At 71.2% G+C, this 115343-nt stretch carries 102 protein-coding genes (2 of these 102 cut by a window edge); 51 read left to right on the top strand and 51 right to left on the bottom strand.

Annotated features, from left to right (window positions below):
• Window positions 1-298 carry the 5' portion of a DUF6299 family protein gene (locus ACGFW6_RS16325; RefSeq protein ID WP_393509273.1) on the bottom strand. It extends 167 nt beyond the left edge of the window, so the window shows 298 of its 465 coding nt (coding positions 1-298); the start codon lies at window positions 296-298; its stop codon lies beyond the left edge, outside the window.
• 237 nt (window positions 299-535) lie between these two features.
• Between ACGFW6_RS16325 and ACGFW6_RS16320 the strand changes: the two genes are divergently transcribed.
• On the top strand, window positions 536-733 hold the full coding sequence (locus tag ACGFW6_RS16320) for a DUF5999 family protein (protein WP_393509270.1): 198 nt from the start codon (window positions 536-538) through the stop codon (window positions 731-733).
• A gap of 112 nt (window positions 734-845) precedes the next feature.
• Here the strand turns inward: ACGFW6_RS16320 and ACGFW6_RS16315 are convergent, their stop codons facing one another.
• Complete coding sequence (locus ACGFW6_RS16315) at window positions 846-1244, bottom strand: RidA family protein (protein ID WP_393509267.1); 399 nt, start codon at window positions 1242-1244, stop codon at window positions 846-848.
• The gene (locus ACGFW6_RS16310) at window positions 1241-2620 is read right to left on the bottom strand and encodes an acyl-CoA dehydrogenase family protein (RefSeq protein WP_393509264.1); all 1380 of its coding nucleotides are present in this window, start codon (window positions 2618-2620) and stop codon (window positions 1241-1243) included. Before ACGFW6_RS16310 ends, ACGFW6_RS16315 begins: the two co-directional genes overlap by 4 nt.
• Before the next feature lie 187 nt (window positions 2621-2807).
• Between ACGFW6_RS16310 and ACGFW6_RS16305 the strand changes: the two genes are divergently transcribed.
• The 5 genes from ACGFW6_RS16305 (at window position 2808) to ACGFW6_RS16285 (ending at window position 8039) form a co-directional block, all read left to right on the top strand.
• Entirely contained in the window at window positions 2808-4421 is a 1614-nt protein-coding gene (locus tag ACGFW6_RS16305) for an AMP-binding protein (RefSeq protein WP_393509262.1), read from the top strand.
• A gap of 15 nt (window positions 4422-4436) precedes the next feature.
• Window positions 4437-5249: a PaaX family transcriptional regulator C-terminal domain-containing protein gene (locus tag ACGFW6_RS16300; protein ID WP_393509259.1), complete on the top strand. Its 813-nt coding sequence runs from the start codon at window positions 4437-4439 to the stop codon at window positions 5247-5249.
• A gap of 116 nt (window positions 5250-5365) precedes the next feature.
• Window positions 5366-5917, top strand: a complete 552-nt coding sequence (gene cysC / locus ACGFW6_RS16295; protein ID WP_393509256.1) for an adenylyl-sulfate kinase — start codon at window positions 5366-5368, stop codon at window positions 5915-5917.
• Window positions 5914-6816: a sulfate adenylyltransferase subunit CysD gene (cysD, locus tag ACGFW6_RS16290; RefSeq protein WP_393509253.1), complete on the top strand. Its 903-nt coding sequence runs from the start codon at window positions 5914-5916 to the stop codon at window positions 6814-6816. Before cysC ends, cysD begins: the two co-directional genes overlap by 4 nt.
• Before the next feature lie 2 nt (window positions 6817-6818).
• A complete protein-coding gene (locus ACGFW6_RS16285) occupies window positions 6819-8039 on the top strand; it encodes a sulfate adenylyltransferase subunit 1 (protein ID WP_393509250.1) in 1221 nt (406 codons plus the stop codon).
• Between the two features lie 220 nt (window positions 8040-8259).
• On the opposite strand, the gene ACGFW6_RS16280 is transcribed toward ACGFW6_RS16285, so the two are convergent.
• Together ACGFW6_RS16280 and ACGFW6_RS16275 are read right to left on the bottom strand one after the other, a co-directional pair.
• Window positions 8260-10653 (bottom strand): bifunctional salicylyl-CoA 5-hydroxylase/oxidoreductase, encoded by a 2394-nt coding sequence (locus ACGFW6_RS16280; protein ID WP_393509247.1) that lies wholly within the window; start codon window positions 10651-10653, stop codon window positions 8260-8262.
• Window positions 10654-10655: 2 nt separating this feature from the next.
• Window positions 10656-11483 carry an enoyl-CoA hydratase family protein gene (locus ACGFW6_RS16275; RefSeq protein ID WP_393509244.1) on the bottom strand — a complete coding sequence of 276 codons (828 nt, stop codon included), beginning with the start codon at window positions 11481-11483 and terminating at the stop codon, window positions 10656-10658.
• A gap of 315 nt (window positions 11484-11798) precedes the next feature.
• On the opposite strand from ACGFW6_RS16275, the gene ACGFW6_RS16270 reads away from it, so the two are divergent.
• Window positions 11799-12251, top strand: a complete 453-nt coding sequence (locus ACGFW6_RS16270; RefSeq protein WP_393509241.1) for an ATP-binding protein — start codon at window positions 11799-11801, stop codon at window positions 12249-12251.
• A 34-nt stretch (window positions 12252-12285) separates the two neighbouring features.
• Here ACGFW6_RS16270 and argF read toward each other — a convergent pair whose 3' ends face one another.
• Window positions 12286-13296, bottom strand: coding sequence for an ornithine carbamoyltransferase (gene argF, locus ACGFW6_RS16265; RefSeq protein WP_393509238.1), 1011 nt, complete (start codon window positions 13294-13296; stop codon window positions 12286-12288).
• Between the two features lie 98 nt (window positions 13297-13394).
• The gene (locus tag ACGFW6_RS16260; protein WP_393509235.1) at window positions 13395-14618 is read right to left on the bottom strand and encodes an arginine deiminase; all 1224 of its coding nucleotides are present in this window, start codon (window positions 14616-14618) and stop codon (window positions 13395-13397) included.
• Between the two features lie 122 nt (window positions 14619-14740).
• Between ACGFW6_RS16260 and ACGFW6_RS16255 the strand changes: the two genes are divergently transcribed.
• Window positions 14741-15778 carry an SPFH domain-containing protein gene (locus tag ACGFW6_RS16255; protein WP_393509232.1) on the top strand — a complete coding sequence of 346 codons (1038 nt, stop codon included), beginning with the start codon at window positions 14741-14743 and terminating at the stop codon, window positions 15776-15778.
• Window positions 15775-16674, top strand: coding sequence for a hypothetical protein (locus ACGFW6_RS16250; protein WP_393509229.1), 900 nt, complete (start codon window positions 15775-15777; stop codon window positions 16672-16674). The genes ACGFW6_RS16255 and ACGFW6_RS16250 overlap by 4 nt, the downstream gene beginning before the upstream one ends.
• Window positions 16675-16695: 21 nt before the next feature.
• Here the strand turns inward: ACGFW6_RS16250 and ACGFW6_RS16245 are convergent, their stop codons facing one another.
• The 3 genes from ACGFW6_RS16245 to ACGFW6_RS16235 form a co-directional block, all read right to left on the bottom strand.
• Window positions 16696-19236 carry a polynucleotide kinase-phosphatase gene (locus tag ACGFW6_RS16245; RefSeq protein ID WP_393509226.1) on the bottom strand — a complete coding sequence of 847 codons (2541 nt, stop codon included), beginning with the start codon at window positions 19234-19236 and terminating at the stop codon, window positions 16696-16698.
• Entirely contained in the window at window positions 19233-20702 is a 1470-nt protein-coding gene (locus ACGFW6_RS16240) for a 3' terminal RNA ribose 2'-O-methyltransferase Hen1 (protein ID WP_393509223.1), read from the bottom strand. Before ACGFW6_RS16240 ends, ACGFW6_RS16245 begins: the two co-directional genes overlap by 4 nt.
• 182 nt (window positions 20703-20884) lie before the next feature.
• A complete protein-coding gene (locus ACGFW6_RS16235; protein WP_393509220.1) occupies window positions 20885-21808 on the bottom strand; it encodes an LLM class F420-dependent oxidoreductase in 924 nt (307 codons plus the stop codon).
• Between the two features lie 246 nt (window positions 21809-22054).
• On the opposite strand from ACGFW6_RS16235, the gene ACGFW6_RS16230 reads away from it, so the two are divergent.
• Window positions 22055-22231 (top strand): hypothetical protein, encoded by a 177-nt coding sequence (locus tag ACGFW6_RS16230; protein ID WP_393509217.1) that lies wholly within the window; start codon window positions 22055-22057, stop codon window positions 22229-22231.
• A gap of 58 nt (window positions 22232-22289) precedes the next feature.
• Here the strand turns inward: ACGFW6_RS16230 and ACGFW6_RS16225 are convergent, their stop codons facing one another.
• The 4 genes from ACGFW6_RS16225 to ACGFW6_RS16210 all read right to left on the bottom strand — a co-directional run bounded on the left by ACGFW6_RS16225 (window position 22290) and on the right by ACGFW6_RS16210 (window position 25377).
• Window positions 22290-22760, bottom strand: a complete 471-nt coding sequence (locus ACGFW6_RS16225; protein WP_393509215.1) for a DUF6099 family protein — start codon at window positions 22758-22760, stop codon at window positions 22290-22292.
• 229 nt (window positions 22761-22989) lie between these two features.
• A complete protein-coding gene (locus ACGFW6_RS16220; protein WP_393509212.1) occupies window positions 22990-23316 on the bottom strand; it encodes a nucleotide pyrophosphohydrolase in 327 nt (108 codons plus the stop codon).
• A complete protein-coding gene (locus ACGFW6_RS16215; protein ID WP_393509209.1) occupies window positions 23313-24434 on the bottom strand; it encodes an AAA family ATPase in 1122 nt (373 codons plus the stop codon). Before ACGFW6_RS16215 ends, ACGFW6_RS16220 begins: the two co-directional genes overlap by 4 nt.
• A 553-nt stretch (window positions 24435-24987) precedes the next feature.
• A complete protein-coding gene (locus tag ACGFW6_RS16210) occupies window positions 24988-25377 on the bottom strand; it encodes a cell division protein SepF (RefSeq protein ID WP_030962927.1) in 390 nt (129 codons plus the stop codon).
• A gap of 255 nt (window positions 25378-25632) precedes the next feature.
• On the opposite strand from ACGFW6_RS16210, the gene ACGFW6_RS16205 reads away from it, so the two are divergent.
• Window positions 25633-29652: a molybdopterin-dependent oxidoreductase gene (locus ACGFW6_RS16205; RefSeq protein ID WP_393509206.1), complete on the top strand. Its 4020-nt coding sequence runs from the start codon at window positions 25633-25635 to the stop codon at window positions 29650-29652.
• Window positions 29653-29712: 60 nt separating this feature from the next.
• On the opposite strand, the gene ACGFW6_RS16200 is transcribed toward ACGFW6_RS16205, so the two are convergent.
• On the bottom strand, window positions 29713-30231 hold the full coding sequence (locus ACGFW6_RS16200) for a YceI family protein (RefSeq protein ID WP_393509203.1): 519 nt from the start codon (window positions 30229-30231) through the stop codon (window positions 29713-29715).
• Window positions 30232-30351: 120 nt separating this feature from the next.
• Between ACGFW6_RS16200 and ACGFW6_RS16195 the strand changes: the two genes are divergently transcribed.
• Complete coding sequence (locus tag ACGFW6_RS16195) at window positions 30352-30834, top strand: MarR family winged helix-turn-helix transcriptional regulator (RefSeq protein WP_393509200.1); 483 nt, start codon at window positions 30352-30354, stop codon at window positions 30832-30834.
• Between the two features lie 215 nt (window positions 30835-31049).
• On the top strand, window positions 31050-31514 hold the full coding sequence (locus ACGFW6_RS16190; RefSeq protein WP_393509197.1) for a DUF6174 domain-containing protein: 465 nt from the start codon (window positions 31050-31052) through the stop codon (window positions 31512-31514).
• A gap of 13 nt (window positions 31515-31527) precedes the next feature.
• Here the strand turns inward: ACGFW6_RS16190 and ACGFW6_RS16185 are convergent, their stop codons facing one another.
• From ACGFW6_RS16185 to ACGFW6_RS16125, 13 genes are all read right to left on the bottom strand, one after another.
• Window positions 31528-32529: an RNA polymerase sigma factor gene (locus ACGFW6_RS16185; protein ID WP_393509194.1), complete on the bottom strand. Its 1002-nt coding sequence runs from the start codon at window positions 32527-32529 to the stop codon at window positions 31528-31530.
• 521 nt (window positions 32530-33050) lie between these two features.
• Window positions 33051-33338, bottom strand: coding sequence for a hypothetical protein (locus ACGFW6_RS16180; RefSeq protein ID WP_393509191.1), 288 nt, complete (start codon window positions 33336-33338; stop codon window positions 33051-33053).
• A gap of 175 nt (window positions 33339-33513) precedes the next feature.
• Window positions 33514-34602, bottom strand: coding sequence for an alpha-hydroxy acid oxidase (locus tag ACGFW6_RS16175; protein WP_393509188.1), 1089 nt, complete (start codon window positions 34600-34602; stop codon window positions 33514-33516).
• A gap of 62 nt (window positions 34603-34664) precedes the next feature.
• Window positions 34665-35999, bottom strand: coding sequence for a PLP-dependent aminotransferase family protein (locus ACGFW6_RS16170; RefSeq protein ID WP_393509185.1), 1335 nt, complete (start codon window positions 35997-35999; stop codon window positions 34665-34667).
• A gap of 4 nt (window positions 36000-36003) precedes the next feature.
• Complete coding sequence (locus ACGFW6_RS16165; RefSeq protein WP_393509182.1) at window positions 36004-36918, bottom strand: prephenate dehydrogenase; 915 nt, start codon at window positions 36916-36918, stop codon at window positions 36004-36006.
• Window positions 36918-37835, bottom strand: a complete 918-nt coding sequence (locus ACGFW6_RS16160) for a phytanoyl-CoA dioxygenase family protein (protein WP_393509179.1) — start codon at window positions 37833-37835, stop codon at window positions 36918-36920. Before ACGFW6_RS16160 ends, ACGFW6_RS16165 begins: the two co-directional genes overlap by 1 nt.
• A gap of 52 nt (window positions 37836-37887) precedes the next feature.
• Window positions 37888-38952, bottom strand: a complete 1065-nt coding sequence (hppD, locus tag ACGFW6_RS16155; RefSeq protein WP_393509176.1) for a 4-hydroxyphenylpyruvate dioxygenase — start codon at window positions 38950-38952, stop codon at window positions 37888-37890.
• 43 nt (window positions 38953-38995) lie between these two features.
• On the bottom strand, window positions 38996-39517 hold the full coding sequence (locus ACGFW6_RS16150; RefSeq protein WP_393509173.1) for a flavin reductase family protein: 522 nt from the start codon (window positions 39515-39517) through the stop codon (window positions 38996-38998).
• 11 nt (window positions 39518-39528) lie between these two features.
• Window positions 39529-40773 carry an MFS transporter gene (locus ACGFW6_RS16145; RefSeq protein WP_393509170.1) on the bottom strand — a complete coding sequence of 415 codons (1245 nt, stop codon included), beginning with the start codon at window positions 40771-40773 and terminating at the stop codon, window positions 39529-39531.
• Between the two features lie 52 nt (window positions 40774-40825).
• A complete protein-coding gene (locus ACGFW6_RS16140) occupies window positions 40826-42070 on the bottom strand; it encodes an acetyl-CoA carboxylase biotin carboxylase subunit family protein (protein ID WP_393509167.1) in 1245 nt (414 codons plus the stop codon).
• Between the two features lie 3 nt (window positions 42071-42073).
• Complete coding sequence (locus ACGFW6_RS16135) at window positions 42074-43297, bottom strand: ATP-grasp domain-containing protein (RefSeq protein ID WP_393509164.1); 1224 nt, start codon at window positions 43295-43297, stop codon at window positions 42074-42076.
• Window positions 43294-44352, bottom strand: a complete 1059-nt coding sequence (locus tag ACGFW6_RS16130; protein WP_393509161.1) for an LLM class flavin-dependent oxidoreductase — start codon at window positions 44350-44352, stop codon at window positions 43294-43296. The genes ACGFW6_RS16135 and ACGFW6_RS16130 overlap by 4 nt, the downstream gene beginning before the upstream one ends.
• A gap of 20 nt (window positions 44353-44372) precedes the next feature.
• Window positions 44373-45617, bottom strand: coding sequence for an ATP-grasp domain-containing protein (locus ACGFW6_RS16125; protein WP_393509158.1), 1245 nt, complete (start codon window positions 45615-45617; stop codon window positions 44373-44375).
• 673 nt (window positions 45618-46290) lie between these two features.
• Between ACGFW6_RS16125 and ACGFW6_RS16120 the strand changes: the two genes are divergently transcribed.
• A complete protein-coding gene (locus ACGFW6_RS16120; protein WP_393509155.1) occupies window positions 46291-47142 on the top strand; it encodes a LuxR C-terminal-related transcriptional regulator in 852 nt (283 codons plus the stop codon).
• 80 nt (window positions 47143-47222) lie between these two features.
• Here the strand turns inward: ACGFW6_RS16120 and ACGFW6_RS16115 are convergent, their stop codons facing one another.
• From ACGFW6_RS16115 to ACGFW6_RS16105, 3 genes are all read right to left on the bottom strand, one after another.
• Window positions 47223-47921 carry an SDR family oxidoreductase gene (locus tag ACGFW6_RS16115; RefSeq protein ID WP_393509152.1) on the bottom strand — a complete coding sequence of 233 codons (699 nt, stop codon included), beginning with the start codon at window positions 47919-47921 and terminating at the stop codon, window positions 47223-47225.
• A 206-nt stretch (window positions 47922-48127) separates the two neighbouring features.
• Window positions 48128-48571, bottom strand: coding sequence for a hypothetical protein (locus tag ACGFW6_RS16110; protein ID WP_393509149.1), 444 nt, complete (start codon window positions 48569-48571; stop codon window positions 48128-48130).
• A 242-nt stretch (window positions 48572-48813) separates the two neighbouring features.
• Window positions 48814-49701, bottom strand: a complete 888-nt coding sequence (locus tag ACGFW6_RS16105; protein WP_393509146.1) for an NAD(P)-dependent oxidoreductase — start codon at window positions 49699-49701, stop codon at window positions 48814-48816.
• 244 nt (window positions 49702-49945) lie between these two features.
• Here ACGFW6_RS16105 and ACGFW6_RS16100 point away from each other — a divergent pair, with 244 nt between their 5' ends.
• From ACGFW6_RS16100 to ACGFW6_RS16090, 3 genes are all read left to right on the top strand, one after another.
• Window positions 49946-53182 carry a BTAD domain-containing putative transcriptional regulator gene (locus ACGFW6_RS16100; protein WP_393509143.1) on the top strand — a complete coding sequence of 1079 codons (3237 nt, stop codon included), beginning with the start codon at window positions 49946-49948 and terminating at the stop codon, window positions 53180-53182.
• Window positions 53183-53361: 179 nt separating this feature from the next.
• Entirely contained in the window at window positions 53362-54129 is a 768-nt protein-coding gene (locus ACGFW6_RS16095; protein WP_393509140.1) for an SDR family oxidoreductase, read from the top strand.
• A 57-nt stretch (window positions 54130-54186) separates the two neighbouring features.
• A complete protein-coding gene (locus ACGFW6_RS16090) occupies window positions 54187-54804 on the top strand; it encodes a VOC family protein (RefSeq protein ID WP_393509137.1) in 618 nt (205 codons plus the stop codon).
• Between the two features lie 36 nt (window positions 54805-54840).
• Here ACGFW6_RS16090 and ACGFW6_RS16085 read toward each other — a convergent pair whose 3' ends face one another.
• Window positions 54841-56310: an aldehyde dehydrogenase family protein gene (locus ACGFW6_RS16085; RefSeq protein WP_393509134.1), complete on the bottom strand. Its 1470-nt coding sequence runs from the start codon at window positions 56308-56310 to the stop codon at window positions 54841-54843.
• Between the two features lie 76 nt (window positions 56311-56386).
• Entirely contained in the window at window positions 56387-57127 is a 741-nt protein-coding gene (locus ACGFW6_RS16080) for an aquaporin (RefSeq protein ID WP_393509131.1), read from the bottom strand.
• A 228-nt stretch (window positions 57128-57355) separates the two neighbouring features.
• Between ACGFW6_RS16080 and ACGFW6_RS16075 the strand changes: the two genes are divergently transcribed.
• The 22 genes from ACGFW6_RS16075 to ACGFW6_RS15970 all read left to right on the top strand — a co-directional run bounded on the left by ACGFW6_RS16075 (window position 57356) and on the right by ACGFW6_RS15970 (window position 87197).
• Window positions 57356-59023, top strand: coding sequence for an IclR family transcriptional regulator C-terminal domain-containing protein (locus tag ACGFW6_RS16075; protein WP_393509128.1), 1668 nt, complete (start codon window positions 57356-57358; stop codon window positions 59021-59023).
• Window positions 59024-59787: 764 nt separating this feature from the next.
• Window positions 59788-61266, top strand: coding sequence for a sugar transferase (locus ACGFW6_RS16070; protein WP_393509883.1), 1479 nt, complete (start codon window positions 59788-59790; stop codon window positions 61264-61266).
• 73 nt (window positions 61267-61339) lie between these two features.
• Window positions 61340-62656, top strand: coding sequence for a nucleotide sugar dehydrogenase (locus ACGFW6_RS16065; protein ID WP_393509125.1), 1317 nt, complete (start codon window positions 61340-61342; stop codon window positions 62654-62656).
• Window positions 62646-63911, top strand: a complete 1266-nt coding sequence (locus ACGFW6_RS16060) for a glycosyltransferase family 4 protein (protein ID WP_393509122.1) — start codon at window positions 62646-62648, stop codon at window positions 63909-63911. Before ACGFW6_RS16065 ends, ACGFW6_RS16060 begins: the two co-directional genes overlap by 11 nt.
• On the top strand, window positions 63908-65275 hold the full coding sequence (locus tag ACGFW6_RS16055; RefSeq protein ID WP_393509119.1) for a Wzz/FepE/Etk N-terminal domain-containing protein: 1368 nt from the start codon (window positions 63908-63910) through the stop codon (window positions 65273-65275). Before ACGFW6_RS16060 ends, ACGFW6_RS16055 begins: the two co-directional genes overlap by 4 nt.
• Window positions 65272-66792, top strand: coding sequence for a Wzz/FepE/Etk N-terminal domain-containing protein (locus tag ACGFW6_RS16050; protein ID WP_393509117.1), 1521 nt, complete (start codon window positions 65272-65274; stop codon window positions 66790-66792). Before ACGFW6_RS16055 ends, ACGFW6_RS16050 begins: the two co-directional genes overlap by 4 nt.
• Window positions 66793-66795: 3 nt before the next feature.
• Complete coding sequence (asnB, locus tag ACGFW6_RS16045) at window positions 66796-68730, top strand: asparagine synthase (glutamine-hydrolyzing) (protein WP_393509114.1); 1935 nt, start codon at window positions 66796-66798, stop codon at window positions 68728-68730.
• Between the two features lie 17 nt (window positions 68731-68747).
• Window positions 68748-70931: a bi-domain-containing oxidoreductase gene (locus ACGFW6_RS16040; protein ID WP_393509111.1), complete on the top strand. Its 2184-nt coding sequence runs from the start codon at window positions 68748-68750 to the stop codon at window positions 70929-70931.
• Entirely contained in the window at window positions 70928-72892 is a 1965-nt protein-coding gene (locus ACGFW6_RS16035) for an alginate lyase family protein (RefSeq protein WP_393509108.1), read from the top strand. Before ACGFW6_RS16040 ends, ACGFW6_RS16035 begins: the two co-directional genes overlap by 4 nt.
• Window positions 72889-74394 (top strand): right-handed parallel beta-helix repeat-containing protein, encoded by a 1506-nt coding sequence (locus ACGFW6_RS16030; RefSeq protein ID WP_393509105.1) that lies wholly within the window; start codon window positions 72889-72891, stop codon window positions 74392-74394. Before ACGFW6_RS16035 ends, ACGFW6_RS16030 begins: the two co-directional genes overlap by 4 nt.
• Window position 74395: 1 nt before the next feature.
• On the top strand, window positions 74396-75628 hold the full coding sequence (locus ACGFW6_RS16025) for an O-antigen ligase domain-containing protein (RefSeq protein ID WP_393509102.1): 1233 nt from the start codon (window positions 74396-74398) through the stop codon (window positions 75626-75628).
• Between the two features lie 2 nt (window positions 75629-75630).
• The gene (locus ACGFW6_RS16020) at window positions 75631-76875 is read left to right on the top strand and encodes a glycosyltransferase (protein WP_393509099.1); all 1245 of its coding nucleotides are present in this window, start codon (window positions 75631-75633) and stop codon (window positions 76873-76875) included.
• Complete coding sequence (locus tag ACGFW6_RS16015; RefSeq protein WP_393509096.1) at window positions 76872-78107, top strand: class I SAM-dependent methyltransferase; 1236 nt, start codon at window positions 76872-76874, stop codon at window positions 78105-78107. The genes ACGFW6_RS16020 and ACGFW6_RS16015 overlap by 4 nt, the downstream gene beginning before the upstream one ends.
• On the top strand, window positions 78104-78898 hold the full coding sequence (locus ACGFW6_RS16010) for a glucose-1-phosphate cytidylyltransferase (RefSeq protein ID WP_393509093.1): 795 nt from the start codon (window positions 78104-78106) through the stop codon (window positions 78896-78898). The genes ACGFW6_RS16015 and ACGFW6_RS16010 overlap by 4 nt, the downstream gene beginning before the upstream one ends.
• Window positions 78895-79542: a PIG-L deacetylase family protein gene (locus ACGFW6_RS16005; RefSeq protein WP_393509090.1), complete on the top strand. Its 648-nt coding sequence runs from the start codon at window positions 78895-78897 to the stop codon at window positions 79540-79542. Before ACGFW6_RS16010 ends, ACGFW6_RS16005 begins: the two co-directional genes overlap by 4 nt.
• Window positions 79543-79545: 3 nt before the next feature.
• Complete coding sequence (locus tag ACGFW6_RS16000) at window positions 79546-80571, top strand: NAD-dependent epimerase/dehydratase family protein (RefSeq protein WP_393509087.1); 1026 nt, start codon at window positions 79546-79548, stop codon at window positions 80569-80571.
• Between the two features lie 17 nt (window positions 80572-80588).
• Window positions 80589-81842, top strand: coding sequence for a DUF4910 domain-containing protein (locus tag ACGFW6_RS15995; protein WP_393509880.1), 1254 nt, complete (start codon window positions 80589-80591; stop codon window positions 81840-81842).
• Window positions 81843-81847: 5 nt separating this feature from the next.
• Window positions 81848-83152: a hypothetical protein gene (locus ACGFW6_RS15990; RefSeq protein ID WP_393509084.1), complete on the top strand. Its 1305-nt coding sequence runs from the start codon at window positions 81848-81850 to the stop codon at window positions 83150-83152.
• Window positions 83149-84096, top strand: a complete 948-nt coding sequence (locus ACGFW6_RS15985) for a glycosyltransferase family 2 protein (RefSeq protein WP_393509081.1) — start codon at window positions 83149-83151, stop codon at window positions 84094-84096. Before ACGFW6_RS15990 ends, ACGFW6_RS15985 begins: the two co-directional genes overlap by 4 nt.
• Window positions 84093-85316 carry a polysaccharide pyruvyl transferase family protein gene (locus ACGFW6_RS15980; protein WP_393509078.1) on the top strand — a complete coding sequence of 408 codons (1224 nt, stop codon included), beginning with the start codon at window positions 84093-84095 and terminating at the stop codon, window positions 85314-85316. Before ACGFW6_RS15985 ends, ACGFW6_RS15980 begins: the two co-directional genes overlap by 4 nt.
• Entirely contained in the window at window positions 85313-85864 is a 552-nt protein-coding gene (gene rfbC, locus ACGFW6_RS15975; RefSeq protein WP_393509075.1) for a dTDP-4-dehydrorhamnose 3,5-epimerase, read from the top strand. The genes ACGFW6_RS15980 and rfbC overlap by 4 nt, the downstream gene beginning before the upstream one ends.
• 7 nt (window positions 85865-85871) lie before the next feature.
• On the top strand, window positions 85872-87197 hold the full coding sequence (locus ACGFW6_RS15970) for a glutamate-1-semialdehyde 2,1-aminomutase (RefSeq protein ID WP_393509072.1): 1326 nt from the start codon (window positions 85872-85874) through the stop codon (window positions 87195-87197).
• A gap of 198 nt (window positions 87198-87395) precedes the next feature.
• Here ACGFW6_RS15970 and ACGFW6_RS15965 read toward each other — a convergent pair whose 3' ends face one another.
• The gene (locus ACGFW6_RS15965) at window positions 87396-88106 is read right to left on the bottom strand and encodes a phosphatase PAP2 family protein (protein WP_393509070.1); all 711 of its coding nucleotides are present in this window, start codon (window positions 88104-88106) and stop codon (window positions 87396-87398) included.
• Between the two features lie 205 nt (window positions 88107-88311).
• Window positions 88312-88548, bottom strand: coding sequence for a DUF6059 family protein (locus ACGFW6_RS15960; RefSeq protein ID WP_393509067.1), 237 nt, complete (start codon window positions 88546-88548; stop codon window positions 88312-88314).
• A 104-nt stretch (window positions 88549-88652) separates the two neighbouring features.
• Between ACGFW6_RS15960 and ACGFW6_RS15955 the strand changes: the two genes are divergently transcribed.
• Window positions 88653-89237 (top strand): winged helix-turn-helix domain-containing protein, encoded by a 585-nt coding sequence (locus tag ACGFW6_RS15955; protein ID WP_393509064.1) that lies wholly within the window; start codon window positions 88653-88655, stop codon window positions 89235-89237.
• Window positions 89238-89359: 122 nt separating this feature from the next.
• On the opposite strand, the gene ACGFW6_RS15950 is transcribed toward ACGFW6_RS15955, so the two are convergent.
• The 4 genes from ACGFW6_RS15950 to ACGFW6_RS15935 all read right to left on the bottom strand — a co-directional run bounded on the left by ACGFW6_RS15950 (window position 89360) and on the right by ACGFW6_RS15935 (window position 92943).
• Complete coding sequence (locus ACGFW6_RS15950) at window positions 89360-89623, bottom strand: acyl-CoA carboxylase subunit epsilon (RefSeq protein WP_393509062.1); 264 nt, start codon at window positions 89621-89623, stop codon at window positions 89360-89362.
• Window positions 89620-91239, bottom strand: coding sequence for an acyl-CoA carboxylase subunit beta (locus ACGFW6_RS15945; protein WP_393509059.1), 1620 nt, complete (start codon window positions 91237-91239; stop codon window positions 89620-89622). The genes ACGFW6_RS15950 and ACGFW6_RS15945 overlap by 4 nt, the downstream gene beginning before the upstream one ends.
• Before the next feature lies 1 nt (window position 91240).
• Complete coding sequence (metK, locus tag ACGFW6_RS15940; RefSeq protein WP_393509056.1) at window positions 91241-92449, bottom strand: methionine adenosyltransferase; 1209 nt, start codon at window positions 92447-92449, stop codon at window positions 91241-91243.
• A 77-nt stretch (window positions 92450-92526) separates the two neighbouring features.
• Window positions 92527-92943, bottom strand: a complete 417-nt coding sequence (locus ACGFW6_RS15935; RefSeq protein WP_393509054.1) for an ester cyclase — start codon at window positions 92941-92943, stop codon at window positions 92527-92529.
• 195 nt (window positions 92944-93138) lie between these two features.
• Here ACGFW6_RS15935 and ACGFW6_RS15930 point away from each other — a divergent pair, with 195 nt between their 5' ends.
• The 7 genes from ACGFW6_RS15930 (at window position 93139) to ACGFW6_RS15900 (ending at window position 100509) form a co-directional block, all read left to right on the top strand.
• Window positions 93139-93732: a dTDP-4-dehydrorhamnose 3,5-epimerase family protein gene (locus ACGFW6_RS15930; RefSeq protein ID WP_393509051.1), complete on the top strand. Its 594-nt coding sequence runs from the start codon at window positions 93139-93141 to the stop codon at window positions 93730-93732.
• A 96-nt stretch (window positions 93733-93828) separates the two neighbouring features.
• Window positions 93829-94896, top strand: coding sequence for a glucose-1-phosphate thymidylyltransferase (locus ACGFW6_RS15925; protein WP_393509048.1), 1068 nt, complete (start codon window positions 93829-93831; stop codon window positions 94894-94896).
• Window positions 94893-95873, top strand: a complete 981-nt coding sequence (rfbB, locus tag ACGFW6_RS15920; protein WP_393509045.1) for a dTDP-glucose 4,6-dehydratase — start codon at window positions 94893-94895, stop codon at window positions 95871-95873. The genes ACGFW6_RS15925 and rfbB overlap by 4 nt, the downstream gene beginning before the upstream one ends.
• A complete protein-coding gene (locus tag ACGFW6_RS15915) occupies window positions 95870-96802 on the top strand; it encodes an NAD-dependent epimerase/dehydratase family protein (protein WP_393509042.1) in 933 nt (310 codons plus the stop codon). The genes rfbB and ACGFW6_RS15915 overlap by 4 nt, the downstream gene beginning before the upstream one ends.
• A 4-nt stretch (window positions 96803-96806) precedes the next feature.
• Window positions 96807-98114: a lipopolysaccharide biosynthesis protein RfbH gene (rfbH, locus tag ACGFW6_RS15910; protein WP_393509039.1), complete on the top strand. Its 1308-nt coding sequence runs from the start codon at window positions 96807-96809 to the stop codon at window positions 98112-98114.
• The gene (locus ACGFW6_RS15905) at window positions 98111-99520 is read left to right on the top strand and encodes an NDP-hexose 2,3-dehydratase family protein (protein WP_393509036.1); all 1410 of its coding nucleotides are present in this window, start codon (window positions 98111-98113) and stop codon (window positions 99518-99520) included. Before rfbH ends, ACGFW6_RS15905 begins: the two co-directional genes overlap by 4 nt.
• Window positions 99517-100509, top strand: coding sequence for a Gfo/Idh/MocA family protein (locus ACGFW6_RS15900; protein ID WP_393509033.1), 993 nt, complete (start codon window positions 99517-99519; stop codon window positions 100507-100509). Before ACGFW6_RS15905 ends, ACGFW6_RS15900 begins: the two co-directional genes overlap by 4 nt.
• Window positions 100510-100576: 67 nt before the next feature.
• Here ACGFW6_RS15900 and ACGFW6_RS15895 read toward each other — a convergent pair whose 3' ends face one another.
• From ACGFW6_RS15895 to ACGFW6_RS15885, 3 genes are read right to left on the bottom strand one after another with little or no spacing between them, the layout of a single operon-like run.
• Complete coding sequence (locus ACGFW6_RS15895; RefSeq protein WP_393509030.1) at window positions 100577-101506, bottom strand: alcohol dehydrogenase catalytic domain-containing protein; 930 nt, start codon at window positions 101504-101506, stop codon at window positions 100577-100579.
• Between the two features lie 44 nt (window positions 101507-101550).
• Window positions 101551-101877 carry an antibiotic biosynthesis monooxygenase family protein gene (locus tag ACGFW6_RS15890; RefSeq protein WP_393509027.1) on the bottom strand — a complete coding sequence of 109 codons (327 nt, stop codon included), beginning with the start codon at window positions 101875-101877 and terminating at the stop codon, window positions 101551-101553.
• Window positions 101878-101912: 35 nt separating this feature from the next.
• Window positions 101913-103544 (bottom strand): FAD-dependent monooxygenase, encoded by a 1632-nt coding sequence (locus tag ACGFW6_RS15885; RefSeq protein ID WP_393509024.1) that lies wholly within the window; start codon window positions 103542-103544, stop codon window positions 101913-101915.
• 242 nt (window positions 103545-103786) lie between these two features.
• Between ACGFW6_RS15885 and ACGFW6_RS15880 the strand changes: the two genes are divergently transcribed.
• The 3 genes from ACGFW6_RS15880 (at window position 103787) to ACGFW6_RS15870 (ending at window position 107231) form a co-directional block, all read left to right on the top strand.
• A complete protein-coding gene (locus tag ACGFW6_RS15880; RefSeq protein ID WP_393509021.1) occupies window positions 103787-104551 on the top strand; it encodes an SDR family NAD(P)-dependent oxidoreductase in 765 nt (254 codons plus the stop codon).
• A 70-nt stretch (window positions 104552-104621) separates the two neighbouring features.
• Window positions 104622-105617 (top strand): Lrp/AsnC family transcriptional regulator, encoded by a 996-nt coding sequence (locus ACGFW6_RS15875; protein WP_393509019.1) that lies wholly within the window; start codon window positions 104622-104624, stop codon window positions 105615-105617.
• Window positions 105618-105752: 135 nt separating this feature from the next.
• A complete protein-coding gene (locus ACGFW6_RS15870; RefSeq protein ID WP_393509016.1) occupies window positions 105753-107231 on the top strand; it encodes an MFS transporter in 1479 nt (492 codons plus the stop codon).
• A gap of 116 nt (window positions 107232-107347) precedes the next feature.
• Here ACGFW6_RS15870 and ACGFW6_RS15865 read toward each other — a convergent pair whose 3' ends face one another.
• A complete protein-coding gene (locus ACGFW6_RS15865) occupies window positions 107348-107767 on the bottom strand; it encodes an ester cyclase (protein WP_393509014.1) in 420 nt (139 codons plus the stop codon).
• A gap of 176 nt (window positions 107768-107943) precedes the next feature.
• On the opposite strand from ACGFW6_RS15865, the gene ACGFW6_RS15860 reads away from it, so the two are divergent.
• Entirely contained in the window at window positions 107944-109227 is a 1284-nt protein-coding gene (locus ACGFW6_RS15860) for an activator-dependent family glycosyltransferase (RefSeq protein ID WP_393509011.1), read from the top strand.
• 194 nt (window positions 109228-109421) lie between these two features.
• Here ACGFW6_RS15860 and ACGFW6_RS15855 read toward each other — a convergent pair whose 3' ends face one another.
• From ACGFW6_RS15855 to ACGFW6_RS15820, 8 genes are all read right to left on the bottom strand, one after another.
• A complete protein-coding gene (locus tag ACGFW6_RS15855; RefSeq protein WP_393509008.1) occupies window positions 109422-110432 on the bottom strand; it encodes a methyltransferase in 1011 nt (336 codons plus the stop codon).
• On the bottom strand, window positions 110419-111186 hold the full coding sequence (locus ACGFW6_RS15850) for a thioesterase II family protein (protein ID WP_393509006.1): 768 nt from the start codon (window positions 111184-111186) through the stop codon (window positions 110419-110421). The genes ACGFW6_RS15855 and ACGFW6_RS15850 overlap by 14 nt, the downstream gene beginning before the upstream one ends.
• The gene (locus ACGFW6_RS15845; protein WP_393509003.1) at window positions 111176-111523 is read right to left on the bottom strand and encodes an antibiotic biosynthesis monooxygenase family protein; all 348 of its coding nucleotides are present in this window, start codon (window positions 111521-111523) and stop codon (window positions 111176-111178) included. Before ACGFW6_RS15845 ends, ACGFW6_RS15850 begins: the two co-directional genes overlap by 11 nt.
• 15 nt (window positions 111524-111538) lie before the next feature.
• The gene (locus ACGFW6_RS15840; RefSeq protein WP_393509000.1) at window positions 111539-112759 is read right to left on the bottom strand and encodes a ketosynthase chain-length factor; all 1221 of its coding nucleotides are present in this window, start codon (window positions 112757-112759) and stop codon (window positions 111539-111541) included.
• Complete coding sequence (locus ACGFW6_RS15835; protein WP_393508997.1) at window positions 112756-114021, bottom strand: beta-ketoacyl-[acyl-carrier-protein] synthase family protein; 1266 nt, start codon at window positions 114019-114021, stop codon at window positions 112756-112758. Before ACGFW6_RS15835 ends, ACGFW6_RS15840 begins: the two co-directional genes overlap by 4 nt.
• A 2-nt stretch (window positions 114022-114023) precedes the next feature.
• Complete coding sequence (locus ACGFW6_RS15830; protein WP_393508994.1) at window positions 114024-114401, bottom strand: cupin domain-containing protein; 378 nt, start codon at window positions 114399-114401, stop codon at window positions 114024-114026.
• Between the two features lie 70 nt (window positions 114402-114471).
• Window positions 114472-114801 carry a TcmI family type II polyketide cyclase gene (locus ACGFW6_RS15825; RefSeq protein WP_393508991.1) on the bottom strand — a complete coding sequence of 110 codons (330 nt, stop codon included), beginning with the start codon at window positions 114799-114801 and terminating at the stop codon, window positions 114472-114474.
• Window positions 114802-114831: 30 nt separating this feature from the next.
• Window positions 114832-115343 carry the final stretch of an amino acid adenylation domain-containing protein gene (locus tag ACGFW6_RS15820; protein WP_393508988.1) on the bottom strand. It continues 1024 nt past the right edge of the window, so 512 of the gene's 1536 nt are visible here — the last part of the coding sequence; its start codon lies off the right edge, out of view — the gene reads right to left on this strand; it ends in the stop codon at window positions 114832-114834.

The following is a 115343-nucleotide window of genomic DNA, read 5'->3' as shown; positions in this document are numbered from 1 at the left end:
GCTTCTTGCCGTCGCACTCGGCGACCGTGCCGCCGATGGCGTACCGGCCGCTGGAGGACCGCTGGCCGATGGAGGCGCTCACGAACGTCGGTCCCTTGCTGTCGACGCAGCGGTAGGTGCCGGAGACGGTGACGTTGCCGTCCGCGGCCAGCCGGGCCGGGCCGTCGACGGTCACGGACTCGGTCACGGTCTCCTCGGCCTCGGTGGTCCTGTCGGAGTCGGCGGGCGCCGAGGGTGCGGCGACCAGCAGGAAGAGCGCGGCGCCGACGGCGGTGGCGAGAGCGGGACGCAGGGGCATGGGATGACCTCCCGGTGGGCGGAGTGGGGCCTTCCACTCGTACCCGGCGGGTGCGCCCGGGGGCGTGATCGTCACTCCTTCGGTGGCGAGTCCGCCCCGACCTTCGTGGATCGGTCAGAGAGTTGTCCGCGTGTTGTCACGGTTCACAGCGGGCCGTTCCGATGAGTTCGCGGCAGGAGCATGGTCTACCCATATGGACGACCCACACGGCTCGTCCGCCCTATGTGGAGGTGCGCCATGTGTTCACACCAGCCTTCGTGCCCTTCCTCCTCCGACGACCACAGCACTCATGTGGTGGCCGCACACCCCGAGCAGGGGTGGAGCCTGCTGTGCGATGGCGCCATCGTGTTCGACGACAGCGGCGAGCTGTTGCCGGACGGCCGTGTGATCGCCCCGCACCGGGTGCCGGCCGAGCGCCTCGCGATGGCTGCGTGAGCCGAACGCACAACGGTACGGCCGATCCTGACGGCGGTACGGCCGAGTCCCGCGACCACTCGGCCGGGCTCCGGGACAGCACGGCCGACCCTGACGGCGACGCCGCGAAGTCCTAGGGCAGTACGGCGAAGCCGTCGAGTTCCACCATCGCCTGTTCGTCCCACAGGCGCACTACCCCGACGACCGCCATCGCCGGAAAGTTCCGGCCCGCCAACCGGCGCCACACACGCCCGAGTTCGGCGGCATGGGTGCGATAGGCCGCCACGTCCGTGGCGTAGACGGTGACCCGGGCGAGGTCGGCCGGTGTCCCGCCGGCCGCCGCCAGTGCGGTCAGCAGATTGCCGAGCGCCCGCTCGAACTGTTCCGGCAGTGTCTCCCCGACCACCTTGCCGTCGGAGTCGAGCGCGGTCTGCCCGGCCAGGAAGACGACGCGGGAGCCGGTGGCGACGACCGCGTGGGAGAAGCCGGTGGGCGGGGAGAGCTCGGGCGGGTCGATGCGCTCGGTACTCACTGGCCGGCCTCCATGGTCGCGTACAACTCCTTGGCGATGATGCCGCGTTGCACCTCACTGGCGCCCTCGTAGATACGCGGTGCGCGCACCTCGCGGTAGAGGTGTTCGAGCAGATGGCCGTGGCGCAGGGCGCGGGCCCCGTGCAACTGGACCGCCGAGTCGACGACATACTGCGCGGTCTCCGTCGCGAGCAGCTTCGCCATCGCCGCGCGCCCCGGCACGTCGGGGGCCTTCTCGTCGTACGCCGTGGCCGCCGCGTACACCATGAGGCGGGCCGCCTCGGTGCGCAGGGCCATCTCGGCGACCTGGTGGGCGACGGTCTGCAGGTCCCTCAACTTGCCCCCGAACGCGTCCCGTCCGGCCGTGTGGGCGAGGGTCGCGTCCAGCGCGGCCTGCGCCATGCCGACGGCGAAGGCGCCGACGCTGGGCCGGAAGAGGTTGAGGGTCCCCATCGCGACCCGGAAGCCCCGGTCGGGCTCGCCGAGCACGTCCTCGGCGGTGACGGGGACGGCGTCGAGGACGAGGCTGCCGATGGGGTGCGGGGAGAGCATGTCGAGGCCGCTGCCGGTGAGGCCGGGGCGGTCTGCGGGGACCAGGAAGGCGGTGACGCCGCGGGCGCCGGCGCCGGGGGTGGTGCGGGCGAAGACGGTGTAGAAGTCGGCCTCGGGGGCGTTGGAGATCCAGCACTTCTCACCGGTCAGCCGCCAGCGGGCGGAGCCGTCGGACTCGGCGACCGGCGCCTGCCCGGGCCCGGCCGCGGACAGCCCGGCCGCAGCCGACCCTCCGCCACCCGGCTCCACGGCAGACGGTCCTGCGGCGGCCGACCCTCCGTCAGGCGGCTGTACGGCAGACGGTCCTGCGGCAGCGGGCCCTCCGTCAGCCGGCCCTACGGCAGACGGTCCTGCCGCATCCCGCCCCGCGACACCCCGCCCCGCGGCATCCGGCTCCACGGCATCCCGTCCCGCGGCATCCCGCTCCGCGCGCAGTTCCAGTGCCGCCGCGTCCGAGCCCGCTCCCGGCTCGCTGAGCGCGAAGGCCGCGACCGCGCTTCCCTCGGCCACCGGGGGCAGCCAGCGCTCCCGCTGGGCCCGCGTGCCGTGGGCGTGGACGGGATGCGCGCCCAGTCCCTGGAGGGCGAGCGCGGTCTCGGCCTCCGTGCAGGCGTAGGCGAGGGACTCGCGCATGAGGCACAGGTCGAACGCGCCGGAGGTGAAGAGCCGCTCCAGCAGTCCCAGCCGCCCGAGTTCGGCGACCAGGGGCCGGTTGACGTGCCCTTCCTCGCCCTTGTCCGCGAGCGGGCGCAGCCGTTCGGCGGCCAGGTCACGCAGTTCGGCACACCAGGCGGTCTGTGACGGATCGAGTGAGAATGCGGGCATTGCCGACCTCCCTGGGAGCCGTCCGGGACGGACCCACTCGGCGGACCTTGTCGACCGGGTCCCCTCGACGATATCGCGCCCCATTGACTGTCGTCACCAACACGATACGCTCCCTCTGCGAGCCCACCACGACGCCCACAAGCACGACGCCCGTAAGGCAGCCCACAAGGCAAGGGGGCGAACCGCCATGGCCGGTCTGCACCGCTCCGCCCACGTCGACAGCTTCGCCCGCGAGCATCTGCCACCGCCCGACCAGTGGCCCGAGCTCCGCTTCGACCTGCCGGGGCTGCACTACCCCGAACGGCTCAACGCCGCGGCCGAACTGCTCGACGGCCCCGACGACGAGCGGCCCGTGTTCCACACCCCGTCCGGCGACACATGGACGTACGGCACACTGCGGGCCCGGGTGGACCGGCTCGCCCATGTGCTCACAGGTGATCTCGGTGTCGTCCCGGGCAATCGGGTCCTGCTGCGCGGCCCGACCACACCCTGGCTGGCCGCCTGCTGGCTGGCGGTGCTGAAGGCGGGCGCGGTCGCCGTCACCGTGCTGGCCCAGCAGCGCCCGCACGAGCTGCGGACCATGTGCGAGATCGCCCAGGTGCGGCACGCGCTGTGCGACATCCGGACCGTGGACGACCTCGCCAAGGCCGAGATACCCGACCTGCGCATCACGACGTACGGCGGCGACGCCCCCGACGACCTGCTGCGCCGCCCGGCACCCGACACGCCGTACCCGGCCGCCGACACCGCGTCCGACGACGTCGCGCTCATCGCCTTCACCTCCGGGACCACCGGACGGCCCAAGGGCTGTATGCACTTCCACCGGGACCTGCTCGCGATAGCCGACACCTTCTCGGAACATGTGCTGCGACCACATGTGGGCGATGTCTTCGCCGGCAGTCCCCCGCTCGGTTTCACGTTCGGGCTAGGCGGGCTCGTCGTCTTCCCGATGCGGGCCGGCGCCAGCGCCCTGCTTCTCGAACAGGCCGGTCCCAAGCAGTTGTTGCCCGCGATCGCGGAACACCGGGTGTCGGTGCTGTTCACGGCCCCGACGGCCTACCGAGCGATGCTCGACGCACTCGACTCGAACGACATCTCCTCCCTGCGGCGCTGTGTCTCGGCGGGCGAGAACCTGCCCGCCGCGACCTGGCGGGCCTGGCACGAGCGGACCGGGCTGCGCATCATCAACGGCATCGGTGCCACCGAGCTGCTGCACATCTTCATCTCCGCCGCCGACGAGCACATCCGGCCCGGGACGACGGGCGTTCCGGTCCCCGGCTGGCACGCGCGTGTGGTCGACGACGAGGGGCAGGACCTGCCCGACGGGGAGCCGGGGCTGCTGGCCGTGCGCGGCCCCGTCGGCTGCCGCTACCTCGCCGACCCCCGGCAACGCGAGTACGTGCGCCACGGCTGGAACGTCACCGGCGACACCTACGTCCGGGAGAGTGACGGCTACTTCCGCTATGTCGCCCGCGCGGACGACATGATCATCTCGGCCGGTTACAACATCGCGGGCCCGGAGGTCGAGGAGGCCCTGCTGCGCCACCCGGACGTCCTGGAGACGGCGGTGGTGGGCCGGCCCGACGAGGCGCGCGGTCAGATCGTGGTGGCGTACGCCGTGCTCAGAGAGGGTGCGCGAGCGGACGCCGAGGCTCTGCGTGCTTTCGTGAAGGCGGAGTTGGCGCCGTACAAGTCACCGCGTGAGATCGTCTTCCTGGACGCGCTGCCGCGCACGGCGACCGGAAAGCTCCAGCGGTTCCGGCTGCGCGACGGCGTCGACCCACGGGGTGACCGGCAGTGATCCGTACGACCTAAGATGATCAACGTGTCCGACCAGCATGCACCGCGGTCTCTGATTGTCACGCTCTACGGCGCCTACGGCCGCCACATGCCCGGCCCCGTGCCGGTCGCGGAGCTGATCAGACTGCTGGCCGCGGTCGGCGTGGACGCCCCGTCCGTACGCTCGTCGGTGTCCCGGCTGAAGCGGCGCGGACTGCTGCTGCCGGCCCGTACGGCGCTGGGCGCGGCCGGATACGAACTGTCGCCGGACGCCCGGCAGTTGCTCGACGACGGCGACCGCCGTATCTACTCCGCCGCGCCGCCGGAGGACAAGGGCTGGGTGCTCGCGGTGTTCTCGGTCCCGGAGTCGGAGCGGCAGAAGCGGCACGTACTGCGCTCCCGGCTGGCCGGCCTGGGCTTCGGGACGGCGGCGCCGGGGGTGTGGATCGCGCCGGCGCGGCTCCACGAGGAGGCCCGGCACACCCTGCAGCGACTACGCCTGGACGAGTACGTCGACTTCTTCCGCGGCGAGCACCTCGGCTTCACGCCGACCGCCGAGGCCGTCGCCCGCTGGTGGGACCTCGCCGCGATCGCCAAGGAGCACGACGCGTTCCTCGACCGGCACGCGCCCGTGCTGCACGGCTGGGAGCGGCGGGACGACACCCCGCCCGAGGAGGCCTACCGCGACTACCTCCTCGCCCTGGACTCCTGGCGCCACCTCCCCTACACCGACCCCGGGCTGCCCGCCCGGCTGCTGCCCGAGGACTGGCCGGGCGCGCGCTCGGCGGCCGTCTTCCGGGGACTGCACGAGCGCCTGCGGGACGCGGGAGCGACGTACGCCGGTCTGTGATCCCCGGTGCACCGTGCGCCACTAACGGAACCCTCAGGTTCCTCTGCGTCTCCTCTCAACTTTCTTACCTAGCGTCCATCGGGTGTTCCGCAGGTAAGAGATGAGGACTGTTGCGCATGACCACCACGCCAAGAACCCGGGGAGCCACGGTCTGGCTGACGGGGCTGCCGAGCGCGGGCAAGACCACGATCGCCCGGCTGCTCGGAGACCGTCTGAAGACCGAGGGGCACCGCGTGGAGGTCCTCGACGGCGACGAGATCCGGCGCTTCCTCTCCGCCGGCCTGGGCTTCTCACGGGAGGACCGCAACACCAACGTGCAGCGCATCGGCCTGGTCACGGAGGTCCTCGCGCGCAACGGTGTGCTGTCCGTCGTGCCGGTCATCGCGCCGTACGCCGACAGCCGCGAGGCCGTCCGCAAGCGGCACGACGCGAGCGGGACGCCGTACATCGAGGTGCATGTGGCGACCCCGGTCGAGGTGTGCAGCGAGCGGGACGTGAAGGGGCTGTACGCCCGGCAGGCCGCGGGCCGGCTGAGCGGGCTCACGGGAGTCGACGACCCGTACGAGCCGCCCGTGGATCCCACGCTCGTCCTCGCCACACAGCTCCAGTCGCCGCAGGAGTCGACCGACGCCGTGTATGCCGTGCTGGCGGAGCGGGGGCTGGTGTGACGCGGTCCGTTCTCTCGCATCTGGACGCGTTGGAGTCCGAGGCGGTGCACATCTTCCGCGAGGTGGCGGGCGAGTTCGAGCGGCCGGTGATCCTGTTCTCCGGCGGCAAGGACTCCATCGTCATGCTGCACCTGGCGCTGAAGGCGTTCGCCCCCGCGGCGATCCCCTTCTCGCTGCTGCACGTCGACACCGGGCACAACTTCCCCGAGGTCCTCGACTACCGCGACCGTGTGGTGGCCGCACATGGACTGCGCCTCCATGTGGCCTCCGTACAGGACTACATCGACCGCGGTGTACTGCGCGAACGCCCCGACGGCACCCGCAACCCCCTCCAGACCCTCCCCCTCACCGAGAAGATCCAGAGCGAGAAGTTCGACGCCGTCTTCGGCGGCGGACGCCGCGACGAGGAGAAGGCACGCGCCAAGGAACGCGTCTTCAGCCTCCGGGACGAGTTCTCCCAGTGGGACCCCCGCCGGCAGCGCCCCGAACTGTGGAACCTGTACAACGGCCGCCACGCCCCCGGCGAACACGTCCGCGTGTTCCCCCTCTCCAACTGGACCGAACTGGACGTGTGGCAGTACATCGCCCGCGAGCACATAGAGCTGCCGAACATCTACTACGCCCATCAGCGTGAGGTGTTCCGCCGCGGCGACATGTGGCTGACCGCCGGCGAGTGGGGCGGCCCCCGCGAGCATGAGGTCGTCGAGAAGCGGCAGGTCCGCTATCGCACGGTCGGCGACATGTCCTGCACCGGCGCGGTCGACTCCGCCGCCGACACGATCGACAAGGTGATCGCAGAGATCACCGCCTCCCGGCTCACCGAGCGCGGCGCGACCCGCGCCGACGACAAGATGTCCGAGGCCGCGATGGAAGACCGTAAGCGCGAGGGGTACTTCTAAGCATGAGCACGACCACGGAACTCTCCGAGACGACCCTGCTGCGGTTCGCCACCGCCGGCTCCGTCGACGACGGCAAGTCCACGCTCGTCGGCCGCCTCCTGCACGACTCCAAGTCGGTCCTCGTCGACCAGCTGGAGGCAGTGGAGCGCGCGTCCGCCTCGCGCGGGCAGGACGCCCCGGACCTCGCGCTGCTCACCGACGGCCTGCGGGCCGAACGCGAGCAGGGCATCACCATCGACGTGGCCTACCGCTACTTCGCCACACCCCGACGCCGGTTCATCCTCGCCGACACCCCGGGCCACGTGCAGTACACCCGCAACATGGTCACCGGCGCCTCCACCGCCGAACTCACGGTGATCCTCGTCGACGCCCGCAACGGCGTCGTCGAACAGACCCGCCGCCACGCCGCCATCGCCGCCCTCCTCCGGGTCCCCCACGTGGTCCTCGCCGTCAACAAGATGGACCTGGTGGGTTACGCGGAGAAGGAGTTCGACCGGATCGTCGAGGACTTCGCGGGCCACGCGGCCGAGCTGGATCTGCCCGGCTTCACCCCGATCCCCGTCTCGGCGCTGGCCGGCGACAACGTCGTAAAACGCTCGGCCCACATGGACTGGTACACCGGCCCGGCGCTCCTGGAGTTCCTGGAGAACGTCCCGGTCGGCGCCGACCCGGCGGACGCGCCCGCCCGCTTCCCCGTCCAGTACGTCATACGGCACGGCGATGTCCGGTACTACGCAGGTCAGTTGGCGTCCGGAGCGCTACGGGTCGGCGACCGGGTGACCGTCCATCCGTCCGGCGCGACGTCCGAGATCACCGGCATCGACGTGCTCGGCACGGGCGTCGCGCTGGCCCGTGCGCCGCAGTCGATCAGTGTGCGTCTCGCCGACGAGCGGGACGTCTCGCGCGGCGACATGATCACCGCGGGCGTCGACGTCCCGGCGCTCACGCAGGAGGTGCGGGCCGCGGTCTGCCATCTGACCGACCGGCCGCTGAGGGTCGGGGACCGCGTGCTCGTGCGGCACACCACACGGACCGTGCAGGCGGTCGTCAAGGACCTGGCGGGCGCCGCCGAACTGACCGCGAACGACCTCGGCCGGATCAGCCTGCGCACGGCCGGGCCGCTGGCAGTGGATGACTACGCCACCTCGCGGAGCACGGGCGCGTTCCTGCTCATCGACCCGGCGGACGGCACGACGCTGACCGCGGGCATGGTCGAGCTGTAAACACCCGGTACCGCACGACCGCACGACCGCACGGGCCGACCGAGCCGCACAGGCAAACCGAGCCGCACACACCGACGGACCACACGGGCACAACAAGCCCTCGAACCCACGAGCCCGCGAGCCCTCGAACCCACGAGCCCACGACCCCACGAGCCCACGAGCCCATCACCCCAGGAACCCACGAAGCCACAGCCTCAGGAACCCACGAGCCGTACAGCCCTCAAGTCCCCAGCGTCAGCCGAGGCTTGGGGGCGTCCGTGCGTCCGGTCTGCGGTCGGCGGCTGCCCGCCCGGTACTGCGCCGGCCAGACGACACCCGGACCGTCGTAGCCCTGCTCGGCCGCCGCGTGCAGGGTCCAGTGCGGGTCGTAGAGGTGGGGCCGGGCGAGGGCGCACAGGTCCGTACGGCCCGCCAGGATCAGGGAGTTGACGTCGTCCCAGGAGGAAATCGCGCCGACCGCGATCACCGGCAGGCCGGTGCTGTGGCGGATCCGGTCCGCGTACGGCGTCTGGTACGACCGCCCGAACTCAGGCCGCTCGTCGGCCACGACCTGACCGGTCGACACGTCGACCGCGTCGACTCCGTGCGCGGCGAAGGCGCGGGCGATCTCCACGGCGTCCTCGGCGCTGGTGCCGCCCTCGGCCCAGTCGGTGGCGGAGATACGGACGGTCATGGGCCGTTCCTCGGGCCATACGCTGCGGACGGCGTCGAAGACCTCCAGCGGGAAGCGGAGTCGTTTCTCCAGGGAGCCGCCGTAGGCGTCCGTGCGCCGGTTGGTGAGCGGGGAGAGGAAGCCGGAGAGCAGATAGCCGTGCGCGCAGTGCAGTTCGAGCAGGTCGAAGCCGGCCCGGGCGGCGCGCCAGGCGGCGGAGGTGAACTGCTCGCGGATGTCGGTGAGCTGGGAGCGGCTGAGTTCGCGCGGGGTCTGGCTGTTCGGCTTGTAGGGGATCGGGGAGGCGGCCACGAGCGGCCAGTTGCCGTCGTCCAGCGGCTCGTCCATGCCCTCCCACATCAGCTTGGTCGAGCCCTTGCGTCCGCTGTGACCCAGTTGCACACCGATCGCCGTGCCGGGTGCCCGGTCGTGCACGAACTGGACGATGCGTTTCCAGGAGTCCGCCTGCCGGCCGGTGTAGAGGCCGGTGCAGCCGGGGGTGATGCGCCCTTCGGGGCTGACGCACACCATCTCGGTCATCACCAGGCCGGCGCCGCCGAGGGCGCGTGAGCCGAGGTGGACCAGGTGGAAGTCGCCGGGGACGCCGTCCGTGGCCGTGTACATGTCCATGGGGGACACGACGACCCGGTTGCGCAGGGTCAGGCCGCGCAGCCGGAACGGGGTGAACATGGGCGGTGTGCCGGGGGGACAGCCGAAGTCGCGCTCGACGGCCTCGGTGAAGCCGGCGTCACGCAGGCGCAGGTTGTCGTGGGTGACACGGCGACTGCGGGTGAGCAGGTTGAACGCGAACTGGAGGGAGGGCTGGCCGAGGTGGAGCCCGAGGTTCTCGAACCACTCCAGGCTGGCGCGGGCGGCCCGCTGGGTGGAGGCGACGACCGGTTTGCGCTCCTCCTCGTACGCGCCGAGCGCGCTGGTGAGGTCGGGCTGTTCCTCGAGGCAGGCGGCGAGCGCGAGGGCGTCCTCGACGGCGAGCTTGGTGCCGGAGCCGATGGAGAAGTGGGCGGTGTGGGCGGCGTCGCCGAGCAGCACGATGTTGCGGTGCGACCAGTGGTCGTTGACGACCGTGCGGAAGGTGGTCCAGGCCGACTTGTTGGACTTCAGGGGCCGTCCGCGCAGCGCCTCCGCGAAGATCTTGGCGCAGCGGTCGACGGATCCCTGTTCGTCGAGTTCCGCGAACCCGGCGGCCTGCCAGACCTCTTCGCGCATCTCGACGATCACGGTGGAGGCGTCGGCCGCGTACGGGTAGCCGTGCAGTTGCATCACGCCGTGCTCGGTCTCGGCGATCTCGAAGCGGAAGGCGTCGAAGGCGAAGTCGGCGGCCAGCCAGATGTAGCGGCACTGGTGGGTGGCCACATGGGGCCGGAACACATGGGTGTAGGTCGCGCGGGTGGTGCTGTTCACACCGTCGGCGGCGATGACCAGGTCGTGTGTGACGGCGAGCCGGGCCGGGTCGGGGGCGTCGGCGCGGAAGCGGAGTTCCACGCCGAGTTCGTGACAGCGGTCGTGCAGGATCTCCAGGAGGCGGCGCCTGCCCAGGGCCGCGAATCCGTGGCCGCCGGAGGTGTGCCGGGTTCCTCGGTGCACGATGTCGATGTCGTCCCACCGCACGAAGTCCTTCTGCATCGCCTCGTAGACCACGGGGTCGGCGTGTTCGATGCCGCCGAGGGTCTCGTCGGAGAGAACCACGCCGAAGCCGAAGGTGTCGTCGGGGGCGTTGCGTTCCCAGACGGTGATCTCGCGGGCGGGGTCGAGGCGTTTGAGCAACGCCGCCGCGTAGAGCCCTCCGGGTCCGCCGCCGATGATCGCGACGCGCAGGGGGTGGCCGCTGTTCGTCGGCGGCTGCGGGTCGCCCGTGGCTGGTCGCGCCCGCGCGGCGGTAGCCGCAGATTCAACACGGTCCCGCGCCCCTGAGGGTGCTGCAGTCCCCTTGGTCGAGGACATCGCTACCTCCCCTGCCACTTCGGCGGGCGCTTCTCCGAGAAGGCCGCGTGGAACTCCGCGTAGTCCTCGCCGTTCATCAGCAGGGCCTGCGTCGACGCGTCCATCTCCACGGCCGCCGCCAGCGGCATGTCCAGCTCGGCCGTCAGCAGCGCTTTGGTCTGGGCGTAGGCGAGTGCCGGGCCGTCGGCCAGGCGGCGGGCGAGGGTCGCCGCGGCTTCGTCCGCACCGCCCTCCTCCGTCAGCTCGCTGATCAGGCCGATCCGCTCGGCCTCGGGCGCCCGGACCGGTTCGCCCAGCATCAGCAGCCGGGTCGCGTGGCCGAGGCCGACGACCCTGGGCAGCAGATACGCGGCGCCCATGTCGCCGCCGGACAGGCCGACCCGGGTGAAGAGGAACGCGAAGCGCGCGGTGGGGTCGGCGACCCGGAAGTCGGCCGCGAGCGCGAGTACGGCGCCGGCGCCCGCCGCCACCCCGTGCACGGCCGCGATCACCGGGAACGGGCACTCGCGGATCGCCCGCACGGTCTGTCCGGTCATGCGGTTGAAGTCGAGGAGCTGGGCGGTGTCCATGGCGAGGGTCGCGCCGATGATCTCGTCGACGTCGCCGCCGGAGCAGAAGCCGCGGCCCTCGCCGGCCAGCACCAGGGCCCGTACCGCCTTCTCCCGGGACAGCTCCGCGAGCAGATCGCGCAGGTCGGCGTAGGCACCGAAGGTGAGCGCGTTGAGTTTCTCGGGGCGGGCGAGGGTGACGGTGACGACCCCGTCGGCGTGCTCGACCCGCAGGTGTTTCCAGTCGGGGGTGCGGGCGGCGGAGCCGGTGAAGGGACTCATGACGTGCGGCCTCCTCGGGCGGACGGCGGGCACTGGCTCAGTGAGCTCTACCCTTCGAGCTCCTCCTCGAAGTTATCACCCAACTTTGACCGTCGTCACGACCGCGCGATACCCGGAGTGGCTCGACCCGGCGGCGTCACATCCGTCACGGCTCGGCGACACCCGCGTAACGGCGGGATCAGCCGTGCGCGGCCGACCGTTCATCTGGGTAAGCCGCATGTCAGTCGGGGCCGCAGGTCCCGAACGGCGCCCGACGAGCGGTTCCGCTGGGTGGCGCCGTACCATTCATAAGGTTGAAAGCAGGACAGCCTGCTCATGAACGGACCCGCCTTGCACGATCGCTCCGCCGCTTCCGCCTCATGGCGTATCGCGCTGCCGCACACCACCGCGGCCGTGCCTGTCGCACGCGCACTGGTCCGTACGGCGCTGGCGGAGCTGGAGCATGCCGCGGACTGCGACACGGCGGAGCTGCTCACGGCGGAGCTGGTCGCGAACGCCGTGGAGCACACCGCGGGAAGCGGCCCGATAGAGCTCGTGGTGGAGCTGCTGCCGTCGGGCTGCCAGGTCGAGGTGCACGACCCGGACCCCGCCCCGCCGGGCAACCTGACCCATCCCACCGCCGGTGAGCCCGACCCGTGGCAGGAGCACGGCCGCGGTCTGCTCCTGATCCGCACCCTCAGCTCGTCCTGCGGCCACCGCCCGACGGGCTCCGGCAAGGCGGTGTGGTTCAGACTGCCGGTGGTACCGGCCCAGCGCCGCCCGCTGTGACGCCCCGGGGGCACGCGGCGGCGCCGCCGCGCGGCTAGCGCCCGAGCGTGGCCACCAGGACGGCCTTGATCGTGTGCATCCGGTTCTCCGCCTCGTCGAAGACCACCGAGTGCTCCGACTCGAAGACCTCGTCCGTGACCTCCAGCGACTGAAGGCCGTGCTGCTCGAAGATCTCGCGGCCGACCGTCGTGCCGAGGTCGTGGAAGGCCGGCAGGCAGTGCAGGAACCTGACGTCCGGGTTCCCGGTGGCCCGCAGGACGTCCATGGTCACCGCGTAGGGGCCGAGCGCGGCGATCCGCTCGGCCCAGATTTCCTTGGGCTCGCCCATGGAGACCCATACGTCGGTCGCGACGAAGTCGGCGCCGCGGACACCGTCGGAGACGTCCTCGGTCAGCGTGATGACGGCGCCGCTGTCCTCCGCGAGCTTCCGGGCCCGCGCCACGACGCCGTCGTTCGGCCAGTACTCCTCGGGCGCGACGATCCGGACGTCCATGCCCAGCAGCGCGCCGGTGATCAGGTAGGAGTTGCCCATGTTGAAGCGGGCGTCGCCCAGGTAGGCGAAGGCGATCTCCTTGAGCGGCTTGTCCGAGTGCTCGGTCATGGTGAGCACGTCGGCGAGCATCTGGGTGGGGTGCCAGTCGTCGGTCAGACCGTTGTAGACGGGCACGCCCGAGTAGACGGCCAGGTCCTCCACCTTCGCCTGGCTGTCCCCGCGGTATTCGATACCGTCGTACATCCGGCCGAGCACGCGCGCGGTGTCCTTCACGGACTCCTTGTGCCCGATCTGCGAGCCGGACGGGTCCAGGTACGTCGTGGAGGCACCCTGGTCGGCGGCGGCGACCTCGAACGCGCAACGTGTACGCGTCGAGGTCTTCTCGAAGATCAGCGCGATGTTCCTGCCCCGGAGGTACTGCATCTCGACCCCGGCCTTCTTGGCGGCCTTCAGCTCGGCGGCCAGCTCGATCAGCCCCAGGAACTCCTGCTCGGTGAGGTCGAGCTCCTTGAGGAAGTGGCGGCCGGCGAGGGCGTTCGGGACAGTCGCCATGAGGGCGCTCCAGAAGTACGTGAACAGGGACGCTGGAAGTCTATACGACTATCGGCATTTCTATGCGGCCGCATACCCACAGGTCTCCGGACCGCGCACTACACTGCCGCACGCTCGACCGGACAGCTCATGCACCGCGGCCCCCCTCTCCCCCGGCCCAGCTCGCTGCCCGGGATCTCGATCACTTCGATGCCCTGCTTGCGCAGATGCGTGTTGGTGGTGGAGTTGCGTTCATAGGCCACCACGACACCCGGTTCGACCGCCAGCACGTTGCAGCCGTCGTCCCACTGCTCGCGTTCGGCGGCGTGCACGTCCTGGGTCGCGGTGAGCACCCGGATCTCGCTGAGCCCGAGGGCGGCGGCGATCGCGCGGTGCATGTGCTCCGGCGGGTGGTCGGTGACCTTGAGCTCCTTCTCGCCGGTGCCCGGTTCGATGGTGTACGAGCGGAGCATGCCGAGCCCGGCGTACTGCGTGAAGACATCGCCGTCGACCATCGTCATCACGGTGTCGAGATGCATCAGCGCACGTCTCTTGGGCATGTCGAGGGCCACGATCGTGTGTGCCGACCCGGCGGCGAACAGCTTGTGGGCGAGCATCTCGACGGCCTGCGGAGTGGTCCGCTCGCTCATGCCGATGAGCACCGCGCCGTTGCCGATCACCAGGACGTCCCCGCCCTCGATGGTGGAGGGGAAGTCGGCCTGCCCCTCGGACCAGACGTGGAACGTTTCCTCACGGAACAGCGGATGGTGCCGGTAGATCGCCTCGAAGTGCACGGTCTCCCGCTGCCGGGCGGGCCAGCGCATGGCGTTGACGGAGACGCCGTCGTAGATCCAGGCCGAGGTGTCCCGGGTGAAGAGGTGGTTGGGCAGGGGCGCGAGGAGGAATTCGTCCAGCTCCATGACGTGGAAGCGCACGGAGGTCGGCTCCAGGTGCGCCTCCAGGAACTCCCGTTTGGTCATGCCGCCGACGAGGGCCTCGGCCAGTTCCGGCGCCGGCAGGCTTTCGAAGGCGGCACGGAGGTGGTCGGTGGCGAGGACCCCGTACTCCTTCTCGTCGAAGACCCGGTCCAGGACGAGCGCGCGGGCCGCCGGGATCTCCAGGGCCTCGGTGAGCAGGTCGCCGAACAGGTGGACGATGACCCCGCGGTCCCGCAGCACGTCGGCGAAACCGTCGTGCTCGGCGCGCGCCCGGCGCACCCACAGCACGTCGTCGAAGAGCAGGGCGTCCTTGTTGCTGGGGGTGAGCCTTTTGAGCTCGAGATCGGGCCGGTGCAGTATGACGCGGCGCAGCCGCCCGGCCTCGGAGTCGACATGGAATCCCATGCCTCCATCCTGACCATCGCGGGGCCGGTTCACCCCCTGCTTGCCACCCTCTTCTTTTCGTCCTCTTGACGACAAGCGGTCCGGACGATTATCGTCCACATGACGAAAAAGAGGGGGGCCTCATGGCCGACATCACCCGGCGCCTGGGCTGGCGCCATCTGCGGGGCGCGCCCACGGCGCACATCCGGCACCACCGGGGCACCCGGCTGCTGCACGACGGCCCCGGGCTCAGCTTCTGGTTCCGCGCGCTGACCGCCGCGATCTCCGAGGTCCCGGTCGACGACCGGGAACTGGCGATGACCTTCCACGCCCGCACCTCCGACTTCCAGGACGTGGCCGTCCAGGCGACGGTCACCTACCGGATCAGCGACCCGGCCGTGGCCGCCGCCCGCCTCGACTTCTCGATCGACCCGGACTCCGGCGCCTGGCGCGCCGCGCCTCTGGAGCAGCTCGGCACCCTGCTCACGGAGACGGCCCAGCAGCACGCGCTGGACGTCCTGTCCCGTACGCCGTTGTCGGCGGCGCTGGTCGACGGTGTGGCGGCGGTACGGGAGCGGATCGCGCAGGGCCTCGCCGGGGAGCCGCGGCTTCCCGCGACCGGCATCGAGGTGGTCGCCGTCCGCGTCGTGGCGCTGCGGCCGGAACCGGAGGTGGAGCGGGCGCTGCGCACGCCGGCCCGTGAGCAGATCCAGCAGGAGGCGGACCGGGCGACGTACGAGCGACGGGCCGTCGCCGTCGAGCGGGAGCGGGCCATCGCCGAGAACGAACTGGCCAGCCAGATCGAACTCGCCCGCCGCGAGGAGCAGTTGGTGGACCAGCGCGGCACGAACGCGCGGCGCGAGGCCGAGGAGCACGCGGCGGCGGACGCGGTCCGGGCCGAGGCGGAGGCCGCCCGGACCGTACGGCTCGCGGAGGCGGAGGCCACGCGTTCGGTACGGCTGGCCAAGGCCGAGGCCGAGGGCGCGCGAGAGGTCGGCGAGGCGCGGGCGAAGGCCCAGGCGGCCTGGCTGCGGGTGCACGGGGACGTGGACGTGGCGACGCTGCACGCACTGACCGGGACGCGGCTCGCGGAGAACCTGCCGCGGATCGACAGCGTCACGGTGTCGCCGGACGTGCTGACGGGCCTGCTCGCCCGGCTCGGCGCGCGGGAGCAGGAGTGAGCCTCGCCCCGCGGGTCGTCCTCGTCCATCGCACCACGGAGTACGAGGAGTTGGTGGCCCGGCACGGCACGCACGGCCAGGCCGCCTTCTTCCTCTCCTCCCGGGGCCGGGACATCGAGGAGGTAGCCGAACGCCACCGCCGGGCGCGGCAGGCGCTGACAGAGGTGACCTCCGCGATTCCGCTGACCTGGCGTCAGACCCGGGTGGAGCGGGCCGACCTGGACCGGTTCCTGTTCGGGCCGGAGGACGTGGTGGTCGTGGTCGGGCAGGACGGCCTGGTCGCGAACGTGGCCAAGTACCTCGCCGGGCAGCCGGTGCTGGGCATCGACGCCGACCCGGGCCGCAATCCGGGCGTGCTGGTGCGGCACCGTCCCGCGGACGCGGCCGGATTGTTCGCGTCCACGCAATCCGGAAGGGGCGACGTCGACGAACTCACCATGGTCGAGGCCGTCGCCGACGACACACAGCGTCTGGTGGCGCTCAACGAGATCTACCTGGGCGCCGTCGGTCACCAGACGGCCAGATACCGCCTGGGCCTGGAGGGCGACGGGGGTGTCGTCGAGGCCCAGGCCTCGTCCGGGGTGCTGATCGGCACCGGGACGGGGGCGACCGGCTGGATCCGGTCGGTGTGGCAGGAACGGGGAGGGCGGCTGCCGCTGCCCTCCCCCACCGACGAACGCCTGCTGTGGTTCGTCCGGGAGGCCTGGCCCTCCCCTGCCACCGGTACGTCCCTGGTGGCAGGGGAACTCGCCGCCGCGACCCGGCTGCGTCTGACCGTCGAGTCCGAGCGGCTGGTGGCCTTCGGGGACGGTATGGAGTCCGACGCGGTGGAGCTGACCTGGGGTCAGACGGTCCGCGTCGGGGTGTGCCGGGAGCGGCTGCGGCTCGTCACCTGACGGCCGTCCCGGCACCGCCCGTCACAGCCGGGGGTCCACCGGCTCCGACTCCAGCGCCAGCACCCCGAACACCGCCTCGTGCACCCGCCACAGCGGCTCTCCCTCCGCCAGCCGGTCCACGGCCTCGAGCCCCAGGGCGTACTCGCGGACGGCGAGGGAGCGCTTGTGGTTGAGGAACCGCTTGCGCAGACGGTCCAGGTTGTCCGGGCGCGTGTACTCGGGACCGTAGATGATCCGCAGGTACTCACGGCCCCGGCACTTGATACCGGGCTGCACCAGGCGGCCCTGGGGGCTGCGCACCATCGCGCCGAGCGGCTTGACGACCATGCCCTCGCCGCCGCGGCCGGTCATCTCCAGCCACCAGTCGACGCCCGCCTGCACCGACTCCGGGTCACCGGTGTCGACGTACAGCCGCCGGGTGGTCTGCAGCAGACCGCTGCCGTCGTGCTCCACCAGGCGGTCGAGGAGCGCGAGCTGCTCGTCGTGCGGGAGCCCGGTGAGGCTGCGGCCCTGGACCGCCAGGAGCTGGAAGGGGGCGAGACGTACGCCGTCCAGGCCGTCCGTGGTCCAGCAGTAGCGGCGGTACGCCTCCGTGAACGCGGCGGCGTCCGACGCCCGCTCACGCTGGCGCGCCAGCAGGTCCGAGACGTCGACGCCACGCGCCGCCGCGCCCTCCAGCGCGGCCACCGCGCCGGGGAACACGGCCCCGGAGGCGGCGCCGACCGCCGCGTACTGCGAGCGCAGCAGACCCGACGCCTTCAGCGACCACGGCATCAGTTCGGCGTCGAGCAGCAGCCAGTCCGTCTCCAGCTCGTCCCACAGCCCGGCCTCGCCGGCCGCCGTACGGATCCGGTCGAGGATCGTCTCCGTCACCGACGCGTCGTCGAAGAAGGGGCGGCCGGTGCGGGTGTAGAGCGAACCGGTGGGTCCGTCCACACCGAACCTCTTGCGCGCCGCCTCGGCATCGCGGCACACCAGGGCCACGGCCCGCGAACCCATGTGCTTCTCCTCGCACACGACCCGCTCGACGCCGTCCTCCTTGTACTGCGCGAAGGCCTCCGCCGGGTGCTCCAGGTAGCCCTCGACGTGCGAGGTGGCCGTGGGTGCCATGGTCGGCGGGAGGTACGGCAGCAGGCGCGGGTCCACCGCGAAGCGGCTCATGACCTCGAGGGCCGCCGCCGCGTTCTCCTCGCGGATCGCGATCCGGCCCTGGTGCCGGGTCTCCACGACCCTGCGGCCGTGCACGTCCGCCAGGTCGAGCGGCCGGCCGTCGTGACCGCCGGGCGCCTCGGTCCGCAGCGGCTTCGTCGGCTCGTACCAGACCTGCTCGGCCGGTACGTCGACCAGCTCCCGCTCCGGCCAGCGCAGCGCGGTCAGCTTGCCGCCGAAGACGGCGCCGGTGTCCAGGCAGATGGTGTTGTTCAGCCAGGACGCCTCCGGCACGGGAGTGTGGCCGTACACCACGGCCGCGCGGCCCCGGTAGTCCTCCGCCCACGGGTAGCGCACGGGCAGCCCGAACTCGTCGGTCTCGCCGGTGGTGTCGCCGTACAGCGCGTGCGAGCGCACCCGCCCCGACGTACGGCCGTGGTACTTCTCCGGCAGACCGGCGTGGCAGACCACCAGCCGGCCGCCGTCGAGGACGTAGTGGCTGACGAGGCCGTCGATGAACTCCCGCACCTCGGCGCGGAACTCCTCGCTCTCGGTCTCCATCTGCTCGATGGTCTCGGCGAGTCCGTGGGTGTGCTGGACCTTGCGGCCCTTGAGGTGGCGGCCGTACTTGTTCTCGTGGTTGCCGGGCACGCACAGCGCGTTGCCCGACTTGACCATCGACATCACGCGGCGCAGCACCCCCGGGCTGTCCGGGCCGCGGTCGACGAGGTCGCCGACGAAGACGGCGGTACGGCCGTCCGGGTGCACGCCGTCGGCGTAGCCGAGCTTGCCGAGCAGTGCCTCCAGTTCGGACGCGCAGCCGTGGATGTCTCCGACGATGTCGAAGGGGCCGGTGAGGTGGGTGAGGTCGTTGAAGCGCTTCTCTGTGACGACCGTTGCGTTCTCGACGTCCTCCACCCCGCGCAGGACGTGGACCTTGCGGAAGCCCTCGCGCTCCAGCTGCCTGATCGAGCGGCGCAGTTCGCGGATGTGCCGCTGGATGACCCGGCGCGGCATGTCGGCCCGGTCGGTGCGGGCCGCGTTGCGCTCGGCGCACACCTCCTCGGGGACGTCGAGCACGATGGCTATCGGCAGCACGTCGTACTGCCGCGCCAGCTCGATCAGCTGCCGGCGGGAGTCCTGCTGCACGCTGGTGGCGTCGACGACCGTACGGCGGCCGGCGGCCAGGCGCTTGCCCGCGATGTAGTGCAGGACGTCGAAGGCGTCCCGGGTCGCGCTCTGGTCGTTCTCGTCGTCGGAGACCAGGCCCCGGCAGAAGTCGGAGGAGATCACCTCGGTGGGCTTGAAGTGCCGTCGCGCGAAGGTGGACTTGCCGGAGCCGGAGGCGCCGACGAGGACGACGAGGGAGAGGTCGGTGACGGGCAGGACACGCCCGTTCGTTGCCCGGCTCATGCTGCCTTCGCCTCCTTCTCGTCGTTCACGTTCCGCACGAACACGGCCATTTGCGTCGGTGGCCCCACCTCGGGGTCGTCGGGTCCCACGGGCACGAACTCCACGCCGTACCCGTGCCGTTCGGCGACCGCCTCCGCCCACGTGCGGAACTCCTCGCGCGTCCACTCGAACCGGTGGTCGCCGTGCCGGACGTGCCCGGCGGGCAGGGTCTCCCAGCGGACGTTGTACTCGACGTTCGGGGTCGTCACGAGGACCGTGCGGGGGCGCGCGGCTCCGAACACGGCGTACTCCAGGGCGGGCAGCCGCGGCAGGTCGAGGTGCTCGATGACCTCGCTCAGCACGGCGGCGTCGTAGCCCTTGAGCCGGCTGTCGGTGTAGGCGAGGGAGGACTGGAAGAGCTTCACGCGTGCGGCCTGCCGCTCCCCCATCCGGTCCAGCTTCAGCCGCCGCCCGGCGATCGTGAGTGCCCGCATCGAGACGTCCACGCCCACGATCTCGGTGAACGCCGGATCCTTGAGCAGGGCCTGCACCAACTGGCCCTGTCCGCAGCCGAGGTCGAGCACGCGCGCGGCGCCGGACGCCCGGAGCGCGGCGAGGATCGCGTCCCGGCGCTGCACGGCGAGCGGGGTCGGCTTCTCCTCCGCCTCGGTCTCCGCCTCGACGGCGTTGTCGATGTCCTCGACCTCGCTGTCGTCGGCCTCCGCGAGGCGGACGAGTTCCAGTCGCTCCATCGCCTCGCGGGTCAGCGACCAGCGGCGCGAGAGGTACCGGCTGGTGATCAGCTTCTGCTCCGGGTGGACCGGCAGCCAGCCCTCACCGGCTCGCAGCAGCTTGTCGACCTCGTCGGGGGCGACCCAGTAGTGCTTGGCGTCGTCGAGGACGGGGAGCAGGACGTACAGGTGCCGCAGCGCCTCGGCGAGGGTCAGCGCCTGCGACTCCAGCACGAGCCGGACATAGCGCGAGTCGCCCCACTCGGGGAACTGCACGTCCAGCGGCACGGGCTCCACGGTCACGGCCCAGCCGAGCGGCTCGAACAGGCGGCGCACGAGCTCCTGACCGCCTCGGGCCGGCAGCGCGGGTACCTCGACGCGCAGCGGCAGCGGCTGGGCCGCACGCTCGGGCAGGGCGTTGCACACGCCCCGCATGGCGCTGGAGAACACGGCGCTCAGCGCCACGGCCAGCAGCGAGGAGGCCGCGTAGGGGCGGTCGTTGACGTACTGCGCGAGTGCCGCGTCGGGGGCGCCGCCGCGGCCCTTGCCCTTGCCGCGCCTGACCAGCGCCACCGCGTCGACCTCCAGCAGCAGCGCGGCCGTGCAGCGTTGGGCGTCCGCCTCGGGGTAGAGGACGTGGGCCGTGCCGTAGGAGGTGGAGAACGTCTGGGCCTTCTCGGGATGCTTGTGCAGCAGGAAGCCGAGATCGGTCGCGGGGCGTTCTGGGGTCCCGGTGGTGGTGATGGTCAGGAACACGTGGTCGGCCTTCGGATCGGTTCTGCAGCGCCTGTGCGCCGCCGGTACAACCTACCGAGCGGACACCATGACCACCTGCGGTTTTTCTCCCGTCCCGCCCGGCTTGGCAGGCGTTCACGGGGAGGGGCGCCGCGCGCCGCGGCCCCCGGGGAGCACTTCCCCGGGGGCCGCGGGCACGATCACTACGACAACTGGGACTGGACCTGGGAGGAGATGAGCTCCAGGTGGTCCAGGTCGTCCAGGTCGAGGACCTGGAGGTAGATCCGCTGCGAGCCGGCCTCCCGGTAGCGGCCGATCTTCTCGACGACCTCGTCCGGGGAACCGGCGAGCCCGTTGACCTTCAGCTCGTCGACCTCGCGTCCGATCGCGGCGGCACGGCGGGCGACCTCCTGGTCGTCCTTGCCCACGCACACCACGAGGGCGTTGGAGTAGACGAGGTCGTCTCCCTTGCGGCCGGCCTCCTCGGCGGCGGCGCGCACCCGGCCGAACTGGCGCTCACTGTCCTCGATCGAGGCGAACGGCATGTTGAACTCGTCGGCGTACCTGCCGGCCAGCCGCGGTGTACGCGTGGCACCGTGGCCGCCGATCAGCACGGGGATCCTGCGCTGGGCGGGCTTGGGCAGGGCGGGCGAGGCGGTGAGGTCGTAGTAGGAGCCGTGGAAGTCGAAGGTCTCGCCGGCCTCGGTCGCCCACAGCCCGGTGACGATGGCGAGCTGTTCCTCCAGCCGCGCGAACTTCTCCTTCGGGAACGGAATGCCGTACGCCTTGTGCTCCTCCTCGAACCAGCCGGCGCCGAGGCCGAGTTCGACGCGGCCGCCGGACATCTGGTCGACCTGGGCGACCTGGATGGCGAGAACGCCGGGGAGCCGGAAGGTGCCGGCGGTCATCAGGGTGCCGAGACGGATCCGCTTGGTCTCACGGGCGAGGCCCGCAAGCGTGATCCAGGCGTCGGTGGGCCCGGGAAGACCGTCGCCCGAACCCATCTTCAGATAGTGGTCGGACCGGAAGAAGGCATCAAATCCGAGGTCCTCGGTGGCCTTCGCCACGGTGAGCAAGGTCTCGTAGGTCGCCCCCTGCTGGGGCTCGGTGAAGACGCGAAGATCCATGGCTCCATCCTGCACGCCGTGACACCTGCCGACCGCACCGGTCCCCCTGGCCCGCGCAAACCCGGTCGGGTGAATTCCGTCAACGCCGAAGCCGCCGTCAGCCCGGGCCAGTGACCGCCCCCGACGGTGATCGTTGGCTCGGTCGGAGCCGGTCCGCCCGGCCCTCGTCCCGGCCGGTCGGCGCCGGGACGTCACCGTGTCGGCCCACTGCCACTGGGGGGGGGCCGGAGGCCCGAGGAGGCCGTCATGTCCGAGGAATACGCGCCACAGCAGAGCGATGGGAGCGGTCGGCCGAAGGGGTTGCTCCAGCAGATGGAGGAGCTGATGGCAGCCCTCAACGCGGACCTGTCGGCCCTGGACGCGGATCTGCAGGCCACCGGTGGTCCCGGCCGGGGCGCGCAGCAGGAGGGCGAGGCGGGCTGACCGGCCCGCCGCTGAGCTGACCGGGCCCTCGGCGCTGTCGTGGTCGTCGTGCCGGGGGCTACCCGGCCTCCCGCTCCGCCAGCACCTGATCCCGGTCCGCGAGTCTCCGCAGCATCTCGAGGACCCGGTCCCGGGACTCGTCCGCCGCGTCGATGGCCTCCATGCACTGCCAGTACGTCGCCTCGTCGTCCGCGGCGCTGGCCAGGCCGACCAGGGCGATGCCGGCCTCGCCCAGCAGGCTCCCCAGGTTCAGCAGTGCCTGCCGTGCGTCGCCCAGCTCCGTGAGCTGGGCCGCCCGTAAGGCGCCGTCCGCGAGATCCGGTGTGTCCAGGACCCCGCAGCCGCGCCCCGCCAGCTCCGTCAGCCCCAGCGCCTCACCGCGCAGTTCGGGTGGACCGAAGACCGCGAACCGGCTGCCGATCGCCTGAGCCAGGGCCTGCGCCTGCCACACCTCGGTCATGATTTCCGGCGCGCCCCCACTTCCCGCCAGCGCACGCCTGCTCGTCACGATGAGCCGCACCGCGTCCATCCGCAGTCCCCGTCTGTCTGGACGCGCTGCCCACGCGTCCGCCCGAACTCCCTTGTTCACTACCCAGCGTGAAGGGCCCTGAGACGAAAAGCCAGAGGAAGACGGAAATCTGTGGACAACTTTTCGGTTGCGGTCAGCTGAATGGATACGCAGAGTTAAAGCGGACGTCCGCCTTCCTTACACGCTTCCAACCCGTCGTCCGGGGGCGGGAAACGTGCGCGCCCCTCCCCTAGGGCGCGGGAAACCTCTGCTCGTTGCGGTCGATCTTCGCGTCCAGCGCGGCCAGCGCATCGATCCCGAGCACCTCGCAGAGCTGCAGCAGATAGGCCAGGACGTCCGCGACCTCATCCGTCACCCTCGCCGCGGTGTCCGCGTCCTCCATGACCCGCCCGGACTCCTCCGGCGTCAACCACTGGAAGATCTCGACGAGTTCGGACGCCTCGACGCTGAGCGCCGCGACCAGGTTCTTCGGTGTGTGGTACGGCTGCCAGTCGCGGGCGGCGGCGAACTCGGTCAGCCTGCGCTGGAGCTTGGCCACGTCAAGGGGTTCGGTCACGGCTCCAGGTGTACCACCGTGACGCCGCCGGCCCCGGCCACCCGCGACGCGTCGCTCACGGACCCGAGCAGCCGGATGTGCCCGCGCTCGCACATCCTGCCCGCGAGGCCGGCCAACTCCCTTGACTGCGCGGGGTCGAGCCCCCGGTCGAGACCGTCCGCCAGCACGGTCAGCGTCTGCATCGCCGCGGGGACCTCTCCCACGGGGTCGACCTCCAGGACCCCGGGTCCCGTCAACAGGACCAGCGACAGCGCGAGATACCGCAACTCGCCGTACCCGAGGCGGCCGAGCTCCGTCCGTACCCCGTCGCCCCGGTCCAGGACGCCCCGCACCGTCCCGTCCCCGAGCACCTCGGCGATCACGTCGGCCACGTCCCCCGCGCAGCCCGCCCGCGCCGCGGCCACCAGCAGCGCATGCCGCTGTCCGCACTCGGCGCGGGTGCGCCACAGCACCTCGGCGAGGTTGTCGCACCCGCCGAGCAGCCGCCCGGACCCGACCGGCACCGCTGCCCGCATCCGCTCGGGCCGCGGGTCGACGGCGAAGACCGACCGCAGCGCCACCACCATCTGCTCCGCGGCGGCGAGCACCCGCCGCTGCCCGTCCGTCCTGCCGGCCACGCGCAACGGCAGCAGGGCGGTACCGAGCCGGTCGTCGGGCAGGGGAGCCCGGGTCACCGGCGCCTGGCCCGCCGTGTGCCAGGCGGCCTGCACACAGGGGCGGCTCGGATCGCGCAGAGCGGTCTCCAGCAGGACGACGCCACCCCCGCTCAGCCGCTCCCCCACGATCCGCAGCTCGGGTTCGACCTGCACGGCGACGTCCAGCCGGACCGGCCCCTCGGGGCCATCGGCCGTGCACCCGATACGGAAGCCGCGCCGCCGCTGGGCGTCGGGCCGCGCCCGCTCCGGGACGTACGCCGACGGTTCCGGGAACGCCTCGCCGATCCAGGCGCCGCCACCGAGCCGTGCCAGCGCCTCGTACGCCCGCAGCGCGGTCGTCTTCCCGCTGCCGCTCGGCCCGGCGAGGAACGTGAGCGGCCCGAGCGGGAACGCGGCCCGCCGATGCCGGGCGAACGCGGACAGCCGCAGCTCGGTCAGCCGGGGCCGGCAGGGATGCGGCACACCGCCTGCGGCTCCGGACTCACCCGGCGGACGCTCGGAGCGCGGGTCACCCGGCCGACACTCGGCGGTCGGTGCGTTCGAAGAACCCTCGCCACGCGAACCCGACGGACCTTCGCCATGCGAACCCGACGGACCTTCGCCGCGCGAACCCGACCGACCTTCGCCACGCGAACCCGACCGACCTTCGCCACGCGAACCCGACCGACCTTCGCCACGCGAACCCGACCGACCTTCGCCACGCGAACCCGACCGACCTTCGCCGCGCGAACCCGACGGACCTTCGCGGGGCGGTCCCAACCGGCCTTCGCCGGGCGGTGGATCACCGACCCGGTGTTCGGGCGGCGGATCACCCACCCGGCGCTCGGGCGACGGATCACCCACCCCGCGTTCAGGAGACGGACCACCCGCCCGGCGCCCCTGAAGCGGCAAGGAGACGGCACCGGCACCCGACACAAACGACACGCCCATGTCGGGACCGTAGGCCCCCCGCCGGCGGGCGAACCGTTCCACCCGGGAGCCCTTCCTACGATCGGGCGACCGCGGGGCCCGGACCTCAGGTGCCGGGAACCCCGGCGCCCTCCATCAGCCCGCTCACCTCGGTGCCGGGCGGGGTCAGCAGGAACACGTTCCGGTCCACCCGGTGCATTCCGCTGCCCAGGCCGAAGACGACGCCCGTGCTGAAGTCGAGGACGCGCTTGGCGACCTCGTTCTCCGCACCGGTCAGATCCAGCAGCACCGGGATCCCCGCCATCAGCGTCTCGGCCACCTCGCGGGCGTCGCCGAACACATTGACCCGCAGGACGACGAAGCGGCGGCGGGGCTCCGTCTCCGCCTCCGGCATCGCACGATGGTTCACCGCCGACGGCCACGCGTCGCGGCCGCGCAGCGGCACGACCTGGGCGAGCCCCTCCCACTGTTCATCGGTGACGTCGTGGCTGTTCACCGGCTCCCCCCGCCTTGACTCGCCTTCAATGCCTGCACCAGCCAATTCTTACGCCAAGTCACCCGTTCGGCCCAACAGCGACACGGTGCGCGACTGCCTCACGCCCCCCACATCGCGCCACCGCAAGGCCCTCACATCGCACGACGGGCGACTGTGTGTCCCACGTAACTCCTCATGATCAAGGGATGTGACATCGACGTAACGGGCAATTCGTACGCTCCAGGCAGCACCCCGGCAGCCCGAGAAAGGCAACGCGTGACCTCGACCACCTCCACGTCCCAGGTCCGCACCGTCTGCGCGTACTGCGGGGTCGGCTGCGGAATCCTGCTGGACGTCGGGATGGGGCCCGACGGGCGGCGTACGGTCCTGAAGGCGTCCGGTGACAAGGCGCACCCGGCGAACGCGGGCCGGCTGTGCACGAAGGGCGCGACGACGGCCGAGATGCTGGCCGCGCCCGGCCGGCTGACGACGGCGCTGGTCAGGGGCGAGCGCGGTGCGGAGCCCGGCCCGGTCCCGATGGCGGACGCCGTGGCCCGCACCGCGCACCGGCTCCGCGCGATCATCGACGAGCACGGACCCGACGCGGTCGCCTTCTACGTCTCCGGGCAGATGAGCCTGGAGGCCCAGTACCTGGCGAACAAGCTGGCCAAGGGGTTCGTGGGGACGAACCAGATCGAGTCGAACTCACGGCTGTGCATGGCGAGCGCGGGGGCGGGTTACAAGCTGTCGCTGGGGGCCGACGGGCCGCCCGGGTCGTACGACGACTTCGACCGGGCGGACGTCTTCCTCGTGATCGGCTCCAACATGGCCGACTGCCACCCGATCCTCTTCCTGCGGATGATGGAGCGGGTCAAGGCGGGCGCCAAGCTCGTCGTGGTCGATCCGCGGCGCACGGCCACCGCCGCCAAGGCCGACCTGTTCCTCCAGATCGCGCCGGGCACCGACCTCGCGCTGCTCAACGGTCTGCTGCGGCTGCTTCTCGACAACGGACACACCGACGCCGGTTTCATCGCCGCGCACACCGAGGGCTGGGAGGCGATGCCCGGCTTCCTCGCCGACTACGCGCCCGCCGCCGTCGCGGAGATCACCGGTCTCGCCGAGGACGACATCCGTGAGGCCGCCCGGCTGATCGGCGAGGCCGGCGAGTGGATGAGCTGCTGGACGATGGGGCTCAACCAGTCCACGCACGGCACCTGGAACACGAATGCCCTGGTCAACCTGCATCTGGCGACCGGCGCGATCTGCCGCCCCGGCTCGGGTCCCTTCTCCCTGACGGGGCAGCCCAACGCCATGGGCGGCCGCGAGATGGGCTATATGGGGCCGGGGCTGCCGGGGCAGCGATCGGTGCTCGTCGAGGCCGAACGGACCTTCGTCGAGGACCTGTGGGAGCTGCCGCCGGGGACGCTGCGCGCCGACGGCGTGGGCCGGGGCACCGTCGAGATGTTCCAGAAGATGGCCGACGGTGAGATCAAGGCCTGCTGGATCATCTGCACCAACCCCGTCGCCTCGGTCGCCAACCGCCGTACCGTCATCGAGGGGCTGGAGGCCGCCGAGTTCGTCGTCACGCAGGACGTGTTCGGCGAGACCGAGACCAACGCGTACGCCGATGTCGTGCTGCCCGGCGCGATGTGGACCGAGGGCGAGGGCGTGTTCGTCAACAGCGAGCGCGGTCTGACGCTGACCCGGGCGGTGGCGGACCCGCCGGGCGAGGCGATGGCCGACTGGCGGATCATCGCGGCCGTGGCGTGTGCGATGGGGTACGAGAAGGGGTTCTCGTACGACAGCGCCGAGGACATCTTCGAGGAGATACGGCGGGCCTGGAACCCGGTGACGGGCTGGGATCTGCGTGGGGTGACGTACGAGCGGCTGCGGGCCACGCCGGTGCAGTGGCCGGCCGCCGAGGTGGACGGGCCGCAGCGCAATCCGATCCGGTACGTCGACGCGGACGGCGGGCTGCGCTTCCCGACGGCGAGCGGTCGGGCCGCCTTCCACGCGCGTCCGCATCTGCCGGCCGCCGAGATGCCGGACGACGACTATCCGTTCGTGCTGAACACCGGGCGGGTGCAGCACCAGTGGCACACGCTGACGAAGACCGGGAAGGTCGCCAAGCTCAACAAGCTGAACCCGGGGCCGTTCGTGGAGGTGCATCCGCGGGACGCGCGGGAGCTGGGGATCGCCGAGGGTGACCGGGTGGAGGTCGCCTCGCGGCGGGGGCGGGCGGTACTGCCGGCCGTGGTGACCGAGCGGGTGCGGCCGGGGGGTGCCTTCGCGCCGTTCCACTGGAACGACCTGTTCGGGGAGTATCTGAGCGTCAACGCGGTGACCGGCGACGCGGTGGATCCGATCTCCTTCCAGCCGGAGTTCAAGGTCTGCGCCGTGTCCCTGACGAGGGTCGCGGCTCCCCTGCCGGAGGCGCCGGTGCGGGCGCTGACGCCGACGGCCGTCACTCCGGGCCCGGCGGGTCCCTTCGGGCTGGAACCCGCGCCGCCGCCCGTGCTGACCGCCCAGGAACGCCTCTACCTGACCGGCTTCCTCGCCGGCATCGAGACCGGCGCGCCCGGCATCCCTGTCCTGCCGCCGGGCGCGCCCTTCAGCCCCGAGCACGCGACGTGGGTCAACGGTGTCCTCGCCGGCATGTACTCGCGGTCGGCGAGCACCCCCGCCGCGCCGGCCCTGCCCGGTCGTGAGGTCGTGGTGCTGTGGGCCTCGCAGACCGGCAACGCCGAGGAGTTCGCCACCGCGACCGCGGAGCGGCTCGGCTCGGCGGGGCACCGGGCCACCCTGGTCGGCATGGACGAGGCCGACGTCGGCACCCTCGCCCGCACGGCCGACCTGCTCTTCATCACCAGCACGTTCGGCGACGGCGACGCGCCCGACAACGGCTCCGGGCTCTGGGACACGCTGACCGACGACGGCGCTCCGCGGCTGGACGGGACGCGGTACGCGGTGCTCGCCCTCGGTGACTCCTCGTACGACGACTTCTGCGGGCACGGGCGGCGCCTGGACGCACGGCTCGACGAGCTGGGCGGGGTGCGGCTGGCCCCGCGCACGGACTGCGAGCCGAACTACGAGCCGTCCGCGAGGGCCTGGCTCGACCAGGTCCTCACCGCGCTGGGCGGCGCCGAGGTCCCCGCTGCCGTACGGCCGAAGGCCGGGACCGGGCCGGCCGCCGCCGCGGCCCGTCTGGTGGGCAACCGGCTGCTGAGCCGGCCCGACGCGGGCAAGGAGGTGCGCCGCTTCACCTTCGACACCAGCGGTACCTCGCTGACGTACGAGGCGGGCGACGCACTCGGCATCCGGCCGGTCAACTCGCCCGCACTCGTGGAGGAGTGGCTCGCGGTCACCGGCGTCGACGGGTCGGCGTCCGTGGAGGTGGACGGCGTCGGCGCGACCTCCTTCGCCGAGGCCCTGCACCGGCACCTCGACATCACCCGGATCACCCCGGACCTGCTGCGCTTCGTCGCCGAACGCGTCCGCGACGACCGGGAGTTGCGCAGGCTGCTGCGGCCGGACAACAAGGACGGCCTCGCGCAGTGGAGCTGGGGGCGGCAGGCCGTGGACGTGATCGCCGAGCACCCGGTGCGGGCGGGTGCCGGCGAGTGGGCGGGGGCGCTGAAGAAGCTCCAGCCGCGCCTGTACTCGATCTCGTCCAGCCCGCTCGTCGACCCGCACGGTGTCGCGCTGACGGTGTCCGTGGTGCGGTACGAGAACCTGCGCGGGCAGCCACGCGGCGGGGTCTGCTCGCCGTTCCTCGCGGATGCCGCGGCGGACACCGAGGTGCCGGTGTTCGTGCAGCGCTCCCCGCACTTCAGGCCGCCCGCGGACGCCTCGACGCCGATGGTGATGGTCGGACCCGGCACCGGTGTCGCGCCCTTCGTCGGCTTCCTCCAGGAGCGGCGGGCGCTCGGACACCGGGCACCCAACTGGCTGTTCTTCGGCGAGCAGCACCGGGCGAGCGACTTCTACTACGAGGAGGAGCTGACCGGGCTGCTCGGCGAGGGCACCCTGGACCGGCTCGACACGGCCTTCTCCCGCGACCAGCGCAACAAGGTGTACGTCCAGGACCGGATGCGCGAGCACGGCCCCGAGCTGTGGCGCTGGCTGCAGGACGGCGCCCACTTCTACGTCTGCGGCGACGCCTCGCGCATGGCCAAGGACGTGGACCGGGCGCTGCGGGACATCGCGGTCGCGCACGGCGGGCTGGCGGAGGCCGAGGCGTCGGCGTACGTGAAGCAGCTGGCGGCGGCGAAGCGGTACGTGCGGGACGTCTACTGAGGTGACGCCGGCGCCGCGTACCGCTCTCACGTCCCGGGTGCCGGCCCGCGAGCGCCGGCGTCAGGCCGTGGCCGTCCGGGTGAAGCGGAGCGTGCCGGTGACGGTGGTGAGGCCGCGCATCATGCCGAGCTGGTTCCAGCTCATGCCGAACTGCTCGCGTTCCACGGTGAACTCGGTCTCCAGGGTGAGCGACGTCCCGTCCGCGCCGACGAGGCGGGCGGTGATGGACTTGGGCCGGCTGACGCCCCGGACGGTGAGCTGACCGACCACGTGCACCTCCTCGCCGTCGCGCAGTTCGGCACTGCGGACCGCGAAGGTGATCTCGGGGTGGTTGGCGACGTCGAAGAAGTCGGCGGAGCGCAGGTGCTCGTCGCGCTTGGCGCTGCGGGTGTCCAGGGAGGCGGCGTCCAGGGTGAGGGTGCCGACGGCGGAGCCGTCGGAGCGCACCTCGCCGGTGCCGGTGACGGCGGCGAAGGCGCCCTTCACGGTGACCAGGCCCCACATGGTCCGGTGCCGCAGGGCGACGGTGGAGGCGGTGCTGTCGAGCTGCCAGGTTCCGGTTTCGACGGCGACGGTCATGATCGTTCACTCCTGAGCATCGGGGGCATCACAGGGGGCCTGCCGGGATCTGTAATCCAAATTTGGACGACACCACGCTAGCCGATACTCCAAATTTGAACAACGGCTACACTCGCATTCATGGCCGACCACTCCGACTGCCCCTCCGCCTCCGGCGACGGACTCCTGCCCGTCGAGCTGCACGCCTGGATGCTGATGCTGGCCGCGACAGGAGCCGTCGAGCAGGAACTTCGCGGCGTCGTCAAGGAACGTCTCGACGTCTCGCACGACGAGTTCCTGGTCCTGTGCCTGCTCGCCGCGGACCCCGGCCAGGCCCTGCGGATGACCCGCATCGCCGAGCTCCTCGGCCGCCCCAAGACCCGCCTCACCTACCAGATCGCCTGCCTCCAGCACGCCGGTCTGGTCACCCGCAAGTCGGTCTGCGGCGACAAGCGCGGCGTCGAGGTCACCCTCACCGAGAAGGCCCGCACCCTCCTGAAGGACGCCTCCGCCGTCCTCGCCGAGACGGTCAAGGCGGCGCTGACCCGGTTCATGGGCCCCACCCAGCGCCAGGCGATGTGCGCGCTGATCCCCGACTTCGCCGGGGAGCCGGCACCGGAGTAGTCCCCGGCGCGGTCGCGGGCACCCGGGCGGCGCCGGGACCGGCGGGACTCGGCGGTGGCGCCGGAACCGCTGGGCGAGTACCTGCGCCACCTGCCCGCCCTCTCCCAGGAGTTCGGGATTGCGCGAGCGGTCCGCCGTGGGAGTCGGCGCGGCCGTCGAACGTTCCGCGCCCGAACGCCGTCATAGCGGTACCGATCCTCGAAGGGAGTGCCGCCATGACCGCCGTACGCGTCCGTGCCCGCGTCGTGTTCCGTGCCGTACTGGTCGGGGGGCTGGTGTGCGCGGCCGCCGGCTGCGCCGACGAGCCCGAACCCGAGTCCGAGGCGACGGCCGCCTCCTGGCGCGAGCCCGACTCGTACGCCTACACGCTCCGGTCGAGCGAAGGGGAGCGGAGCCTGATCGGTGCCTTCCGGATCACCGTCCGCGACGGAGCCGTAGTGAAGGCGGTGGGCCTGGACGACAGCGGCAGGCGCGTCGTCGACGACGTTCCCGACACGGTCCCCACCATCGGGGACCTGCTGGCCGAGTGGGAGCAGGCGAGGCGGGAGGACGCGGACACAGCCGAGGTGGAGTACGCGCGCGACGGGCGTCCCGAGCGGATCTCACTGGACTGGGCGGAGAACGCGATCGACGACGAAGCCCTTTATGTCATCAGCGACTTCGAGCCCGCCGGCGGCTGACGCCGGGGGTGTGTCAGAGGTCGTCGAGGTAGTCCCGCAGAGCCTGGGAGCGGGACGGGTGGCGGAGCTTGCTCATCGTCCTGGTCTCGATCTGGCGGATGCGCTCGCGGGTCACGCCGTAGACCTGGCCGATCTCCTCCAGGGTCCGGGGGCGGCCGTCGGTGAGGCCGTAGCGCAGGGCGATGATGCCGGCCTCGCGGGCGGTCATGCCGGTCAGCAGTTCACGGACGGCGTCCTGGAGGAGATGGTGGGTGACCGCCTGCCAGGGAGAGGGCAGGTCGGTGTCCTCGATGAGGTCGCCGAACTCGCCGTCGCCCTCCTCGCTGAGGGCGGCGTGCAGGGAGACCGGTTCCCTGGTGTAGGCGTCGATCTCGACGAGCCTTTCCACCGGTATCTCGGCCCTTCCGGCGAGTTCCTCGGGTGTCGGCACGAGGCCCGTGTCCTGCATCAGCTCGCGGCGCGCGCGGGCCACCCGGTTGATGATCTCGACGGTGTGCACGGGAATGCGAATGGTGCGGCTCTGGTCGGCGAGGGCGCGGGTGACCGCCTGTTTGATCCACCAGGTCGCGTAGGTGGAGAACTTGAAGCCCTTGGCGTAGTCGAACTTCTCCACCGCCCGGATGAGCCCGGCGTTGCCCTCCTGCACGAGGTCCAGGAAGTCCAGTCCGCGCCCGGTGTACCGCTTGGCCACGGAGACGACCAGCCGGAGGTTGGCCTCGGTGAGATGCGCCTTGGCCCGCCGGCCGTCCTCGATGAGAGACACCAGCTCCTCCGCCCGGTGCCCGGGCCGGCCCTCCATGAGAAGCCGCTCGGCGTACAGACCGGCCTCGATGCGGCGGGCGAGGTCCACCTCCTGCTCCGCCGTGAGCAGCCGGACGCGGGCTATGAGGCGCAGATAGTCCTTCACCGGGTCGGTGCTGCCGCCGTGCCCCTCCAGCTGCGGCCGCGGACCGTCGGTCTCCTGGTCCTGCGACGGAGGCGGCGCGGATGCGCCGTCCCGTTCGAGCACGCTCATACGGCCTCCCTCCGCAGTCGGCCGAGGAATTACGGAAATGACGTCGAACGCGCGGCTCGACTTCCCGGACCCGAAACATCGGCGAAGAGGATCAGCGCGCCTCCGGGAAATTCCACGGACACATCACGGAGATTGTGCTGCCGGACACCGTTGACGACGACTCGACTGCTCACTCATTCGAGGCTACCACCGCGAATCTCTCTCAGAAGGCTGTCCGGGAGGCACCTTCCACTGTGAGGAACCTCGCGCTCGACAGGCGTTTCAAGGGAATGATCAATGAATCCGGAGCCCCGCCAGCACCCGTTTCCCACCTGCCTGACCGAATCACCACGGCGACGTTCACAAGGGGAATCAAAAAACAGTTTCCAGGTACACCGAGGTGACCGGAGAGAGATCGTCACGGCAGGTCCGGGGGCGCGTCCTCACGCTCGCGGCAGGTGCACACGGTGCGGCACAACACAGAGGCGGCCGGCGCGGCGCGCCGCCCGCCCGTTGCCTCTGGGGCGAGGTGGGACTCGTCCTCAGAAGGCGGTGTTGCTGCAGCCCATCGTCGAACCGAGGTGGGTGCTCTGGCTGGCCGGGTTGCCCTCACCGTTCAGGCCGTTGCCGAGCACGCCGTTGAGGATGCCGACCACACCGAGGATGTCGATGTTCAGGTCGTGGGACTTGCACTGGGTGCTCTGCTGGACCTTGTAGTCGTTGCCCCGGCCGTCGCCGTCCATGCCCGCGGCGTGGGCGGAACCGGCGGACAGGATGCCGACGCTGCTGAGGGCGGCGACCAGGACGGCGGCCTTACGAAGCTTGCGCATGTCATCTCCGGTGAAGCGAGGTGGGTGCGTGACGTGAAGGAGCGACTCCTTACCGGAAATGGACATTAGTGAGAAATGACCCAAATCATCCTTTGACGCGCCGGGTTTCCCGATCTCCCCCCGTTCGCACCCCCCTTCCGAGGGAAGGAAGCCCCAACAGGCACGCGGGGCACGGTCATGAGTGACGGCAGGCGGGCAACGTGACGCCGGACCGTACGAAGTCGGCGACCGTCGGTGCGCCCATCAGGGCCATGACCTCCTCGAACTCGTCGATGAGCAGGCGCAGGACCCCCGCGACTCCCTCGGCGCCGGAGTGGGAGAGACCCCACAGGGCCGGGCGGCCCGTCATCACCGCGTCCGCCCCCAGGCACAGGGCCTTGGCGATGTCGGCGCCGTGCCGGATCCCTCCGTCGAGGACGACCTGGCATCGGCCGTCCACGGCGTCCACGATCTCCGTGAGGCACTCCGGGGCGCTTCTTGCGAAGTCGAGCTGGCGGCCGCCGTGGTTGGAGACGATGAGCCCGCGGACGCCGTGCTCGACGGCGAGCTCGGCGTCCTCGGCGGTCAGGACACCCTTCAACACCAGCGGCAGGGACGTCAGTTCCCGCAGCCAGGCGAGGTCGTCCCAGGTGATGGAGGCGTCGAACTGCTGCATCGAGTGCCTGGCGATGGCCGATTCCCCGTCCCGGCTGCCGTGCGACGCGGCCATGACCTCCGCGGAGAGGTTGACCGCCCGGATGCCGGGAGGAACGGCGAAGCCGTTGGCGGCGTCCCGGGGGCGGGACGCGACCCGGGGTGCGTCGACCGTCAGGACCAGCGCGCGGAAGCCGGCGGCCTCGGCCCGGTGGACGAGGTCCGCCAGCAGGTCACGGCGCTTGAGCCAGTACAGCTGGAGCCACAGCGGGCCGCTCGCCGCCGCCGCGATGTCCTCCAGGGACCGGCTCGCGAACATGCTGACCGTGAGCAGCGCGCCCGCCTCGCCCGCGGCGCGAGCGGTCGCCACCTCGCCCTCCGGGTCGGCGAGTTGGTGATAGGCCATGGGGGCGATGCCCAGCGGAGCCGCCAGCCGCGCACCCAGCAGTTCCGTGCGGGGGTCGCAGCGGGAGACGTCCACCAGACAACGCGGCCGCAGCCGGATGCGGTCGAGCGCCTCCCGCCCCGCCGTCAGCATCGACTCGGTGCCGCTGCCGCCCGCGAGGAAGTCCCAGACCGGTCCCGGCAACCGGCCCTTGGCCGCCGCCTCGTACGCGCGCAGCGTCAGCACCTTGTTCTCTCCGTTCTCCGTGCGGTGATGGGTGAAAAACGCAGTCGGTCCGCCGCGAGCGGTCAGGCGGCGGGCCCGGTGATCTGCGCGGTGATGAAGGCGGCCAGCCTGGCGATGCCCTCGGTGATCGCTTCCGGGGTCTGGGCACTGCACGACAGCCGCAGTTGACGGGTGCCGCCCCCGTCCAGATGGAAGTCGCACATCGGCGTCCACAGCACGCCGAAGGCGCGTGCGGAGAGTTCGAGGGCCTGGTGGTCGGCGGCGAAGGGGACGTCGACGACGACGAAGAAGCCGCCGTCGGGACGGTTCCAGGAGATGCCCAGCTCCGCGCGGCGTTGCGCGGGGAAGTGCCGCTCCAGCTCGTCGAGCAGGGTGTCCATGGTGGTGCGGTAGTGGGCGATGGTGCGGGAGTTCGCCTCACGGAGCCGGCAGTCGCTCTCGATGAGCAGTCCGCCGATGACGGCCTGGCTGACGGCCGAGGTGTTGACGGTCGTCATGCTCTTGATCTTCGACAGCTCGTCCGCGAGCAGCGAGCGCCCGCCCGCCGGGCCGAGGACCTCCTGGTCGGCGATGACGTAGCCCACGCGGGCGCCGGGCAGCGCCGTCTTGGCGAAGGAGCCCAGATGCACCACGCGCCGGCCCCGGTCGAGGGCCTTCAGCGTCGGGCGGGCCGTGCCGGTGCGGACGAAGAACCCGTAGGGGTCGTCCTCCAGGACGAGCAGGTCCTCGTCCGCGGCCACGTCGAGCAGCCGCTCGCGGGCCGCGAGGCTCATGCTCGCCCCCGACGGATTGGCGAAGTCCGGAACCGCGTAGAACGCCCGGGGGCGTTCACCGGCCGCGCGGCACGCACGCACCGCCTCGGTCACGGCTTGCGGGTCCGGTCCCGCCGGGCCCTCGGGCACGGGGCGCACCCGGATGCCCAGCAGCCGGGCCACGCCCGTGATGCCGACGTAGCAGGGGGAGCTGACCAGCAGGGTGTCCTCGGGGCGGGCGAAGAGCGCCCGCAGGGTGAGGAGCATGGCCTCCTGGCAGCCGGTCGTCACCACGATCGCCTCCGGCGGGACGTGGATGCCCTCGTCGTTGGCGACCGTCCTGGCGATCAGTTCGTGGATGAGTCCGTTGGTGCGGCCGTACTGGAAGAGCTGGGTGCGCACCCGGTCGCGGGACCAGCCGAGTTCCTTCTCCAGGTACGTCGTGTACGTCAGGAGGTGGCGGGCGAGGTCCTCCGGTTCGAAGTCGCCCTCGGTGGGCCGGCCGGGCGCGAAGGAGATGGCGTCGGGGAAGCGGCCGACGACCTCGTTGAGGAAGTTCATCGCGTCGAGGACCGGGTCGCTGAGCGATCCGTGCAGCTCGGCGAGGGCGAGGACCTGCGGGTGTGGTGGCGCTGCTTGTGTCACCGGTTCAGGCTCCTCTCGGCGCGGTCGCGTAGGCCGTACTCGGATGCGGTCCGGGTGTGGTGCTGCGGGCGGGGATGCGGGCCCGGCCCTGGATGCCGCGGACCAGGGCCGTCGAGAGCAGGTCCGTGTGGGCGCGCCGCTGCTCCGGCTCGCGGACGGTGCCGAGCCCGCGCAGGGCGTCGACCACCTGGTGCAGGTCGTGCGCGAACTCGGCGAGGACGTCGGCGACGGCCACGGCGTTGGAGCCGAGGATGTCGGTCCACAGGTCGGCGCTGCCCGCGGCGAGGCGGGTCACGTCCTGCAGTCCCTGTCCCGCGAGCCCCAGCTGGGAGGGCTCACCGTGCAGCAGACGTGCCGCGAGCAGGCTCGACACGAGGTGCGGGGCGTGCGAGGTGAGCGCGACCGCCCGGTCGTGCTCCGCGTGGGCCATCACGACGGGCCGGGCGCCGCACAACTCGGCGAGCCGCCGCGCGCGTTCGACGGCCTGTACGCGGGTCTCGGGCGAGGGAGTGAGCACCCAGGGCCGGCCCTGGAACAGGTCGTCCTTCGCCGCGAGCGGCCCGGACTGCTCCCGGCCGCCCATGGGGTGCCCGCCGACGAAACGGGTCAGATCGCAGCCGGTGCGGGCCGCCTGACGCTGCGGCAGCTCCTTGACGCTCGCCGCGTCCGTGAAGTCATGGGCGAGGTCCTGCGCCTGGTGTTCCTTGAGCGCCGCCGCCACGTGCTGCGGTGGCACCGCGAGGACGGCCAGATCGACCGGCTCGCGGGGCCGGCCCGCGATGCCGGCCCCGAGGTCGGCGGCGATGCGCGCCGCCTCGGGGTCGGTGTCGATCAGATAGGTGGTCACGCCCCGGCCCCGAAGGGCCAGGGCGATCGAGGTACCGATCAGGCCGGTTCCGACCACTGCGGCACTGCGCATCAGTGATTGCTCCACAGCAGCGGCAGGAACTCGGGGTCGCTGTAGTCGGGCTTGCCGTCGGCACCGCGGCGGACGAGCACGTCGTGGTTGTAGGCGACCTGGGTGCCGTCCGTGCGGCGGAAGTCGCGGTAGCGGTTCTCGCCGTCCTGGAGGTGGAAGGAGATGGCGCGGCGCGGACGGTCGCTGACGTTGGCACCGCTGCCGTGGTAGGTGCGGCAGTGGTGGAAGTTGACGTGTCCCTTGGGGATGACGACCGGGATCTTGCGGACCTCGACGCCGTTGTACGCGGCGTTCTCCTCCAGCATCTCGTCCAGTTCGGAGCGGTCGCGCTCGGCGAAGTGGAGCGAGGTGCTGTCGTTGTCGGCCGTCTCCTTCCACACGTGGCTGCCGTCGACCATCGTGATGGTGCCCATCTCCTCGTCGCAGTCGTGGAAGGGGATGAACGCGGTGAGCATCCGCTCGGAGGTCGACGTGGACCAGTAGTGCCGGTCGAAGTGCCAGGGCACGATGTTCGACTGCTCCTGCGCCACCGGCGGCTTGTAGATGAGGGTCGACTGGAACACGCGTATCTGCTGGGCCTCGGCGAGCCGCGCGGCGACCGCGCCGAGCAGCGGCTTGCGCAGGATGCGGCCGATGGTGTCGTCCTCGTAGTGGATGTAGTCGTTGTGCCGCTGCACGGGACCGTGCTCCGGCTCCCAGTACGCCAGCTTGGGCGGGCGGGTCGGCAGGGTGCGGTCGCGGTGGCCGGCGTAGAAACGCTCGCTCGCGGCCTCCAGCTGCTCGATCTCCTCGTCGGTGAACAGCTTCTTCGACAGGTACCAGCCGTGCTCGGCGTAGAAGTCGACGTCCTCGTCGGTCGGAAGGAGGGCGCGCTCCTCGTCGGTCAGGGTGAAGTTCCGGGAGTCCTGCACAGTCATGGTCTTCCTTACGCGTACGTGGATCGATGGACGGTGGTGCGAGCTACCCGGGTCAGGAGGTGGCCTTCTCACGGGCCACGGCCTCGTAGAGCGCCTTGATGTTGCCGCTGCCGAAGGTGCGGGCGCCGTGCCGGTCGATGACCTCCCAGAAGTAGGTCTTCCGCACGTGCTGGGACTGGGTGAAGATCTGGAAGACCTGGCCCCAGTGGTCCTCGTCGATCAGCACATTGGTCCGGCGCAGGTCCTCGACCTGGAGGTTCATGGTCGCGAAGCGCTCCTGCAGCTGGTCGTAGTAGGAAGCGGGCGTCTGCAGGAACTTCACGCCCCGGTTCTCCAGAGTCTGCACGGTGCCGACGATGTCGTCGCACAGCAGCGCCAGGTGCTGGACGCCGGCGCCGCCGTGGCGCGCCAGGAAGGTGTCGATCTGGCCGGGCTCGCGGTCGGTGACCGGCTCGATCAGCGTGAAGGTCACCTTCCCGGACGGGCTCTGCACCACCTTGGAGTCCATGGCCTGGGTGCCGACCTCGATGAACTCCTCGAAGATCTGGGAGAACCCGAAGACCTTCTCGTAGAAGGCGACCGTGGGCCGCAGCTGACCGGCGGGCAGGCAGATCGCCGCGTGGTCGACGGTGTTCAGGAGGTGCTCGCCCTCGTCGGGGTCCGGAGCGATGATGTCCATGACGCCGGGCAGGAACTGCTCGCGGTCGCCCGAGCGCTGGACGAAGCGGTGGGCCACGTCGCCGAAGCCCAGGACCGACGCGGTGACCACCTCGGTGCCGTCCTTGCTGTGGACGGCGGGCGGCTCGACCGGGGTGGCGCCGCGCTCGACGGCCAGCTCGAATGCCTTGGCGGCGTCGGTGACCTCGAAGGCGATGTTGGCGACACCGTCGCCGTGCTGCGCCACGTACGCCGCCGCCGGATGGGCGGGGCTCAGGGCGGAGGTGAGGACGACCTCGATGCCGCCCTGGCGCAGCAGCAGCGAACGGTGGTGCGGCTGCCCGGTCTCGGGGCCGGCCTGCCCGCATATTCGGAAACCGAACGCGGTGCACAGATAGAAAGCGGACTGCTGGGCGTCCCCGACGTAGAACTCGACGTGGTCTACGGCTCCGATGTCCATGCCATGCCTTTCTGTTCGAATGATCGAGAGTGCTGCCGGCGCCTTATCGGACGGCCGACAATTCTTCGGCGTCGATATTCTGTGGCGACCAGAAACCGTAGTCGCCGCGACGGTAGAGCAAGGGTTCACGGGGGAAGACGGCACTGCCTTCCACCCGGGCTATGAAGAGCCAGTGATCGCCCACCTCGATCGCGTTCTCCACTTTGCATTCCGCATAGCTGAGGGCGATGTCGATGAGCAGCGGTGCGCCTTCCGCGACGGCCGAGGGCCGCCAGGCCATGTCCGCGAACTTGTCCGTGGCCTTGCTGGCGAAGACCTGCGAGGCGGTCCGCCCGGAGGCGGCGAGGAAGTTCACCGCGAACGCCTGCTTCGACATGATCGCCGGCAGGGTCCGCGAGCCCTTGCCCACGGAGATGAGCAGTGACGGATTTGCCGCCGACACCGCGCACACCGCATTGCTGGTGAATCCGTACGGCTCTCCTTCCGCATCCGTTGCGGTGACGATCGCAATCGGGGTCGGGAACGAGCCGAAGAGTTCGCTGAACCGTGCAGAACCTACGTGCATGAAATCCCCTGTTATTCGGCGGTGGCGCCCACGAGAGTTTCCTCCCGCGCGGCTATGGCGAGGCCGAAAGCACGTACCGTCAGAGGCAGCATGATGGCGCCGAATGCGGTGAGAGCGATCGCGAGTACGAGGACGAGCCGTTGTGGGCTCACGCCGGCCCCGGAGCCGGCCACGAGAAGGCCCGCGATGGGCAGGGCCAGCATGTTGAGCAGATAGAACGGCCCCATCACCTTTCCCAGGTGCTCCTCCGGCAGGACCTTGATCCGCTGCGTCCGGTTGAAGACGTTGAAGTACGTCACGCCGACCATGGCCGCCACGAACGCCGGGGCGTACAGGAGCATGGAGTTGGCGAATCCGATGAGCAGCAGACAGAAGCAGAGGAGAGCGAGGCCGAAGACTCCGAGCATCCGCACGTCGACCCAGCGGAGCAGGAACGGAATCACCAGGAGATTGACGATTCCGAGTACGCCGATGCAGATGTTGAGCAGGGCGAACGACGACTCGGGGGCGTGGAAGACACCCGTGACGAGTGCGGCGTTCGCGGCGAGCACCGTGGCGAAGACCAGGTTGATCGAGAAGTTGAGCGAGGCCAGCAGGACCAGCGGGCGGCTGCGTACCAGCAGGGACCAGCCCAGGCGGAGTTCGGCGAGTGTCTCGCGCGCTCCGCCGCTGCTGGGCGTGCGCAGTCCGCGTGGCAGCGGCAGCCAGCAGGCCGCGGCGGCGAGGAAGATCGCCGAGGCGCCGCCCAGCAGCCAGACCTTGTCGAGGAAGGCCACGCCGAGCATGGCGAGGGCGGGGCCGACGGCCATCGCCGACACCTCCATGCTCTGCACCAGGCCCTGGATCTTGGCCAGTTCGGTGCCCTTGGCGAGCTGCGGCACCACTTTCTCGACGGACATCCGCACCGGCGCCATCAGCAGGGACAGCAGCGCCCCGGAGGTCATCAGGATCGGTGTCAGCAGGGAGGGCGCGGCCAGGCAGCCGACGAGGGCGCCGGCCAGGACGACCCCGCGGCCCGCGGTGACGACGGAGAACAGCCGTGAGCCGCCGTCCCGGTCGGCGAGGAGTCCCGCGAACGGATACGCCAGCAGGGCGGGCAGCCACTCGATGGCATAGGCGAATCCGAGCGCGGAAACCTCTTCGGTGTCCTGGAAGATCAGCAGAGGAACGGCGAACAACACCATCTGCTCTGCGACGATTCCGAGGAGGACACCGCAGGCGAAGAGCCTTCGGTGCAGCACTGATCCCGTGGTCATCTGTTCGGTCGCTCCCTTTTGCTCCGCCGGCCGGGGCGCGGCGCGAGACGTCTCACTCCGACACCGGAACGATCTCGATGTGGAATCCGGCGATGATCTTGCGAATGTCCTCTTCCACGGCCGCCTCGTCGCCGGTGAGGATGAACCGGCCGCTGTGCACGGCGTCGTAGCTGCCGCCCGGCTGGAGCACTTCACCGGGGCTGGGCACCAACTCGCGCCAGACCGTGGCGATGTCGTCGCGCATCGGGGTCGAGGTGACGACCCGCGCCGGGAGGCCGTCGGGCTTCGGGATGATCAGCCAGCCGCCGGACGGGTCTCCCGACATCGGCGGCAGCGTCACCCGTCCCTCGCAGAGGGCGTCCAGCCACACCTCGAAGAGGTTGACCCCGAAGAGCTTCTCCGTGAGATACGGGACCTCGGCTCCGCCGATACGGCCCGCGATCTCCAGGAAGACCAGGTCCTCGTCGGCGGTGACGAAGAGTTCGAGGTGGAAGGGCATCGACGTCATGCCCAGGGCCGACACGCAACGCCGCGCGAATTCCTCGACGCGGCCGCGCAGCGGGGACTCCTGGACGACGACCGAACCGAGCGGCTGACCGCCGGCCTCGAAGGCGAGGCAGTCGTTGATGTAGCGGGACACCGCCATGAACGGGATACCGGCGTTCTCGTCCGCGAATCCGTCGACGTGGTGGATGGATCCCTCGATGAACTCCTCGAGTTCGTAGTCGTCGGTGTCGATCTGTTCCAGCAGCTTCGCGAGCGTGCCTTCGTCGTCGACGCGGTGGACTCCCATGCTGGCCGCGCCGGACACCGGCTTCAGGATCAGCGGGTAGCCGGTCGTCCGGGCGAAGGCCACGGCGGAGTCGGCGCTGTCGCAGGAGGCGAACCGGGGCACCCGGATGCCGGCCTTCGCGACCAGCTCCTTCATCCTCAGCTTGTTGCGGTAGACCGCGACGTCCGCGGGGCGCGGCCCGGGAATCCCGAGCGCCTCGCGCACCTCGGCCGCGATGCCGAGCGTGAACTCGGAGACGGCGATGAGCCGGTCGACCGGGCCCACCCGGTCCGCGACCTCACGGACCGCTCCGCACAGCGCGTCGAAGTCGTTGACGTCGCCGACCTCGACGAGAGCGGCGATGTGCGCGGGATCCGCGAGCACGCCGGTGGCGCCGACCGGGTCGACGACGTAGCTGACGCGATGCCGCTCATGGTCGATGAGCTCCTCGAAGCGGCCGAGGGAGAAGTCCCAGCGCTGTCCGTCGGTGAACCGGGGCCAGCGATTGACGACAACAATGTGCACGGGTCACTCCTCAGTCGCCGCGGGAACCGTCTTGATCGACAGGGTTCGCCGGGTGAACGCGATGGCTTCTTCCAGTTCCTCGGGCGAGTCGGCGGCCAGCACCGCGTACGCGGTCCGCTGGAGGGAGGAGGAGGCGGGGGCGACGGCGTCACCGACGGCCACCCTGAACGCGGCGTCCACGACGGCGGGGTGCTCCCGGACCTCCTCCAGCCCGTCCAGGGCGATCACCTCGCCGGGGTCGGAGACCACGAAGAGGCTGGCGGCGTGCCGTACGGGGCCCTGCGGCGGCGGTGGCAGTGCGGCGCCCACGGCGAGCCGCACCACCATCTCGTGCCAGTCGATCCCGTACGCCAGGGAGCAGAGCTCCATGATGTAGTCGCCGGGCGTGCGGACCGCCACCTCCATCACCGCGGGCCCCGCGCTCGTCAGCCGGAACTCCAGGTGGACGATCCCGGTGCGCATCCCGATGGCGGACAGGACGGACCGGCCGAGCTCGGCGACCCGTTCGGCGTCCTCGGCCGGCAGCGGCGCCGCGACGCGGTGCGCGAGCTCGATGAAGCGGGGCGGGCCCGTGGTGGTCTTGGCGGTCAGGTTCGCGAACCAGATCTCGCCGTCCCGGACCAGGGCCTCCCAGCTGTACTCGGGGCCGTCGAGCGCGCTCTCCACCAGCAGCGTGCGCTCCGCGGCCCGGCGGAGCGCGGCCCCGTCGTAGGCGTCGGCGTCGGGCACCAGCTCGACGCCGTCGCTGCCCGCCGACGACAGCGGCTTCACCACCACGGGGAGCCGGGCGCCGGCCCACTCGGCGGAGGCCGCCAGGTCGTCGGTGAGGAGGTACTCGGGCTGGCCGATCCCGTGGGCGCGGAAGCGGCCGCGCTGCAGTGCCTTGTTCCGGGAGACGACGGCCGCCTGCAGGGACGGCCCGGGCAGTGCGAAGCGGTCCTGGGCCATGGCGGCTCCGAGGACGTGCGATTCGGTGAACGCGAGGATTCCGTCCGGCCGGCTCTCCAGCGCGGCGGCGTGGACGGTCTCGGCCCACAGCTCGTCCAGCGAGCCGTACTTGCCTCCGCTCGGCTCGACGGAGTCGACCAGGTCCTCGATCGCGTGGGCCCAGTCCCGGGCCTCGATGGCGCGTACCCGCAGGCCGAGCCGCCGGGCGGCCGCCACGTACGGGCGGCCCATCATCCCGACGCCGACGAGCAGCAGCTCCCGCTCACCGTGCTCGCTCATGACGACTGCTCTTCGAGGCGCCGGATCAGGGGGACGACGTTGGTGAAGAAGTTCCGCATCTCGTCGCGGGTGGGCCAGCCGGAGAAGATGAACTCGCTGATGCCGGCGGCCTTGTAGCTGTGGACGTACGTCGCCACTTCCTCGTAGCTGCCGACGATGCACAGCGCCGGGCCGCCCCGGTAGGCGACGGCACCGGTCCAGATGTAGGGCGACAGCCACTCGTCGGCGGCCTCGTCGGCCAGCTTGTAGGAGGACTTCACCGCCTCGGAGTCGGTGGTGTTCACCCACTGGCGGATCCACGCCGCGTGGTCCTCGTCCGGGTTGCGCATGAGGTGGGCGAGTTCGGCGACCGCTTCCTCGCGCGTGGGCCTGGCCAGGACGTGCATCCTGGTGCCCACCCGGCACCCCTTCTCGATCAGCGGCCGGGCCGCCTCGGCGATCCCCTCGGGGGTGTCGCCGTAGCGCAGCCAGCAGTCGCCGGAGGCGAGAGCCGTCTGCTGGGCGACGGCGGACGCCCCGCTGATGTAGATCTCCGGCCTGCCGCCGTCCTTGTGGCCGAGGCCGAGCGCCGCGTCCTTGACGGTGTAGTGGTGGCCGTCGTAGCTGAGCGGCGACTCGCCCTCCCAGAGGCCGCGGATGACCTCCAGGAACTCGTTGCAGCGCGCGTACCGCTCGTCGTGGCTGAGGAAGTCGCCGTAACCGGCCTGCTCCGCGGGGGAGATGCCGGAGACGATGTTCAGCGAGATGCGCCCGTCCGACATCCAGGACAGCGTGTTGACGACCTGGGCGAACAGGGTCGGCGACATCAGGCCGGGACGGTAGGCGAGCATGAACTTGACGCGTTCGGTGACCTGCGAGAGCGCGCCGAGCACCGGCAGCGGGTCGGGCAGGTAGTTGGAGATGCCGAACAGCAGGCTGTCGACGCCGAGTTCCTCGGCCTCCTGGACGAAGTCGACGACCTCGCCCATGTCGAGCTTGCCGATCTTGTACGTGTCGGTCGGCGTCGACTGCCCCGTGTCGGGGGGCGAACACCAGTGAAAGCGCAGAGCGTCCATGTTGGTTTTCCCTTTCAGGTTCAGGCGCCGAGAACGCGCACCCGGTCACCGATCTCGGACCAGCGTTCGTGGGCCTCTTCGGGGGAGTCCGCGGTGAACATCACGGCGGCGACCCGGCAGCTGTAGTCCGCCTCGTCCGTCTTGATCCCGGCGCCCGGTTCGATGAGGACGGGGCTCGCCACGACCCACGGCTCGGCGGTCAGTTCCTCCCAGCCGTCGAGCCGTGTGTACGAGCCCGCTCCGCCCGCGGTCAGAAAGCGGATGCCGGCCGCCTTGGCGACGGGCTCCCGGTGGGCCCGGGCGCCCACCGGGTCGGCGCCGGTGATGTCGGCGAGGACCCGGCCCGGCAGTACGAGGCCGGTGGCCATCTCCATGAGTTCGGTGATCTTGTCACCGGGCAGGCGCGCGGCCACCTCCATGAGCACCGGGCGGCCCTCGTCGAGGCGCAGCTCGCAGTGGAACGGCCCCGTCGTGATCCCCACGGCCCGGACGACGTCGGTGGCGTACGAGGTCACCTCGTCGCGGGTGGGTTCGTCGAGCGGGGCCGGCGTGAGGTGTCCGAGCTCCAGGAACCGGGGCTCGGGGCCGAGGAGTTTGCGCGTGACGGCCACGACGACGACTTCGCCGTCGTGCACATAGCCGTCGGCGCTGTACTCCGCGCCGGGCACGTACTGTTCGAGGATCGCGTCCGTGGTCAGCGGCCGGTCGAACTCGAGACCTTCCTCGGCGTGCATCGCGGCCAGCGCCGCGCGCGCCTCCTCCACGGTGTCGACGCGGGAGACGTGCACGCTGCCGCCGGAGTCGACCGGCTTGATGACCGCGGGGAAGCCGACGTACGCGCAGGCGTCGTCGATCTGCGCCGGATCGCCGACCACGGTGAACTTCGGAACCTCCAGACCGGCCGCGGCCACCGCCTCGCGCATGCTCGCCTTGTGGCGGACCTTGTCGACGGCGGCGAGGTCGAGGCCGGGCAGCCCGAGCAGGGCCGACAGCCGTGCGGCGGCCGGCACGTAGTACTCACCGCCGGCGACGACCGCGTGGATGGGGTTCCGCCGGTGGGCACCCTCGACAGCCGCCTCCAGGGCGGCGATGTCGTTGGTGTCCACCGTGACGATCTCCGTGGCGAGGGAACGCACGGCGTCGGCGACGTGGCGGCCCTCCTTCTCGTAGGAGGCCACCACGACGTCCCACCCGAGGGAACGGGCGTGTACGACATAGGCGTTCGCGGAGAACGCCGGCTGCACCACCAGGACTCGATAAGACACAGAAGTTCCTCGAAATCTAGCTCTGAGCTCGGCAGGGTTCGTTGGGACTGCACTCGCGACCGGGTCCGGGCATGACGATGCACGCCGTCCTTGTCGGGTACGAGTGAGTGACTTCGGGCCGCGGAATGTCGCGCGGGTCCTGGGTGATCCGCAGCGGTCGACGCGGCGCTGTCCCGCCCGACGTCGTCGTCTTCGCTGTCGAACAGCTGCGGAGGTGCCGACCGTGCTCGGCGTAGGTGGTTCGTGGTGATTCCCGCCCGGCGGAAATCGGTCAGAATGCTGCGTTCGGTTTCGGCCCGTTCCAGCCGACGTCCCCCGCGTACACGGAAGTCGTCCCCGCGCTCCCGGTCGCCGGCGCCGCGACAGCGGCCGCGGCCGGCAGGCCGAGTCCGAGAGTTATCGCGACGACCGCACCGGCGACGTTGCCGCGAAACACGGCGCGGGCTGCGCGAGCGAACGCTCGCTGATCCTGAAGCATGAAAACCAAACTCCTCTTAAGGATTCCAAGCTGGAAGGGAGTTCGGACCGGATCTCTCCCCCCAGAGACCTTTCGGTGCCTCCAATATTTCGCGACCGCACCCGGCGGGCAAAGCACTAAGATGGTTCGGGTTTCCGCAGTACCGGAAACCGCATGGTCCATATCCATGCAAAACGGGCATAACCAGGGGGAAGAGTGAAGGACGCAAACGACTCGGAAGATGATGAAAACGCCCAAACCAACCATCATCGCGTCGCGCTGCCGAGTAACTCGGCGGAGCCTCAGGAGTTCTTCCGCGGAATGGTCGGACATCTCGCAGAACTGAGCCGACTCGCAGATGAACAAGTCTGCCGGTTGAACAGCACGTTGCCGCAGGACAGCGGTCAGCGCTCAGACATCCGCTACATCCACGGCCTGCCGGATATCTCCGAGGCAATCAACGAAGCCCTTTCGGGAGCGACCCGGGAAATCCTCACCGCACAGCCGGACGGTTCCCGCCCGAGCGGAGTTCTCAAAGACGCCCTGGAAAGCGTGCGCCGGCATATATCCGCGGGTGCCGCAATGCGGACACTTTACCAACACAGCACGCGTTTCGACGAGGCCACCAAGGAATACGTGCGTGAAGTGACCCGACTCGGGGCGTCGGTGAGAACGCTCGACGAGTTCTTCGACCGGCTCGTCATCGTGGACGACGTCGCGTTCATCGCGGCGAACGAGGACCGCACCTCCGCGGCGGCGGTGCGGGAGCCGGCCGTCGTCCGGTTCCTGCGCGACACGTTCAACCGGTCGTGGGACCGGGCCCAGCCTTTCCCTTTCGTGCCGCACCACGCGGCGAAGGCCGCGGACGAGGTGATCCCCGCGATCCGTACGTCCATCAAGCGCCTGCTGATCGAGGGCTATCCGGACAAGCAGATAGCCCGGCGGCTCGGCATCAGCGAACGGTCGCTGCAGACGCATATCGCGTCGATGAAGCAGGAATTGGGCGCGCGCAACCGCTTACAGATGGGCTATCTGCTGGGCAGGAACGGTACGACCTTCGTGCTCTGACCCGGCCTCGGCCCTTCGCGGCGGCCCGTCGGTTGCCCGACGGGCCGTTCCGCATCCCGCGCTCACCCGGCGCTGCGAGGTCAGTTGACCTGACCGGCCGGCCGCATGGTCAGCTGGTTGATGTCCACGCCCTCGGGCTGCTCGAGGGCGAAGACGATCACGTCGGCGATCTGTTCGGCGGTCATCGCCGGTGCCGCCTCGGGGACGCCGCCACGCTCGTTCCAGAACGGGGTGTCCACGACGCCGGGGGCGACGAGCGTGACGCCGACTCCGTCCTTGGAGACCAGCAGCCGGGTGTTCTCGGCCAGGGCGTGCACGGCCCACTTGGTGACCGAGTACAGGTTGCCCGGGGTGTTGCGGACGCCGGCGACCGAACCGACCAGCACGATCCGGCCCTTGGACTCCCGCAGATGCGGCAGCGTCTCCCGCACCAGCAGGGCCGGGCCGAGGACGTTCGTCAGGATCATGGAACGCATCGCCCCGGGCTCGTGGTTCTCCAGGTTGCCGGGCAGCGAGAACCCGGCGTTGGCGATGACGTGATCCAGCCGGCCCCACGCGTCCACGAGCGCGCGCACGGCCGAGGCGAGATGGTTCTCGTCGCTGCTGTCACCGGTGAGTGTCATCAGCCGCTCCCCCGCGTCCGCGGAGGCGGCGAAGGCGGCCAGCCGGTCGGCGTTCCGGCCGGTGACGGCGACACGGTGTCCCCGCTCCAGCAGGGCGCGAGCGGTGGCAGCACCGATTCCGGTCGAACCGCCGGTGATCAGCGTGACGGGTTGCAAGGGACGGCCTCCTCATCGATGGCGGTCATCGCCGGCCATGAGGGCGGTTGAAGCACTCCTCCGGCGCACCGGCCGACGATCAGCCGCTCGTTCCTGGTCCCGATGCTAGTACGCGGCCGACGATCCCGGGACGGAGTCCGCGCCCCACCGCGGACCGTCGCCCGACGACCGGGGCGGCCACCCGCCCGAGGCCCTCGCGGCGCCCGTCAGAAGGGGTCGCGCCGGTCGACCGGGCCGGCCGTGGGCTGCGCCGTGCCCGCGGTGACGCGGCGGTAGGCGGCTCGGGCATGGACGATCCTCGCCAGGATCGTGCCGACGACGCTCGCGGTGAGCAGACAGGCGAGCCAGACCGTGTCGCGGGACCCGGCCCAGGTGAGGGTGCCCGCGGGCGGGATCGCGAAGCCGTTGAGGAACAGCCAGCACAGCAGCGCCGTGCCCGGAGCGGCGGAGAGGCGGGCGCACAGCCCCAGCAGGGCGGCCAGCAGGGACAGCGAGGCCAGGGCGAACCCGGGTCGGTCCGGACCCATGAGCAGGTTGTGCACCGCCACCAGGATCAGAGCTCCGCCGAAGGCCGTGGCCCACACCAACGGCGTGGCCACGGGGCGGGGTACGGGCCTTGCCTCGGCGCTGAGGGACACCCACCGGATCATGCAGACGGTTCCTTTCGGTCCTCCCCCGATGCCCCGGCGGCCCTCGCGCGGCCGGAGGGGACCGGGATGTGGATTGTCCCACCCGGTCCGGCCCTCCTGGATAGCGCCTGTCCGGACGTACGCCATGGCCGACGTCGGCTCCTTTCCTGCGATGCCGGTTTCCGGTGTGCGGAAGGGGTCGGTTCCGACAGGGAATTCGGACCGGCCCCTTCGTCAGGGGGTTCGGCGAATACCGGACCCGGTCACTTCTTCGGGCGGCGGTACGCCTTCACGACACTGGCGTAGCTGTTCTTGGCGTGCCCCTGGGCGATGATGGATTCCATCAGCGTTTCGGAGTACTTGGGGAGTTCGGTGTCGACGCCGAGCGCCTCGCTCTCCTCGACGAGGTGCTTGAGCGCGCCCAGGTGGGTCTCCAGGGTGGCGTCGTTGGCCGGGAACTTCTCGTCGCCGGCGTCGATCTGCGCGGCGTAGTCGGCCGTGAACATCTTGATGGCGTCGAGCCACATGTGGGCCCACGGCAGGAACTCCTGCGCCTTGACGCCGCCGGTCTCCACGATGGCGACGCCGTGCAGGAAGCTGTTGAGGGCGCCCCACATCAGGCCGAGCAGCGACACGTCGAACAGGGCGGGCTTGCCGTGGTCGGTGCCGAGGTACGTGGTGCCGCCGCCGAGCAGCTTCAGCACCGGCTCGTGGCTGTCGAAGACGGCCTTGTCGCCGGCGTAGAAGAGAACGGAGGTCTCGGCGCCGATACCGGGCGGGGTGATCATGATGGCGCCGTCGAGGTACCGGGCGCCGTTCTTCTGCGCCCACTCGGCGGTCTGCCGGGCCTGCTCGGAGGAGCCCGTGGTCAGGTTGACGACGGTCTTGCCGCGCAGGGCGTCGCCCAGCGAGCCGATGACGTCGTGCACCACGTCGTACGTCGACACGCACACGACCACCAGGTCGCTCGCGGCGACGGCGTCGGCGGGGCTCGCGGCCAGGACCGCGCCGTCCGCGACGAGGCCGTCGGCCTTGTCCGCCGAACGGTTCCACACGGTGGTGGCGTGACCCGCCTTCAGGAAGGCGGCGGCCAGGGCCTGCCCCATGAGGCCGAGGCCGAGCACCGACACCGAGGTGTGGTTGTCACCCATGAATCAGTTCCTCCAGTACGGAAGTGTTGTGCTGAACGGGCCGGGACGCGGCCGCGTCGGCGCACCCCGCGTGCCGGACCGAATTTCTCCGGGAAGGCTGGCATCTGCCCCTTCGGATGCGCTTCGGACGCATTCGGATTCGCTTCGGACGACTTCACAATTGCCGCGTCGACGCACTTCGGAAGGATGGCCGAGGCCCTTTCGTCACAAGTCACGCCGTGCGGCGGCCGGTTACGCTGAGATCATGGAATTCGGGGTGCTGGGACCGCTGGAGGTGCGCACGGACGAGGGACGTCTCGTGCGGGTGCCCGAAGTCAAGGTCCGCATGCTCCTCGCCGATCTGCTCGCGCATCAGGGGCAGGTCGTCCCGGCGGGCCGGCTCATCGAGGACCTGTGGGGCGGCTCGACGTTCACGGCCCGGCCGACCGCCTCGCTCCAGGCCAAGGTGTCCCAGCTGCGGCGCGCGCTCCAGGACGCGGAGCCGGGCGCCCGTGACCTGGTCGCGCACCGGGCGCCCGGATACGTCCTGGACATCGCCGCCGGCGCGCTGGACGCCGGCCGGTTCCGCGAACTGGTCACCCGGGCCAGGGCCGTCGAGGACCCCGTGCAGCGGTCCGCTTCCTACACCGAGGCGCTGGCGCTGTGGCGCGGCCCCGCCTTCGCCGAGTTCGCGGATCAGCCGTGCGTACGGCCGACGGCGGGGAGCCTGGAGGAGGAGCGCCTCACCGCGGTGGAGGAGCACGCCGGGGTCAGGCTGGAGCTGGGCGAGCACAGCCTGCTGGTCGGCGAGCTGACCGAGCTGGTGGAGCAGCACCCGTTGCGTGAGGGGCTGCGGGGCGCGCTGATGTGGGCGCTGTACCAGGCGGGCCGCTCCTCCGACGCGCTCGACCACTTCAACGATCTGCGGCGCCGGCTCGACGAGGAGCTGGGACTCACGCCCGGGCCGCCGCTGGAGACGCTGCAACAGGCCATCCTGCGTCACGACCCGGTCCTGGCCCGGCCGGAGCCGTCCGTAACGTCGGCGGCCGTGGTGGTGGCGCCGGAACCCGCGACTTCGGCCTCGCCGCTGGTGGGCCGCGAAGAGGACGTCCGGGCGATCCGGACGCTGCTCTCCCGGCGCCGTCTGGTGACACTCACCGGCCCGGGCGGGGTCGGCAAGACGCGTCTCGCGCAGGCCACGGCACAGAGCATGGCGGGCGCCTTCGCCGAGGGCACCTGGCTGGTGGAACTGGCGGACACCGGGGGCCTGGAGCGGTTCGCCGGCGTGGAGTCGCTGGCCGAGCAGGTGATGGCGACGCTGGGAATCCGGGAGAACATCTCGGACGACGGCTGCGCGGGCCCGACGGACCGTCTCGCGAACGCCCTGGCGGGCCGGCGGCTGCTGCTCGTGCTGGACAACTGCGAGCATGTCGTGGAGGCCGTCGCCCGGTTGGCCGGTGTCCTGCTGAGCAGGGCGCCGTATCTGCACATCCTGGCGACCAGCCAGGAACCGCTGCGCACCCGGGACGAGACGGTCTACCCGGTGGCGCCGTTGTCGCTGCCCCCGGTCGACGGCCCGGACCTCGAGGCGCTGGCGAGCGCGGGCGCGGTCCGTCTCTTCGTCGACCGGACCACCGCGACGGACCCGGACTTCGTGCTCGACGCGACCACCGCCCCGCTCGTCGCCGATGTGTGCCGGCGCCTGGACGGCATCCCGCTCGCCCTCGAACTGGCCGCCACCCGTGTGCGGTCGCTGGGGATCCGGGAGCTGCACGACCGGCTCGACGACCGCTTCCGGGTCCTCAACAGCGGTTACCGCGACGCCCCTTCACGGCATCGGACGCTCCAGGCCACGCTCGACTGGAGCTGGGGCCTGCTCGACGTCCGGGAGCGGACCGTGCTGCGCCGGCTGTCGATGTTCAGCGAGGGATGCGGGCTGCGGGCCGCCGAGGAGGTGTGCTCCGGCGACGGTGTGTCCCCGGCGGACGTACTGGACGCACTGAGCCTGCTCGTGGAGCGCTCTCTGGCCGTCCGCACCGACGGCCCGCACGGTCCGCGCTACCGGTTGCTGGAGTCGGTCGCGGTCTACGCGCGTGACAGGCTCACCGAGTCCGGCGAGTACGCCGGGACCGCCGCCCGTCATCTGCGTCACTGCGTCAGCCTCGCCGAGCGCGCCCGGCCGCATCTGCACGAGCGGGAGCAGGCCCGGTGGTTCCAGTATCTCGACCCGGAGGCGGGCAATGTGCAGCGCGCGCTGGCCGAGGCGGCGCGCGCCGGGGCGGCGCAGGAGGCGTTGCGCCTGGTCAACTCGCTGACCTGGTACTGGTACGTCCGGGGCAGGCTGGGCGAGGCCGGCAGAGCGCTGGCGACGGCCCTGGACACGCCGGGCGACGCCGCGCCCGAGGAACGCGTGGAGGCCGTCTTCTGGTACACGGGCATCCGCCTGCTGCTCGGCGAGCACGACCGGGGGTGCGACGCTCCGGAGGAGTACCCGCCCGAGTCCGGCCCGGAGTCGACCAGAGCCCAGTGGTTCCTGGCGCACGCGCAGTGGACCGTGGGGGCGCTGGCCCAGGGCGAGAAGCGGGTCGAGCACGTCCTCGCCCGCTTCCGCACCCTGCGCGACGCGTGGGGCATGGCCGCCTCGCTGACCACGCGTGCCTGTTTCGCCCTGGCGCGCGGCGACCTGGAGGGGCTGCGCGGCAACGCCGAGGAGGCCCGCGTCCACTTCGCGGAACTGAGCGACCTGTGGGGCCGGTTGAAGACGGCCGACCTGCTCGGCAGGCTCGCCGAGATCAACGGCGACTACGACCGGGCGGCCCGGTTGCACAGGGAGAGCCTGCGGATCACCCAGGCCCTGGAGATGTGGCCCGAGATGTCGGCGAAGCTGTCGGGTCTCGGCAGGATCGCCCTGCTCACGCGGCGCAGCGACGAGGCCGACGACCTGCACACGCGTGCCCTGCGGATCGCCGCCGAACAGGGCAACCAGCCCGCCGAGCAGTTCGCCGCGCTGGGCCTCGCGCTGAGCGCCCGGCGTCAGGGCCGGCTCGCCGCCGCCGAGGAGTGGCTGCGGCCCTGGCTCGCCTGGAACCGGCGGCGCGGCGACGGTCCGGGCCTCGCGCTGGTCCTGGCCGAGCTGGGCTTCATCGCCGAACAGCGCGGCGACGCCGAGGGCGCCCTCGCACACCACCGGGACGGCCTCAAGGCCGCCGCGACGACGACGGACCCCCGCTCGGTCGCCCTGGCCCTGGAAGGACTGGCGGGCGCGTACTCCCTGGCCGGGTCACCGCTGCGGGCGATCCGCCTGCTCGGCACCGCGGCGGCGACCAGGGAACGCGCCGGCGCTCCGCACCCTCCCGCCGAACGGGGCGACGTGGAACGCATCGCCGGCCGTCTGCGCGACACGTTCGACGAGGCCGCCTACGCACGCGAGTTCGCCCTCGGCACCGAGACGGACCACGAGTCCCGGATCGCGGAGGAGCTGCCCGACCGGGGCGCCCCGTGATCCCTCGCGGCCACGGCCGGCGGCCGGCGTCCGGCCCGGGTGCGACTCGGCCGGACGGGTGACAGACTGGGGTCTCGGGCCGGGCAGCCCGTGGCGGAGGACGCGACACCGCCTCCTGCCGCCGCCGAGGGGGCACGAGAGTACGCCCGGAAACCCCATGCGGACGGTGGTGACCTCCTGTGAACGCGAGCCCCCGAGCAGGAGAGGGAGTCCCTCCGGCATCCGGAGGGCCGGCCGGGCAGACGGTCGTGATCGTGGGCGGCAGCTCGGGTATCGGTCTGGAGACCGCGCGACAGGTGCGTGCCGCCGGCGGCGAGGTGGTGCTCGCGGCTCGCGACGCCGAACGTCTGCAGCGGGCGGCGGACGAACTGAACCCGCTGAGCACGGCCGCGTTCGACGCCATGGACCCCGAGCGCATGGAGCGCTTCCTGCTCGACCTGCCGGGGCAGATCGACCACGTCCTGGTGACGGCGGGCAGCCCGGTGTACTCGCCCCTGTCCGACCTCGACCTGTCCGCCGGCGGGCGTGACTTCGGCGGGCGTCTCGCGATGCTGCTCGCGGCGGCGCGAGCGAGCCGGGAGAAGGTCAGGGCCGGCGGAGCGCTGCTGTTCATCGGCGGCACCGGCGCCCGGCGGCCCGCGCTCGGGATGGCCGTGACGGGCGCCCTCACCGCGGCGCTCCCGGCGCTGACCGCGAACCTGGCACTGGAGCTCGCCCCGGTCCGGGTCAACCTCATCGCGGCCGGCTTCGTGGACACCCCCCTGTCGGCCTCCCTCCTGGGCGACCGACTGGAGGCACGCCGGGAGCAGTTGAGGAGCACACTGCCCATCGGCCGGGTGGTCGGACCGGCGGACGTCGCCGCCCTGGCCCTGCACATCATGACCAACGGCGCCCTCACCGGTGCCACCTACGACATCGACGGCGGCCAGCAGCTCGTCGCGCACTGATCGGCCCACGACCGGCGTCCGTCGTCGCAGCCGTCCTCCGACACGAGGAGCCACACCATGGACATGAAACTGGAGGTCGTCGTGGTCCCGGTGGCCGACGTCGACCGGGCCAAGGAGTTCTACACGGCGCTGGGCTGGAGACTCGACGCGGATATCGCCCAGGACGGCGGTTTCAGGGTGCTCCAGCTGACCCCGCCCGGCTCACCGGCGTCGGTCATCTTCGGTACGTCCGTGACCGAGCAGGCACCCGGCTCGGCCCGGGGCCTGCACCTGGTGGTCGACGACATCGAGGCCGCCCACACCGAACTGCAGCGCAACGGCGCCGACCCGAGCGAGGTGTTCCACGACTCCGGCGGTGTCTTCCACCACGGCGGGACCGACGCCCGGGTCCCCGGCCCCGACCCGGAACACGGCAGCTACGGCTCCTTCCTGTCGTTCGACGACCCGGACGGCAACGGCTGGGTGCTGCAGGAGATCACCAGCAGACTCCCGGGCCGCCTGGACCCGGCGACCACGGACTTCTCCTCGTCCCAGGACCTGGCGGGCGCCCTGCGCCGGGCTGCCGCGGCCCACGGCGAACACGAGGCCCGCACGGGGGCGGAGGACCCCGACTGGCCGGACTGGTACGCGCGGTACATGGTCAGCGAGCAGGCGGGGACGGCACCTCCGGTGTGAGTCCCCGGGCCGGGCTCACGGGGCGGGTTCCTCGGTTCAGATCGGGTAGTGGGCGTGCCCGACGGCCTGCGCGGTGATCCAGCGGGTGTCGGTGAACGCTTCAGCGCCCGCCTGCCCACCGAAGCGTCCGTAGCCGGAGCTCTTCACTCCGCCGAAGGGTGCCTGCGGCTCGTCCGCGATGGACTGGTCGTTGACGTGGACGATGCCGGTACGCAGGCGGCCCGCGACCTCGAGGCCCGTCGCCAGGTTCTCGGTGATGACGCCGGCGGTCAGCCCGTAGGGGGTGTCGTTGGCCAGGGCCACGGCCTCGTCGATGCCGTCGACGACGTGGACGACCGTCGCGGGGCCGAAGATCTCGTCGTAGTAGATCTTCATCTCGCGGGTGACACCGGTCAGTACGACCGGCCGGATCAGGGTGCCGCGCTCCTCTGTTTCGCCGGTGCCCGCCGCGAGTTGGGCGCCGTTCGCGACCGCGTCCTTCACCAGAGCGGAGATCCGGCGAGCGGCGGCGGCGTTGACCACCGGGCCGACCGCCGTGCCCGCGTCGCTCGGATCGCCGCACGGCAGCGCCCGGACGCGGTCGGCGAACTTCGCGGTGAACGCGTCGGCCACGGCGCGATGGACGATGACCCGGTCCACGCACATGCAGATCTGGCCCGCGTTCATGAAGGAGCCGAACACCGCGGCGTCCACCGCGTAGTCGACGTCCGCGTCCTCCAGCACCAACAGGGCGTTCTTGCCGCCGAGTTCGAGCACGGCGGGCTTGAGGTGCCGGGCGGCCTGGACGCCGATGGCGCGGCCGACCTCGGTGGAACCGGTGAAGTTGACCATCCGTACCCGGGGGTCGGCGATCAGCGCGGAGACCACTTCGGCGGCGTCGGCGCGGTCGTTGGTGACGACGTTGAGCACGCCGGCGGGCAGGCCGGCCTCGTGCAGGACGTCCGAGATCAGCAGCCCGCAGGCGAGGGGCGCGTCCTCGCTCGGCTTCATCACCACGGTGTTGCCCATCGCGAGCGGCATCGCGACCGCGCGGACGCCGAGGATGACCGGCGCGTTCCAGGGCGAGATCGCGGCGATCACTCCCTTCGGCACCCGTACCTGGGCGGAGTGAACGCCGTCGGCGTCGGTCGCGAGGATCCGGCCGGTCGGCCGGGTGACCTCCGCCGCCGCCTCCAGCAGGATGTCGGCGGCCAGGCGGGCGTTGAAGCCGGCCCAGGGCGCGACGCCGCCGACCTCTTCGGCCATCAACCGCACCACTTCTTCCGCGCGTTCGCCCATCAGCTGTGCGGCACGCAGGAAGATCCGGCGGCGCTCGGCCGGCTTGGTCGCGGCCCAGGACTCGAACGCGGCGTCGGCGGCGTCCACGGCCCGGCGTACGTCGTCCGGTGTGCCGGCGGCGACCTCGGCGCAGACGGCACCGGTCCAGGGGTTGATGTCGGACGCGGTGCGCCCGCAGGAGGCGGCGACCTCCCGGCCGTTGATGATCAGTCCTCGTGTGACGGACATGGTGCTGCTCCTGAAGTACGGGATGAGAGCGAGGGGTTGGGGGGCGGCGGATGCCGGGAGGGCGTGCCTGTACGGCTCACGCCTCGGACGGCGACGCCTTCGGTGTTCCGCGCGGGGTCAGCGCCCGGTGGGCGAGGCCGACCAGCGCCGGGGCGACGAGCGGCGCGATCATGTAGTTCCAGAAGTGCTCGTGGTGGCCGGAGAGCAGGGCCGGGCCGAAGGCACGCGCGGGGTTGATGCTCGCGCCGGTCACGGTGCCCAGGGTGGCGATGACCACGCCGACACCGACTCCGATGACCGCCGGGATCAGTCCGCGCAGCGCGGGTCTCGCCATGACCAGGGTGACCGCCACGAAGACCGCGGCGAGTGCGCCGCCCTCGATGAGGAACAGCTCGACCGGGCCGGTCCCGGCCGCGGGGTGCACGGCGGCGTGGCCGATCTGCCGCACGGGTTCGCCCCAGACGCCCCCGGCCAGCGCGGTTCCGGCCACGGATCCGGCGAGCTGGGCGGCGATGTAGGGGAGGACCGCGCGGCGGGGGAAGAGGCCGCACGCCCACAGGAAGACGGTGACGCCGGGGTGGAGGTGGCCGCCGGACGCGCGGCCGGGAGGCGAGTACATCAGCGCCGCTATCAGTGCCGCGACCGCGACTCCCGCGACGGCGAACAGGGCGTGCGGGTCGGTGATCGCCAGCGGGGACCCGGGGAGGGCGAGCCAGCGGACCAGGCTGACCACGGCGAAGAGAAGCACGGTGGTGAGGGCGAACTCGTAGCCGGTGTGCCGCACGAGGTCCGCGCGGCTCTGGGCGGAAGTGCTCATGGGAGTCCTCGGGGAAGGGCGGGGAGGGGGTGGGGTCAGGTGCGCGCATCCACCGCGGCGCACCCGACCGACTCGATACTTTTTCGCTGAGTGAACTATCATTCATTCAGCGAGTGAGCCGAGTCTGCGGGACCCTGTGACGGCTGTCAATGGCCGGTAGCGTTCTCCTGACGACGGGCAGGAGAACGGCCTGATGCGCCGGGAAGCAGGAAGCACGGGAGGAGATCGGTGACGTCCGACGAGGCGGAGGCATCCGGCCTGGAGGCCGTCGGCCCGCTGGAGCGCGGTCTGGCGATGCTGCGGATCATGGCCGCCTCGACGGAGCCGATGCGGCCGGGCGACCTGGCCCGCGCCACGGGCCTGGCCCGCTCGGCCGTCGACAGGGTCGCCGCCACCCTGGTCCATCTCGGCCATCTGCGCGCCGAGGGACGCGCGTTGACGCTCGCACCGCGCCTGATGGAACTCGGCAACGCCTACCTCGACGCGAGCGGCTACGCCCGGGCGCTGCGACCGAGCCTGGAACGGCTGACCCGGACGCTGGACGAGTCGGTCTCGGCGATCGTCCTCGACGGATGCGACGCCCGGATCGTCGGTACGGCCGTCCCGCCCGGCCGGATGATCCCCCTGGGCTTCCGCGTCGGCGATCTGCTGCCCGCCGAGCGCTGCGCGGCCGGCGCCGTCCTCGCCACCGCCTGGACCCCGGACACGTACGAGACCTGGCGGGCCCGGCACGCCGCCGACCCGCTCGACGCGGGGTTCCCGGCCGTTCCCACCCGCAGCGCCGCGCCCCGCCCCGAACAGGCGGAGGCTGACTTCACCGCCTGGACCGCGCGCACGGCCGCGGCCGGCTGGGCGCTGGACGACCAGCTCGTGGCCCCCGGCCTGGTCGCGCTGTCGGTCCCGGTGCGGGCGCCGGACGGGCGGCCCGTGTGCGCGATCAGCGTGCTCGCCCACACCAGCCGGCACAGCGCCGACCAGCTGCGCGAGCACGCCCTGACCGCGATGACCGAAGCCGCCGAGGACATCGCCCTGGCGCTGTACGACACCTCCGGCATCCCGTCCGGGGCGGCGCCGCCCGCCACGCCCGCCTACACCGACGCCAAGTCCGAACTGGGCCCGTCGTTCCTGCAGGCGCTGGCCCGGGGCCTGGCCGTGCTGACCGCGCTCGGCCGGCAACCCGGCGGACTCACCCTCGCCGAGGCCGCGGAGGCCGCCGGGCTGTCGTACCCCAGCACCCGCCGCAACCTGCTGACCCTGCGCGAGCTGTCGTACGTGGACCAGCACGGGCGCCGGTTCCTGCCCGCCCCGCGCGTCCTGGAGCTGGGATACGCGCGGCTGTCCACCCTGACCCTCGCCGAGATCGCCCAGCCGCATCTCGCCGACCTGGTCGCACAGGTGCGGGAGTCCGCCTCGCTCGCGGTGCTGGACGGTGCCGAGGTCCGCTACGTCGCCCGCGTGGCCACCGAGCAGATCACCAGTGCCCGGATCACACCCGGTACCCGGCTGCCCGCCTACGCCACGTCCATGGGCCGGGTCCTGCTCGCGGACCTGCCAGAGGCCGAGCGGCGGGAGCGGATCCGGGACGCGCAGCCGCGGGCCCTGACCTCGTACACGCTCACCTCGCACACGGCGCTCGCCGCCGCTCTCGACCGGGCCGCCCGTGATGGATTCGCCCTGGTGGAGCAGGAGTTGGAGGCCGGGCTGCGGTCACTGGCCGTACCGGTCAGGGATCGCACCGGGCGCGCCGCGGCAGCCCTGAACATCGCGCTGCACGCCGGCCCCGAGCCGCCCGAACACAGCAGGGACGCCCTGCTGCCCGCGCTGCGCGAGTGCGCCGCCCGCGTCGAGGCCGATCTCTCGGCCGCGTTCCCGCACACTCCCGCGCCCGCGCCCTGAGGCTCCTGACGAGCGGCGGCTGTCAGTCTGTGCGAGAGCTGTGGAACGCCACCGGGAAGACGACCGACGGGGCCCGCCTACTTCGGCCACGTGACACCGGGCAAGATCTGGACGGGGCCGGCGGCCAGACGCCCGCCGCCGCCCACTTCGCGGAGCCCGCGCCGTACCGCGAGCAACTGCGCCGCCCGACCCCGATGGACGGCTTCACCTGCGAGAACGCCCTCATCGTGACGCTCTTGCGGACCGTCGACGCCCTCCGCGACTTGCGGCACCCGACGTGCCGCTGTCAAGCCTTCCGCAGGCCGTCACCAGCCGGTGGATCCTGTCCCAAAGCTTGAACACAAATTACACACATCCCCTCCTCAATTCTGGTCCCGATGGTCTAGATTGACCGTGCTTCAGCTGATCGGACACGAGGCGACCAACAATGATTCGTACGTCCGGCGTCACAAAGAGCCAGCAGTCGCGTCCCCCGCGCCACGCGTGGGGATGATCAATTCTTGAGGCCCGGCAGGGGTCTCGGGTGCGGGGAGCACCCGAGGTCTCCAGGGCTTCCGCGCACCCCGTGAGCGTGGCCGGACGTGCGACTCCGTTGCCGCCAGGGGGAGTTGTCCAACAGCGCTGAAGTAGCCGGGATGTCATGTGCGCGGGAGGCGGGGGCCTCCCGAGGGGAGGAACGGCGCGGCACGGGGGGCAGGGGCGTCTCCCGGGAGAGAACAGTGTTCGGCGCACTCGTCGGACGACTGGCGAACTGGGGGGGTCCAGTGCAACAGGGGGAATTAGTCGAGCCGTTTCGGTCGGCGCGGGGGCGTCTGGCGAACGGGTCGACGACCCGGCCCGCGAGCGACTGGGAACAGCGGTACCGCCGTTCCGTGATCATCAGCGACACCGTGTCCACCGCCCTCGTGGTGGCGGCGATAGGCAACTTCTTCGGGGCCCGGGACGCGGCCAACTGGCACGAGAAATGGGGAATCCTCGCCTTCGGCACCGAGCTGCTGGTGCTCGGAACACTCGCGGTGAGCCGGTCATGGGCCCCCGCCGTGCTCGGCCAGGGCGCCGAGGAATTCCGCCGGCTCGGCCGCTCACTGTTCACGGCGACCGTTGTGCTCGCGCTCGGCGGGATAGCCCTCACCTCACGCAACATCAAGCTCTGGATCTTCGTCGCGATCCCCGCGATCGCCCTCGTCACCATGACCACGCGGTATCTGCTGCGCATCTCCCTGCACAGACAGCGCAAGGAAGGGCGGTGCCTCAGACCGGTGCTCGCCGCCGGGAGCCCGGCCACCGTGCGCGACCTGATCAGCCGTACCCGCAAGTTCCCGCACCTCGGATGGCGCGTGGACGGCGTGTGTACGACGGACGGTCGCGGGCTCGACGGCGACCAGCTGGACGGAGTGCCGGTGGTGGGCCGGCTGACGGACGTCGCCAAGTACGTCGAGCACGACGGCTACCGTGTCGTCGCGGTCACCCCGGACCCGCACTGGACACCGGACCGGCTGCAACGGCTGGCCTGGAACCTCGAGGGCAGCGACGCCGAGATGGTCGTGGCCCCCGTGCTGATGGAGGTGGCCGGCCCGCGGCTGCACGTCGACGCGGTGCTCGGGATACCGCTGCTGCGGGTCAGCATGCCGGCCTTCACCGGTGGGCGCCGGGCGATCAAAGAGGTCGTCGACCGGGTGGGCGCGGCCGTGCTCCTGGTGATGTTCGCACCGCTGATGGCGCTCGTCGGGCTGCTCGTGCTGATGGACAGCCGGGGCGGGGTGTTCTACCGCCAGCGCAGGGTCGGCAAGGGCGGCCGCGAGTTCACCATCCTCAAGTTCCGCACCATGGTCGCCGGGGCGCACGGGGCACGTGCCGCGCTGGCCGACCGCAACGAGGGTGCGGGGCTGCTGTTCAAGCTCCGCCGGGATCCGCGGGTGACCCGGGTGGGGGCGGTGCTGCGGCGGTACTCGATCGACGAGCTCCCGCAGCTCTTCAACGTACTCAGCGGATCGATGTCGCTCGTCGGTCCGCGGCCTCCGCTGCCGGAGGAGTCCGCGGCCTACGGCCCGGACATCCGGCGGCGGCTGCTGGTCAAGCCCGGACTCACCGGGCTGTGGCAGATCAGCGGACGCAGCGACCTGCCGTGGGAGGAGGCGGTCCGCCTGGACCTGCGGTACGTGGAGGACTGGTCGCTCGCCCTGGACACAGTGATCTTGTGGAAGACGCTGCGGGCGGTGCTCTACGGCCAGGGGGCCTACTGATGCGCGCGGACGGACGTCCGGCCGGCGCGCGGACCGCAGGCCACGAGGGCCTGCCTGGGGGGAGGAACGGGAGATGAGAGTCAGCGTTTTCGGGCTCGGTTACGTGGGCTGTGTGTCGGCCGCGTGCCTGGCCAGCATGGGTCACGAGGTCATCGGGGTCGACGTGAACCAGGTGAAGGTCGACCTGGTCAACGACGGCAAGGCCCCGGTGGTCGAGGAGCGGATCGGCGAACTCATCGCCGACGTCGTACGGACCGGAGCATTACGCGCCACCGTCGACGTCCGCGAGGCGATCATGGGCAGCGACGTGTCGCTGGTCTGCGTGGGTACGCCGTCGGAGCCCAACGGCAGCCTGTGCACGACGTACTTGGAGCGGGTCACCGAGCAGATCGGCAGCGCGCTGGCGGAGCGGGGCGGCCGGCACACCGTCGTCTTCCGCAGCACCATGCTGCCGGGCACCTGCCTGAACCTGCTGGTACCGATTCTGGAGAAGTACGTCGGCGGCACGGCCGGCGTGGACATCGGCGTGGCCGTCAACCCGGAGTTCCTGCGCGAGGGCACGAGCGTGCGGGACTTCTTCGACCCGCCCAAGACCGTCATCGGCGAACTCGACTCGACGAGCGGCGACGCGGTGCTGGCGCTGTACGACGGCCTGCCCGGCGAGGTGTTCCGGGTGCCGATCCCGACGGCCGAGGCCATCAAGTACGCGGACAACGCCTTCCACGGCCTCAAGATCGGCTTCGCCAACGAGCTGGGCGCGGTGTGCCAGGCGCTCGGGGTCGACTCGCACCAGGTGATGGACGTGTTCCTGGCCGACCGCAAGCTGAACATCAGCCCCGCCTATCTGCGGCCCGGCTTCGCCTTCGGCGGCTCCTGCCTGCCCAAGGACCTGCGCAGCCTGGTCCACGCGGCGCAGCGGGCCGACGTCTCGGTGCCCATCCTCTCCCATGTGCTGCCCTCCAACTCCGACCATCTGCAACGCGCGGTGGAGCTGGTCGAACGCACCGGCAAGCGCCGGATCGGCCTGTTCGGGCTGTCCTTCAAACCCGGCACCGACGACCTCCGCGAGAGCCCGCTCGTCGAACTGGCGGAAAGGCTCCACGGCAAGGGGTACGACCTGCGGATCCACGACGCCAACGTCAGCCTCTCCCGGCTGCTCGGCGCGAACCGCGAGTACATCGAGACCCGGCTGCCGCACCTCGCGCAACTGCTCGCGGACTCCGTCGAGGAGGTGCTCGAACACGCCGAGGTGGCCCTGGTCGGAACCAGGGACCCGGCCGTCCTCGCGGCGCTGCCCCATGGCGGCGGCCCGGTGATAGTCGACCTCATACGCCTTCCCGACGCCGAGACGCGCCGGACCGAACCGGGATACATGGGCCTTGCCTGGTAACGCGATCAGTGGTGAGGGGTCGGGGCGACGCGCGCTGATCCTGGTGGAGAACCTGTCGGTGCCGTTCGACCGGCGGGTGTGGCAGGAGTGCACGACCCTGCGCGACGCGGGCTGGGAGGTGCACGTCATATGTCCCCGGGGGGAGAAGCGGGACACCGAACCGGAGGCGTTGATCGACGGGGTGCGGATCCACCGGTACCCCTTGAAGGCGGCCACCGGAGGACCGGCCGGCTATCTGCGGGAGTACGGCTCGGCGCTGTGGCACACGGCCCGGCTGGCCCGCAAGGTCGGCCCGGTCCATGTGGTCCACGCCTGCAACCCGCCCGACCTGCTGTTCCTGGCGGCACGGTGGCTCAGGCGGCGCGGCGCGCAGTTCGTCTTCGACCAGCACGACCTGGTGCCGGAGTTGTACCTCTCGCGGTTCGACCGCGGTGAGGACCTGCTCTACCGCGCCGTGTGCGCGCTGGAACGGCGGACCTACCGGGCCGCCGACATCGTGCTCGCCACGAACGAGAGCTACCGGGACGTCGCGATCCGCCGGGGCGGCCGAAGCGCCGAGGACGTCTTCGTGGTGCGCAGCGCACCCCAGGTCGACCGGTTCCAACCGGTCCCGCCCGAGCCGGAGTTGAAGCGCGGCAAGCCGCATCTGCTGTGCTATCTGGGCGTCATGGGCCCGCAGGACGGCGTCGACTACGCCCTGCGCGCCCTGGCGAAGCTGCGCGACGAGCTCGGACGGACCGACTGGCACGCGGTGTTCGTCGGTGCCGGCGACGCCTTCGACGCGATGGTGGAACTGTCCCGGCAGCTCGGTCTCACCGAGCAGGTGCAGTTCACCGGGCGCATCCCGGACGCCGACCTGGTGCGCTACCTGTCCACCGCGGACGTGTGCCTCTCCCCCGACCCGCGCAATCCGCTCAACGACGTGTCGACCATGAACAAGGTCCTGGAGTACATGGCGATGGGCCGGCCGATCGTCTCGTTCGACCTGAAGGAGGCGCGGGTCTCCGCCGGTGACGCCGCCGTCTACGCGCCGGCCAACGACGAGGCCCGATTCGCCGAACTCGTCGCGGAGTTGATGGACGACCCGGAGAAGCGGGCCGAGATGGGCAAGATCGGTCAGGAGCGGATCAGCGGGCCGCTCTCCTGGCAGAACTCGCAAGCGTCGCTGCTCGCCGCCTATACCGCCGCGTGCCGTGGCCGCACTCCGGTGTCGGCGGGCGGCCGGGTCCGCACAGGGAAGAGGCAGCGCAGTTGAGCGAAGACACGATCCGCCTGGTCACCGTCGGGCGGATACTCCGTCGGCGATGGCGGCTTCTCGCCGTCGTCGCCGTGACGGGCGCACTGATCGGTTACGGCACCTCGGTGGTGTTCCCTCCGCGTTACACGGCGTCGGCATCGGTTCTGCTGCCGGGGCAGTGGGAGGAACGCGAGCTGCTGACCCAGGTGGACCTCGCCACCAGTTCGACGGTCGTCGACCGCGCGGCCGACGCCCTCGGCTGGACCGGCGTCAGCAGCGACGAGATGCGGGACCGGGTGGCCGCCAAGGCCGCCGACGGCAACATCATCAAGATCTCCGGTACGGCCGACACCCCGGAGCGCGCACAGCGGCTCTCCGACCGGGTGGCCCAGGAATTCGTCACGTTCGCCGAGCGGATCGCGGGCGGCGGCACCGGCCCCGGAACGGCCACGGGGCCCGAGGCGCTGCGCAAGCAGGTCGAGGAGACCAACCGCCGTATCAGCGACCTGGCCGAGGCCGCTGATCCCGGGCGGACCGTGGAGAGCGTGCAGGCCCGCACCATGCTCGAGAAGCTGCGCACCTCGCTGGAAGAGGCCATGACGAAGCTGGACGAGGCCGACCCGGCCAACGACAAGGCCGGACTGATCGTCATGGGCCCGGCCACCCGGCCGACCGGCGAGGCACCGCCGACGAGGACGCAGCTCGTCGTCGGCGGGGCCCTGCTGTTCTTCCTGCTCGCGGTCGTCGGCCATCTCGTCGCCGCACGGATGAACCGCAGGCTGCGCTCCGAAGGGGAGATCGCCGCGACGCTGGGCACGGCGCTGCTCGGCACGGTCGACGTGCCCGAGGACCGTCGCGGGCACCGGCCGCAGGACGGCGGCCCACCGGCCCGGTTCCGCCGGCTCCTCGGCATCGACACCCGGTGGGACCTGCCGGCCCCGCAGAGATCCGGCGACGAGGACGGCAGACGGATCCGCTACGGCCGGGTGTGCGCCCGCGTCCGGGATCTGTTGCCGGCCCCCCGTCGGCTGCTGGTCGTCGTACCGCACGGCGACGAGATCGCCCGCCGGGCCGCCGGCCGGCTCGTCGCCGAGGCCGAGAACGATCCGCTGCTGCGGATGGTGGAGGTCTCGGTGGACCGGCCGATGGTGCCGGACCGCGACACCGAGTCCGGCGCCCTGGTCGTCCTCAGCGCGGGCAGCCGGACGGCGGAGGAACTCGCCGGCATCGCCGAGGCGTGCGCGGACGGCCGGCACGAGGTCGTCGGCGTCGTCGTCGCCGGCGCGGTCCGGTCGCACCCCGCCCGCAGCGCCGACCGGCCTGCGGACGACGCCACTTGGGCGCTCGCCGGGCACGGCCGAGCGACGGGAGGTCCGGCATGAGCACCGACCCGACGCCGCAGTCGCCGGCCGCCGTTCCCCTCATCGACCTCCAGGGTCTGGTGGTGTCTGTCCGCAGACGCCGCCGTCTGTGGTCCGCCATGGCGCTCCTCGGCCTGCTGGCCGGCGCGGCGGTGGCGGTCCTGCTGCCGCCGCCGCCCACCGCGGTGACCAAGGTGCTGGTCTCCCACAAGGAGGACCAGCCCAACGACACCGGAACCCTGATCCGCACCGACGTCGCGCTGCTGCAGACCACGCGGGTCGCCGGCATGGCACTGCGGTCCCTGAACTCCTCCGAGAAGCCCGAGGACTTCATGCGGGACTACCGGGGCACCGGCCTGACCAACAACCTGCTGCAGATCGAAGTGACCGGCGACAGCGACGCCGAGGCGGTGGCCCGGGCCGAGGCGCTGGCCGACGCGTTCGTCTCGGACCACGTCAGGCGGATGCGGCAGACCGCGCAGGCCGAGGCCAAGGCCCTGCTCGACCAGCGTGACCGCATGCGGGACGAGCTCGCCGAGGTGAACCGGGCGATCGGCGACCAGTCACCGAACAACGACCCGAGGGCGTCGGCGAGCATCGAGTCGCTCTTCGCCCGCCGGGCCGAACTCAACTCGCGGATCGCCGATTTCGACCAGCGCGCCGCGGAGGCGCGCACCGGCACGCCCAAGGTCGTCGCCGGCACGCAGATCGTGGACGCCGCGCGCGCGGTGCGGCACTCGCTGCCCAAGGCAGCCGCCACCGACGCCGCGATCGGCCTCGTCCTCGGACTCGTCCTCGGGCTCGCGCTGGCCGCGGTCGGCACGGTGGTGGCGGACCGCCCGGTGCTGCGCCGGGACATCGCGGCCCATCTGGGTGCCTCGGTCATCGCGGAGCTGCCCCGCCGGTCGGGCAGGCTGTGGCGGCGCCGCCGCACCCGGGTGGCACGCGAACGGCTCACCGCGTCGCTGGCCCGCACGGTACGCGGCTCGGCGGAACCGGTGTCGCTGCTGGAACTGGGCTGTGCGCGCGGCACGAGCCTGATCGCCCTGGACGTGGCGAGGGCACTGGCGGCCGAGGGGCCCGTCTCCCTCGTCGACGGGCTGCCCGGCTCGCAGTTCTCCGGCCGCCGCCCCCGGCCGGGGGACCCCACCGTGGTCAGCGGCGAGCGTGCCGCGGCCGTGTCGTCGCAGGAGCGCCTGCTCGGCGTCGGCTCGGTGGCGCCCGGCACGGCCTGGACCGACCTGCAGTACCTCGGCACCCAGACGGTGCTCGTGGTGCGGGCCGGGCACGGCAGCGCCGCATGGCTGCACACCGTGGCGCGGCAGCTCGCGGACCAGCACATCCCGGTGATCGGTGTGGTGCTCGTCGACCCGGATCCGCGTGACCGGACCGACGGCACGCTGTGGGACGGGCTGCACGTCGCGCTGCGCGGCCAGAGCGAACGGCTGGCCCGGCAGAAGGCGACGGGCCGCAGGCAGCCGGAGCGGCAGCCGATGTGGGCCACACGGGTTCCGGACAGCAACCAGGAGGCGCGGTAGGACATGTGTGGCATCGCAGGCACTTACCGCTGGCCCGACGGGAAAGCCGTGACCGACCGGCTCACCGACACCCTCGCCCACCGCGGACCCGACGGTGCGGGCCGCTACGGCCACCCCGCCGGTGACGGCGAAGTCCAGCTCGGGCACCGTCGGCTGGCCATCATCGACCTGTCCGAGACCGGCGCCCAGCCGATGGTCTCGGACGGCCTCGCCCTGACGTACAACGGCGAGCTGTACAACGCTCCCGAGCTGCGCGCGGAGCTGGTGTCCGCCGGGGTGCGCTTCCGCGGTACCTCCGACACCGAGGTGCTCCTCGAGGCGTGGCGACGCTGGGGCACGGACTGTCTGCCCCGGCTGCGCGGCATGTTCGCGTTCGGGATCTTCGACGAGCGCACCGGTGAACTGGTCCTCGCCCGGGACCAGCTGGGCATCAAGCCGCTGTTCCTGCTCCGGCGCGGCGGGGGCCTGGTGTTCGCCTCCGAGCTCAAGGCGCTCGCCGCCGCGACCGGCGGGTCGCTGGAGGTGGACCATGCGGCGCTGGTGGCGTCGCTGCTGTACTACTGGGTGCCGGACTCACGGTGCGCGTTCCGCGAGGCGGAGAAGCTGGCGCCGGGGAGCTGGCTGCGGATCCGGCCCGACGGCCAGGTGGAGCGCGGCCGTTACTGGAACCTGAAGGACGTCGCCGCCGAGGGCCGGGAGCGGGCCCGCAGCGGCGAGCGGCCCGACCTCGCCGCCGTCGTGGAGGAGTCGACCCGCCGGCACCTGCTCTCCGACGTGCCCGTGGCGACCTTCCTCTCCGGCGGTCTCGACTCCAGCTATCTGACCGCGCTGGCGGCCCGTCACCGCCCCGGGATCTCCGCCTACACGATCGGATTCCGCGCCGAGGACGCCAAGTTCGAGGCGATGCCGGACGACCTGCGCTACGCCCGGCAGGTCGCCGAGCGGTTCGGTGTCGACCTGCACGAGATCGAGATCGCCCCGAACGTGCTCGATCTGCTGCCGCAGATGACGTACTCCCTGGACGAGCCGATCGGCGACCCCGCCGCGATCAACACCTTCCTGATCTGCTCGGCCGCCCGCGAGGCCGGGGTCAAGGTGATGCTGTCGGGGATGGGCGCCGACGAGCTGTTCGCCGGGTACCGCAAGCACCTGGCCAATCTGCTCGCGCTGCGCTACCAGCGTGTCCCGCGGCCCTTGCGGCGCGGGGTGTCCGGGGTGGTGGACCGGCTGCCGGTCGCCTCGGCCCGCCGGGGGTACCGGTCGGTGCGCTTCGCCAAGCGGTTCCTCTCCTTCGCCGAACTGCCGGAGGAGACCGCGTTCCGGCGCAGCTACACCATGTACGACCAGGACGAACTGCTCGCCCTGGTCGACCCGGACCTGGCCGGGACGGTCGAGGACGTGCTGACCGAGCACGCGGACGTCTACGAGGACAACGACCTCGACGACTTCGTCAACCGGATGTGCCTGGGCGACGCCCGGATGTTCCTGCCGGGACTGAACCTCACGTACACGGACCGCTCCAGCATGGCCGCGTCGACCGAGGTGCGGGTGCCGTACGTGGACGTCGAGGTGGTCAGGACGGCGTTCGCGATTCCGGGTGACCGCAAGATCGTCGGACGGCAGGGCAAGGCCGTGCTGAAGGAGGCGGCCACCTCGATCCTGCCCCGGGAGATCGTGTACCGGCCCAAGGGCCTGTTCAGCGCGCCGCTGCGGGCCTGGATGAGCCGGGACCTGGCGCCGCTGGTGCGTGAGGTGATCCATGACGGCGTGCTCGTCAACTCCGGGTTGCTGCGGCGTGACGCCCTGGCCCGCATGGCCGCCGAGGACGCCGCCGGGCAGCGGGACTTCTCCAAGCATCTGTGGCATGTGCTGACCCTCGAGTACTGGTATCGCGACGCGACCTCTGGGTCCGGCCAGAGCACTCGGTTAACGGCTTAGGAATCAGAGGAGTTCGGGTGAAGCAGGTTGTACAGAACTACAAGAGCGGCGAGCTGGCGGTGCTCGACGTGCCCGTGCCGGGGTGCAAGCCGGGCGGTGTGCTGGTCCGCAGCGCCTTCTCGCTGATCTCCACCGGGACCGAGCTGATGAAGGTGTCCGAGGCCGGCATGTCGATGCTGGGCAAGGCCCGCTCCCGCCCGGACCAGGTGGCCAAGGTCATGCAGAGCGTGGCCACCAACGGGGTGCCCGCCACGTACCGCAAGGTGATGGGCAAGCTGGACTCCTACACTCCGCTCGGCTATTCGCTGTGCGGTGTGGTCGAGCAGGTCGGCAGCGGCATCGACGACGTGAAGGTCGGCGACCTCGTGGCCTGCGCCGGCAACGAGCACGCGCTGCACGCCGAGTTGAACTGGGTGCCGAAGAACCTCTACGCCCCGGTGCCGGACGGCCTGGCCGCCCGGCACGCGGCCTTCGGCACCGTCGGGTCGATCGCGATGCAGGGTGTCCGCCAGGGCGAGCCGCAGCTCGGCGAGGTGGCGCTGGTCATCGGCCTCGGCCTGATCGGGCAGCTGGTGGTGCAGCTCCTCACCGCCTCGGGGGTCCGTGTCGTCGGCGCGGACCCCGACCCGGCGCGCTGCGAGCTCGCCGAGCGTCTGGGTGCGGCGGCGTGCGACGATCCCGCCTCCGCGGTGGTGGAGAACGCCGTCGCCGAACTCACCGACGGTCACGGCGTGGACCAGGTGTACCTGGCCGCGGGCGGCGGCAGCAACCAGCCGGTCGAGCTGGCCGCCCGGCTCTGCCGGGACCGCGGCCGGGTCGTCGACATCGGCAAGTGCCGTCTGGACCTGCCCTGGAACGCGTACTACGAGAAGGAGCTCGACGTCCGGTTCTCCCGTTCGTACGGCCCCGGGCGTTACGACCCGGAGTACGAGCTTCAGGGGCGGGACTACCCGATCGGCTATGTGCGCTGGACGGAACGCCGCAACCTGGCGTGCTTCCTCGACCTCGTCGCCCGCGGCCGCGTCGACGTGGAGCCGCTGATCTCCCACATCGCCGACTTCGACGACGCCGTCGAGACGTACCGGAGCCTGAAGGACGGCGATCTGAAGGCCGTGGCCGTGCTGTTCCGCTACCCCGAGCACACGGTCGAGGCACCGGCCCCGTCGGTGACCGTGCCCGCGGTGCCGCCGCGCGGCGGCTCGGTGTCCACCCCGGCCAGGACCGTCAACTCGCCGGTGCGTCTCGCGTTCGTCGGCGCCGGCAACTACGCGACGTCGATGCTGCTGCCGCATCTGACCCGGCGTGACGGCGTCGAGCTGTCGACGGTCGTCACCACGACGGCACTGTCCGGGGCCAACGCGCAGCGCAAGTTCGGCTTCGCCGAGGCGACCACCGACCTCGACGCGGTCCTCGGCGACAAGTCCATCGACGCGGTGTTCGTGGTGACCCGCCACAGCTCGCACGCCGACCTGACCCGCAAGGCGCTGCTGGCGGGCAAGGCGGTGTTCGTGGAGAAGCCGCTGGCGCTTACCGAGGACGACCTGGCCGGCGTGCTCGCGGCGGTCGAGGAGTCCGGCAACGACCGGCTGCAGGTCGGCTTCAACCGCCGGTTCGCGCCGCTGCTGCAGGAGGCCAGGGAGCGGTTCGGCGCCCGGACCGGTCCGGCGAGCCTGCGCTACCTGGTGAACGCGGGCCGCCTCGCGCACGGCAGCTGGTACCTCCAGCAGGGCACCGAGGGCTCCCGGTTCGCCGGGGAGGGCGGACACTTCATCGACACGGCGAGCTGGCTGCTGGGGGCCGACCCGGTGTCGGTGTACGCGGTCGCCACGGCCGGCAACGAGGACCTCCAGGTCGTGCTGCGCTACCCGGACGGGTCCACCGCCACCATCAGCTATGTCACCACCGGTGCGCCCGGCTTCCCCAAGGAGACGCTGGACCTGGTCGCGGACGGCAAGGTGCTGCGGCTCGACGACTTCGTCCGCGCCTCGGTGTACGACCGCAAGCGGTGGGTCAGTTCGCGGCTGCCCAAGGCCCGGGACAAGGGGCAGAACGCCGAGCTGGCCGCGTTCGTCAAGGCCGTGCGGACCGGCGGGCCCATGCCGGTGCCGCTGGAGTCGCTGGTCGCCACCACGGCGGCCACTCTCGCCGTGCAGACCGGCCTGGCCGGCGGCACGCCCGTGACGTTGGCGAGCGCGCGATGACCATGAGCGTGGGCTGGTACCTGCGGCGACTGTCCCGGATGGGACCGCGCGAGGTCGGCGGCCGGGCGGGCGACGCGCTGCGCAGGCGGCGGTGGCGGTCGGCGCCGCCGGACTGCCCGGCCGTGACCGGCGCCCGGTTCACCGCGGTACTGCCCGCCGGGACGATCGCCGCGGTGCCTCCGGACGCCGCGAAACGTCTCATCGCCGAGGCGGACCGGCTGATGGCCGGGCACGCCGAGTTCTTCGGGGTGGTCCGTGACGACCTGGCCGACCCGGACTGGTGGTACGACCCGAAGACCGGGCGCCGGGCTCCGGCGGGCTACGCCTTCGACGTGCCGTACCGCAGCGAGGACGCCGTCGGGGACATCAAGCAGATCTGGGAGCCGTCCCGGCACCAGTACCTGACCGTGCTCGCCGCCGCCTACGCGATCACCGGGGACGAGCGGTACGCCGAGCGCGTGGCCGAGCATCTGCGGTCGTGGTGGGCGGCCAACCCGCCGCTGCACGGGGTGCACTGGATCAGCGGCATCGAGCTGGGGATCCGGCTGCTCTCCTGGGTGTGGATCCGCCGGCTGCTCGACGGCTGGCCGGGCGTGGCCGGACTGTTCGAGGACAACCCGGTGGCGCGGAACCAGATCTGGCACCACCAGCGCTGGCTGGCCGCCTTCCCCAGCCGGGGCTCGTCGGCGAACAACCACGTCATCGCCGAGGCCGCCGGGCAATTCGCCGCGGCCTGCGCGTTCGGCTGGTTCCCGTCCTCGGCCGGCTGGCGGGCCGACGCCCTGCGGTCGCTGGACCGGCACCTTCGCGCCAACACCTTCGGCTCCGGGCTCAACCGTGAGCTGGCCACCGAGTATCACGGACTCGTCCTGGAACTCGGCCTGGCCGCGGTGGCCGAGGCGGATGCCGCGTCCGTACCGGTCCCCGCGTCCGTCCGGCTGGTGCTGCTGCGGATGACCGACGCGCTCGCGGCCGTCGTGGACAACCGGCTGCGGCCGCCGCGCCAGGGCGACGCGGACGACGGTCACGGCCTGATCGTGGACGGCGCGGGCACCGACCGCTGGGGCTCCCTGCTGGCCACCGGAGAGGCCGTGTTCGGCCGGCTCGCCTGGTGGCCGGCGGTGACCGGCACCGATGTGCGCACCCCGCTGCTGGCCGCGCTGATCCGGGCCGACGTCGGCGAGGTGACCCGCCCGGCGCGCCGGCCGGCCCACTTCGCGGACGCGGGCATGACCGTCCTGCGCGGGCCGGAGGAGATCTGGTGCCGCTGCGACGGCGGCCCGCACGGCTTCCTGTCGATCGCCGCCCACGCCCACGCGGACGCGCTCTCCGTGGAGGTCCGGCACGACGGCGTCGACGTGCTCGCCGACCCGGGGACGTACTGCTACCACGGGCAGCCCGAGTGGCGGCGGTACTTCCGCTCGACCCTCGGCCACAACACCCTGCAACTGGACGGCACAGACCAGTCCGTCTCCGGCGGCCCGTTCCTGTGGACCCGGCATGCCCGCAGCCGCGTCCTGACGGCGGACACCTCCGACGAGGGGGTGGCCCGCTGGTCCGCCGAGCACGACGGCTACCAGGGCTCCGTCCACCGCCGCCGGGTGGAGCTGACGGCCGCGAGCCGGGAGCTCCGGGTGATCGACGAGGTGCGGGGTGCGAACCGGGCGGTGCGGCTGGCGTTCCACCTCGGCCCGGAGGTCACCGCGGACCTGGTGGGCAGCCGGGCCGTGCTCACCTGGACCCGGGACGGCGAGGAGCGGTCCGCGGTGCTCGACCTGCCCGAGCGGCTGAACTGGCGGGCGCACCGCGGTGAGAGCGAGCCGCCGCTGGGCTGGTACTCCCCCGGGTTCGGACGCAAGGAACCCAGCACCACCCTGATCGGCACCGGCACCACCGACGGCACGGAGGGCTTCACCACCGTGCTCGGGTTCCGCGGCCAGGGGGGCGCGTGCGGATCATGAGGCAGCACTGGGCGGCGGCGTCGGCCCTGGCTCTGCTGGCGGTGACCGGCTGCGACAGCACGTCGGACGCCGGGGCGAAGCCGGCCGCCACGCCGTCGTCCACGGCCGTGGCCCGGGTGTGCGCCGAGCCGGCGGCCGGGCCGGCGACGGCACCGGCGGGCGCGGTGACCGTCGACCCGGCGGTGGTCGGCGACCTCGCCGCGAAGACCAGGAGCAACCCCGCGCACACCACGTTCTGGCTTCGCCCGGGCAAGCACCGGCTCGACCCGGACCGCTACGCCCAGGTCGTCCCCAAGGAGGGGAACCGCTACCTCGGAGCGCCGGGCGCGGTGCTCGACGGCCGGAAGAAGAACCAGTACGCGTTCGGCGGCGACGCCCGTGACGTCACCATCCGCCACCTGACCGTGCAGCACTTCGTCGCGCCGCCGGACGAGGGCGTGGTCAACCACGACTCTGCCGACGGCTGGGTGATCGAGCACGCCACGATCCAGGACAACTCCGGTGCCGGACTGATGGCCGGTGCCCGGCAGCGAGTGCGTGCGAGCTGCCTGCGCGACAACGGCCAGTACGGAATGAACGCGTACAAGTCCGGTGGCCGTCTCCGCGGCCTGGTGGTCGAGGGCAACGAGATCACGGGCAACAACACCGGCGACTGGGAGCGGCGCAAGGAAGGCTGCGGCTGCACCGGAGGCGTCAAGTTCTGGGCCGTCGACGGCGCCGACGTGCGGGGCAACTGGGTGCACGACAACCGCGGAACCGGGCTGTGGGCGGACACCAACAACAACGACTTCCGTATCGAGAACAACCTCCTCGAGGACAACGACGGTGCCGCCCTGATCTACGAGACCAGCTACAACGCGGTCATCCGGGGCAACACGATCCGGCACAACAACTGGGTCGAGGGCCGCAGGGAAGCCGAACGCGGCGACAACTTCCCGTTCGCGACGGTCTACGTGTCCGAGTCCGGCGGCGAACCACGGATCAAGGCCCGCACCGACAAGATCGAGATCTACCGGAACGTGCTGGAGAACAACTGGTCCGGGATCACCCTGTGGGAGAACGCCGACCGGTTCTGCAACAGCCCAGCCAACACCTCGTCGGGTGACTGCACCCTGCTGGTCCGGGACATCGACCGCTGCGCGAGACCGGCGATCGCCAAGGCACCGCTGTACGGCGACTGCCGGTGGAAGACCCAGCGGGTGGACATTCACGACAACCGTTTCGTGCTGGACAAGTCCGTCGTCAAGTGCACCGCGCAGTGCGACCGGATGGCGGTCCTCGCCAACTACGGCACCTACCCGGACTGGTCGCCGTACCAGGGCGAGGGGGTCTCCGAGGCGATCACCCGCAAGCAGCACAACCGCTGGCACGACAACGTCTACGTCGGCCCGTGGACCTTCGTCGCCCACGACCCGAGCCAGGTGCTCGACTTCGGGCGCTGGCAGGCCACGCCGTACCGGCAGGACTCGGGCAGCACCTTCCGCGGACGGGACGGTGGTTGAGATGGGCGGAGGTCACACACCGAAGATCGTCGGAACGGTCTGGGGGCTGCTGGTCCTCAACACGCTCGGCTCCGCCGGCGCGCAGACCATCGTCCCGCTGCCGCGTTCCCTCATCCAGATGGTCACCATGGGCGCGCTGGTCGCCGCGTTCGCGCTGGCGCTCGCGGTCAACCTCCGGCTGCGGATCCGGCCCGGCGCGTACGTCTTCCTGCTCACCCTGCTGCTGGTGACGAGCGTGATCTCCAGCGCCAACCTGGAGTCCGGGTTCGGCGCGCTGTTCCGCTGCGCCCGGCTGGCTCTCTTCGTCGGCACGCTGTGGCTGCTCAGCCGCTGGTGGGACGGCGACCTGACGTTCGTGCGGCACCACATCCGGATGTACTTCGTGGTGCTCGGGTCGGTCGCCGCCGGCCTGGCCATCTCACCGGGCGCCGCCCTGCCCGACCTCTACGGCGGCCGGCTGGTCGGCGCGTTGTGGCCGCTCACCCCACCGCAGATCGGACAGTACGCCGCGGTGATCATCGGGCTCACCGTGCTGCTCCTGCTGGGCCGCAGGACCGACCGGGCCGGCGCGGCCGTGGTCATCGTGCCGTCACTCGTCCTGCTCGCGCTGACCCATACCCGCACGGCCACGCTCGGTCTGATCGCCGGGCTGGCGCTGGCGATCGGCTCGCTCCTGCTGACCAGCGCCGCCGCCCGCCGGTTCTTCACCTGGGCGGTGCTGTGCGCCACGGTGGCCGCGGTGGGCTTCGCCTCCCTGCTCCAAACGTGGTTCCTGCGCGGACAGAGCAAGGAGAACTTCTCCAGCCTCACCGGCCGGGCCAAGGTCTGGGACGCCCTGCTGGCCGCGCCCCGGACGCCCGGGGAGAAGGTGTTCGGCATGGGCCTGGGCGACAAGTCGTTCGACGGGCTGCCGATCGACAACAGCTGGCTGGCCGTCTACCAGGAACAGGGCCTGATCGGCGTCACCCTGGTGGCCGCGGTCATCCTCGTCCTCGGCGGCATCGCGTTGCTGCGGCCGCCGTCGCTGCAGAGGGCCTGCGCGATCTTCCTGATCAGCTACTGCGCGATCGCGTCGTACACCGAGGCCGGTCTCGGTGACGCCTCGCCGTATCTGCTGCATCTGGCCCTGGCCGCCTCGCTGCTGGCGGCTCCCGCCGAGGCCGCGCCGCTCGCCGCGCCCGAACTCCCACGACGACGTGTCCCGAGCTGGGCCCGGAAAACGGAGGTGATCTGAGCATGCACATCCTCGTGGTGCACAACCGCTACGCCTCGGCCCAGCCGAGCGGCGAGAACAAGGTCGTCGACCAGGAGGTGGAGCTGCTGCGCGCGGCCGGCCACCGGGTCGAGACGTTCGAGCGGCGCAGCGACGACATCGCCGGACGGTCCCTGCTGGGCAAGGCCAAGGTGCCGCTCCTGGTGCCGTGGAACCCGGCGGTGCGCACGGAACTCGCCGCGCGGCTGCGCGCCGGGCGGCCGGACGTGGTGCACGTCCACAACGTCTTCCCGCTCCTGTCGCCCGCGGTGCTGGCCGCCTGCGCCGACGCCGGTGTGCCCGCCGTCGCCACGCTGCACAACTACACCCAGGTCTGCCCGCCCGGCACGCTGCAGCGGGACGGGCGGCCGTGCGCCGAGTGCGTCGGGGCGGCGGTACCGCTGCCCGCGGTCCGGCACGGCTGCTATCGCGGCTCCCGCCTCGCGACGGTGCCGCTCGCGGTCGGTCTGTCGGTCAACCGGCGGCGGTGGTGGTCCGGGGTGGAGCGGTTCCTGTGCATCTCGGCGGCGCAGCGCGACGTCCTGGTGAAGGCCGGTATGCCGGCCGAGCGGCTGGTGGTGAAGCACAACTTCGTGCCCGACCCGGACGCCCGCCGCTCGGGCCCCGGCGAGCATGTGCTCTACCTGGGCCGGCTCGCGGAGGCCAAGGGGGTGCGGCTGCTCATGGCCGCGTGGGAGGAGGTCGCGGCGGGCGGCGGTGTGGGCGTGCCGCTCGTGATCGCCGGCACGGGGCCGCTGGAGGCGGAGGTCACCGCCTGGGCGGCGCGCCGGGACGACGTGCACTACGTCGGCCTGTACGACACGGCGGAGTGCCAGAAGGCCATCGCGCGGTCCGTCGCCGTGGTGGCTCCCTCGACGTGGCTGGAGGCGTTCGGCCTGGTGGTCGTGGAGGCGATGGCGGCCGGCGTCCCGGTCGTCGCCGCCGGTCACGGCGCCTTCGTCGAACTCGTCGAGGACGGCGTGACGGGGCTGCTGCACCGGCCGGGCGAGGCCGCCTCGCTCGCGTCCGGCATACGCCGGATCGCGGCCGGCCCGGACCGCAACCAGGAGATGGGCCGGGCGGCCCGACGCCGCTACGAGCTGGGCTTCAGCCCGGCCGTCGGCCTGGAGCGCCTGGTGGAGGAGTACCGCACCGCGATCGCGGGGCGGTCAGCAATGGCTCGCGGCGGGGACACCCGCGCGAACAGGGGGGATGGGGACAGTAGATGACACGATGCCGACTCTGCGGCTCGGAAGCGATGGCGAGCGTGGTCGACCTCGGGGCGACGCCGCCGTGTGAGAGCTTTCTCGCCGCGGACCAACTGGACAAGCCGGAACCGGCGTACCCGCTGCACCTGCGGGTCTGCACCGACTGCTGGCTGGCGCAGATCCCGCCGCTGATCACGCCGGAGGAGACGTTCAGCGAGTACGCGTACTTCTCCTCCTTCTCGACCTCCTGGGTGGAGCACGCGCGCACGTTCGTCGCCGGCGCCGTCGAGCGGCTGGGCCTCGGCACCGACGCCTTCGTGGTCGAGGTCGCCAGCAACGACGGCTATCTGCTGCGGCATGTGGTGGACCGTGGGATCCGCTGCCTGGGCATCGAGCCGTCGGTGAACGTCGGCGCCACGGCGCGGGACGCGGGCGTGCCCACGCTCACGGAGTTCCTGAGCCCGGAGACCGGCGCGGCGGTCCGCGAGGAGCACGGACCGGCGGACCTGGTCGTGGCCAACAACGTGTACGCGCACATCCCCGACGTGGTCGGGTTCACCCAGGGGCTGCGTGCCCTGGTCGCGGACGACGGCTGGGTCTCCGTCGAGGTGCAGCACCTGCTGACCCTGATCGAGGAGAACCAGTACGACACGATCTACCACGAGCACTTCCAGTACTACACGGTCGCGTCCGCGATCCGGGCGCTGGCGAGCGGCGGACTCACGCTCGTGGACGTCGAGTTGCTGCCCACGCACGGCGGCTCCATCCGGCTGTGGGCCCGCCCGGCCGAGGTGGCCGGCGAGCCGAGTCAGCGGGTCGCCGACGTGCTGGCCCGGGAGAAGGCCGCCGGGCTGCAGGAGCTGTCCGGGTACACCGAGTTCTCCGCGCGGGTGGCCAAGGTCCGCCGGGACCTGCTCAAGTTCCTCATCGAGGCGGCCGAGCGCGGCGAGACGGTCGTCGGCTACGGCGCCCCCGGCAAGGGCAACACCCTGCTCAACCACTGCGGGATCCGGCCCGACCTGCTCCCGTACACGGTCGACCGCAACCCCTACAAGCACGGCAGGTACACCCCGGGCACCCGCATCCCGATCCTGCCGCCCGATCAGATAGCCGCCGACCGGCCGGACTACGTCCTGATCCTCCCGTGGAACCTGCGGGCCGAACTGACCGAACAGCTGGCCTTCGTGCACGAGTGGGGCGGCCGGCTCGTCTTCCCGATCCCGGAACTGAGCATTGTCGAGGTAAAGCGATGAAGGTCGTCCTGTTCTGCGGCGGTTACGGGATGCGGATGCGGAGCGGTGCCGCGGACGACGTGCCCAAGCCGATGGCGATGGTCGGCCCGCGGCCGCTGATCTGGCACGTCATGCGCTACTACGCGCACTTCGGGCACAAGGAGTTCATCCTGTGCCTCGGCTACGGCGCGCACCACATCAAGGAGTTCTTCCTCAGCTACGAGGAGACGACGTCCAACGACTTCGTGCTGCGCGGCGGGCGGACCGAGCTGCTGTCCACGGACATATCCGACTGGACGATCACGTTCGCGCAGACCGGCATCGAGTCGCCGATCGGGGAGCGGCTGCGCCGGGTGCGGCACCACCTGGACGGCGACGAGATGTTCCTCGCCAACTACGCCGACGTGCTGACCGACGCCCCGCTGCCGGAGATGATCGACCGGTTCTCCCGGCGTGACGCCGGCGCGTCGATGATGGTGGTGCCGCCGCAGTCGTCGTTCCACTGCGTGGAGCTGGGCGAGGACAACCTGGTGGGCGGCATCACCGCGGTCAGCGAGCTGCCGCTGTGGGAGAACGGCGGCTACTTCGTGCTCCGCCAGGAGGTCTTCGACCACATACCGGAGAACGGCGACCTGGTCGCCGACGGATGCGCCCAACTGGCCAAGCGCGGACGGCTGGTGGCGCACCGGCACCGCGGTTTCTGGAAGCCGACCGACACCGTGAAGGAGCGGGCCGCGCTGGACGCCGCCTACGCGCGGGGCGAGCGTCCGTGGGCCGTGTGGGAGCAGGCCGGCGCCGGAGCGAGGGCGTGATCCGGCTCGGGGCCGCGAGCCTGGACCGGATCGTCGCGGTGGGCGCGCACTGCGACGACATCGCCATCGGCGCGGGCGGCACGCTGCTCGCGATGTGCCTCGCGCGGCCGGGCCTGCGCGTCGACGCGCTGGTGCTCTCCGGCGGCGGGACCGACCGGGAGCAGGAGGAGCGGGCCGCGCTGGCCGCCTTCTGCCCCGGCGCCGATCTGCGGCTCACGGTGCACAAGCTGCCGGACGGACGGCTGCCCGCGTACTGGGAGGAGGCCAAGGCCGCGGTCGAGGAACTGCGCGGACAGACCGAGCCCGATCTGATCCTGGCCCCGCGCACCGATGACGCGCACCAGGATCACCGCGGCCTGGCGCGGCTGATACCCACCGCGTTCCGCGACCATCTCGTGCTCGGCTACGAGATCGTCAAGTGGGACGGCGACCTCGGCCGCCCGTCGGCGTACCAGCCGCTGGCGCCGGAGATCGCCGAGCAGAAGGTGCGGCTGCTGCAGGAGCACTACCCCTCGCAGCGGCACCGGCCCTGGTACGACCGGGAGGCCTTCCTCGGTCTTGCCCGGATCCGCGGCATCGAATGCCAGGCGCGTTACGCCGAGGCGTTCGCCGTCACCAAACTCACTCTCGACCTGGGGGATTGAACCTTGCGCGTACTGCTGACCGGACACCAGGGCTACCTGGGCACCGTCATGGCCCCGGTCCTCACGGCCGCCGGGCACGAGGTCGTCGGCCTCGACGCCGGCCTGTTCGCCGACTGTGTGCTGGGCCCGCGGCCCGCGGACCCGTCGGGGCACCGGGTGGACCTGCGCGACGTCACGGCCGAACACGTGGCCGGGGTCGACGCGGTGATCCATCTGGCCGCGCTGTCCAACGACCCGCTGGGCTCGCTGGCCCCGGAGCTCACCTACGACATCAACCACCACGCGTCGGTACGCCTGGCCCGGCTGGCCCGCGACGCCGGTGTGCGGCGCTTCCTGTACGCGTCCACCTGCTCGGTCTACGGCGCCGCCGGCGGCGACGACCTGGTGGCGGAGGAAGCCCCGCTGCGCCCGGTGACGCCGTACGCGGAGTCCAAGGTGCGGGTGGAGGACGACCTGCACGCGCTGGCCGACGGCGACTTCACCCCGGTGTACATGCGCAACGCCACCGCCTTCGGCTACTCGCCCCGGCTGCGCGCCGACATCGTGCTGAACAACCTGGTGGGACACGCGCTCTTGTCCGGTGAGGTGCTGGTGCTCTCCGACGGCACCCCCTGGCGTCCGCTGGTGCACGCCGCCGACATCGCGCGGGCCTTCACGGCCGCGCTGGCCGCGCCGCGTGAGGCGGTGCACGACCGGGCGTTCAACATCGGCAGCGAGGTCAACAACGTCACCGTCGCCGAGATCGCCGCGCAGGTCGCCGAGGCGGTGGCCGGCGCGAAGGTGAACATCACCGGGGAGAACGGCGCCGATCCGCGGTCCTACCGCGTGGACTTCTCCCGGTTCCGCGCGGCGATCCCCGGCTTCGACTGCGAGTGGACGGTGAAGCAGGGCGCGCTCGAACTCGCCGACGCCTACCGCAGCCACGGGCTGACCCGGGAGGACTTCGAGCAGCGCTTCACCCGGCTCGCCGTGCTGCGCGCGGCGTCCGACGCCGGCACCGTCGACGACACCCTGCGGCGGCGCCCGTGACCGAGCCCGGCAAGGAGATGCACGCCCTGGTGGAGCGGCTGTACCCGCTGTGCCGGAGCATCACCGGCGACGGCGTGCGCGCCACCCTGGAGATCGTCGGCGAGTACATCCCGCTGCAGACGCACGAGGTGCCGACGGGGACCCAGGTCCTCGACTGGACGGTGCCGCAGGAGTGGAACATCCGGGACGCGTACATCGCCGACGCCTCCGGCAACCGGGTCGTCGACTTCGCCGCGTCCAGCCTGCACGTGCTCGGCTACAGCGTGCCGGTGGCGGCGACGATGCCCCTGTCCGAGCTGCGCGCGCACCTGCACACGCTGCCGGACCATCCGACCTGGGTGCCCTACCGCACCAGCTACTACAAGCCGGAGTGGGGGTTCTGCCTGGCCCAGGAGACCCTGGACGCGCTGCCGGAGGGCGACTACGAGGTACGGATCGACTCCACCCTCGCCGACGGCCACCTCACCTACGCCGAGTACGTGGTCCCCGGACAGGTACCCGACGAGGTGATCGTCTCCTGTCACGTCTGCCACCCGTCGCTGGCCAACGACAACCTGGCCGGTATCGCGGTGGCGACGTTCCTGGCCCGGGCGCTGGCGCAGGAGACGCCGTACTACACCTACCGGTTCCTGTTCGCGCCCGGCACCATCGGGGCGATCACCTGGCTGGCCCGCAACGCCGAGCGGGTGGAGCGCGTCAAGCACGGTCTGGTGCTGGCCTGCGCCGGCGACTCCGGCTCGCTGACGTACAAGCGCAGCAGGCGCGGCGACGCGGAGATCGACCGGGTGATGGGGCATGTGCTGGCCGCCTCCGAACGCCCGCACCGCGTCGACGAGTTCACTCCGTACGGTTACGACGAGCGGCAGTTCTGCTCGCCCGGGTTCAACCTCGGCGTGGGCTCGCTCAGCCGCACGCCGTACGCGGGCTACCCCGAGTACCACACCTCGGCGGACAACCCGGACTTCGTCTCGCCCGAGGCGATGGCGGACACGCTCGCCGTCTGCCGTGAGGCGTTCGCCGTCCTCGACCGCAACCGGAGGTACCTCAACCTCAGCCCCTACGGCGAGCCGCAGCTCGGCCGGCGCGGGCTGTACGACGCGCTCGGCGGGCGCAGCGACACCAAGCAGGCCCAGATGGCGATGCTCTGGGTGCTCAGCCTCTCCGACGGCGAGCACAGTCTGCTGGACGTCACCGAGCGGTCCGGGCTGCCGTTCGACACCGTCGCCGGCGCGGCCGACGCCCTGCACGGCGCCGGTCTGATCAAGGCGTGACGCGGATGACCACCGAGGAGGAGAAGGCGACGGCGGAGAAGGCGACGGCACCGGCCGGATCCGTCCGGCGGGCCTTCGTCGGCCGGCTGTCCTGGGGGCTGGCCGACCAGGCGGCCTCCAGCATCAGCAACTTCGCGGTGGGCATCTATGTCGCCCGCTCGCTGGGGGTGACCGCGTTCGGCGTGTTCAGCCTGGCCTGGGTGACCTACGGCGTGGTGCTGAACGTCTCGCGCGGGCTTGCCACCGATCCGCTCGTGGTGCGCTTCAGCGGTGTGTCCGACGCGTCCTGGCGGGGGGCGGTGGCCCGGTCGTCGGGTACCGCCCTCGGCGTCGGTACCGCCATCGGCGCGGCCAGTCTGGTGGCCGGCCTCGCGCTCGGCGGGCGCGTGGGGCCGGCGTTCGCCTGTCTCGGCGTCATGCTGCCGGGGCTGCTGCTCCAGGACGCCTGGCGGTACGCCTTCTTCGCCGCCGGCACCGGGCGCAAGGCGTTCGTCAACGACGTCGTGTGGGGCGTCGCGCTCGTCCCGGCCATGGTGGTGGCGGCCCGGGTGGGCAGCGTGGCCGCCTTCGTGCTCGCCTGGGGCGCGTCCGCCACGGTGGCCGCCGCGTACGGCTACGTCCAGTCCGGCATCCTGCCCCGGGTGAGCCGGGCCCGCGCGTGGCTGCGCGAGCAACGCGACCTCGGCTACCGGTACCTGGTCGAGAACGTGAGCCTCAGCGGCGCGAGCCAGCTGCGGGCGTACGGGCTCGGCGCGATCGCCGGGGTCGGCGCGGTGGGCGCTGTCCGGGGCGCCGAGCTGCTGCTCGGGCCGTTCCTCGCCGTGCTGATGGGGCTGTCGCTGGTCACCGTCGCGGAGGCGGCACGGGTGCTGCGGCGGGCCCCGCACCGCCTCGGCCGGTTCTGTCTCCTGCTGGGGGGCGGACAGGCCGTCGCCGCCCTGCTGTGGGGCGGGGCGCTGCTGCTGATGCCGGACCGGCTCGGCGAGCTCGTGCTCGGCGACGTCTGGCACTTGGCCGCGCAGCTCATCGTGCCGGTCACCCTCGGCGTCGCGGGCGCCGGTCTCGGCACCGGCGCGGCGGCCGGGCTGCGCGCGCTCGCCGCGGCCCGGCGCAGCCTGCGCTGCCAGCTGTTCGCCTCCGCCTGCTACGTCGTCGGCGGGCTCGGCGGGGCGGCCCTGGGCGGGACCGTCGGCTCGGCCTGGGGCGTCGCCGCCGCGACCCTCGCCGGCTCGGCCGTGTGGTGGCTCCAGCTGCGGTCCGCCCTGCGCGAGCGCCTGAAAGAACCCATTCCTGAAGTGAGGACGTCATGACCGCCCATCCCCGGCTGAGCATCGGCCTGCCCGTGTACAACGGCGAGGAGTACTTGGCCGAATCGCTCGACGCCCTGCTCGGCCAGACCTACGAGGACTTCGAGCTGGTCATCTCCGACAACGCCTCGACCGACGGGACCGAGGACATCTGCCGCAAGTACGCCGCGCAGGACTCCCGCATCCGCTACGTCCGGCTGCGCCGGAACATCGGCGCCGCGCCGAACCACAACTACGTGTTCACCGAGTGCCGCGGCGAGCTGTTCAAGTGGGCCTCGCACGACGACCTCTACGCCCGGGACCTGCTGCGGCGCTGCGTTGAGGCGCTGGACGAGCGGCCGGACGTGGTCCTCGCGCACTCCGACCAGGCGGTCATCGACGGCGAGGGACAGGTGAAGGTCCCCTACGAGTACGGGCTCGCCACCGCCTCCCCGCACGCGCCGGAGCGCTTCCGCAGTTTCCTGTTCGAGCCCGGTGGCGACGACTTCTACGGGGTGATGCGTGCCGACATGCTGCGCCGGGTGAAGCCGCACGACAGCTATCACCACGCGGACCGGACGTTCGTCGCCGAGATCGTCCTGCACGGGCCCTTCCACCAGGTGCCGGAGCTCCTGTACTTCCGCCGCGACCACCCCACCCGCGCCGAGCGGGCGAACCCTTCCAAGCGCTCCCGGTGCGTCAACCTGGACCCGCGCCGAGCGGGCGCGCTGCACCCGACGCCCCGGCTGCTCGCCGAGTACGTCTGGGGTTTCGTCTCCGCGATCCAGCGGGCGCCGCTGTCCACGGCCGACCGGCGCGCCTGCTACCGCCACCTGTCCGCGTGGATGACCAGCCGGGTCCGGCCGGGCGCCGGCGAGCGGGTCGAGGACCGGGCACCGGTCGACCCGGCGGGGCTCACCGTCTCCGTCGACGCCCTGGTCGCAGGACGCGAGGGGCGGCGGCCATGAGAACTCCCCTGCGCGTCGGGGTGTTCGGGCTGCTCGGCTCCGGCAACCTCGGCAACGACGGGTCGCTCGAAGCCGTGCTCGCCTATCTCCGTTCCGAGCACCCGGATGCGGTCGTGGACGCCCTGTGCGGCGGACCGGAGGTCGTCTCGGCCCGGTACGGGATCCCCGCGACGCGGCTGCACTGGTACCGCGGGGAGTACCGGACCGCGTCCCGCCTGGGGTCGGTCGCGGGGAAGGGGCTCGGCAAGCTCGTCGACGTGGTCCGCACGGCCGCCTGGGTGCGCCGGCACGACGTGGTGATCGTGCCGGGCATGGGCGTTCTGGAGGCCACGCTGCCGCTGCGGCCGTGGGGCTTCCCGTACTCGCTGTTCCTGCTCTGCGCGTCCGGCCGGCTGTTCGGCACCAAGGTCGCCCTCGTCGGCGTCGGCGCCGCCGCGATCCGCGACCGGGCGACCCGGGCCCTGGTGCGCCGCTCGGCCCGGCTGGCCGCCTACCGGTCGTACCGCGACACCCTGTCCCGCGACGCGATGCGGGAGATGGGCGTGGACACCGCGCGCGACGAGGTCCACCCGGACCTCGCGTTCGCCCTGCCGACGCCGGCGAGCGGGCCGTCGGGCCCGTCGGGCCTGGTGTGCGTCGGCGTCATGGACTTCCACGGCGGCAACGACGACCGCGCCCGTGCCGAGGAGATCCACCGTCGCTACCTCGACGGGACAACTCGCTTCGTGCGCGCGCTGGTCGAGGACGGCCGGCCGGTCCGGCTGCTGACCGGCGACGCGTGCGACGCCACCGTGGTCGCCGCGATCCTCGACGCGGTGGACTCGCCGCTGGTCACCGCCGCGGAGGCGGCCTCGCTGGCCGACCTGACGAGGGAGACGGCGGCGGCCGACACCGTGGTGGCGACCCGGTACCACAACCTGGTCTGCGCGCTGAAGGCCGGCACTCCGACGCTCGCGCTGAGCTATGCGGCGAAGAGCGACGCGCTCATGGCGCGAATGGGTCTGGACGCGTACTGCCACCCGGCCCGCGAGGTCGACGCCGACCGGCTGCTGGAGCAGTTCCGGGAGCTGGAGAAGCGCTCGGCGGAACTGCGGCAGACCCTCGCCGAGCGGAACCGGCTCATCGCCCGCCAACTCCGGGACCAGTTCGCCGCCTTGACGGCCGCCCTGTTCCCGGCGCACGACCCCGCGCACGCCCGCACCCGGCAGGAGAATCCATGAAGGCGACCCAAGTCCCGGCGATCGCGGGCGCGTACCTGTTCGAGCCGACGCCGTACGCCGACGAACGCGGATTCTTCTGCCGCACCTTCGACGCCGACGTGGTCCGCTCGGTGGGTCTCGACCCGCACGCCTTCGTCCAGGACAGCGTGTCCCGCTCGGTGCGGGGCGTGCTGCGCGGCCTGCATCTGCGCTCCGGCGCCGGCGAGGCGAAGCTGGTGCGCTGCTCGTACGGAGAGATCTTCGACGTCGTCGTGGACCTGCGGCCGGAGTCGCCGACCTACCGCGACGTGGCCACCTTCGAGCTGTCCGGCGAGACGCAGCGGACCCTGTACATCCCGGCGGGATGCGCGCACGGCTTCCAGGCGCTGACCGGGACCGCCGACACCTCGTACCGGATCGACCGCCCGCACGATCCGGCCGAGGACGTGACGATCGCCTTCGACGACCCGGAGCTCGCGATCCCCTGGCCGCTGCCGGCCACATCGATGTCCCAGCGGGACCGGGAGGCGCCGAGCCTCGCCGAGGTACTGAAGCACATGGGAAGGTGAAGTGAGCGTGGACACCGAAGAGTTCCTCCTCCCCCGGTCGCGGGCGGCGAACGAGCGGCTGCACGCCCTGGTGCCCGGGGGCGCGCACACCTACGCCAAGGGCGACGACCAGTACCCCGAGCAGCTGGCCCCGGTCATCAGCCACGGCCGGGGCGCCCACGTCTGGGACGTCGACGGCAACCGTTACATCGAGTACGGATCAGGCCTGCGGTCGGTCAGCCTGGGCCACGCCCACCCCCGCGTCACCGAGGCGGTGCGACGCGAACTCGACCGCGGCAGCAACTTCGTCCGGCCGTCCGTCGTGGAGCTGGAGGCCGCGGAACACTTCCTGGTCACGGTGCCGACCGCCGAGATGGTGAAGTTCGCGAAGAACGGCTCCGACGCCACCACCGCCGCGGTCCGCCTCGCCCGCGCCGCCACCGGGCGCGCCCGCGTGGCCATCTGCGCCGACCATCCGTTCTTCTCCGTCGACGACTGGTTCATCGGCACCACGCCGATGTCCGCCGGCATTCCGGCGGCGACCACCGACCTGACCGTGGCCTTCCCCTACGGTGACCTGGCCGCCACGGAGGAGTTGCTCACCCGGTACCAGGACGAGGTCGCCTGCCTGATCCTCGAACCCGCGGGCCACACCGAGCCGGCGCCCGGCTACCTCGCCGGCCTGCGCGACCTGGCCGACCGGCACGGCTGCGTCCTGATCTTCGACGAGATGATCACCGGCTTCCGCTGGTCCGAGGCGGGCGCCCAGGGCCTGTACGGCGTCGTCCCCGACCTCTCCACGTTCGGCAAGGCGCTGGGCAACGGCTTCGCCGTCTCGGCGCTGGCGGGGCGCCGCGAGCTGATGGAGCGGGGCGGGCTGCGGCACTCCGGTGACCGGGTGTTCCTGCTGTCCACCACGCACGGCGCCGAAACGCACTCGCTGGCCGCCGCGATGGCCGTGCAGGCCACGTACACCGAGGAGGGCGTCACGGCCCAACTGCACGCCCTCGGCGAGCGGTTGGCGGCCGGTGTCCGCGACGCCGCGGCCGGCATGGGCGTCGCCGACCATGTAGTCGTCCGGGGCCGGGCGAGCAACCTGGTCTTCGCCACCCTCGACGAGAACGGCCGGCCCTCGCAGCAGTACCGCACGCTGTTCCTGCGCCGCCTCCTCGCGGGCGGGGTGCTGGCTCCGTCGTTCGTGGTGAGCAGCGCGCTCAGCGACGCCGACATCGACCACACGGTCGACGTGGTGGCCCAGGCATGCGCGGTGTACCGGAAGGCACTTGACGCCGGCGACCCCACCCCGTGGCTGGGGGGACGACCGGTGAAGCCGGTGTTCCGCCGCCTGGCGTGACGTACGGCACGGAGACCGGGCGGACGGCCGGCCGAACCGGAAGTGCCGCCGCCCGGTCCGACCTGATGTGACGTGACGTCATGTGATGTGTGATTTGTGACGTGTGAGGCGTGACGTGTGGCGCGTGTGACGCGTGTGGCGCCTGTGACGCGTGTGGCGCCTGTGACGCGTGTGGCGCGTGTGGCGCGTGACGTGATGTCAGCGAAGTTCCCGCCGACCGGAGTCGGCCGCTCGATCGGCCGATCGGTCGGCGATCCGGTCGGCCGTACGGTCGGCGATCCGGTCGACCACCCACGCGGTCGCCGGTACCACCGCCACCGCGGTGCACCAGCCGCCGAGGACGTCGGTCGGGTAGTGCGCGCCCAGGGCGACCTGCGCCCAGCCCATGGCGGCACCGGCGACGAGTGCGCAGGCCGGCACGAGTGACGCGCCGGCCGTCCTGCCGAGGCCGAGCCGGCCGGTCGCGAGCAGTGCCACCACGAGGGCGACCGCGGTGAGGAACGCGGTGTGCCCGCTCGGATACGACAGATTGCCGTCACCGTGAATGGTGCGCCCCACCACGGACTTGAGCAGCGTCGCCGTCCCCACGGCCACGGCGGCGCCGGCCACGACGAACACCGCCCCGCGAGGCCACCGAAGCAGCAGGCAGCCCGCGACGACGGCCATGACCAGGATCGCCGCTCCCACGGGCTCCCCCAGGAAGTCGACGGTCAGGGCGACACCCCGCCACGGCGGCCCCACACTGTCCGCCGTCGGCTCGACGAACCACCTGTCCACCCGCCCGGGTTCACTGTGGCCGGAATACACCACCCCGATCACCACGACCACCAACGCGGCAAGCCCCGCGACGGCCCCGAGCCATCGGACCGACGACGGAGGCAGCACCGCGTCCGCCACCCGGCCCCTCACTCGCCCACCGCATCCGGCCGAGTGGGGGCGGCTTGCCGTGCTCGGCGGAGGATGCTTCGGATCTTGACGCCCTGCGGCAGGGTGCGGCGCTTCATGACCACCATCCTGCCGAACCGGGGTGAGGAACCCTTGCTCACGGGTTCCGAAATCGCCACGACGGCCACCCGGCTTCGCCCGCCCCACCGCAGCGCCCACTCAGCGTCCTTCAGAGGAAGGGATCCCGCGTCCTGCGCAACTCGCGCGGCAGTTGCTTGCGGAGAGCGCGTTCGGCAGCGGTGAGGGGCACGTCCGCCCGGAGGCGCTCCGGGTGCCCCTCGGGCGGCCCTTGGTACATCACGGACCACCATTCCGCGGCGATCCACAAGCTTCCCGCACCGGCCAGCCGACCGAGGAGCCACCAGGCACATCGCACCAGCGCACTGCGCCCTTCGACAGGCGTCACGACGCACCTCCTGCACCGAGACATCTCTGCAGAGTTATCTCTGCCGAGGAAATTTTACCGAGGATACTTTGCAGAGAAGTCTCTGCGGTTGTACGGTGGGATGCATGGAGAACACAGAACCCAAGCCTTCGCCCCACGACCCCCGAGCCCTCATGGCCCTGGCGCATCCGTTGCGGATCCGGCTCATCACCGCGCTGCGGGAGAACGGACCCGCCACGGCGACGCAGCTCGCGGCCCATCTGGGCGAGACGAGCGGCACGACGAGCTACCACCTGCGTCAGCTCGCCGAGCACGGATTCATCAAGGAGAACGCCGAGCGCGGCACCGGCCGCGACCGCTTCTGGGAGGCGACCAACAAGGGCGTCCGGGCGGACAACATCGAGGACTTCGTGCACCACCCCGACCGCGCCGTCCGCGGTGCGCTCGGCCTGCACATCCACGAGGCCGCCCACAACCACGCCAAGGAGCTGTCGACCTGGCTCCACTCCATGAGCGACATGCCCGCGGAGTGGAACGGCAGCTGGGACATCAGCAACTTCACGCTGAAGCTCTCGCCCGAGGACGCGCGTGAGCTGGAAGGGGAGATCCACGACCTGATCGAGAGCTACCGCGAGAAGGAAGCGGACAAGCCCTCGGACGACCTCGCCCTGCGCTTGCACATTCACGCGTTCCCGCGCCCGGTGGAGTGACACCGCCCCGTTCACCGAGCGCCTGACCGGTGGGTCCCCAGCTGAAGGCAGCAGCTGGGGACCCACCTCCGGGCCATTGTCCCAGCAGGGGGACCGCCGAGCCCCTCCCGCCCCGGGACGACTCACCCCCGCCATGCACGCCACGTCGGGAACGGGATCGCGGTCCAGGAACGCGCGGCGCGGCGCAGCCGCCGTATGACCGACCTGGACGCCGCGTGCTCGACAGCCACCAGATCCCAGTACTCCCGCTCCTCCCGCTCCGCCTGTCGTTCCCGGCGCTGCGCCGCCAGGGCGTACAACACCACGGAAACGGCGGCGAGTTCCTCCGGAGTCGGCCGGCCCCGTACGATCCGCAGCATCCCGTCGTCGGGTCCCTCGACGCTCACTGCGGCTGGTTCCCGTGCTTGCGACTGGGCACCGGTGCGCTCTTGGAGCGCAGCACCGACAGCGCGTCGATCAGCCTGCGCCTGGTGTCCGCCGGGGCGATGACGTCGTCGACGAGCCCGCGCTCGGCCGCGTAATAGGGGTGCATCAGCTCCCGCTGGTACTCCTCGACGCGCGCCCGGCGGGCCTTGTCCGGGTCGTCGGCGGCCGCGATCTCCCGGCGGAAGATCACGTTCGCGGCGCCTTCGGCACCCATCACCGCGATCTCGTTGGTCGGCCAGGCCAACGCCAGGTCGGCGCCGATCGACCGCGAGTCCATCACGATGTACGCCCCGCCGTACGCCTTCCGGAGCACCACCGAGATCCTCGGCACCGTTGCGTTGCAGTAGGCGTAGAGAAGTTTCGCCCCGTGCCTGATCACACCACCGTGCTCCTGGTCCACCCCGGGCAGGAACCCGGGGACGTCCACGAGTGTGACCAGTGGAATGTTGAACGAGTCGCACATCTGGACGAATCGCGCCGCCTTCTCGGACGCGCCGATGTCGAGGACGCCGGCCGTGCTGGACGGCTGGTTGGCCACGATGCCGACGACCCTGCCGCCGAGTCGTGCCAGGCAGCACACGACGTTGGACGCCCACGCCTCATGCACCTCGAGGTGTTCACCGTGATCGACGATCTCCTCGATGACACGCCGCATGTCGTACGAGGAACTCGCATCCGCCGGTACGAGGTCCGCCAGGGCGTCGCACGGGCGATCCGGCGGATCGTCCGTCACTTGCTCGGGAGGCACGTCACGGTTGTTGGCGGGAAGGAAGGACAGCAGATAGCGCACCTCCTCCAGACACGACTCCTCGTCGTCGTGGACGAACGCGGCGACACCGGACATCGACGCGTGGACCTGTGCGCCACCGAGGCCCTCGTGAGTCACCTGCTCACCGGTGACCGCCTGGACGACGTCCGGTCCGGTGATGAACATCTGTGAGGTGCCGCGGACCATGAACACGAAGTCGGTCAACGCCGGGGAATAGGCAGCGCCGCCGGCGCACGGGCCGAGGATGACGCTGATCTGCGGGATCACGCCGGAGTTGCGGACGTTGCGCCGGAAGATGCCGCCGTATCCGGCGAGTGCCGTGACGCCCTCCTGGATGCGCGCTCCCGCGCCGTCGCACAGACCGACAACGGGGGCGCCGGCCGCTTCCGCCATGTCCAGAATCTTGTGGATCTTCTCGGCGTGCGCCTCGCCCAGCGCGCCGCCGAAGATGCGGAAGTCGTGGGCGTAGGCGAAGACCGGCCGCCCGTCGACCAGGCCCCAGCCGATCACCACGCCGTCGGTGTAGGGCCGCTTGTCCTCCAGGCCGAAGCCGGCGGCCCGGTGCCGTCGGAAGGGCTCCACCTCGGTGAACGTGCCGGGGTCGTAGAGCAGTTCGAGACGCTCCCGCGCGGTCAGCTTGCCCTTCGCGTGCTGTGCCTCGGTCGCCCGGGCACTGGGACCGTGCAATGCCTCGGCACGCCGCCGCGCCAGTTCGTCGACGAGGCCGCTCTGGGACCGCGCCGGCCCGGCCGCGCCCGGACCCGCCGATGCGGCCGTACTCGTCCGTACGCTGTCGGTGATCGCCATCTCAGTCCCCCGTGGCCCGGCGCAGGTCCTCGGCGCGGTCCGTGCGCTCCCAGGTGAAGTCGGGCAGCTCACGGCCGAAGTGTCCGTACGCCGCCGTCCGGGCGTAGATCGGGCGCAACAGATCCAGGTCACGGACGATGGCGGCCGGGCGCAGGTCGAAGACCTCACGGATCGCCCCCTCGATGGCGTCGTGCGCCACGGTGGCCGTGCCGAAGGTCTCGACGAACAGGCCGACCGGCTCGGCCTTTCCGATGGCGTACGCCACCTGCACCTCGCAGCGCGCGGCCAGGCCCGCGGCGACGACGTTCTTGGCGACCCAGCGCATCGCGTACGCCGCCGAACGGTCCACCTTCGAGGGATCCTTGCCGGAGAAGGCGCCGCCGCCGTGCCGGGCCATGCCCCCGTAGGTGTCAATGATGATCTTCCGGCCGGTCAGACCCGCGTCACCCATCGGACCGCCGATCTCGAAGCGCCCGGTCGGGTTGACGAGGAGGCGGTAGCCGTCGGCCTCGAGCTTGATGCCCGCTTCCTGTACCTCCCTGAGCACGTGCTCGACGACGTGTTCCCGCACATCCGGGACGAGCAGCGTCTCCAGGTCGATGTCGGCGGCGTGCTGGGAGGAGACCACCACCGTGTCCAGACGGACCGGCCTGCTCCCGAGGTACTCGATGGTCACCTGGGTCTTTCCGTCCGGCCGCAGATAGGGGACGGCGCCGGTTTTGCGCACTTCGGCCAGGCGGTGCGCGAGGCGATGGGCGAGGTGGACGGGCAGGGGCATCAGGTCCGGCGTCTCGTCACAGGCGTAGCCGAACATCAGCCCCTGGTCGCCCGCCCCTTGGCGGGACAGTTCGTCCATGCCGCCGTCGACACGCGCCTCGTACGCGCTGTCGACGCCTTGCGCGATGTCCGGCGACTGGGAACCGATCGACACCGACACGCCGCAGGAGGCACCGTCGAATCCCTTCGCCGACGAGTCGTAGCCGATGTCGAGGATCTTGTCCCGCGCCAGCTGGGCGATCGGCACGTAGGCAGTGGTGGTCACCTCGCCCGCGATGTGCACCTGACCGGTGGAGATGAGGGTCTCGACGGCGACCCGGGAAGCGGGGTCGTCGCGCAGAAGCGCATCGAGGATCGTGTCGCTGATCTGGTCAGCGATCTTGTCGGGATGGCCCTCGGTCACGGACTCCGAGGTGAACAGACGTCGGGACACGGGTACCTCCTGTGGCGGAGCTGGCTGGGGCGGGACGGCGACAGGGCCGACACGGGCCGGCCCCGCCCTCGTGCATGTCAGGCCCCGGTGATCTGGGCGTGCAGTCCCATGTGGTCGACCAGCGGCCAGACCTCACTGATCCGGCCGCTCTTGAGGCGGTAGAAGACATGGGCGCGCTGGGAGACGTTCCTGCCCGTCGGGGCATGGTCGCGGAAGGCGCCGGTGTGACGACCGGTGGTCACCCCTCGCACCGCGACCGAGTCGCCGTCGGCGACGATGCCCTCGACCTCGAAGTGCAGGTCACTGAAGGACTCGTGAAGCGACTGCCAGGTCGACTTGATCACCTCGGGACCCGTCCGGCCCGAGAAGAGAGCGTGGTGCATCACGGCATCGGGTGCCGTGATCTCGTCTGCGACATCGAACTCGGCCCGGTTCACCGCCTCCTCGTACAGGCGCAGAATGACGGCCTTGTTGGCCTCGGCTGTGCTCGTCATCGATTCACTCCGTGCTGGTGGACGTTGGGACATGCCACGGGTCGTGGGCGTCGAAGGCCATGTCACAGGTGTCCCGTACAGAAGCTCTGTAGAACGACTGAAGGAAGAACGGGGCGTCGTTGCCGCACTCGAAGCGGCCCCCTTAGCCTGTGGGCGTTTCTCAGATATCACACGGCCGTTCGAGAGGATCTCGATATGCACTGTGCGGAATTACCCATCCCAGGAGCTTTCTTGATCACTCCGAAGATCCTTCCCGACCCGCGCGGACAATTCTTCGAGTCACTGCGTACGGACGTGTTGGAGAAAACCCTGGGGCACCCCTTTGTGCCGCTCCAGGTGAATTACTCGACGTCACGTCGTAATACGCTGCGGGGAATTCACAGCGTCACTTCACCACCCGGTCAGGCGAAGTACGTGAGTTGTGTGCGCGGGGCCGTCCGGGACATCCTCGTCGACCTGCGGCCCGACTCGCCGGCGTTCGGCGGGCACGTGGTCAACGCCCTGGACGCCGGCTCCGGGCGGGCGGTCTACATACCGGAGGGCGTCGGGCACGGATTCCTGACGCTGGCGGACGACACCTGCGTCTGTTACCTGCTGTCCAGTGTGTACGTGCCCGGCACACAGATCGACATCGATCCCCTGGACCCCGATCTCTCCCTGCCCTGGGGTTACGACGAACAGCCCCTGCTGTCGGAGAAGGATGCGGCCGCCCCGAGCCTGAAGGCCGCGCTCGACTCCGGGGTCCTCTCCGGGCGGTGGTCCGGAACAGCTGCGCGAACGCGTCGGTGAACTGCGTCGACAGCGACGTACGAGCACTTCTTCAGAGCCGTCGTCGATGGTCCAGGTCATCACACCGGGTAGCAGTCCACCTGAGGGGATGCCTCCATGAAGGCTCTGGTGCTGTCGGGCGGTTCCGGTACCCGCCTGCGACCGTTCAGTCATTCCATGCCCAAGCAGCTCATACCCGTGGCCAACAAGCCCGTGCTCGAACACGTCCTGGCGAACATCCGTGATCTGGGCGTCATCGACGTCGGCGTCATCGTCGGCGACCGGGCCGCGGACATCAGCGAGGCGGTCGGCGACGGTACGCGGTCGGGTGTGCGTATCACCTATCTGCGGCAGGAGCGCCCGCTCGGCCTCGCCCACTGCGTCCGGCTCGCGCGCGACTTCCTCGGCGACGAGGATTTCGTGATGTATCTGGGCGACAACATGCTTCCGGCCGGCATCAACGAGGTCGCCGAGGATTTCGCGGAACGCCGTCCCGCCGCTCACGTCGTCGTGCACAAGGTCGCCGATCCCAGCGCATTCGGAGTCGTCGAACTCGATGCCGCCGGCCGCGTGGAACGCCTGGTGGAAAAACCCAGGAACCCGCGCAGCGATCTGGCTCTCATAGGGGTCTACTTCTTCACTTCGGCCATTCACGAAGCGGTTGCCGCGATTGCTCCGAGTCCGCGCGGCGAGTTGGAGATCACCGATGCGATCCAGTGGCTGGTCGCCCGGGGTACGCCGGTCGAGGCCACGCAGTACGGGGCCTATTGGAAGGACGTGGGCCGGGTGGAGGACGTCCTGGAGTGCAACCGGGTCCTGCTCGAGGGCCTGGAGAGCCGGATATCCGGTGCGGTCGACGACGCCAGCGTGCTCAAAGGGCCCGTCGTCATCGAAGCCGGTGCCCGCGTCACCCGGTCCCTGATCGAGGGACCGACGATCATCGGGCCGTCGACGGTGGTGGAGGACAGCACCGTGGGCCCGTACACCAGCCTCGGCGGTCACTGCGTCCTGCGCGACACCCGGCTCGACACCTCGGTCGCGCTGGACGGTGCGGTGATCGCCGGGGTGCGAGGGCTGAGCTGCTCACTCATCGGCCGGGGCGCCAGAGTCACCCCCGCCACCCGGGGACTGACGGAGCATCGGCTCATCGTCGGCGATCACTGCCGGATCGAGGTGGCGGGATGAGGCTGCTCGTCACCGGCGGGGCGGGATTCATCGGCTCCTGCTATGTCCGCGCCGTGCTCGACGGCGACCTGCCCGACAGCGCGGACATCGACGTCACCGTGCTGGACAAGCTCACCTACGCCGGCCACCGCGACAGCCTCCCGGCCCGGCATCCGCGGCTTCGGTTCGTACAGGGAGACATATGCGACCTGCCGCTGCTGCTGGATGTGCTGCCCGGGCACGACGCGGTGCTGCACTTCGCCGCCGAGTCCCATGTCGACCGGTCCATCGAGGCTTCCGCCGCCTTCGTGCGCACCAACGTGGGCGGAACGCAGAGCCTGCTGGAGGCGTGCCGACGCACGGGCGTCGAGCGGGTCGTCCACGTCTCCACCGACGAGGTCTACGGCTCGATCGCCGACGGGTCGTGGACCGAGGAATGGCCGCTGCAGCCGAACACGCCGTACGCCGCCTCCAAGGCGGCCTCCGACCTGGTGGCGCGCTCCTACGGCAGGACGCACGGGCTCGACATCTCGATCACCCGCTGCTCCAACAACTACGGCCCGTACCAGCACCCCGAGAAGCTGATCCCGCTGTTCATCACCCATCTGCTGGAGGGCATCCCCGTCCCGCTGTACGGCAACGGGCTCAACGTCCGGGAGTGGCTGCACGTCGACGACCACTGCCGGGCCCTGCACCTGGTGCTGACCCGTGGCCGGGCCGGCGAGGTGTACAACGTCGGCGGCGGGAACGAGCAGACCAACATCGACATCACCCACCGTCTGCTCGAACTCTGCGGCGCGGAACCGTCGATGGTCCGCTTCGTACCTGACCGCAAGGGCCACGACCTGCGCTACTCCATCGACGAGAGCAAGATCCGCACGGAGCTGGGCTACGCCCCGCGCGTCGACTTCGACGAAGGCCTGGCCGAGGTCGTCGCCTGGTACCGCGACCACCCCGACTGGTGGAAGAGCTCCAAGTACCCGGAGAACAGGGCGTGACCGCCGTGGTCCTCGGAGCCTCAGGTTTCCTGGGCCGGCACATCTGCGCGGCCTTCCGGACGGCCGGTTGGCAGGTTCTTGGCGTCGCACGCTCCGGGCCGGAACCCGTCGATCTCCTGCGCACCGCGCCACAGGCCCTCACGGCCCTCTTCGACGGAGCAGACGTGGTCGTCAACGCGGCGGGCCGCGCCTGGCGGGCCGACGCGCAGGAGATGACGCTGGGAAACGTGCGCCTGGTGCGGACCGTGCTCGACGCCCTGCACCCGTTGCGCCGCCGGCCCCGGCTCGTCCAGCTGGGCAGCGTGCACGAGTACGGCGCCGGGGTGCCCGGCACGGCGACGGCGGAGAGCCGTCCCGCGCTTCCCGTCACGCCGTACGGCCGTACGAAGCTGGAGGCCACCCAGGCGGTGCTGAACGCCGCGGAGCGCCGGCAGGTGGACGGGACCGTCCTGCGCGTGGCCAACGTGTGCGGGGCGGGCGCCCCCGCGGGCAGCCTCTTCGGGCTGCTCGCCTCGACGGTGGCGGACGCCGGACGCAGGCGCGCCGCGGGCCTGTCGCCGCCCGCGCTGCGGGTGTCACCACTGCGTGCCCACCGGGACGTGGTCGACGTACGGGACGTCGCGGACGCGGTCGTCGCGGCCGCCGCTCCGTCGGCCGCCGTGTCCGGACACGTGATCAACGTCGGCGGTGGCCGTGCCGTGCACATGCGGCAGCTGGTGGACCGGGCCGTCGCCCTGGCCGGCGCCCCCCTGTCCGTGCTCGAGGCACCGGACGACGACCGGACCACGGGAACCGACTGGCAGCTGCTGGACATCACGCTCGCGCACCGCCTCCTTCACTGGCGCCCCAGCCGGGCTCTGGACGACATGCTCGGCCACCTGCTGTCCGGGCCGGACTCGCACCTCATGGACACACCTTGGAGAGGATGAACAGGTGAGCGATCACAAGGACCTCGTTCTGGACGGGGTGCGCAAGTACCACCAGGAGCGGACGAGCGGCACCGGCGGATTCGTCCCGGGCGTCACCGAGATCTGGCCCTCGGGTGCAGTCCTGGAGGAGTCGGACCGGGTCGCGCTGGTCGAGGCCGCGCTGCACATGAACATCGCCGCCGGCCCGATCGCACGCACATTCGAGTCGACCTTCGCGCGCAGGCTGAAGCGGCGCAAGGCCCATCTGACGAACTCGGGTTCGTCGGCCAACCTCCTGGCGGTGTCGGCCCTGACCTCTCCCCGCCTCGAGGACCGCCGGCTACGGCCCGGCGACGAGGTGATCACCGTCGCCGCGGGCTTCCCCACCACCGTCAACCCGATTCTGCAGAACGGGCTGGTGCCGGTGTTCGTCGATGTCGAGCTGGGCACCTACAACACCACTGCGGAGCGGGTCGCCCAGGCCATCGGCCCCCGGACCCGTGCCGTTGTCCTCGCCCACGCCCTCGGCAACCCCTTCCAGGTCGCCGAGATCGCGCAACTGTGCGCCGAACACGACCTGTTCCTCATCGAGGACAACTGCGACGCGGTCGGCTCGCTCTACGACGGCCGGCTCACCGGCACGTTCGGCGAGATGACGACCGTCAGCTTCTACCCCGCGCATCACCTGACCATGGGCGAGGGCGGCTGCGTGCTGACCTCGGACCTGGTTCTGGCGCGCATCGTGGAGTCGATGCGCGACTGGGGGCGGGACTGCTGGTGCGAACCGGGCGAGAACGACCGCTGCCTGAAGAGGTTCCGGTACCAGATGGGCAGCCTGCCGGCCGGCTACGACCACAAGTACATCTTCTCGCACGTCGGTTACAACCTGAAGGCCACCGACCTCCAGGCCGCCCTCGGGCTCAGCCAGCTCAGCAGGCTGGACGAGTTCATCGCGGCACGCAAGCGGAACTGGTCGCGCCTGCGTGAAGGGCTCGACGGCGTCCCCGGCCTGCTGCTGCCGCACGCCACCGAACGGTCCGATCCGAGCTGGTTCGGCTTCGCCCTGACGGTCACCGACGAGGCCCCCTACAGCCGGGCCGGGCTCGTCGACTTCCTCGAGTCACGGAAGATCGGCACCAGGCGGCTGTTCGCCGGCAACCTCACCCGCCACCCCGCCTACATCGACCAGCCGCACCGCGTCGTCGGCGATCTCACCAACAGCGACATCGTCACGGACCGTACCTTCTGGATCGGCGTCTACCCGGGCCTCAGCGACGAGATGATCGACTACATGGTCGCGTCGATCGTGGAGTTCACGGAGGGAGGGGCATGACCTCCACCCTGCTCACGGTACCCAGCCGTCATCACGACGTCGTGGCCGAGCGCGTGGGCCGTTCGGCCTCATCCGCGCAGGGCGCCCTCATGGCGACCCCGCGCTTCGACGCGTGGCTGGCACAGCGCCATGCCGCCAACGAGTTCCGGGTGGACCGCGTTCCCTTCGCGGCGCTCGACGGGTGGTCGTTCGCATCCGGTACGGACAACCTCGTCCACCACACCGGGCGGTTCTTCTCCGTGGAGGGTTTGGACGTCACCGTGTCGGCGGATACGCACGGCGTCCCCGGTGACGTGGCCCCTTCATGGCAGCAACCCATCATCAGGCAGCCCGAGATCGGAATCCTGGGCATCCTGGTGAAGGACTTCGACGGAGTCCTGCACTGCCTCATGCAGGCCAAGATGGAGCCGGGCAACCCCAACCTGCTCCAGCTCTCCCCCACCGTGCAGGCCACGCGCAGCAACTACACCAAGGTCCACCGCGGCGCGGACGTGCCGTACCTGGAGCACTTCGTCAGGCCGGACCGCGGCCGGGTGATCGCCGACGTACTGCAGTCCGAGCACGGTTCCTGGTTCTTCCGGAAGTCGAACCGCAACATGATCGTCGAAGCCACCGGCGACGTACCGCTGCGCGACGACTTCTGCTGGCTCACGCTGGGTCAGATCGGGGAACTGCTGCGCCGCGACAACATCGTGAACATGGACTCGCGGACCGTCCTGTCGTGTCTTCCGCTTCCCGACGACTACGGCCGTGCCCGGCTCACGGACACGGAGCTGCTGTCATGGATCACCGGTGAGCGCTCCCACTACTCGGTGCACGCGCGACTCAAACCCCTCATGACGCTGGACGGCTGGCGGCGGGGCGAGGAGTGCGTCGAGCACGAGGACGGACGGTATTTCAAGGTCGTGGGCGTGTCCGTCTCGGCCGGCAACCGCGAGGTGAAGAGCTGGACCCAGCCCTTGATCGAGCCGGTGGGCCAGGGCATCGCGGCCTGGGTGACCCGCAGTTTCGCCGGAGTACCGCACGTCCTGGTGCGGGCACGGGTCGAGGGAGGCTTCCTCGACACCATCGAACTGGGCCCGACCGTTCAGTGCACCGTGGGCAATTACGCCCATCTGCCGTCCGAAAACCGCCCTGCGTTCCTGGACCAGGTACTCCGAGCGGACCCCGCCCGCATCCGCTACGAGGCGGTGCACTCCGAGGAAGGCGGCAGGTTCCTCCACGCGGAGAGCCGATATCTGGTGATCGAAGCGGATGAGGAGCAGGCCCCCACCGAGGCGCCGCAGGGCTTTGCCTGGGTGACGCCCGGGCAGCTGCGTTCGCTGGTACGGCACGGTCACTACGTCAATGTGCAGGCGCGCACCCTGCTGGCCTGTCTGAACACGGCTGCGGCAGCCCTCTCATGAGCAGTGGCGCTCTGCGTATCGGTGTCCTCGGCTGCGCGGACATCGCGGTACGCCGCATGCTGCCGGCCTTCGCGGCCTCGCCGCAGGTCGAACTCGTCGCCGTCGCCAGCCGTGACGAGCTCAAGGCACGACGGACGGCGGACCGGTTCGGCTGCGGGGCCGTGCACGGCTACCGGGAGTTGCTGGAGCTCGACGACGTGGAGGCGGTCTATGTACCGCTGCCGGCCGCGCTGCACGCTCCCTGGGTGGAGGCGGCGCTGCGCAGCGATCGTCACGTACTCGCCGAGAAGCCCCTCACCACGGAGCTGACCGGCACACGGGCTCTGGTCGCCCTCGCCCGCGAACGTGGGCTCGCCCTGATGGAGAACGTGATGTTCGTCCACCACCACCAGCACGCGGCGGTGCGCCGGCTGGTCACGGAGGGCGCCATCGGCGAACTGCGTTTCTTCCACGCCTCCTTCGCGGTGCCCGCGCGTGCCGCCGACGACATTCGTCACGACCCCGCTCTCGGGGGCGGCGCCCTCTGGGACACGGGCGTCTACCCTCTGCGGGCCGCTCAGTACTTCCTCGGTCCCGACCTGGACGTCGTGGGCTGCCGGCTGGTCACCGGTTCCGATCGCACGGTCGACACCTCGGGAGCGGTCCTCCTGGCCGCTCCCGGGGGCGTGAGCGCCCAGCTCACATTCGGGCTGGAGCACGCCTACCGCAACACCTACGAGCTGTGGGGCAGCCGTGGACACATCACGGTGGACCGGGCCTTCACTCCCCCGGCGGACCGTCCCCCGGACATCGTCCTGCACCGCGGCACGACGGCCGAGGACATCCGGCTGGGCCCGGACGACCAGGTGGCCAACACCGTCGCGGCCTTCGTGCGGGCGGTCAGGACCGGCTCGGGTCCGGACGAAGCCTCCCTCGGCCAGGCCGCCTTGCTGGAGCGCGTCCGCCGGTGTGGCCGACCCGTCGTCGACGCCGAACGCACGCGGGCCTGACGGCACTTCAGCACACACGCCGTGGCCCCGGGCACTGCGCGGGGCCACGGCGTTCGGCGTACGGCGCTCAGGGGGTCAGCACCACGCCGCCCCGCGTCCCGCCCTTGGCGAGCGTGACATGGGCCTCCCCGGCGTTCTCGAAGGAGAAGGTCTCGGGCGTACGCAGAGTCAGCTCACCCTTCTCCACGAGGGCGACGAGTTCGGCCAGTTGGCGGCCGATGCCGCGAGCCAGCACCACCGCGGTGCGGATGTCCCGCTCGCCCGGGGGCGGGAACGGCGGCGTCACCCCCGTGTAGGCGCCGCCGTCCCGGACCGCGCCCAGCGCGGGAGCCCCGATCGCCGCCGCGTCCAGCAGGCCGTCGACTCCGTCAGGGGCCGCCGCGCGCACGGCCGCCGCCACGTCCTCGGAGCGCTCGACGAATGTCGCTCCCCGCGCGGCGACGAAGGGCTCGTCGTCGCGCCCGGCCAGGCCGATGACCTTGAGCCCGCGCAGCCGGGCCAGCTCCAGGGCGAAGCCGCCGACGCCGCCCGCGGCACCGGTCACCGCCAGGGTCTGGCCGGCGGTGAGGGCCAGCAGGTCCAGCCCCTGGAGGGCGGTCAGCGCGTTCAACGGGAGTGTCGCCGTGGCGGCCGCGTCGGTCTCGGCCGGCGCGGGAGCGAGTACGTCGGCGGGCAGGGCCACGTACTCGGTCTGCGTACCCCGCTTGGTGTCGGGCCAGTTGGACATGCCCACGACCCGCTGGCCGACGGAGAAGCCGGTCACGTCCGCGGCCACCGCGTCCACCACGCCGACGACGTCGGCGCCCAGGACGTACCGCGGACCGGCCGGCAGCATCGGGCCGAGGAAGCCGGATCGCGCGACGATGTCCAGCGGGTGGACGGCCGCGGCCAGGACACGGACGCGTACCTCGCCGTCCGCGAGCTCCGGCAGGGGAAGGTCGGCCACCGTCAGGGCCTCCGGGCCCCCGAAGGACGTGATGGTCACTGCTCGCATCATGACTCCTTGTGTGTGTGCGTGAGGGAGGGTGCGGGAGCGCGCGCTCATGACTGCTCGTGGGTGAAGGCGACCCAGCAGGGGACGGCGTCGACGGAGGTGACGAGCCGTCCCACCGAGGAGAAGTGGCCCTGTGCGTCGGGGCGGGCCCGCATCGCCTGGAAGGCCTCCCTCGACTCCCACTGGACGTAGGCGATCACTCGGTTGCCGTCATGGCTCTTGTGCACGCTCGTGGCCACGAACCCCGGCTGCCGGTCCAGCAGAGGCATGCCCTCGAGCAGCACCTCGACCAGCTCGTCCTGGTTCTCGCGGATGGTGTGGAAGATGTTGACGGTCGTGAAGTACTGCTCCTGCGCGATGCCGGCGCTGGTCATGTGAGCTCCTCACAAGAAAAAGGGGGCGACAGAGGTCACGCGGTGCGGCCCGTGACCGTCGCGAGGACGTCACCGAAGCTCCCGACGGACTGGGTGTCCTCGGCACGCCAGGCGACGAACCCGTCGGGTCGCACGAGCAGCGCGCCGCGAGGGCCGATACCGCTCGCCTTGCGGAACTCGTCGTGCGCATCGCGCACGTCGCTGTCCGGGCCGAGCCGGTGCACACGCAGCGGCACGCCGAGCCGGTCGGCGACGGTCCGCCCGTGCCGGGCCCAGTCGTCGGCCTCGTCGCCTGTGAAGAGCAGGAAGGCCTCACCGGTCAGGTCGATGGGAGAGACCTGCTCGCCCTGCGCGTTCGTCAGCCAGGCATGCGGTACGCGCATGCCGGGCTGTCCGTCGATGACGAGTTCGTGGCCGAGCGGGTCGTCGAAGTCGGTGCCGGGGATGACCGGGGAGGTGTAGCGGTAGGCAGTGGTGACGATGGTCTGGTCGCGCTCGTCGCGCTCGTCGGCGTCCTGCGGGTTGCTCCAGCGCATGTGCCGCATCCAGGCCTGGTCGATGGTCGCCCGGCCGACGGGACGGCGTTCGGCCTCGTAGGAGTCGAGCAGTTCCTCGCCGGCCCAGCCGTGCAGGACGCCGGCCAGCTTCCACGCCAGGTTGTGGGCGTCCTGGACACCGCAGTTGGCGCCGAATCCCCCGGTCGGCGGCAGCACGTGCGCCGAGTCGCCGACCAGGAACACCCGGCCCGCGCGATAGGTGTCGGCGATGCCGTGGCCGATCCACCAGCCCTTGGTCTCGAGGATGTTCACCTCGAGGCCGGGCACGCCGGTCGCCTTGCGGACCAGTTCCACGGACTGCTCGGCACTGATCTTCGAGGCGTCGAGGACACGCGGGTCGCCGAAGATGCCGTAGATCCACCGCTCGTCGTCGACCTTGAAGAGCATGCCGGGGGCTTCACGGTTCTGCAGGTAGAGGATCATGAAGCGCCGGCCGTCGAGGATCGAGTCGATGTCGGCGGTGAACAGGATGTTGAGCACATGGCCCAGCGCGCCGTGGCCGTCGCGCCCGATGCCCAGTTCCTTGCGCAGCGGACTGTGCGCCCCGTCCGCGGCGATCAGGTAGCGCGCCCGGACCGTGCGGGTCCGGCCCGTCGTCAGGTCGCGCACCTGCGCGGTGACGCCTTCCTCGTCCTGGACGAAGGAGGTGAGTTCGGTGCTGAACGAGACCTGCGCGCCGAGCCGGAGCGCCTCCTGCAGCATCACCGGCTCGACCTTGTCCTGGCCGCACCAGACCGCCTCCGAGGGGCCGATGTCGTGGAAGTCGTTCTCCCCCTCGGCCATGACCACCACGTCGCCCTCGACGATATGGGCGAGGGACTGGGCGCGCAGAATGGCCCGCGGCAGATGATGCGGCGGCAGGTCCTGGTCCGCCCAGTGCTTTCCGAGTACGAACTTCTCCGCCACGTCCAGTACGCCCTGCTCGATGCCGAGCGTGCGGAAGAGTTCCATGGTGCGCGGGCTGACATGGGTGGAGCGCAGCATCTGGGAGACGCCCGAATTGCGCTCGACCACGAGACAGTCGATTCCCTGCCGGCGGAGAAAAAGGGCGGAGGCGAGGCCGGACATGCCACCGCCGACCACCAGAACCGGAACCTGAACGTCTGGCATGATTGTCTTCCTATCCGGTGCCACTCGACGACACTTCTCCAAAAAGCTGCCGAAAGAATGCCGCCGCGCTCTCCACGGGATCTGAAGAGTCGATGAACCGGCACGTCACGGCGGCACTCGGCGATGCGCTTCCGGTGAATTCCGTGGTTGCGCCGTCCGTTGTTTCAGCGGCATTTCAGCGGCCGTTGAGACGACCCGGCGACGGTGGGGCGACTGTGCCAACCCACCTACAGGAGCTCGGTATGGGCAAACTCACCGGCAGGACGGCCCTGGTGACCGGGGCGTCCCGGGGCATCGGACGCGCCATCGCCGAACGGCTCGCCGCCGACGGCGCGCTGGTCGCCGTGCACTACGCCACGGACGAGGCCGAGGCCAAGGACACCCTGACGGCAATCGAAGCGGCCGGCGGGAAGGGATTTCCCGTTCCGTCGGAGTTCGGCACCGAGGGCGACGTCGACCGGCTCTTCGACGGTCTGCGACAGGGGCTGTCCGGCCGGCCGTTGGACATCCTGGTCAACAACGCGGCCGTGGGACACACCGGTTCGCTCGAGAGCGCGACGCCGCAGGACTACGACCGGGTCTTCGCCGTCAACCTGCGGACGCCGTTCTTTCTCACCCAGCGGGTGCTGCCCTTGCTGAGCGACGGCGGACGCATCATCAACATCAGCTCGTCGGTGACCCGGATCGCCGTCTCCCACGAACTGGTCTACGGCATGACCAAGGCAGCGCTGGATGTCATGGCACGCACGCTGGCGCACGCTCTCGGCGGCCGCGGGATCACGGTGAACTCCGTGGCGGTCGGTGTCACCGACACGGACATGATCGCTCTGCTGCGCCAGTACCCCGAGGCCGTCGCCGCGGTCGAGTCCGCCACGGCGCTCGGCCGTATCGGGCAGCCTGCCGACATCGGCGACGTCATCGCCTTCCTCGCGTCCGACGACGCGCGCTGGGTCACCGGGCATGTCCTGGACGCCACCGGGGGCATGTGCCTCGGCCTGGGCATCTGACCATCGCCCGGCGAGCCTGCGCAGGAGTCCACCTCTTTGACGGATCCCTGCGCAGGCATAGCATCAACGGATGAATTCCACCACGTTCGACAAGGTCGACCGCGACCTGGTGCACGCCCTTCAGATCGACGGGCGCGCCCAGTTCAACAAGATCGCCGAAGTCCTCGGCGTCTCCGACAGCACGATCGCCCGCCGCTACCACCGCCTGTACTCAGCCGGCCTGCTGAGGGTGGTGGCCTCGGTGAACCTCTCCCGGCTCGGTTACGTGCCGTGGACCATCCGCCTGCAGTGCACGCCCGACGCTGCCGCCGGCATCGCCACCGCGCTCGCCCGCCGCACCGACACCTTCTGGGTGCATCTGCTGTCCGGCGGTACCGAGATCTCCTGCAGCACCCAGGCGCGCTCCGGCGGCGACGGCGGCTCACTTCTGCTGCACAAGCTGTCCCGCACGACCCGCGTGGTGTCGGTCAGCGCACATTCGATGCTCCAGGGCTTCGCGAGCCCCGCGCGCTGGTCCGGCCTCGCCTCCCTCACCGACGAACAGGCCGAGGCGCTGCGCCTGGAGCCGCCCACGGCGGACGACGGCCCGACGGATCTCTCCCAGGAGGACCACGCCCTCATGGAGGTCCTCTCCCGCAACGGCCGGGCCGGCTTCGGTGAACTGGCCGACGCCACGGGTTGGTCCGAGTCGACAGTCCGGCGCCGCATGGATCATCTGCGGCGCACCGGCATCCTGCGCTACGAGGTCGACCTGCCGATGTCCGCCCTGGGCTACCACGCCGAGGCCCGGCTGTGGATGTCGGTGCGCCCGTCCGAGCTGGTCGCGACCGCCGGCGCGCTGGCGGAACACCCGGAGGTCTCCTTCGCGGCGGTCACCACCGGCCCCACCAACCTGATGGCCTCCGTCATCTGCCGGGACCACTCCGACCTCTACCGCTACCTGACCGAACGCGTCGCCTCACTGGAAGGTGTCCACAACGTGGAGACGGCGACCGTGGACCGCACGGTCAAGCGTGCGGGCTCGACCCTGCCGAGCGAGGCCTTCCGCGAGTCAACTCTCCTCTGAACCTGATCCACTCAGCGATTTCCGCCTTCGATCACCTACTCCATGCAGATATTCGTCAGGATCGCCCCTCTGACTAGGTCCACATCGCATCCCAGCCTCACTCTATGAGTGTTCCCGAACAAGAAAGGACATCCGATGCGCAAGTGGTTGCCTCTTGTGGCGGTGTGCCTGGGGTCGTTCATGCTCATCGTGGACACCACCGTGGTGACCGTCGCGCTGCCCGAGATCGGCACGGGCCTGGACGCCTCACTGTCGAGCCTGCAGTGGGTGATGAACATCTACACGCTGGTGCTGGCCGCGCTCACGCTCAGCGCCGGATCCGTCGGTGACCTGCTGGGCCGCCGGAAGGTGTACCTGTTGTCCCTGGCGGTGTTCGCCGGAGCCTCGCTGCTGTGCGCGGTCGCCCCCGACCCGGAAGTACTGATCGCCGCCCGAGGCCTTCAGGGCATCGGCGGGGCCGCCATGTTCGTGACCAGCATGGCGCTGCTCGGCACGACGTACGAGGGCAAGGAACGCGGCGTCGCCATGGGCGTGTGGTCGTCCGTCATCGGCGTTGCCGCCGCCGTCGGACCGATCTTCGGCGGTCTGCTCACCGAGAGCATGAGCTGGCGGGCCATCTTCTACGTCAACATCCCCATCAGCCTGGTGACGATGCTGCTGACCAGGGTCTGCTTCACCGAATCCCGGCAACCCGACAACGCCCGCATCGACTTCCCCGGCATCATCACCTTCGCCCTGGCCTCCGGTGCCCTGACCTACGGCCTGATCCGGGCCGGCGAGGACAGCTGGACCTCGGGCTTCACCCTCGGCCTGTTCGCCCTCGCGCTGCTGGGCGCGGTGCTCTTCGTCGTCGCGGAGCTGCGCCACCCCAGCCCCATGCTGGATCTGTCGCTGATGCGCAACGCCTCGTTCCTCGCCATCATGCTCAGCACCATCGCGTCCGCCTGGGGCTTCTCCAGCCTGGTGTTCACCTCGCTGTGGTTGCAGTCGGTCGTCGGGCTCACCCCGATCAAGGCCGGTCTGGCGCTGCTGCCGCTCGCCGCGGCGACGTTCGTCGCCTCGACGCTCACCGGCAAGCGTCTGCACGATGTGTCCCCACGGGTGACCATCACCGCCGCGCTCGTCCTGATCGGCGTCGGCTGCGGGATCAACGGCCTTGTGATCGACGGCGACTCGTCCTGGGTCGCCGCCCTGCCCGGACTGCTGGTCATCGGTGCGGGTGTCGGTGTGGGCATGCCGGCCACCGGGTCCGCCGTCTTCGCCTCGGTTCCCCCGCAGCGGGCCGGCATGGGCTCGGGTGCCATGGCCACCTTCCGCCAGCTGGGGCAGGCACTGGGCATCGCCGTCCTCGGGCTGGTCTTCGCCAACGTGATCCGCAACGACCTGGACGGCAGGGTCGCCGACGCCGCCTCCGCCGAGAACGCGCTGACCAGCGGCCGGCACACCACCCTCGATGTGCTGCACGACGCCGGTGCCCACGGTCTGACGACCGTGTACCTGGCCTCCGCCGGGCTGGCCCTGGTGGCGGCGCTGGCGACGGCCGCCTTCATCCGCAAGCGCCCCCAGGCGGCGCCCCAGGCGCCCGCCGCCAAGGAACCCGCCGAGGCGCACTGACCGCGCCCTCCGACTCCGTGCGCGGGTGTTCGTCCCCCGTCGCCCTGCGCACGGACGAGCCGCCGACCCCCAGTGGGTCGGCGGCTCGCTTTCGTGGCAGGACCGTCCTGCCGGCGTCAGCCGGTCTTCAACTGCTGGAGCAGACCCGCGCGATCGACCATGGGCCAGATGTCCGTCACCTTCCCGTCGCCGCTCAGCCGGTAGAAGACGTGCGCCCGCTCCGAGACACGCAGCCCGGTGGGTGCGGTCCCCGCGAAGGTCCCGGTGTGCGTACCGGTCGTGGTGCCGCGCACGGCGACGATGTCACCGTCGACGAGGACGGACTCGGCCTCGAAGTGCAGGTCGCTGAAGGCCTCGTGCAGCGCACGCCAGGTCGCCTTGAGCACCTCGGGGCCCCTCTGGTCGTGGTAGGGCGCATGGTGCATGACCGCGTCCTCAGCCACGAGTTCGTCGGTGACCTTCTCGAAGTTCCCCAGGTTCAGCCCCTCGTCGTACAGCCGAAGGATGACGCCCCTGTTCTCGTCCGCGCTCGCCATGAAGTATCTCCGATTCCAGAAGTCCGACAAGGATGAGAAATCCTCACCACGCCCGGTACAGAATCCCTGAAGAGATACTGAAGAAAGGCATTCGCATTTCTTGGCGCCTTGAATCGGCTGGGATATCCCCGCAAAAATGATGTGTTCGCCCCGGGACCAAGAATTGGAGAGCCTTGATGCGAGTCCTCTTCGCGATCATGCCGTCACCCACACATTTGCATCCCTTCGTGCCCCTGGCCTGGGCGCTGCAGGGCGCGGGACACGACGTCTGCGTGGCCAGCTACCCGGACATGGTCGACACCATCACGGAAGCCGGTCTGACGGCCGTCGGTCTGGGTGACCCGGTGGACCTCTCCGCCGCGGTCGACGACTGCGCCGCGGACAAGAGGCTCGACCCGATCATCGACCCGCTGGCCGACCCGGCAGAGCCCGGACTGTGGAAGGTGATCCGCAACATCCTGATGTCACCGTTCTGGATGCACTTCCCCGCCGGGGCGCCGGGACCCGACGAACGCCCCTTCACCGACGCGCTCGTCGGGTTCGCCCGCTCCTGGGAGCCCGATCTGGTGCTGTGGGACCCCATGTGCTTCCCCGGCGCCATCGCGGCGCGGGCGTGCGGTGCCGCGCACGCCCGCCTGCTGTGGGCGCCGGACTACTTCGCGTGGACACGGAGCAAGTACCGTACGTGGCTCGCCGGTTCTCCGGGAGAGTCTCGTGAGGACCTGATGGCGGCCATGACGGTCCCGACCCTGGAGCGGTTCGGTCTCTCCTTCGACGAGGAACTCCTGGTCGGCCAGTGGAGTGTCGACCCCATGCCGGCGGAGATGCGCCTGCCGGTGGACCTGGAGTACGTGCCGGTCCGCCGTGTCCCGTACACCGGCGCCCAGGCCGTGCCCGAGTGGCTGCACGAACGGCCGCTCAGGCCCCGGGTCTGCCTGACCCTCGGCGTGAGTCAGCGCAAGTTCTTCGGCAAGGACAGCAGACTGCCGATGGCAGAACTCTTCGACGCCGTGGCCGACATGGACATCGAGCTGGTGGCCACGCTCAACGCCGACCAGCTGGCGTCGGTGGAGCGGGTACCCGACAACGTCCGCACGGTCGACTACGTGCCGCTGAACCAGCTGCTGCCGTCCTGCGCGGCCATCATGCATCACGGCAGCGGCGGCACCTTCGCGGCCGCTGTGGCGCACCGTACGCCACAGCTCATCGCCTCCCGCCCGTCGGGCCAGAGCATGGACATCGCGCGCCATGTCGAGCAGCGCGGCGCGGGTCTGATCGCCGCGGACATCGAGAGTGAGGCCTTCTCCGCGACCGAGGCACGGGCGCAGTTGGAGCGCATCCTGCGGGACCCGTCCTTCCAGGCCGGGGCCGATGCCCTGCACGACGAGGTCGCACGGATGCCGAGCCCCAACGATGTCGTTCCGATCCTGGAGAAGCTCACGGCCCGGCACCGCGCCTGACGCCGTGCACCGCACCCTGTGCCGGTCCCCGCGGAGGGGGCCGGCACAGAGTGCTGTACGGGCGGCGGCACGGCCGTCAGGACGCGCACCGCCGCCCGACATCCCCGTCCTCCGCCTCACGGGAACGAGGAGCGGCCCGGGCTCCCGTGAGGTACGGGAGTCCGGGCCGCGGGCCGTGGCGTGCTGTACCGGGGTTACTTCTTGCGGGCCACGATGAGTCGCTCGGTCGCCGTCAGGTCCTCCACCGAAATGTCGGTGAAGCCCGCCGCCTCGAGCCAGATGCGGCTCTCGGCCGCCGTGTACTCCGAACCGCCGCTGCGTACGAGCCGCATGTTCAGGCTCATCAGCAGCGATCGGGCCGGGCCGCGGCGGTCGTCGTCGAGGAGCTCCTCGTAGATGAGCAGGGCGCCCCCGGGTCGTACCGCGTCGTAAGCGCGCTTGACGAGCAGGGCCCGGGTCTCGCCGTCCCAGTCGTGCAGGACGTGGCCGAAGATGAGGACATCGGCCTCGGGCAGCGGGTCGGTGCGGAAGTCGCCGCCCTGGAAGTCAGCCTTGTCGGCGACGCCGAGTCTGGCGACGTGCTCCTCGAACAGCGGCTTGACGGCCGGTACGTCGAAGGTGGTGCCGCGCAGGTGGGGGTGGGCCTTGACGAGGTGAGCGGTGAGATTGCCGCGCGCGCCGCCGAGGTCGGCGAACGTCCGGTGCGCGGACCAGTCGTAGCGGCGGACGAGTGCCTCGGTCACCGGTGCGGAGACGCTGTCCATGGCGTGCATGAAGCCGCGGACCTGGTCGAGGTCCTTGTACCAGTCCCCGAAGTCGTCCTGGCCCTCCTGCCGGTCGCCGCTGCGCAACAGCCCGGTCAGTCGGCCCCAGGCCGGGTAGAGGGCATAGCTCATGAAGGTGAAGAACCCACCGACGTAGGAGTCCTTGCCCTGGTCCAGGTACCGGCCGGCGGCGGCGGAGTTGGTGTACCGGCCGTCCTCGCGGTCGAGCAGTCCCAGGGCGACGAGCGCGTCCAGGAAGTCGGCGGCGGCGCTGGGGTGCAGGCCGAGGGACTTCTCGATCTCCTCCCGCGTCGCCGCTCCCTCGGCCAGGTGAGTGAACAGGCCGAGTTCCACCGCGCTGAACAGCGTGCGCGCCCGCCAGAACCCACTGGCGACATCCATCACCGACTGAAGCTCGGCATCGGCATCAACGGACCCCATGGAGGTCTCCTCTCTCGGCAGCAATCGTCTGCAGAATCGATGACGTGACGGCGTCGGCCCGCTCCGTGTGGAACAGGTGACCGCCGGCGATCGTGTGCAACTCGAAGCGTTGCGAGGTGCATTCGGCCCAGCGGGCCATGTCCTCGGGCCGGACCAGGGGGTCCTGGTCACCGGCCAGGGCGAGGATCGGTACCGGCAGCGGATCGCGGGGAGCGGCCTGCCGGCTCGCGAGCCAGGCCACGTCGGAACCGAGGACCTTGGTGATGCGCCGGCCCAGACCGGGGTGTTCGAGCACCTGCGCCGGAATTCCGCCCAGGGCGACGACCTCGTCGAGCAGTGCCTCCTCGCTCAGGCTCGCCCAGCGCCGGGCCCAGCCCGGGTCGGTGTGCGGGGCCGGGCTCGCCCCGACGTACAGCCGCTCGGGGGGAGGCGCTCCGCGGCGCACCAGTTCGGCTGCCACTTCCCAGGCCAGGACCCCGCCCATGCTGTGGCCGTACAGAAGGTACGGCCGGTCCAGGTGCTCCGCGACGGCCTGGGCCACGTCTGCCACGTCGAAGCGCGGATCCTCGGCGAGCCGGCTCTCGCGGCCAGGGAGCTGGACCGGCTGGGTCCACAGGGGCTCGGGGAGCAGGCGCCGCCACGACAGGTAGTGCGTACCGCCCCCGCCCGCGTTGGGCAGGCAGTACAGGACGGTGTCGGCATGCCGGGGTGGGGCGCCGCCCAGGAACCACTTCGCCCCCGCGTCAGCGGGCATGGTCCGGCCCGGCGGACGGTGACCTGTGCACGTGGACGACCTCGCAGAAGATCGGGACGATGTCGTCCGTGATGGCACGGCAGGCCTTGAAGTGGTCCTGGACGCTCGGGTGGGCCCGCATCGCGTCGAACTCGTCCTTGCTGAGCCACTGCGCGTAGTTGATGACGCGGGTGCCGTCATAGCTCTTGTGGACGTTGGCCGACACGAAGCCGGGGAACTTCTCGATGATGTCGGTGGCCTCGATGACGGCGTCGTAGATGCGGTCCTGGTCCTCGGGTGTCACCGTGAAGACGTTGATCAAGGTGTAGTAGTCGTTCTCTCGGGCGATGGTTGCCATCGGGTGATGTCTCCTTCAGACGGCGCGTACAACGAGTGCCGAGTTGAAGCCGCCATGGCCCCTGGCCACGACGAGGGCCGTGCGGACCGGCAGTTCGCGGGGCCCGTCCACCACGGCGTCGAGCTCGTAGGCGTCCGGGATGTCCTGGATGTGCGCGGCCGCCGGTACGACGGAGTCACGCATGCTCAGCAGGGCCGCCACCACATCGAGGGGGGCTCCGCCGGCGTAGAGGCGGCCTGTCATCGTCTTGGGCACCGCCACGGGTACACCGCGCGGTCCGAACACGTCACGGATCGCCGCGGCCTCGGCAGCGTCCTGGTCGGGCACCCCGCTCGCGTCGGCGAAGACGACGTCGACGTCCGCGGGCCGCAGGCCGGCGTCCGCCAGTGCGCCGTGGATCGCCCTGGCCAGGGCCGGAGGACGGCCGGATCCGGGGCGGGGATCGAAGGTGGCCGCGTAGCCGGCGATCTCCCCGTACACGACGGGTGCGCCGCGTCCGCGGGCCGCCTCGAGCTCCTCCAGGACCAGGACGCCTCCGCCCTCGCCCGGTACGTAACCGCAGGCGTCGGCGTCGAAGGGGAGGTACGCGCGCTGCGGGTCCTGGCGGGTGCTGAGCAGTCCGACCGGGATCTGCGCGGTCAGGCCCCACGGGGACAGCGGCGCGTCCAGCCCGCCGGTGAGCGCCACGGTGAGGTCGCCGCCGCGCAGCCGGCGCCGCGCGCTCGCCAGCGCGTCAAGGCCGCCCGCCTGCTCGCTGACCACCACCGAGCCGGCGCCCCGGGCTCCGTGCCTGATGGAGAGTTGACCGGTGTTGACGGCGTAGAACCAGGCGAAGGACTGATAGGCGCTCACCCGCTGAGGGCCCTCGCTCCACAGCTTCTGCAGCTCACGCTGCCCGAATTCGAAGCCGCCGCACCCGGCCGCGGTGATCACTCCCGCGTCGAAGGGGCCCAGTTCGGCCAGGTCGACACCCGCGTCCTCGATCGCCCACTGGGCCGCCGCGAGGGCGAACTGGGTGGTCCGGTCGGTCTGCGGGACCAGCCGTCCGGGCACGTGCTCGGACGGGGTGAACTCGGGAACCTCACCGGCCACCCGGACGGGATACGGGCTCGCGTCGAAGCGGGAGATGGCACGCACCCCGCTGCGGGTGGCGAGTGTCGCCTTCCAGTGGTCGTCCGTGCCCAGTCCGTTCGGTGCCACCACGCCGAGTCCGGTGACGACGATGCGCGCTGTCATTTCCGACCGTCCTTCACCCGTCGCAGAATCGCGGCGCTCTGGAAGCCGCCGAACCCGCTGCCGACCGTGAGCACGGTGTCGACGGGCAACTCCCGGGCGACGAGCGGGACATAGTCCAGGTCGCACTCCGGGTCCGGCTCCCGGAGGTTGGCCGTCGGCGGAACGACGCCGTGCTCGATCGCCAGCGCACAGGCCGCGATCTCGATGGATCCCACGGAGCCGAGGGCGTGGCCGATCATCGACTTGATGGAACTGACCGGCGTGTCATAGGCGGCGGCACCTAGAGCGTCCTTGAACGCGGCGGTCTCGTGTAGGTCGTTCTGCCGGGTGCCGGAGCCGTGGGCATTGATGTACTGGAACCCGTCGCGCGCCACCTCCGCCTGGGCCATCGCGACGCGGATGGCCTCGGCCATCTCGGCCCCGTCCGGGCGCAGCCCTGTCATGTGGTAGGCGTTGCACCGGGTGGCGAACCCGGCGAGCTCGGCGTAGATGTGCGCGCCACGCCGGCGGGCGTGCTCCTCGCTCTCCAGGACGAAGACGGCGGCACCCTCACCGAGGGCGAATCCGTTGCGGGTCCGGTCGAAGGGCCGGCACGCGCCGGCCGGGTCGTGGTTGTCCGGAGAGGTGGCCCGCAGGGCGTCGAAGCACGCGTAGGTGATCGGCGACAGCGGTGCGTCGGTGGCACCGGTGATCACGACGTCCGCCGATCCCTCCCGGATCACGTCCAGGGCGTAACCGACCGCGTCCAGGCCCGAGGTGCACCCGGTGGAGACGACGGTCGAAGGTCCTTCGGCTCCGGCTGCCCAGGCCACTTCGCGGGCGAGTGAGGAGGGGATGAAGTTGTCGAAGAGGGTGTCGGCGGCAAGGGTGTGGTCCACCAGCCACTCCCGGCCGTGCCGGCTCACCTTGGCGTACTCGCGTTCCAGCCCCATCGTCAGACCGACCGCCGTCCCGACGCTGACGCCGATGCGCGCCGGGTCCAGAGCGTCGAGTTCGATGCCGCTGTCGGCGACCGCCTCGTCGAGGCCGACCAGCGCGAACTGCACCATCCGGTCGAGGTTTTCGGCCTGCTGCGCGGTCAGTCCCGCCTCGATCGGATCGAAGTCCACCTCGCCGGCGATCTGCGAGCGGTAGCCCGTCGCGTCGAAGAGGGACACCGGGCGGGTCGCCGGCCGGCCGGAGGTGATCTGCTCCCAGAAGGGCTTGGTTCCCACTCCGCCCGGAGCGACGACGCCCATGCCCGTGATGACGGCTCGTGGCATGGTCACTGCCCCACGACCGGCGGGGTCGCCGTCGGGAACGGCGGCTTCTCCACCTCGACGTGCCCCTCTTCGGGGCTGGGTGCGAGCGGCGACATCTGGAAGACGATCAGCGCGGTCTCGGTGCCGCGGTTCTCATAGCGGTGCGAGCCGAACTTGGGCACCAGCATGGCCTCGTTGGCGCGCGCGACGATTTCCTCGCCGTCGATCCGCACCACGATCTCGCCCTGGGCGACGAACATGAACTCTTCGGAATACGGGTGGTAGTGCTCGGCGATGAATTCGCCGGGCTCCAGGGTCATCGTTCCGAGAAATCCGGAACTCGCCCCGACCGACTTCGGTGTCAGCAGCGGACGTATGGTCCCGCCCAGCCGCGTGCTCACCGGTGCGTCCTGCATGGAGATCTTGACCGGACCCGACACAGGGGTGCTCTCCTTCTTCCTACGGGGCAGGTCAGGCCTGCCAGCGATAGAACTCTTCTGCCTTGGTGGCCTTGAGGTTCCTGAACTCGGGTGAGTAGGGCGTCAGGAAGTCGGCCAGGGCGTCGCGGGTCTCGACGAACGCCCTGTCGTCGCGGGCGGCGAAGATCCGGTCGGTCAGATCCTCGTGAATGTCGTCCCGGGCCTCGACCATGTGCACATACAGACCGTGGAACCGATAGAGGTACCGGCCGGCGACTCCGATGTCCTGCGGAAGGCCCGTCGCGTCGTGCGCCTTCCAGATCTTCGCGACCTCGTCCGCGTCCTGCGGACGCATGCGGTCGATGAAGAGAACTCGCTGCATTGTCTTGTTCTCCGTTCGTCTGCCTCGCCGTTATTCGCCTGCGATTTCCGCGCTGATCGCGTTCCGGTCGACCTTCCCGTTGGAGTTCAGCGGGAGCTGCGGCCAGAAGGTGACGGACCGGGGCACCATGTGCTGAGGGAGCCGGGAACGCAGCAACGTCAGCAGCTCGTCTCCGTCGCCTCCGGAACCGGTGCACACCGCGTGCAGCACGACCGGCCCGTCGCCGGCCCGCACGGCGACCACGATCGCCTCGGCCACTCCCTCGTGACCGCGCAGGACGGCCTCGATCTCGCCGAGTTCGACCCGGTATCCCTGCACCTTGACCTGATGGTCGAGGCGGCCGAGGTGGACGAGGCAACCGCCGTCGTCACGGACCCGGTCACCGGTGCGGTACCAGGCGTCTTCGGGTGGGGTCGCCTCGTGTTCCCACACCGTCGCCCTGACACCGTCGTAGGTGAGGAACCGTCCCCGGTTGTCGCGGGGGTCGAGATATCCGCCGAACCGCTGCGCGCCACGGACGCAGAGTTCTCCCGTCTCGGCCG

It is taken from the genome of Streptomyces sp. Y7 (assembly GCF_043195415.1).
GTDB lineage: Bacteria > Actinomycetota > Actinomycetes > Streptomycetales > Streptomycetaceae > Streptomyces.
Note: the sequence above shows the minus strand (reverse complement) of the source record. Positions and strands in the feature narration are given on the sequence as shown.

Bases quoted from the DNA above. Each gene is read 5' to 3' on its own strand.
- asnB (WP_393509114.1), top strand. From the start codon at position 66,796: ATGTGTGGCATCGCAGGCACTTACCGCTGGCCCGACGGGAAAGCCGTG.
- ACGFW6_RS16010 (WP_393509093.1), top strand. From the start codon at position 78,104: ATGAAGGTCGTCCTGTTCTGCGGCGGTTACGGGATGCGGATGCGGAGC.
- ACGFW6_RS16030 (WP_393509105.1), top strand. From the start codon at position 72,889: ATGAGGCAGCACTGGGCGGCGGCGTCGGCCCTGGCTCTGCTGGCGGTG.
- ACGFW6_RS16065 (WP_393509125.1), top strand. From the start codon at position 61,340: ATGAGAGTCAGCGTTTTCGGGCTCGGTTACGTGGGCTGTGTGTCGGCC.
- ACGFW6_RS16225 (WP_393509215.1), bottom strand. From the start codon at position 22,760: ATGGACGCGGTGCGGCTCATCGTGACGAGCAGGCGTGCGCTGGCGGGA.
- ACGFW6_RS16255 (WP_393509232.1), top strand. From the start codon at position 14,741: ATGGCCGACATCACCCGGCGCCTGGGCTGGCGCCATCTGCGGGGCGCG.
- ACGFW6_RS15925 (WP_393509048.1), top strand. From the start codon at position 93,829: ATGAAGGCTCTGGTGCTGTCGGGCGGTTCCGGTACCCGCCTGCGACCG.
- ACGFW6_RS15905 (WP_393509036.1), top strand. From the start codon at position 98,111: ATGACCTCCACCCTGCTCACGGTACCCAGCCGTCATCACGACGTCGTG.
- ACGFW6_RS15900 (WP_393509033.1), top strand. From the start codon at position 99,517: ATGAGCAGTGGCGCTCTGCGTATCGGTGTCCTCGGCTGCGCGGACATC.
- ACGFW6_RS15995 (WP_393509880.1), top strand. From the start codon at position 80,589: ATGCACGCCCTGGTGGAGCGGCTGTACCCGCTGTGCCGGAGCATCACC.
- ACGFW6_RS16190 (WP_393509197.1), top strand. From the start codon at position 31,050: ATGACCGCCGTACGCGTCCGTGCCCGCGTCGTGTTCCGTGCCGTACTG.
- argF (WP_393509238.1), bottom strand. From the start codon at position 13,296: ATGGCGACTGTCCCGAACGCCCTCGCCGGCCGCCACTTCCTCAAGGAG.
- ACGFW6_RS15885 (WP_393509024.1), bottom strand. From the start codon at position 103,544: ATGCCAGACGTTCAGGTTCCGGTTCTGGTGGTCGGCGGTGGCATGTCC.
- ACGFW6_RS16025 (WP_393509102.1), top strand. From the start codon at position 74,396: ATGGGCGGAGGTCACACACCGAAGATCGTCGGAACGGTCTGGGGGCTG.
- ACGFW6_RS16310 (WP_393509264.1), bottom strand. From the start codon at position 2,620: ATGCCCGCATTCTCACTCGATCCGTCACAGACCGCCTGGTGTGCCGAA.
- ACGFW6_RS16275 (WP_393509244.1), bottom strand. From the start codon at position 11,483: ATGAGTCCCTTCACCGGCTCCGCCGCCCGCACCCCCGACTGGAAACAC.
- ACGFW6_RS16160 (WP_393509179.1), bottom strand. From the start codon at position 37,835: ATGACTGTGCAGGACTCCCGGAACTTCACCCTGACCGACGAGGAGCGC.
- ACGFW6_RS16130 (WP_393509161.1), bottom strand. From the start codon at position 44,352: ATGGACGCTCTGCGCTTTCACTGGTGTTCGCCCCCCGACACGGGGCAG.
- ACGFW6_RS16110 (WP_393509149.1), bottom strand. From the start codon at position 48,571: ATGATCCGGTGGGTGTCCCTCAGCGCCGAGGCAAGGCCCGTACCCCGC.
- rfbB (WP_393509045.1), top strand. From the start codon at position 94,893: ATGAGGCTGCTCGTCACCGGCGGGGCGGGATTCATCGGCTCCTGCTAT.
- ACGFW6_RS15840 (WP_393509000.1), bottom strand. From the start codon at position 112,759: ATGACAGCGCGCATCGTCGTCACCGGACTCGGCGTGGTGGCACCGAAC.
- ACGFW6_RS15875 (WP_393509019.1), top strand. From the start codon at position 104,622: ATGAATTCCACCACGTTCGACAAGGTCGACCGCGACCTGGTGCACGCC.
- hppD (WP_393509176.1), bottom strand. From the start codon at position 38,952: ATGGACATCGGAGCCGTAGACCACGTCGAGTTCTACGTCGGGGACGCC.
- ACGFW6_RS16135 (WP_393509164.1), bottom strand. From the start codon at position 43,297: ATGAGCGAGCACGGTGAGCGGGAGCTGCTGCTCGTCGGCGTCGGGATG.
- ACGFW6_RS15895 (WP_393509030.1), bottom strand. From the start codon at position 101,506: ATGATGCGAGCAGTGACCATCACGTCCTTCGGGGGCCCGGAGGCCCTG.
- ACGFW6_RS16280 (WP_393509247.1), bottom strand. From the start codon at position 10,653: ATGTCCTCGACCAAGGGGACTGCAGCACCCTCAGGGGCGCGGGACCGT.
- ACGFW6_RS16195 (WP_393509200.1), top strand. From the start codon at position 30,352: ATGGCCGACCACTCCGACTGCCCCTCCGCCTCCGGCGACGGACTCCTG.
- ACGFW6_RS16200 (WP_393509203.1), bottom strand. From the start codon at position 30,231: ATGACCGTCGCCGTCGAAACCGGAACCTGGCAGCTCGACAGCACCGCC.
- ACGFW6_RS16145 (WP_393509170.1), bottom strand. From the start codon at position 40,773: ATGACCACGGGATCAGTGCTGCACCGAAGGCTCTTCGCCTGCGGTGTC.
- ACGFW6_RS15850 (WP_393509006.1), bottom strand. From the start codon at position 111,186: ATGCCCGCTGACGCGGGGGCGAAGTGGTTCCTGGGCGGCGCCCCACCC.
- ACGFW6_RS15855 (WP_393509008.1), bottom strand. From the start codon at position 110,432: ATGGGGTCCGTTGATGCCGATGCCGAGCTTCAGTCGGTGATGGATGTC.
- ACGFW6_RS15990 (WP_393509084.1), top strand. From the start codon at position 81,848: ATGACCACCGAGGAGGAGAAGGCGACGGCGGAGAAGGCGACGGCACCG.
- ACGFW6_RS16100 (WP_393509143.1), top strand. From the start codon at position 49,946: ATGGAATTCGGGGTGCTGGGACCGCTGGAGGTGCGCACGGACGAGGGA.
- ACGFW6_RS16105 (WP_393509146.1), bottom strand. From the start codon at position 49,701: ATGGGTGACAACCACACCTCGGTGTCGGTGCTCGGCCTCGGCCTCATG.
- ACGFW6_RS16230 (WP_393509217.1), top strand. From the start codon at position 22,055: ATGTCCGAGGAATACGCGCCACAGCAGAGCGATGGGAGCGGTCGGCCG.
- ACGFW6_RS15930 (WP_393509051.1), top strand. From the start codon at position 93,139: ATGCACTGTGCGGAATTACCCATCCCAGGAGCTTTCTTGATCACTCCG.
- ACGFW6_RS16270 (WP_393509241.1), top strand. From the start codon at position 11,799: ATGAACGGACCCGCCTTGCACGATCGCTCCGCCGCTTCCGCCTCATGG.
- ACGFW6_RS16165 (WP_393509182.1), bottom strand. From the start codon at position 36,918: ATGCGCAGTGCCGCAGTGGTCGGAACCGGCCTGATCGGTACCTCGATC.
- ACGFW6_RS15945 (WP_393509059.1), bottom strand. From the start codon at position 91,239: ATGGCGATCACCGACAGCGTACGGACGAGTACGGCCGCATCGGCGGGT.
- ACGFW6_RS16245 (WP_393509226.1), bottom strand. From the start codon at position 19,236: ATGAGCCGGGCAACGAACGGGCGTGTCCTGCCCGTCACCGACCTCTCC.
- ACGFW6_RS16300 (WP_393509259.1), top strand. From the start codon at position 4,437: ATGATCAACGTGTCCGACCAGCATGCACCGCGGTCTCTGATTGTCACG.
- ACGFW6_RS16080 (WP_393509131.1), bottom strand. From the start codon at position 57,127: ATGAGCACTTCCGCCCAGAGCCGCGCGGACCTCGTGCGGCACACCGGC.
- ACGFW6_RS15870 (WP_393509016.1), top strand. From the start codon at position 105,753: ATGCGCAAGTGGTTGCCTCTTGTGGCGGTGTGCCTGGGGTCGTTCATG.
- ACGFW6_RS15890 (WP_393509027.1), bottom strand. From the start codon at position 101,877: ATGACCAGCGCCGGCATCGCGCAGGAGCAGTACTTCACGACCGTCAAC.
- ACGFW6_RS16305 (WP_393509262.1), top strand. From the start codon at position 2,808: ATGGCCGGTCTGCACCGCTCCGCCCACGTCGACAGCTTCGCCCGCGAG.
- ACGFW6_RS15835 (WP_393508997.1), bottom strand. From the start codon at position 114,021: ATGCCACGAGCCGTCATCACGGGCATGGGCGTCGTCGCTCCGGGCGGA.
- ACGFW6_RS16260 (WP_393509235.1), bottom strand. From the start codon at position 14,618: ATGGGATTCCATGTCGACTCCGAGGCCGGGCGGCTGCGCCGCGTCATA.
- cysC (WP_393509256.1), top strand. From the start codon at position 5,366: ATGACCACCACGCCAAGAACCCGGGGAGCCACGGTCTGGCTGACGGGG.
- ACGFW6_RS16090 (WP_393509137.1), top strand. From the start codon at position 54,187: ATGGACATGAAACTGGAGGTCGTCGTGGTCCCGGTGGCCGACGTCGAC.
- ACGFW6_RS16085 (WP_393509134.1), bottom strand. From the start codon at position 56,310: ATGTCCGTCACACGAGGACTGATCATCAACGGCCGGGAGGTCGCCGCC.
- ACGFW6_RS15865 (WP_393509014.1), bottom strand. From the start codon at position 107,767: ATGGCGAGCGCGGACGAGAACAGGGGCGTCATCCTTCGGCTGTACGAC.
- ACGFW6_RS15880 (WP_393509021.1), top strand. From the start codon at position 103,787: ATGGGCAAACTCACCGGCAGGACGGCCCTGGTGACCGGGGCGTCCCGG.
- ACGFW6_RS15825 (WP_393508991.1), bottom strand. From the start codon at position 114,801: ATGCAGCGAGTTCTCTTCATCGACCGCATGCGTCCGCAGGACGCGGAC.
- ACGFW6_RS16035 (WP_393509108.1), top strand. From the start codon at position 70,928: ATGACCATGAGCGTGGGCTGGTACCTGCGGCGACTGTCCCGGATGGGA.
- ACGFW6_RS16015 (WP_393509096.1), top strand. From the start codon at position 76,872: ATGACACGATGCCGACTCTGCGGCTCGGAAGCGATGGCGAGCGTGGTC.
- rfbC (WP_393509075.1), top strand. From the start codon at position 85,313: ATGAAGGCGACCCAAGTCCCGGCGATCGCGGGCGCGTACCTGTTCGAG.
- ACGFW6_RS16285 (WP_393509250.1), top strand. From the start codon at position 6,819: ATGAGCACGACCACGGAACTCTCCGAGACGACCCTGCTGCGGTTCGCC.
- ACGFW6_RS16180 (WP_393509191.1), bottom strand. From the start codon at position 33,338: ATGCGCAAGCTTCGTAAGGCCGCCGTCCTGGTCGCCGCCCTCAGCAGC.
- ACGFW6_RS16235 (WP_393509220.1), bottom strand. From the start codon at position 21,808: ATGGATCTTCGCGTCTTCACCGAGCCCCAGCAGGGGGCGACCTACGAG.
- ACGFW6_RS15980 (WP_393509078.1), top strand. From the start codon at position 84,093: ATGAGAACTCCCCTGCGCGTCGGGGTGTTCGGGCTGCTCGGCTCCGGC.
- ACGFW6_RS15985 (WP_393509081.1), top strand. From the start codon at position 83,149: ATGACCGCCCATCCCCGGCTGAGCATCGGCCTGCCCGTGTACAACGGC.
- ACGFW6_RS16150 (WP_393509173.1), bottom strand. From the start codon at position 39,517: ATGCACGTAGGTTCTGCACGGTTCAGCGAACTCTTCGGCTCGTTCCCG.
- ACGFW6_RS15955 (WP_393509064.1), top strand. From the start codon at position 88,653: ATGGAGAACACAGAACCCAAGCCTTCGCCCCACGACCCCCGAGCCCTC.
- ACGFW6_RS15935 (WP_393509054.1), bottom strand. From the start codon at position 92,943: ATGACGAGCACAGCCGAGGCCAACAAGGCCGTCATTCTGCGCCTGTAC.
- ACGFW6_RS16050 (WP_393509117.1), top strand. From the start codon at position 65,272: ATGAGCACCGACCCGACGCCGCAGTCGCCGGCCGCCGTTCCCCTCATC.
- ACGFW6_RS16185 (WP_393509194.1), bottom strand. From the start codon at position 32,529: ATGAGCGTGCTCGAACGGGACGGCGCATCCGCGCCGCCTCCGTCGCAG.
- ACGFW6_RS15845 (WP_393509003.1), bottom strand. From the start codon at position 111,523: ATGGCAACCATCGCCCGAGAGAACGACTACTACACCTTGATCAACGTC.
- ACGFW6_RS15860 (WP_393509011.1), top strand. From the start codon at position 107,944: ATGCGAGTCCTCTTCGCGATCATGCCGTCACCCACACATTTGCATCCC.
- ACGFW6_RS16320 (WP_393509270.1), top strand. From the start codon at position 536: ATGTGTTCACACCAGCCTTCGTGCCCTTCCTCCTCCGACGACCACAGC.
- ACGFW6_RS16020 (WP_393509099.1), top strand. From the start codon at position 75,631: ATGCACATCCTCGTGGTGCACAACCGCTACGCCTCGGCCCAGCCGAGC.